Consider the following 113,275-nt stretch of genomic DNA (forward strand, 5'->3'; position numbering starts at 1 on the left):
CAGACCGGCCGCGCGGCGATCCTAGTCCCGCACGGTGTGCTGTTCCGTCGCGAAGAGGCCGCGCTGCGCGAAGCGCTTGTGAAGTCGGACTTGATCGAGTGCGTGCTCGGACTCGGCGCGGGACTCTTCTACAACTCACCCATGGAGGCCGTCGTCGTCACCCTTCGCGCCAACAAGCATGCGGAGCACCGCGGCAAGGTGCTGTTCATCAACGCGGTCAACGAGGTCGCGCGCGAACAGGCGCAGTCCTTCCTGCGCGACTCGCACCAGACGAAGATCCTCGACGCGTACCACGGCTTCGCCGACGTGCCGCAGTTCGCCACAGTAGCGCCCGTCAGCCAGATCGCCGACAAGGCGTACAGCCTCGCGATTCCGCTGTACGTGGCCGGCGCAAAGGCGGTAGACGCAGGCGAGCAGGTCGACGCGGTCGACGCGGTGGACGACTGGCGACACGCAGCGGATGCCTCGGACAACGCGATTGCGGACGTGATAGCGCTGCTCCGCGCGGAGGTCGACGCGTGAGCCTCAACCTCGACAAGTCCACGTGGCAACGGGTCGCCTTCGGCGATGTGATCGACAGCGTCACCGACCGTGTTGATGACCCATCAAAGGCCGGAGTCGACCGCTACGTCGGACTTGAGCACCTCGACCCGGGCGTTATGACGGTCCGACGCTGGGATGCGCCCGACAAAGTCGAGGCGCAGAAGTTGCGGTTCCGACCGGGCGACGTGATCTTCGGTCGCCGACGTGCCTACCAGAAGAAGGTCGCTCTCGCGGAGTTCGAGGGCATCTGCTCGGCGCACGCACTGGTCTTGCGCGCTCGACCAGGGCGCATCGACCCCACGTTCCTCCCCGTGTTCCTCTCTAGTGCCTACTTTCTCGACCGCGCTGTCGAGATCTCGGTCGGGTCTCTGTCGCCGACGGTCAACTGGCGTGATCTCCGAATCCAGCAGTTCGACCTTCCGCCGATAGACGAGCAGAAGCGCATCGCCGAACTTCTCTGGACGGTCGAGCGGCAACGCCTCGCCGCATCGCAACTCGCGCAGGCCGCTACGGCGGCAAAGTCGACGATGCTTGCTGACCGGCTAGCGCGTGGAGTTGAAAAGAAGGGCTGGGTTCTTGACCCGGTCACCTCCCTGGTGGATAGGGGGCCGACGAACGGCAAGTCGGCTCCCTCGAACGACGAGAATCGCGGAGTTCCAACTCTCAGTATCAGTGCCGTTCGTGGCGGCCTCGTGGCTGGGGGGAACTCCGTCAAGTACATTGATGTCGACCCCGCCACCGTCTCAGCGTTCCTGCTCGAGGACGACGACTTCTTGGTCGTTCGGGGCAACGGCAATCGTCAACTGACGGGCCGTGGCGGGCTTGTCGCTGGCGGACTTCCGAGCGGGTGTATCTATCCCGATCTGCTCATCCGACTTCGGTTCAACCCCTCGCGGGTGCTGCCGCGTTTTGCGGCCGAACAATGGAACAGCGCTCGTGTTCACGCGGCACTACTCGAGAACGCGAAGTCGACCAACGGCATCTGGAAGATCAACGGCAAAGACATCAAGGGGCACAAACTCGTCGTGCCACCTCTGTCCGACCAAGCGATGCTCCTTGCTGAGGTTGATGCTTTCGATTCCGGCATAACCGCAGCCAACGTCGAAGCGCGCTCGCTCAAGGAACTGGCTGGCACCATCTTCTCGACAGTTTTCGGAGGCAAATGATGGCCCAGTTCAACGAGGCAAACTCGGTACGTGACTTCGTTCGCGATCTGATCACATCGCCCGACGTGCAGTTCCTGCCGGGCAGTGAGCTGCCGCGCCGCGCCGACGAGGTGCTGCTCGAGGGGCTCGTCACGGACGCGCTGATCAGGCTGAACCCTGAGATCGCCGCCGATCGGCGCAAGGCTGACGAGGTCATCCATGTGCTGCGCGCAATCCTGATCTCGGCGCGCAACAGCCCGCATCCGGTGGTTGCGAACGAAGAGTTCATGGCGTGGCTGACCGGGCAGAAGTCGATGCCGTTCGGACCGAACGGTGAGCACACCACGGTGCGTCTGATCGACTTCGATCAGCCTGACGACGACTCATCTAACCAGTGGGTCGTGTCCACCGAGGTGACGTTCCAGCTCGGCACGCTGGGCAAGCGGTTCGACCTCGTGCTGTGGTGCAACGGCTTCCCGCTCGTGGTGGGAGAGGCGAAGACGCCGATCCGAGCGGCGTACACCTGGATCGACGCGGCCGCGCAGATCCATGACGACTACGAGGCGAGCGTTCCGCAGTTCTTCGTGCCGAACGTGCTGTCGTTTGCGACCGAGGGCAAGGATTTCCGCTATGGCTCCGTCGGCATGCCGGTCGAGCTGTGGGGGCCGTGGCGCGAGGAAGCGTCCGATCCGACCGTGCCGGCGAAGGTCGACCTCGAGGTGGTTGGCGATGCCGTGCGAGGGGTGCTGGCTCCGGCATCCGTGCTCGACTTTCTGCGGTTCTTCACGGTGTTCGCGACCGACGCGAAGCACCGCAAGATCAAGGTCATCGCGCGCTACCAGCAGTTCCAGGCCACGAACCTCATCGTCGAGCGAGTGCTGCGCGGGCGCGTCAAGCAGGGCCTCATCTGGCACTTCCAGGGCTCAGGCAAGTCGCTGCTCATGGTCTTCTCAGCGCTCAAGTTGCGCGCGATGGCCGAGCTGACCAATCCGACGATTCTCATCGTCGTCGACCGCGTCGATCTCGACATGCAGATCACGGGCACGTTCAATGCATCGGATGTACCGGGTCTAGTCTCAACGGATTCGCGCAAGGAACTGCAGACCCTGCTCAGTCAGGGTGCGCGGAAGATCATCATCACGACGATCCACAAGTTCGGCGAGATCGACGGTGTGCTTGACGATCGGCACAACATCATCGCGATGGTCGACGAGGCCCACCGCTCGCAGGAGGGCGACTATGGCCAGAGAATGCGCGAGGCACTGCCGAACGCGTTCCTGTTCGGGCTCACCGGTACGCCCATCAACAAGCGCGACCACAACACGTTCATGTGGTTTGGGTCGCCTGATGACGAAGGCGGGTACTTGTCCCGGTACTCGTTCCAGGATTCGATCCGCGACGGGGCGACCCTTCCGCTGCACTTCGAGCCGCGGTTGAGCGAGATACACCTCGACCAGGAGAAGATCGACGCTGCGTTCGAGGAGCTCGCCGCGGAGCGCAATCTCACCGAGGGCGAGAAGATCACGCTGTCGAAGAAGGCGGCATCCATCGAGGTGCTCATCAAGGCCCCCGAACGCATCCGCCAGATCGCGGATGACGTTGTCACGCACTTCACCGAGAAGGTCGAGCCGGAGGGATTCAAAGCGCAGCTTGTCGCCTACGATAAAGCATCCTGCATCGCGTATAAGGAAGCGCTCGACACAATGCTGCCACCCGAGGCATCGACCATCGTGATGTCGAAGGCACGCACCGACCCCGCATCATGGGCACAGTGGACACCCGGTGCCGACGAGCTGGAGCAAGTCGTCGCCCGCTTCAACGACCCGGCCGATCCGCTGAAGATCATCATCGTCACGGCGAAGCTGCTCACGGGCTTCGATGCGCCGATCCTCCAGACGCAGTACCTCGACAAGCCGCTCAAGGAGCACACGCTCCTCCAGGCGATCACACGCACCAACCGGGTGCACCCGCCGAGCAAAACACATGGGCTGATCGTCGATTACCTCGGCATCTTCGACGATGTAGCCAAGTCGCTGGCATTCGATGAAGCCGCTGTCCAACAAGTGATCTCCAACATCGAGGAACTAAAGTCGGACCTAGCACCGGCCATGGCGGCAGCGCTCTCGTTCTTCCCCGGGGTGGATCGATCGGTCGGAGGCTACGAAGGACTCATTCAGGCGCAGACTGCGATAGCAGGCGATGGGGCAAAAGACGCATTCGGCCTCGTCTACAGCGTCGTCTCGCAACTGTGGGAGGCTCTCAGCCCCGACCCGATGCTCAAGGGCTTCCGCGACGACTACAAGTGGCTCACGGACGTGTACGAGTCGGTACGACCGGCTGACATCACCGGCCGACTCGTGTGGCACGCGCTCGGGGCGAAGACGATCGAGTTGATCAACGAGAGCGTCCGCGTGGAGCTCCCGCAGGGTGACGAGACGATCGTCCTCGACGCGCAGACGATCGAAGACCTGATGACCGGTAAACGCAAGGACGTATCACCGGAAGAAATCGAGACGCAGATCACCGCACGCATCGCCCGCCATCTGAACAACCCCGTCTTCATCGAACTCGGCCAGCGCCTCAACACACTGCGCGAGAAGTATGCCGACATCCAGCAGTCCAGCCTTGATTTCCTCCGCGACCTGCTCGAGCTCGCGAAGGACACCGTGGCGGCCGAGAAGGTCGAGAACGAGATTCCGCGCGAGGAGAAGGGCAAAGCAGCGCTCACTGAGCTTTTCGAGGCGCTCAAGGGCGACGAGACGCCGATCATCGTGTCGAACGTCGTCGACCGCATCGATGAGGTCGTTAGGGCTGTGCGATTCGACGGCTGGCAGTCCACGATCGCCGGCGACCAGGAAGTGCGGAAGGCATTGCGGCAGACGCTTTACGTGCAGTTCAAGATCCGCGACAACGACGTGTTCGAGAAAGCGCTGGGGTACGTGCGTGAGTACTACTGAGTCTTCCGAGGATCCGGGACCTGAGGTGCGCGTGCGATGGGGGCTGATCGCGGGTGTTACAGTTTTGGGCCTCCTTGTGACGGCTGCACCGTTTGCATTGGTGTGGTGGCAAGGCGATGATTTTGGGGAGTGGGAGGGCCTGCTCTCGTCCACCCTGACTAACGTTGGCACTGCCATCCTGCTGGTAGCCGTCTTCTGGTTCCTCGAGCGCCGATTCACCGCGCACATCAGGAGCGAGGTCCGGGAAACCGCACGAGCGACAGCAGTCAAGGAAACACGTGAACTTGCGGCCTCACAAAGCAGCCTCTCTCGGCGTCTGGACGACATCCAAGAACGTCTGAACACGCGCGTCTCAGAAGAGCGGCAGATGCAGGACCAAGTGGTGCATCGTCTCGATGATGAGATCTCTTTCCAAACCGTCCACGCTGCGTTGTCACTCGCCCAAGAGCTCGGCGCCATCTTGCACGATGAGCTCACGGTCCCGGTTGGAAACGGCACTCCCAATCTCCCGCGTTTCGTATTTCGGCTTAGTGCGTCCGCGGCGATTCCTCTCCATCGGGTGCGCAGCGACGACGAACTGACACCACTCATCGAAGTGGCGTATGTGTCCCCGGGCCCAACCACCCGTCCTGTTGCGGTCCATTGGGGGGCCGAGACAGAAGCCGATGCCGTCTTGGACGAGTTGCGTCGCGATTTGACTGCTGCGGGACTGGCCGATCAAGCGGCTCACGTTGACGTCTCCCTGTTCTCGAATCTCCGAACGGCTTTGGATGAGGCGATCGCCGGCCGGCGCAAGGACCCCGATGCATGGTTGAAGGGCGCGTTGTCGGAATGGGTAAATGCCGAGTGGGCAGTGACGGGCTACGGACTCGAGCACCGTGGACACCTCGGCATGCGCGACCAAGAATTCCCCGTGCAGTGGAACGGCAGAAGCAACGCTGACTCAAGAATGTGGAAGCCGCCCGCTCCACCTGACGGTGTTGATAGTGAGCTCTGGACGTTTCTGATCTCGCGTGCCAGGCGAGTGCATCGCCCCGGAGTTCCGTTTCCCAAGTGAGGACGACATCCGGTTGACGCCTGCGGCACCACGCGGAGCTCGAGCGATCTAATTCGCCATTGTCGAGGCGCCAACTTCTGGCGAGGTCCACGGCCTACGAAATGTCCATTTGGACACCGCGTGGACATTTCATCGGCGAAATGGACAACTTCAAAAAACCTACAACACCCGCGCGATCTCTACTGCTCGTCCCCGAACCCAGCAGGTGCCATGTCGGCGAAGCGGGAGAAGTGCCCCTGGAAGGCGACCTCGAGGTCGGCAGTGGGACCGTTGCGGTGCTTGGCGACGATCAGATCGGCCTCGCCCGGGCGGGCCTCCTTGTCGTACACGGAATCGCGGTGCAGCAGAATCACCATGTCGGCGTCCTGCTCGATCGAACCGGATTCGCGAAGGTCGCTCACCTGGGGGCGCTTGTCCGTGCGCTGCTCCGCACCTCGGTTCAGCTGCGAGAGTGCGATCACGGGAACCTGCAGCTCCTTCGCGAGCAGCTTCAGCGCACGCGAGAACTCGCTGACCTCCTGCTGGCGCGACTCGACGCGCTTGCCGCTCGTCATCAGCTGCAGATAGTCGATCACGACCATCTTCAGACCGGAGCGCTGCTTGAGGCGACGGCACTTCGCCCGGATCTCGACGAGCGTCATGTTCGGGCTGTCGTCGATGTACAGCGGCGCCTCGTTGATCCGCCCGCGGGTCTGGGCGAGAGTCGTCCAGTCGCGGGAGTCGAGCGTGCCCTTGCGCAGGTTCTGCAGCGGCACAGCGCCCTCAGCGCTGAGCAGGCGCATCGCGATCTCGCTGCGCCCCATCTCGAGGGAGAAGAAGATCGTGGGCTGTTCGTGCTTGATGGCCGAGGCTCGCGCGAAGTCGAGCGCCAGTGTCGACTTACCCATGGCGGGGCGCGCCGCCACGACGATCATCTGACCGCCGTGCAGACCGTTCGTGAGCCGGTCGAGGTCGGCGAAGCCCGTCGGGATGCCCGTCATCTGCCCGTCGCGGCCGCGGGCGGCTTCGATCTCCTCGACGGCCGCGTCGACGGCGACGGTGAGCGGCACATAGTCTTCTGCCTGCTCCGCGCCCGTGACCGAGTAGATCTCGGCCTGAGACGCGTTCACGAGCTCGGTCGCATCGCCCTGGCCCTGGTATCCCATCTGCACGATGCGCGTACCGGCGTCCACGAGGCGGCGCAGCATCGCCTTCTCCTGCACGATGCCGGCGTAGTACCCGGCGTTCGCCGCCGTGGGAACGATCGATGTGAGCGTGTGCAGGTAGTCGGCGCCGCCAGCCCGCTGCAGGTCGCCCGTCTTGATCAGCTCGTCGGTGACCGCCACGACGTCGGTCGGCTCGCCCTGCGAGTAGAGCGAGAGCACGGCGTTGAAGATCAGTTCGTGCTTTGGGGCGTAGAAGTCGACGCCGCGCAGCGTCTCGATCACGTCGGCGACGGCGTCCTTCGAGAGGAGCATGCCGCCGAGCGCACTCTGCTCGGCGAGAAGGTCGTGCGGCGGCGTGCGCTCTGATTCGCGCGACCTGCCGAGCCGTTCCTCCGAGATGTCAGCGATGGACACGCGCCCTCCCCCAGATCATTCGTGTAGTCGGCCATGCGGCACTGACATCGGATCACGGACCTCCGACATTCGCGTGCTCACGAGTGCGCCGACGCGGCTGGGAGGCCCTGCGTGATCACGGTAGGGGCGCCGACTCGCGCGTGCAATACTGCCTGTGGATAACTGTGTGGAGAGTCTGGGTAAAACGCCGACGAGCGTGTGGACGCGGCCTGTGGAGAATCGCCGAGGTGATGGCATGATCAAGATTTTTTATTCACTATGACCAGGTATTTCACCGACTCACACCCTGTGGAGGGGGTGTTATTAAAGCTCCGGTTGAAGGTTGACAGCACCGAGAAAACTCTCCACAAGCCTCGTGCACTGATATTCCCAGCGACCCCGGCTCAACGGCGCGAAAAACGGCGCGGACCCGCTTGCGGATCCGCGCCGTTTCAGCGCTGGGCGTTGCCTACTTCTTGAGTGCGACGACCTGCAGCGGGATGGTTGCGACGACGTCGTCGAGCAGGCGCACGACGGCCTCGTGGTCGCCGGTCGACTTGATCGCCGACGGCAGGGTGATCCTGCGCTTGTCCAGCTCACCGAGGCCGGCCGCGGCAACCGCCGTGGCGACATCCGCGGCGCGGACCGAACCGAACAGGCGCCCCTCGGCACCCGCCTTGACGGCGAGCTTGACCTTGCCGGCCTCGAGCTTCGCCTTCAGCGCCGCGGCCTCGTCATGCGTCGCAATGGCACGAGCCTCGCGGGCCGCGCGAATCGACGCGACCTGCTTCTCGCCGCCACGGGTCCACGCAACCGCGTAGCCCTGGGGGATGAGGTAGTTGCGGGCGTACCCGTCGCGAACCTCGACCACATCGCCGGCACTGCCCAGGCCGTCGACCTCGTTCGTGAGAATCAGCTTCGACATGGGTGCTCCTTACCGGCCTGCGCCGGAGTAAGGCAGGAGCGCCATCTCGCGTGCGTTCTTGATCGCCTTGGCGATCAGACGCTGCTCCTGCACCGACACACCGGTGATACGACGGGCGCGGATCTTGCCGCGCTCCGAGATGAACTTGCGAAGGGTTGCGACGTCCTTGTAGTCAATGACGCCGACCCGGATGGACTTCGCGGGGGCAGCGTTCTTCGCGCCCTTCCGCGGCTTGCGGCGGTCGCCGCTCGACTTTCCAGCCATGGTTTCCTCTATCTGAGTGAGTGAGTTCTAGAACGGGGTATCGTCGCTGAACGACCCCGGTGTGCTCCACGCGTCCGCGCCGGACTGCGAACCGGGCGTCGACCACGGCTCTTCCGACTTCGGGGCACCGCCGCCGACGGCCTGGCGCGGCGCTCCGCCGCCACCGCCGCCCTGGATGCGGGTGACCTGTGCGGTGGCGTAGCGCAGACTCGGCCCGATCTCATCGATCTCGAGCTCGATCGTCGTGCGCTTCTCGCCCTCGCGCGTCTCGTAGGAGCGCTGGCGCAGGCGGCCCTGTGCGACGACGCGCATACCCTTCGTCAGCGATCCGGCCACGTGCTCGGCGTAGTCACGCCACACGCTGGAGCGCAGGAAGAGAGCCTCGCCGTCCTTCCACTCCCCCGACGCACGGTCGAATGTCCGCGGAGTCGAGGCGATCGTGAAGTTTGCGACCGGCACACCGTTCTGCGTGTAGCGCAGCTCGGGGTCGGCGGTCAGGTTGCCCACGACGGTGATAACGGTTTCGCCTGCCATGCGATTACCTTAGGCCTTTGCCGCCGTCTTGCGCGCGGCCTTCGCCTCTGCCCGCTTCGCCTCGGCTGCGACCATCGCGATGGCGTCCTCGGCACGCAGAACCTTGGTGCGCATGATCTGCTCACTCAGCTTCAGCTGGCGGTCGAGCTCGTCGGTCGCCTCGCTCGTCGCGGTGAAGTTCACGACGGCGTAGATGCCCTCGTTCTTCTTCTGGATCTCGTATGCCAGACGGCGCTTGCCCCAGATGTCGATGTTCTCGATGGTGCCCTCGGCATCTGTGATGACCTTGAGGTACTTGTCGAGAATCGTGGGGATCTGGCGCTCGTCGATCTCAGGCTGCACGATGACCATGAGTTCGTACTGGTGCGTCACTTACCCACCTCCTTCGGACTCGTCGGCTGCCGGGCATTTCCCGACAGCAGGAGGGTGTGCTGCGCGTTGCGAGCGTCGGGCGGGAGCCCTGCGGCACACAACCAGCCGAGTCTACCGGATGAGAACCTGTGCGGCCACCGGATGATTCGGCCGGCTGTGCGAGAAGATGGACCCCATGGGTGAGATGGTGGAGCGCCGCACGGTGACCGGTGAGCTGATCGAACGCGTCGAGCGCCCGGATGCCGCAACGCGGCTGGGCCTCGAGCCGCACCCGGAGGGCGGGTGGTATCGACGCACCTGGACCGGAAGCGCCGCCGTGACCACCCCATCCGGGGCTCGCCCCGCGGCCACCATGATCCTGTTCCTGCTGCCGGCCGGCGAGGCATCGGCATGGCATCTGGTGGCGAACGACGAAGTGTGGATCTGGAGCGGCATGGGAGAGATCGCACTGCAGGACGGCGGCGACGGAGCAGTCCCTGTGCCAGGTGAGATCACCGTGCTGGGCGACGCGGCATCCGGCAGCGCCTCGCAGGCGGTCGTTGCGGGCGGACGCTGGCAGCGCACACTCGTCTCCGATCACGACGCGCTCGCCAGCTGCATGGTCTCCCCCGGGTTCGACTTCGCGGACTTCACCATGGCGGAGGACGAACAGTGACGGGATTCGACGCCCGGTGGCTGACCGGCCGCGTCGACCGCAGGGCGGTGAAGCGGCTCGCCGACGAGATGCGCCGGGGCGGCTTCTCCGCGTCGAGCACCACCGAGACGATCCTCGCGTGGGTCTTCGTCGGCGTGGTGGCGGGGGCCGTGCTGATACCCCTCGTCCTCAGCGTGATCGAGGTCAGCGGCACCGATGTCTTCGTCACCGTCATCGTGCTCCTGGTCGCCATCGCGGCAGCGACCGCACTGGTCGCCCGCGCAGTGCTGCACCACGACAGGAGGAATCACTACCGCCTGCACAGCTTCGCCGCGGCCAACGGCATGGCCTACCTCCCGCACATCGTCGATCCTCGACTGCCAGGACTCATCTTCAACCAGGGCCGCTCGCGGCGGGCCATCCGCCGTGTGCGCGGCACGCAACCGCGATTCGTCGAGTTCGCGAATTATCGGTACACGACGGGCTCCGGGAAGAACAGCACAACCCACCGATGGGGGTACGTCGCCATCCGCCTCGACACCCCATTGCCGCACATCGTGCTCGACGCGAAGGGCAACAACGGCCTGTTCGGGTCGAACCTGCCTGCCAGCTTCGACCGCGAGCAGCGGCTCGGCCTCGAGGGGAACTTCGACGAGTACTTCACGCTGTACTGCCCGCGAGGCTACGAGACCGATGCACTGTACCTGTTCACCCCTGACATCATGGCGCGGTTCATAGACAACGCGGCGAAGCTCGACATCGAGATCGTCGACGACTGGCTGTTCCTCTATGCCAGGCGCGACCTCGTCACGCTCGACCCGCGCACGTGGGGCTGGCTGTTCTCCGTCCTCTCGGCACTGATGGACAAGCTGCAGCGATGGGAGCGGTGGCGCGACGACCGGCTCTTGGCGCAGACAGCACGGCCTCACGCTCTGCCGAGCGCAGGAGAGCCGCTGCCGTTCCGCAACGACCAGCAGGTGCCGCCACCGCACGCGCGACGCAGGAAGGGCGTGGCGCAGCCGGGGCGCAGGCTCAGCCGGAATGCGTCGTGGTGGGCATGGATCGTCGGAGTTCTGGTGGTCGCCGCGCTGTGGCTCGTGGCGTGGAACGCGATCAGCGCCATCGGGTGAGTCGACCGGCGAACCGGCGGCGGGCCGCGAACCCATACGCTGGAGGCATGCCGCAGATCGCTCGTGTCACCGTGTTCACCGGTTCGTCGCCAGGTGCCGATCCGTCATACATCGCACTCGCCCGCGCGGTCGGCACGACCCTCGCCGAGGCGGGCAAGGGCATCGTCTACGGCGGAGGCGACGTCGGGCTGATGGGTGCAGTCGCGACGGCCGGACGCGAGGCAGGCGGCGAGGTCATCGGCGTGATTCCGAGCGCGCTCGTGAACAAGGAGGTCGCGCACACCGACCTCACCCGTCTCGAGGTCGTCGAGGACATGCACGAGCGCAAGCAGCGCATGGCGGCGCTCTGCGACGCGTTCGTGATGCTGCCGGGCGGCGTCGGCACACTCGAGGAGTTCTTCGAGGCGTGGACCTGGCAGCAGCTCGGTTTCCACCGCAAGCCGATCGCGCTGCTCGACGTGAACGGGTTCTGGCAGCCTCTGCTCGAGATGATCGACAGGCTCGTGCACGAGGGCTTCATCAGCAGAGACTTCCGCAGCAGCCTGATCGTCGCCGAGGAGCCGCAGCACCTGCTGCGCGCCCTGCACGATTGGCAGCCGCCCGCCCCGAAGTGGGGCGAGCCCTCCGGCTCCGACGTCGAGCTGTGACGCTTCTGCTCTGAGCAGAATCCGTTCCGCGCGCTCGCTGCCGCTCCTACGCTGAGTCGCATGAGCGCCGTCGCACCCGATCAGGATTCGACCGACCGCCCGCCCCAGCGCGAGGATCCGGGTCGGAACCCCTGGGAGCCGCTGTGGCGGAACCTCGTCGGTGACCGGCTCCGCACCATCAGGCACGAGCGCGGCGAGACGCTGACCGACGTCGCCGACCGCGCCGGGGTGTCGCCGCAGTACCTCTCCGAGGTCGAGCGCGGCCGCAAGGAGCCGTCGAGCGAGATGATCGCGGCGATCGGGGGTGCGCTCGGACTGACCCTGCTCGAGCTGACCGCGTCCGTCGCCGAGACCTTGGAAGACCGACGGACGCAGCAGGTCGAGCACGCCTCGGCCTTCGCTCTCGCGGCGTGACCCGATCTGCCCGGCGTCAGCGCTCGGCGATGACGTGGTCGATCAGCCCGTACTCGCGTGCCGATGCGGTTGTGAACACGCGGTCGTGATCGGTGTCGGCACGCAGCTTCTCGACGCTCTGACCGGTGTGGCGAGAGAGAGCGCCTTCCATGTCCGACCGGATGCGCACGACCTCGTCGGCCTGCAGCACGAGATCCGGAATCGCACCCCTGCCTTGAGCGGCCGGCTGGTGCAGCACGATCCTGGCATGCGGCAGCGCTGAGCGCTTGCCCGGCGCGCCCGCGGCGAGCAGCACGGCGCCGACCGAGATCGCCTGGCCGACGCAGGTCGTCGCGACCTGGGGCCGGATGAACTGCATCGTGTCGTAGATCGCCAGCATCGCGCTCGGGTCACCGCCGTCGCAGTTGATGTAGAGCTGCACCTCTTCATCCGGATTGCTCGACTCCAGGTGCAGCAGCTGCGCGATCATCGCGTTGGCGACGCCCGCGTCGATCGACGTGCCGAGGTAGACGATCCGCTGGGTCAGCAGGTGGGAGTAGACGTCCATGATCCGCTCGCCGCGGGGGTGAGTGGCGATGACGTTCGGAATCGTGTACGAGCTCATCGCCGCACCTCCCCGTCGGCCGCGCGGAAGCCGGCGGAGGCTCCTCCTCCCGTGCGGAGGTCGTCGAACGAATCCACGATGGCATCGACGAATCCGTACTGCAGCGCCTCCTCTGCGGTGTACCAGTGGTCGTGCAGCGAATCCTCGAAGATGCGCCCCACCGGCTGCCCGGTGTCGTCCGCGATGAGTCCGAGCACCGTGTCCCTGGTGTGCCGCAGGTCGTCGGCCTGGAGCGCGATGTCGACGGCCGTTCCGCCGATCCCCGCCGAGCCCTGATGCATCAGCACGCGCGAGTGCGGAAGCGCCCTGCGCTTGCCCGGCGTGCCGGCGGAGAGCAGGAACTGCCCCGCGCTGCAGGCGATCCCGAACACCTGCGTGGAGACGTCGTTCGGGATCAGCCTCATCACATCCCGGATGGCGAGCATCGCCGGCACGGAGCCGCCGGGCGAGTGGATCCACAGTGCGATGTCCCGGTCGGCGTCCTCCGCCGCCAGAGTGATCAGCTGCGTGGCCAGCAGCGTGCCGTTGTCGTCGTCGAGGACGCCGTCCAGGACGAGCACCCGCCGTTCGTAGAACTCGCGCCTGGTCCGTTCGTCGAACAGCGGCGCCTTCGGTGATTCGGTCATGGAACCACGATGTCCCGGATCGCGGCACCCGTGACCGCGTTCTGCCGGGAGCAGATCGGCCCAGAGCAGAGGCGCCGCGCTACCTGCCCGGCTCGGGCTCGAGCCCCGCGCCCTCCGGCACCCCGCTCGCCTCGACGCCGTCGGCCGCGGTGAGCGCGGCGATCAGTTCGGCGGTGCCGCCGACGATCGTCGAGTCTGCGTCGACCTCCGTGACGAGCACCCAGGCACGGTCGTCCGGCCAGATCAGGCTCGGCGAATGCACCCACGGCGCGCCTGGCTCGTTCCATGGCACCTCTTCCGGCCACGCGTCATCCGCCCACATCATCGGCGCGGCACGGAACAGCACGTGCGAACGCGTCGGCAGCTCGAAACGTGGGCCGCGTGAGATCTCGTCGCTGAGCACGCCCGGCCGCCACGCGGCCTTGCGGAAGGGCGCGTTGAACGCGTCCTTGAAGCTGGCGCGCAGCACGGCGCTGTGCTCAGGCACGCCCGAGTCCGAGTACACGGCCGGCACGCCGCTCGGGGCCGCGCGACCGCCGACCAGGCCGCCCCACCCGTCCCAGACCGCTGCGAAGCCGTCATCCGGCGTCTCGGTGTGCGCGGCGAGCACGCGGGCGACGGCCGTGAGGACGTCGGGATCGAGAGCGCCCTCGCCTGGATCCTGGTAGCGCCAGCCCGAGCCGTCGCGCACATCGTCGTGATCCCGTGCCCCGCTGAGAGAGCCCCAGGAGTCGCGCGCATCGAATCGCATGCCGAGCGCATCGGCCGCCTGCCGCCATGTGACCGACTCGGTGTCGATCTCGTGGCCGGCGACCGCGAACTGCGCCCACGCCGCCTCGTCGCCCGGCTCCGGCCACGCCGCCCCGACGGGCCGCTCGCGGAACACCGGATGGAACACACGTGCGTAGGCCTCGAAGCCTCCCGGCACATACGTTCCCGTCGCCGTCGACGTGTCGAGCCGATCCCGGATCCAGTCGCCGGCCGCCGTCTCGCGCATCCACTCCATGCCGACGACGATACGCGGTCCCCGCGCTGCGTCTGCGACCCGGCACCAGAGCCGGCCCTCCGGCTCACCCCCTCCGCACGCGCCGGGCCGAGGGATCGGCGCGCGGGATCGCGGTGAGCAGTTCGCGCGTGTACTCGTGCTGCGGGTCGGTGAAGATCTGCTCGCTCGGTCCGTACTCGACCATCTCGCCGTGGTGCATCACGCCGATCGTGTCCGAGACGTACCTGACGACGTTGAGGTCGTGTCCGATGAACAGGTACGCCAGCCCGAGTTCGCGCTGCAGCCGCACCAGCAGGTCGAGCACCTGCGCCTGGATCAGCACATCGAGCGCACTGGTGGCCTCGTCGCAGATGATCAGCGACGGCTCCAACGACACCGCGCGCGCGATCGCGACGCGCTGGGCCTGGCCGCCCGAGAGCTCCTGCGGCCGCCGCGAGCGGTACTCGTCCGCAGGCAGACCGACGAGGTCGAGCAGCTCGTCCACTCGCGAACGCCTGGCCTTCTCGTTCATCGCAGTGTGCCCGCGCAGCGGCTCCGCGATCACCTCGGAAACCCGCCAACGCGGGTTCAGCGAGCCGAACGGGTCCTGGTAGATCATCTGCAGATCGCCGTACACCTTCTGCATCGCGCGGCGCTTCAGCCCCGTCAGCGTCTGGCCGCGGAACGTCACCGTGCCCGCTTTCGCCCGCTCGACCTGCAGCACGGCGCGTGCGATCGTCGACTTGCCCGACCCGGTCTCACCGACGATCCCCATCGTGGTGCCGGGCGCCAGGTCGAACGACACATCGTCCACCGCGCGCACGACGCCCGTCTTCACGCCGCCGGCACCACGCGTGACGAACTCCTGCACGAGACCCTCCACGTGCAGAAGCGGTTCGACTCCCGCCTCGATCACGGGCGCGCCGCGCTCTGTCGGCAGAGTCGAGAACGCGCCGAGCAGCTCCTTCGTGTACGGCTCGCGATCCTCGTCGAACAGTTCGTCGGGATGCACGTGCTCGACGACCGCTCCATGGCGCATCACCATCACATCGTCGGCGTAGCTCGCCGCGAGCGCCAGGTCGTGGCTGATCAGGATGATGGCCATGCCGAGCCGGTCCTGCAGGTCGCACAGCAGGTCCATGATCTTCGCCTGCGTGGTCACGTCCAGCGCGGTCGTGGCCTCGTCGGCGATCAGCACTGCCGGATCGGAGGCGAGCGCCATCGCGATCACGACGCGCTGGCGCATGCCGCCCGAGAGCTGGTGCGGGTACTGCTCGAAACGCATCTCCGGGTCGTTCAGCCGCACCAGCGTCAGCAGCTCGATCGCCCGGTCCCTCGCGGTCTTCTTCTCCATCCGGCTGTGCATGCGGATGGCCTCGACGACCTGCTTGCCGATGCTCATCGTCGGATTCAGCGACGTGGCGGGGTTCTGGAACACCATCGCGATCTCCTTGCCCCTGATGCGGCGCATGTCGGGCTCTGCGAGCCCGAGCAGCTGCGTCGACCCGAGCCGCGCCGAGCCGGACATCTGCGCGCTCGGCGGGAGCAGCCCCATCAGCGCGCGCACCGAGACCGACTTGCCTGACCCGGATTCGCCGATGATCGCAAGCGTCCGCCCCCGACGCACCTCGAAGTCGACGCCCTTGACGGCGTGCACGACCCTCCCGCCTCGCCGGAAGGTGACCTGCAGGCCCTCCGCCGTGAGCACCACATCCGGTTCCTCCACGGCCGTGCCGACGGGCCCGTCCACCAGTCGCTCTGTGTCAGACATCATCGTCCGCTCATCTCGTCTCGCAGGTTCTCACCCAGCAGGTTGAACGACAGCACCGTCACCAGCAGCGCAAGGCTGGGCCACAGCACGAGCAGCGGCGCGCCGGTGAGCGCCTGCTGGCCGTCGTAGATCATGTTGCCCCAGCTGGGTTCCGGAGCAGGAATGCCGAGGCCGAGGAAGCTCAGCGCACCCTCCGTGACGATCACGATGCCCATGCCGAGCAGCGCGAAGTTCAGCAGCTGCGGGGCGACGTTCGGCGCGACATGGCGCGTAAGGATGCGCCAGCGCGACGAGCCGGCCAGCTCCGCGGCCTGGAAGAACGGCATGCTCACCACACGCAGCGCGGCCGAACGCGCCACGCGCGCGATGCTCGGGATGCTGAACGCGCACATCGCGATGATGGTGTTCACCAGGCTCGGACCGAGCACCTGCGCGATCGCGATCGTCAGCACGAGCGACGGGAACGCGATCAGCACGTCGAGAATGCGCATGATCACCGTGTCGGCACGGCCGCCGAGCGCGCCGGACAGGGCGCCGAGCGAGCCGCCGACGATGATGCCGATCGCGTTGACCGAGATCGCGACGATCAGCGATGCCTGACCGCCGTAGAGGACGCGCGAGAGCACGTCGTTGCCGTTCACGTCGGTGCCGAGCGGGTGCCCATCGCTTCCGGGCGGCAGCATGCTGTCGAGCACGCTGCCGCCGACCGGCTTCGGCACCGGGAACAGCACGGGGGCGACGAAGCAGACCAGGATGAGCGCGACGACGACGCCGGCGGGGACCCAGACCAGGAGCTTCCGGCGCAGACGGGCCCAGCGCAGGCTGCTCTCGCTCTGGGTGGCCGGGGTGAGCAGCGTCGCCGTCGGCGTCGAGGCGGTGTCAGTGATTGCCATAGCGGATCCTCGGGTCCAGGACGGCGTAGAGCACGTCGACGACAAGGTTGGCGGCGATCGCCACGGCAGCGAAGATGAAGACGCACATCTGCACGGCGGCGGTGTCGCGCGAGGTGACCCCCTCGAGCATCATCACGCCGAGGCCGGGCATCGCGAAGATCTGCTCGATGATCACCGTGCCTCCGACGAGCCCGCCGATGTTCAGCCCGACAATCGTGAGCAGCCCGAAAGAAGAGTTGCGGAACGCGTGGCCCCACAGCACCTTCCACGGCCCCGCACCCTTGGCGCGCGCGGTGTCGATGTAGTCGGCGGAGTTCAGCTGCTCGACGAGGTCGCTGCGCAGGAACCTTGCATAGAAGCACGACAACGGCACGGCCAGCGCCAGAACCGGCATGATCACGCTCCGGATGTTCGCGACGGGATCGTCGCCGAAGGGCACGAAACCGATCGACGGCAGCATCCGCAGCGCCACGGCGAACACCAGGATGAGCAGCAGCGCCATCACGAAGTTCGGCACGGCCAGGATCGTCATCGCCATCACCATGACGAGACGGTCGAAGAAGCCGCCGGGCTTGCGGGCCGCGAGCACGGCGACCGGGATCGCGATGCCGAGCGAGACGACGAACGCCAGCACGACGAGCTCCACCGTGACCGGTGTGCGCTCGGCCAGCAGGTCGACGACTGCCCGACCGCTCACGGACGAGGTGCCGAAGTCGCCCGTCAGCGCCGCTCCGAGCCAGCCGAAGTAGCGCACGTACCACGGCTGGTCGAGCCCGAGCGATCTGCGGACCGCCTCGACCTCCGCCTCTGTGGCATCCATACCCGCTTGATTGCGGGCGGGGTCGCCGGGCATCAGCTCCAGGAGGAGGAAGACCAGGACGCTCACCGCGACGAGCATCGGAACGGCCACCAGGATGCGTTTGACGATCAGCCTCACGAAGGGGGAGCCTGCGACCCGGCTGAGGAGGCCTGAGCGCTCCTCAGCCGGTGCCACTGCTGGCGCTTGTGCTGCGGTCACTGCTCAACCCACACCCTGTCGTAGAGCACGGCGGTGTTCACGACGAACGCGGGGATGGGCTCGTCGAGTCCAGGGCCGTGCACGCCTGAGCGCATCAGCTGCGCCGGGGCGAACGCCGTTCCGAACGGACCGTAGGCCTCATCCGAGATCATCTTCGCGACCTCCGCGTAGGCGGCGGTGCGCTCGTCCTCATCGACCGTTGCGACCGACTTGGCGAGGAGCTCGTCGATCGGGCTCTGCAGACCCTTGTCGAGAGCGTCCTTCGCGCTCGAGGCTCCCTCAGGCAGCGGTGTGCCGCTGTAGGGCGACGTCGACCCGAAGCGCACCTGCACGCCGATCCCGGTCGACGGGTCCCAGGCGCCCGCCGTCTGCAGCATCGACTCCCACTCCCCGGATGTGAACTTGGTGATCACGTCGCCGAGGGGCTTCGCGTCCAGGTCGACGTCCATCCCGGCCTCCTGCCACTGCGTCTGCAGCGCCGTTGCGACCTCCTTGGCGACACCCGTGTCGGTCGTACCGAGTTCGAGCTCGAGGCCGCCGAGCTCGTCGACGATCTCCTTCGCCTTGTCGAGGTCGTACTCGCGATACCCCTCGACCTCCGGCTGATGGAACAGACCCCCGGATGCCGTGAACGACTGGGAAGGCTCGCCGTTCCCCTTGAAAAGCCCCTCGTTGATGGCGTCGAAGTCGGTGGCGTAGTAGATCGCCTCACGCGCCTTCTTCTCGTCGAACGGCTCGGCGCGGCTGTTGAGCTGGACCACGTACGGCGACGTCGGCACCCCGAAGTGCACCTCGAGGTTCGAGTTGCTCTCGGCCTCGCTGATGATCGTGGTGCTGCTCATCCCCTCGACGACGTCGGCCTGGCCGGAGGTCAGTGTCTGGTAGAGCACCTGCTCGCCGGTGATCGACTGGAAGGTGAGGGAGTCGAGGTACGGCAGGCCGTCCTTGAAGTAGTTCTCGTTCTTCTCCAGCACGAGCCGCTCGTTCTGGCGGTTCTCCTTCACCGTGAAGGGTCCTGCGGCCACCGGCGCGACGCTGAACTCCTGCGGGCCCATCTCGGCATAGGCGGTCGGCGAGGCGACCAGGTTCAGCGCGGAACCGGGGAAGGCGTTCATGAACGATCCGTTCACCGCCTTCAGCGAGACCGTGAGCGTCTTGTCGTCGACGGTCTGGAACGCTCCGAGGTCGCCCATCACGTCGTCCTTGTCCACGTCGTCCGGGAGCGCCGCCCAGAGGCTGTCCATGAAGTCCTCGCTGTGCTCCTGCGGTTCGATCGACGTGTCGAAGTCGACCGTGGGTGCTCCGGTAGAGCCGGAGTTCATCACCCTGATCCAGTTCCACAGCACCGCTTCGGCATCCATCGGGGTGCCGTCGCTGAACTCGATTCCGTCGCGCAGTGTGATCGTGACGCTGAGGCCGTCGTCCGACCACTCATAGCTCTCGGCCTGGTTCGGCACGAGCTGCGCGTTCGAGCCGTCCGACTCGGCCTCGACCGTGAACAGGCCGCCGAAGATGCTGCCGTTCTGCGGCAGGTTCGCGCCGGTGGAGTTGCTGGTCGCGGGGTCGAGCCCGGTCGCCCAGGCGCCGGAGAAGCCCGCATCGAGCAGCACGGTGAGATCACCGCCCGCCTGCGGTTCGCCGCTTCCCCCGCCGCTTCCGTCGGCGGTCCCTCCCCCGTCGCCGACGCACGCGGCAAGCGCGAGCGTCGCCCCGACGGCGAGGGCGAGGACGCCGACGGCGCGCCCTCTCCTGACAGGTGCTGTGCGTGTTCTGACCATCTCGATGCTCTCCTTTGAGCTCGGGTGCCGCGGGCAGAGCCCGAGGCGACTTGTGTGGGAAGTCTCCCGATTGCCGAAGCTGCAGGCCACGCCTCTTCCATGAGGCGGGAGGGACCGGGCGCGGTCAGACGGGCTGTTCGAGCCCGAGCCACCGGTAGGCGTTCTCGGCCGCGATCAGACGCCACTGCTCGTCGTCGAGGCCGGTGGAGCGCAGAGTGCGGGTGATGGGGTCCTCGCGCAGCATCGCGGGGAAATCGCTGCCGACCAACAGCCGGTCGGCGCCGAGCAGATCGACCAGATACCGGATGGCGCGCCGGTCGAAGACCATCGAGTCGTAGTAGAAGCGTCTGGCGTACTCGATCGGGCTCGGGCCGTCATCGGGCATCACGGCGCGCTCGAGGTCGCGCGGCTCCTCGTTCCACGAACCGCCCCAGAAGTAGTTCGCGCGCGGCAGCGCCATCGCGAAGCCGCCTGCAGCGTGGCTGAACGAGACGCGCAGGTTCGGGCAGGCTGCGGCCGTACCGCCCAGGATCAGCGAACCCGCCGCGTACATTCCCTCGACCCCGACGACGAAGGTGCCCATCGCACTGGCGGGCAGCCGATCGGTCGGCGACGGCATCGCGTGCACGAAGACGGCCAGGTCGAGCCGTTCCGCCTCCTGGAAGAACGGCAGGAAGCACTCGTCGCCGATCGAACGCCCCTGGATGTTCGACGCGATCTCGACTCCCGCCAGCCCCCGCTCCTTGATCGCCGTGAGCTCGCCTGCTGCGGCATCCGGGTTCTGCATCGGCACCATGCCGAGCGCGATCAGGCGGTTCGGGTCGTACTGCTGCATCGTCGCGGCGAAGTCGTTCACGTGCTGCGCCAGCGCGAGGCCGTCGACATCCGGCAGGTCGTACCGCAGCAGCGGCGGCATCGGGCTGATCACCTCGACGCTCGTGCCTGACGCCTCCTGGGCCTCGATGCGCTTCTCTGCCTCGAAGAAGACGCTCTTGGCGGGGAAGCGCATCTTGTCGAAGACGAGCAGGCGGCTGTCCGACCCGTCGATCGGCTCCATGTGAGGGAAGCACTCAGGGGCGCCTGATGGGTAGTCTCCCGGCAGGAAATGGGCGTGGGCGTCGACGATCACGGTGGCTCCTTCGGCACGGTCGCGGGTGTTCCGGATGTCGCCTCCGGATGGACGTCAGGTGCGGTCGGTGTCGGACCGCTCAGCCGTTCGGGTGCACCGAAACGTGCACAGCGGAACCGTCTCCGGCGGTGCCCGCGAGCGTGTCGATCGCGAGACCGACCTCATCGAGCCCGAAGGTGTGCGTGTGCAGCTCGGCGAACGGGAACCTTCCGGATTCGAGCAGTGCGATGGCCGCCTTGTTCGCGTCGGCGTCGACGCCGAACGCACCTTTGACACGCAGACCGCGTTGGATGATGTGGTCGGTGATGAGCGGGATCTCCCTGCCGCCCTTGAGTCCGGCGAGCACCACGAGACCGCCGAACCGGACGACATGGAGCGCGTCGCTGACCGGACCTGCCGCCATCGGTGTGACGTCGAGCGCGACGTCGGCCATCTCACCGTTCGTGATCTGCTTCACCGCGTCGACGATGTCGCGGCCGTCTGCGCCGTCGACGACGACGGTGTGGTCGGCGCCGAATTCGCGCGCGAGCTCGAGCTTGTGTCCGTCGGTCTCGAGGCCAGTGATGATGACGGTGCCGGCGCCCGCGGCCTTCGCCGCCGCGGCGGCGCAGATGCCCCGCTGGCCCGATCCGAGGATGACGACCGTGTCGCCCAGGCCGATCTCGCCGAGCTGGGCGGCCCAGCGCACACCGGCGCCGAGCGGGTTGTACATGGCGGCGACCTCCGGGGTGAGGTCGTTGGAGACGCGGTGCATCACCGATGTCGGCGAGAGGTACATCCGCTCGGCGAACCCGCCCCACAGGTGTGGGGCGACGTCGACGTCGGTCACGCCGTGACCGTACTTGCGGAACCTGCATGCCTGATACCGCCCCGTGAGGCAGTCGTTGCACGCGCGGCACGGCACGATCACCTCGAGTGCGACGCGGTCGCCGACCTGCACGCCCCACCGCTCTGCGGCGAGTTCGCCGATCTCCTCGACGATGCCCATCGGCTCGTGCCCGGGAATGAACGGCGACCGGTTCGGGTCGCCGATGTGACCGGCGAAGATCTCGACGTCGCTGCCGCAGATGCCGTTCGCCTCGACGCGCAGCAGCCCGTCGTCGGCACTGATTCTGGGTTTCTCGAACTCGCGCATCTCGATCTTCCGCGGGCCGGTCTGCACCGCGGCGCGAACCATCTCTGCCATCTCTGCGTCTCCTTGTGTCTGAATCAGCGGACCGGCACGGACGTGCCGGACCAGTCGGCGAAGTAGCGCACCACCATCGAGATGCCTGCGGTCCGAGCGCCCGCCACGGCGATCAGCATCGAATCGGGATCGGAGATCGTGGGCTGGAACTCGTCGGGGTCGCCGACGAGCGACGCCGAGCGCACCCCGCCTTCGCCGCGCGCCTTGCCGACCGCGGCGAGCTGGCCGGCCGTGCGACCGGAGCGCTCGGCGAGCCAGGTCCGGATCGCCTGCCGGTCGAAACCGCCGTCAGCCAGTCGCTCGGCGTGCTCGGGACACAGCACGAGCCCGACCTGCGCGTTGGCGAAGATCCATGGCCCCGTGCGACCGATCGAATCGGCGAAGTCGCCGAGCAGCTGCTCGGCGTCCTTCGTGTGCCGGTTGTCGACGAACTCGCTCGTGCGCAGCAGCACGGTCGTGACGGCGTCGCCCTCCACGCCGCGCTCGCCTGCGAGCGGGCCCCACGGGCTGTCCTCCTCGTTCTCACCGAAGCAGATCTGCCAGCGGCCCGGGATTCCCTGGGTCGACTGTTCGAGCTCATGGGGCTTCACACCGAAGGCGTTCCGGACGATCAGGCCGATCGCGCGCGGAATGGTCGCGTTCGCGCGGAAGCCCGGCCCGAACACACCGCCCGTCGAGTTGAGTCCGATCCGCTCCCGCACAGCGCCGTTCACGACGATCAGCGGCGCGGGTCCTGAGGTGGACTGCCAGCCCCCGCCCTTCGTGGTGCGCTCCAGCATGAGCGCCTCCCACGCGGCGAGCACGACGGGGAAGTACTCGGGGAGACACCCCGCCATGGCGGCGTTGACGGCCGCTGTGCGCACCGTGACCTCCCGATCGACCTGCGGCATGTGGCCGATGACCTCATCCGGCTGCCGTGCGGTCTGCGCCAGGAAGCGCTCGAGCAGCGGCTCGCTCACCGGCACCAGGGGCAGTCCGTCCGACCAGCCCTGTTCGTAGGCGTACTCGATCGCCTCCTGCGCGACATCCGGGTCCGGCGCGGTCACCGACTCTCCTCCGTGAGCGTGCGCACGATCTCCGGCAGCAGAGCCCTCGCCCTCTCGAGCACCTCGTCCTCGGCGAGCACTGCGACTGGGTGCTCGGTGGTGATCCACTCGTAGTCGGGGTTGCCTTGCACGCCCGCCATGGTTCGACCCGTGGTCGTGAACGCGTCGGTGAGCACGACGGCGGCAGGCAGCCCCGCCTTCTCGAAGTTGATGCCGTCGGCCACCGCCGCCGCGCTGCACGAGCCGCAGTCGCCGATCCCCGTCACCACGACGTCGGCGACGCCCCGGTAGCGCCCGACGATCTCGTCGTCGACGGGCACGGAGAAGCTCTTCTTCGTCTCGACGATGGTGACCTGCTCGGCACCGGCCTCCTCGACGAGGAGGCGCCCCACCTCCTGCAGGAACAGCATGGCGTTGTGCTTGGTGTTGTCGAGCAGCCCGATGCGGGCGCCGACGAGCGGGCGCCGATGCGCGAGGCCGCCCTCGGTCTTCTGCTTGACCTGCCCTGTGGGGTCGAGAATCGGGTTCACCATCGTGCGTTCACTCCTCGATCACGCGTCATGCAGGATGACGCTGCGGATGTTCTTGCCCGCATGCAGGTCGTCGTAGGCCCTGTTGACCTCGTCGAGCGAGTAGCGGTTCGTGATGAGCTCCTTGATCTTGATGTCGCCTGAGCGGTACAGACCGAGCAGCTTCGGGATGTCGTACAGCGGGTTGCAGTCGCCGAACAGGGCGCCGCGGATCTGCCGCTGATAGCTGATCAGGAAGCCGCCGGGCAGCGTCACGGCCTTCTCCTCCGCGTGGCCGACCGCGGTGATCGTGGTCTTGCCGCCCTTGCCCGTCATCAGGACGGCAGCCGTGACGATCTCCTCCGTGACGGCATCCGGTGTCAGGATGCAGTGGTCGGCCAGCTGGCCCCAGGTCACGGCGTTGACGTACTCGTGCGCCTCCTCGGCGGTCGCGAAGGTCTCGGTCGCGCCGAGGCCGAGCGCGCTGTCGCGCTTGAACTGCACGGGATCGACGACCACGACATTCTTCGCACCGGCGTACCGCGCGCCCTGCACGGCGTTGCTGCCGACGCCGCCCGCACCGAAGACGACGACCGTATCGCCCGGCTTCACGCCCGCCGCGTACACGGCGGAGCCCCATCCGGTCGGCACGCCGCAGCCGACGAGGCACGCGATCTCGAACGGGATGTCGTCGTCGAGCGGCACGACGGCCCATTCGGAGACGACCGCATACTCCGAGAATGTGCCGAGCGAGCAGAACCCGCCGTAGTCCTCGCCGTCCTTGTGGAAGCGGAACGTGCCGTCGAGGAACATGCCCGTTCCGGCGTTGAGGCCCTTGACGCACATGTTCTGGTGCCCGAGCGAGCACGGTCGGCAGGCGCCGCACGCCGGGATGTACGAGCAGACGACGCGGTCGCCCGGCTTCACGCGGGTGACGTTCTCACCGACCGACTCGACGATGCCCGCGCCCTCGTGCCCGCCGACCACGGGCATCCGGACCTTGGCGTCGCCGCGGGTGATGTGGTCGTCGGAATGGCACAGACCGGATGCGGCGAACTTGATTCGGACCTCGTGCTCCTTCGGGTCGTCGAGCTGGAGCTGCGTGAGCTCCCAGCCGGTGTGGGCCTGATGCGCGACCGCAGCGGTGGTGGTGATGGTTGCCATATCGGTTCTCCTCAGAAGCGGGGCAGCGGGGCTTCCCGCATCGAGACGGTCTTGACCTGGGTCCACTCGAGGACCGAGTCGGCGCCCATGGTGCGGCCGAAGCCGCTGTTCTTGTAGCCGCCGAACGGCCCGCCGATGACGCCGGCGCCGAGGGCGTTGTTCACGCCGACCTGGCCCGCCTGCAGCGCTCTGGTCATCCGGACCGCCGTTCCGACGTCGCGCGTCCAGACAGAGGCGACCAGGCCGTAGTCGACCCCGTTGGCGACTTCGATCGCCTCGGCTTCGCCGTCGACCGGGATGACCGAGAGCACTGGACCGAAGATCTCCTCCTGTGCGATGCGCATATCGGGGGTCACATCGTCGAACAGCGTCGGCTCGACGAACCAGCCTCCGTCGAAGTCGGCGCCGGACGGGCGCCCGCCGCCGGTGACGAGCGTCGCGCCCTGCTCCTTGCCGATGTCGATGTAGCCGCAGACGCGCTCGTGCTGCTTGCCGTTGATGAGCGGCCCCATCTGCACCTTCTGATGCCACGGCCCGACCGAGACCTTCGCCATCGCGGTCGCGAGCTTGTCCACGACCTCGGAATGGATGCTGCGATCGACGACGACGCGGGTGCCAGCGGCGCAGATCTGTCCGGTGTTGAGCGTGACGCCCGTGGCGATCGCGGCGGTGGCGACGTCGAGGTCGGCATCGGGGAAGACCACCTGGGGTGACTTGCCGCCGAGCTCGAGGTGGAGTGGGGTGAGGTTGCGCGAGCAGGCCTCCATGATGGAGCGGCCGGTCTGCGGCGAACCCGTGAAGCCCATCCGGCGGATGCGGGGATGTGCCGGGATCGCGGCGCCCGCCTCAGCACCGTAGCCCGTGACGACGTTGATCACGCCGGCCGGAATGCCCGCCTCGATCGACAGCTTCGCCAGCGCGAGCGGTGTGAGAGGGGCGTCCTCCGCCGGCTTCATCACGATGGTGTTGCCAGCGGCGATCGCGGCGCCCACCTCACTGGCGAACATCGGGCCCGGCGCGTTCCACGGGATGACGCCGCCGACGACGCCGAACGGCTCGCGCAGCGTATAGCCGACGACATCGGGCGAGTAGGTCGGAAGCGAGACGCCCTGGACCTTGTCGGCCTGGCCCGCGATGAAGCGCAGCTGGCCGGCCATCGGCGGCGGCCCCCAGCTGGGGCGGCCGACCTCCTGGGATTCGAGGCTGTCGAGAGCCGCGCTGTGCTGCTCGATCAGGTCGGCCCAGCGGAACAGCAGCCGACCTCGGGCGGTGGCGTTCATGTCGCGCCAGGCGGGGAACGCGCGCTCGCCCGCCTGCACCGCCTGCTCGACGTCCTCCGCGTCGCTGCGCGGGATGCGTGCGATCACCTCGCCGTTCGCGGGGTTGGTGACGTCGATGGCGCGGCCGGTGTGCGACGGCAGCCACTCGCCGCCGATGAGCTGCGCGCCGTCGACGACGAGCGTGGAGGGGGCGACGGTCTCCGTGTCGATGATGGTCATGGGGTTCCTCTCTCACGCCTCGGCGATCTTGACGACGCCGCGGATGTTCTTGCCGTCGAGCATGTCCTGGTACCCCTCGTTCACGGTCTCGAGGGTGTAGGTGTTCGTGACCAGCTCGTCGAGCTTGAGCTTTCCCGACTGGTAGAGGCTGATCAGACGGGGCACGTCGAACAGGGGGTTGCAGCCGCCGAATATCGCGCCCTGGATGCGGCGCTGGAAGCCGATCAGTGCGCCGGGGTTCTCGCTGATCTTCCCCGGGCCGACCGCGGTGATCGTGACCTGGCCGGTCTTTCCGACCGCTTGGATCGCGCTGGCGATCACCTCGTCGTGCAGCTGGCTGACCGTGATGATGGCGTGGTCGGCGAGGTTGCCCCAGGTGATGCCGACGATGAACTCCTGAGCCTCCTCGGCGGTGGCGAAGGTGTGAGTGGCGCCGAAGACCATCGCCATCTCGCGCTTGAACTCGACGGGGTCGACGACGATCACGCGTTCGGCTCCGGCGAGCGCGGCGCCCTGCACGGCATTGCTGCCGACGCCGCCGGCGCCGTAGATGACGACCGTCTGGCCGGCGCGAACGCCCGCCGCGTGCACGGCCGTCCCCCACCCGGTCGGCACTGCGCACCCGGTCAGGCACGCGACTTCGAAGGGGATCTCATCCGGAATCGGAATCACGGAGTGCTCGGAGACGACCGTGTACTCGGAGAAGGTGCCGAGCACGCAGAGCCCCCCGTAGTCGACGCCGTCCTTGTGGAAGCGGAAGGTGCCGTCGGGGAACTGGCCCGTGCCGGCGTTCTTGCCCTCGTCGCAGAGGTTCTGCCTGCCGGTGGAGCAGTAGCGGCACTTGCCGCATGCGGGGATGAACGAGAACACCACGTGATCGCCGACCTTGGTACGCGTCACGCCCGCGCCGACCGACTCGACGATTCCCGCGCCCTCATGGCCGCCGACGACGGGCATCCGCATCGGGGCGTCGCCCTTCTGGATGTGGTCGTCCGAGTGGCACATGCCTGCCGCGATCATCTTCACGCGGACCTCGTAGGGCCCGGGCGGGTCGAGCTCGAGCTCCGTGAGCTGCCACGGCTGGCCGCCCTCGTAGCAGACGACCGCGCGGGTCGTCATCGATTTCGGCTCTGCGGCGACCGTCGCCGGCGCCTCTGCAGTGATGCTCATCGAACCTCTCCTCGGCCTGGGGAGCTTCGGACGTCGTCGTCCGGGCCGCTCCATCGCGTGTTGGTTCCACGGTGGAGCCCTCGCGTTCCGTCCGGCGCGTCCCTTCTGCCGGACGGAAGAGAAGTGGGATGACGGTCGCAGACGCGGTCGGATGCCCTCATGAAGGATGTGCAGAACAAAGTGGTCGTCGTCACCGGCGGCTCGAGCGGCATCGGCCGCGGAATCGCCCTCGCGTTCGCGCGCGCAGGGGCACTCGTCACCGTCACAGGGCGGAAGGAGGAGCATCTCGCCGAGACGGAGCGGGAGTTCGCGGCAGAGCGGCTGCCCGTCGAGCTCGCGAGCGTCGACGTGACCGACAGGGACGCGATGCAGCGCCTCGCCGACGAGATCGACGAGCGCCGCGGCGGGGCCGACATCCTGATCAACAACGCGGGCCTCGGTCTGACCGGCCCCGTCGCAACGGCGACGGCCGCCGACTGGGACTGGATCGTCGACGTGAACGTGCGGGGCGTCGGCAACGGCATCCTCGCGTTCCTGCCGCAGATGCGCGCACACGGGCGGGGCGGCCACATCGTGAACACGGCGTCGATGGGCGGGCTGATGCCGATCGTGGCCGGGCTCTACTCGATGTCGAAGGCCGCGATCATCGCGCTCAGCGAATCGATGAGCATCGAGCTGGCAGGCGACGGCATCGGCGTCTCCGCGTACTGCCCTGGACCCGTGCACAGCAACATCGGCGCGGGCGCGGCACGCAGGCCGTCCCGCTACGGCGAGTCCGGCTACCCGACGCCCGATCTCTCGCGGCCCGGCTTCGATCGCGAGCAGCCGTACATGTCTGCACGCGAGGCGGGCGAGCGGGTGCTGCAGGGCGTGCTGCGCGGCGACATGTTCCTGCTCACGCATCCGGAGTTCAAGGCGGGGGTGATCGACCGCCACCGCGCGATCGAGAACGCCTTCCCCGACGAGCCGATCAGCGAGGACCGCGCCAGGGCCATCCCCTTCCTCACCGACAGCACGGCCTACCGCGCCGAGAGCGAACGCCCGTCACCGCAGTACGGGGTGGATGTGCGCGGAGGCGCCTGAACGCCCGGCGCAGGTCGCGGCGAGCGCCGCCCCGAACCGCGGCATAATCACCGAACCGCGGCACGATCAGCCGGATCGTGCCTCATCTCGACGATTCTGCCGCGGCTCAGAGCCCGAGTCACCCGCCCTACCGGTCGCCTACTTCTTCGCGGGCGCAGAACCCGCCGCGCCGGTGCCCGCCTTCATCGCGAAGCCGCCGCCGTCGACGGCGAGCACCTGACCGGAGACCCAGCGGGCGCGGTCGCTGAGCAGGAAGAACGCCGCGGAGGCGATGTCCCACACGTTGCCCTCGGTCTGCAGCGCGACGTTCTGCCTGCGCAGTTCGCGCTGCTCCTCACTCATGCCGCGGGCGGCGAAAGCTCCCCAGATCATGCCGACGCGCACGCCGTTGACCCGGATGCCCTCCGGCGCGAACGTGGAGGCGGCGCTCACGGTGAGCTTCTCGAGCGCGGTCTTCGCGATCGTGTACGGCATCGTCGGGCCGCGGCCCTCCGTGGCTCCGGACGAGACGGTCACGATCGATCCGCCGGTACGCAGATGGGGCCTGGCGAACTTGATCAGACGCCATGCCGAGAGGAAGTTCAGCTGCAGCACTCGGTCGAACTCGTCGTCGTCGATGTCGAACGCGGGGACTGCGCCGCCTCCGCCGATCGAGTCGGCGACGATGTCGAGCCCTCCGAACCGGTCTACGACTCTGCCGACCGTCTCAGAGACGGAGGCGGAGTCGGTGACGTCGGCGGGGAACCACTCGGCCTCGCCGCCCGCTTCGCGGATCGCATCGACGGCTCGCCGCCCTGCCTCGCCGTCGAGGTCGACGACGGCCACGCGAGCCCCGGCTGCGGCGCAGAGCCATGCGATGGAGAAGCCGACGCCGCCGAGCGGCCCGCTCAGTCCGCCGCCGGCTACGAGGGCGACCTTTCCGTCCATCCGGATGCCGTCGGTCGTCGCCAACTCATCCGCCGTCGTCTGCGCCGCCCAGTTGTCGGTCGCCATGCCGTCACCTCTCTCATCTCAGTCGCCGTTCCCGATAGTGCCGCGCCGCGGCATCCTGCCCCGCGGCGCACGTGCAAATATCCGCCGCAGCGGTTCGCACGTGCCACGTTCTTCCGCGTGACGGAAGTCAGCGGCGTGCTCGTGCCGCGCGGTTCTGCGGATCGCGGCGCGGGTTCGGCGAACGAGCATTGCGGCTTCGCCGTGGGATCGCTAGCGTGTGCGTCACGCCGCTTCTGGCACCCAGTGCCGTAATGTTGAATCAGGAGCACGCCGCCGTGCTCCCCATGCTGAGGAGGCTGGTCGATGAAGACCATGACCCTGGACGCCCCGAAGGTCTCCGACCCGACGATGTCGATGGGCATGAGGCCGTCCGAATCCCGTGCACGATCGCGGCACGTGGAGCGACCGACCGCGGCCCAGCGCGTGCTGTCGGTGCTCGATGTGTTCGATCAGGAGCATCTCGTGCTCACCCTCAGCGAGATCTCTCGCCGAGCGGGGCTGAGCCTGTCGACGACGCATCGGCTGGTGGGAGAGCTCAAGGAATGGGGGGCTCTCGACCGGCGCGACGACGGCAAGTACACCATCGGGCTGCGCGTGCTGGAGCTCGGCTCGCTCGAGCCGCAGGGGCTGCGCCTGCGCACGGTGGCGCTGCCGTATCTCAGCGACCTGCACTCGGCGATCGCCGCTGACGTGATGCTGTCCGTCCGCGACGGCACGGACATCGTCTACGTCGAGTCGCTGCGCTCGCGCCGCGGAGCACCCGTGCTGACCAGGTTCGGCGGGCGGTGGCCCATGCACGCCACGGCGACGGGGCAGGTGCTTCTCGCGCACGCGCCCCTCGAAGTGCAGAACAAGGTGCTCGGCAGCGATCTGCGACGGTTCACGGCGAAGACGTGCACCGACGGCGGCGACCTGCGGCGCAGGCTCGGCGACATCCGCGGCGCGGGGTACACGATCGTCGACGAGGCGATCACCACGGGCGCGGTCGCCATCGCGGTTCCCATCTTCGGGCAAGCCGACCGCGTGGTCTCGGCTATCGGCGCGACGATCCGCCGCGGCAGCTGCCCGCCGGAGTCGGTGCTGCCCGCGCTGTCGATGGCGGCCCGCGCCGTCTCTCGTCGGCTCGGAGGCGGGCGCAGCTGACGGCGACCTGACGTGTGACGCTGGGGACTCAGGCCCCGGCGTGCGCGCCGGATGGCAGAAGACCGAAGTGCTCCAGCTCCTCCTCGTCGAGCAGCCGCGAGCGGATGAGGAACCTCTTGCCCGTCGGCGCCTCCACGCTGAACCCGCCGCCGCGCCCCGCGACGACATCGATCGTCAGGTGGGTGTACTTCCAGTACTCGAACTGCGCCCGCGACATGTACACCTCGATGGGGCGTTCGATGCCCGCATCGATCTCACCCAGCAGCACGTCGCCGGTTCCGGTGGCGAACATCCCCACCGGATAGCACATCGGCGAAGAGCCGTCGCAGCATCCGCCCGACTGATGGAACATCAGCGGCCCGTGCTGTTCGGTGAGCGTGCGCAGCAGCACTGCGGCCTCGTCGGTCACGGCGACCCTGCTCAGCTGGTCGGCCATCCCGCACCTCCTTCGCTGGTTCTCTCTCATCGTCCCGCAATACGGACCGGAGCGACAGCGGGGCGACCGCGGCCGCCCCGCTGTCGTCATCCGGATCAGAAGAAGCCCATCGGCCCCTCCGCGTACGAGACCAGGAGGTTCTTGGTCTGCTGATAGTGGTCGAGCATCATCCGGTGGTTCTCGCGGCCGATGCCCGACTGCTTGTACCCGCCGAACGCTGCATGCGCCGGGTACTGGTGATAGGTGTTCGTCCACACCCGGCCGGCCTCGATCGCCCGGCCCGCGCGGTAGCAGGTGTCGGCGCTTCGGCTCCACACACCGGCGCCGAGACCGTAGAGCGTGTCGTTGGCCGTCGCGATCGCATCGTCGTAGTCGTCGAACGCGGCCACCGAGAGCACCGGGCCGAAGATCTCCTCCTGGAAGATGCGCATGCTGTTCGAGCCCTCGAACACCGTCGGCGTGACGTAGTAGCCGCCGGAGAGGTCGCCGCCGAGGTCGGCTCGCTCGCCGCCGGCGAGCACCTTGGCGCCCTCCTCCCTGCCGATGTCGATGTACGACAGGATCTTCTCGAGCTGGTCGTTGGAGGCCTGTGCGCCCACCATCGTTTCCGTGTCGAGCGGGTCGCCCTGCACGATCCTGCCGACGCGGGCGAGCCCGTCGCCGAGGAAGTCGTCGTAGATCGACCGCTGGATGAGCGCGCGCGACGGGCAGGTGCAGACCTCGCCCTGATTGAGCGCGAACATCGCGAAGCCCTCCATGGCCTTCTCGTAATACGCATCTCTGGCTGATGCGACGTCCTCGAAGAAGACGTTCGGGCTCTTGCCGCCGAGCTCGAGCGTGACGGGGATGAGGTTCTGCGATGCGTACTGCATGATCAGACGACCGGTGGTGGTCTCACCGGTGAAGGCGATCTTCCGGATGCGAGGATGCGAGGCGAGCGGAGCGCCGGCCTCGATGCCGAAGCCGTTCACGATGTTCACCACGCCGGCCGGCAGCAGGTCGCCGATGATGTCGAACAGGAACAGGATCGATGCGGGTGTCTGCTCGGCAGGCTTGAGCACCACGCAGTTGCCTGCGGCGAGCGCGGGTGCCAGCTTCCACACGGCCATCAGGATCGGGAAGTTCCACGGGATGATCTGGCCCACGACGCCGAGCGGCTCGTGGAAGTGGTAGGCAACGGTGTCCTCGTCGAGCTGACTGATGCCGCCCTCCTGAGCGCGCAGCGCCCCCGCGAAGTAGCGGAAGTGGTCGATGGCAAGCGGAATGTCGGCGGCGAGCGTCTCACGCACCGGCTTGCCGTTCTCCCAGCATTCGGCGACCGCGATCTTCTCGAGGTTCTCCTCCATCCGGTCGGCGATCCGGTTCAGCAGCACGGCGCGCTCGGCGGCGCTGGTGCGTTTCCACGACGCGAACGCCTTCCACGCCGTGTCGACTGCACGGTCGATGTCCTCAGGCGTGCCTCGACCGATCTCGGTGAACGGCTTCCCTGTGACGGGGGTGATGTTCTCGAAGTACTCGCCCTTCACCGGGTCGACGAACTCGCCCCCGATGAAGTGGCCGTAGCGCGAACGGAAGCTCGCAACGGCTCCGTCCTGTCCAGGCGGGGTGTACACGGTCATGGCTGTCTCCTTCGACTGCGCGACATTCGCGGGGCGTACCCGCGTCGGACACCGCAACGCTACGGCTGCGCAGGTTGCATCGGATTGCGCCGGATTGCGCCGGATGGCCAGCGCCGCGCACTCAGGCGTCGCGGTCGAGGTTCTCGAGCCTGGCGACGAGCCCGGCGCGGCGCGGGGAGCGCGGCGGCAGCATCCGGAGAACCTGCCGCATCGCGTCGGCGTCGTCGGCACCGACGTCGGTGTCGAGGTAGGTCAGCAGCACGTCGGCTCCGGCTTCGCCGAGCAGCGTCTCGCGCAGCGAGGCGCGCACGCGCTCGCGCAGCTCCTCGACGCCGGGGGCGACCGAGTCGGGCAGCGCGTCGCCGCGGAAGGCGGCGAGCGCGACGCGGTGGGCGCCTCGGTCGAGCAGGGCGAGGATCTGCTGCGCGTCGGTCTCGACGGCGGAGATCCGGTACGGGCGCGACTCCGGCACGAGATCGGGAGCCGATGCTGCCAGCAGCCGGCGCAGCCGCACCATCTCGGGGCGCAGCGTCGCGACCGCTGCCGGGTCGCCGTAGACGAGCTCCGCCAGGCGCTCCGCGGTGAGCCCCTGACGATGCGTGGCGAGCATCAGCACGATCTCGGCATGGCGCAGCCCGAGCTCGATGCTGTGCTCTGCGCCGCCGCTCGGAACGGTCAGGAGTGCACGGTCGCGCCCGAGCACGCTCAGCGTGGCGCACAGCGTCGAGGGCACCCGCGCACCGGTTCTCCTCCCCGCGGGACCCTCGCGCAGGCGTGCGACGAGCAGCTCTCCCTCAACCGCTCGTGCGGTCGCGTCCACCAGCATCTGGGCGGGCGCACTGGCGGCCTCGTTCCCGCCGGTGACGTCGATCACGCCGAGCAGGCGCCCCGTCTCCGGGTCGCGCACCGGCGCGGCGGTGCAGGACCACGGCAGCACGTGCCGGTTGAAATGCTCGGCTCCGCGCACCTGCACCGACCGGCCCAGTGCAAGGGCCGTGCCGGGAGCTGCGGTGCCGACGCGCTCCTCCGACCAGTTCGCCCCTTCGACGAACCCCATGTCGCTCACCCGCGTACGCAGCGTCCGGTCGCCTTCGATCCACAGCAGACGGCCCGCAGCGTCGCCGACCGCCACGACCACGCCGGCGTCGTCGCTCGCGCCCGGCAGCAGCAGGGTCCGGATGAGCGACAATGTGGCCGAGAGCGGATGCCCCGCGCGGTAGGCCTCGAGCGCGTCGCCGCTCAGTTCGAGCTCCGGCAGCCCCTCGGCACGCACCCTGCGATCGACGGAGCGAGCCCACGACTCGCGCACCACGGGGCGCACGCGCTCCAGCCCCGACGCCGCATCGTCACCTGCCAGGAGCGCGCCGTACGCGCGCTCGAGCTCTTCACGTTCAATCGATCCGCTGGCGGGCACGAGCCACGACGACATGGTGTCCCTTCCTCATCGAGGGAACAGGTGGGGCACCAGTCTATGGCGGTGCCGCCCGCTCCGGGAGGAGGGGCGGGCAGGCCGTTTCCCGCCTCAGAACGTGACGACGGGTTTGAGCACCTCACCGGATTCGGAGTCGGCGAACGCGGTCGTCAGCTCGTCGAACGTGTAGGAGCGCACCAGCCGTTCGAAGGGGAACTGGCCGGCGCGGTTCAGCGCGATCAGCTCCGGAATGAATGTCTGCGGCATCGCGTCGCCCTCGACGATCCACGTGAGCCGGATGCCGCGGGCGAGGGCGGATGGCAGGTCGATCACGCCCTTTGCCTCGGCCTTGGCAGCGCCGAGTGCACCGGCATGGCCCGCGACGGCGAGCGAGTCGATCATCTGCGCGAACACGCGGTCGTTGCCCGTGGTGTCGAGCGCGGTCTGCACGCCGCCGCCGGTGATCTCGTGGATGCGGGCGACTGAGTCCTCGCGACTCGGGTTGATCACGTGCGTCGCGCCGAGCTCGGTTGCCAGCTCGAGCCGCGAGTCGACCATGTCGACGGCGATGACGGTTCCTGCGCGGTTCGCCACGGCGGCCATCAGCGCTGACAGACCCACGGCGCCCGCCCCGAAGACCACGAAGGTGCCGCCCGGTCGGGGCTGGAGAACGTTGAGCACAGCGCCCGCGCCAGTCTGCACGCCGCAGCCGAGGGGACCTGCGATCTCGAGCGGGAAGTCATCCGGGATCTTCACCACACTGCGCGAAGCCGCATTGGTCAGCGTGGCGAACGACGACTGCCCGAAGAAGTGCGAACGCACGGGGCTGCCCTCGGCGTCGGCGAAGGCCGTCGACCCGTCCGGACGGCCGCCGGCGAAGTTGTGGATGAAGAGGTCGGTGCAGTGGGCCGGATGCCCGCTCCAGCAGTTCTGGCACGCACCGCAGCTGTTCACAGTGAGCACCACGTGGTCGCCCGGGGCGACGTGCGTGACGCCCGGCCCGATCTTCTCCACGACGCCGGCACCTTCATGCCCGAGCACGAGGTTCGGCTCCGTCGGCATCCACCCGTCGCGCACGACCGCATCAGTGTGGCAGACGCCGGTGGCGACCATCCGCACCTGCACCTCATTGGCACGGGGCTCCTCGAGCACCAGATCTCGAATGACGAGGGGCTCACCGACCTTCTCGAACACCGCCGCCCGCACCGGAGTTCCGTTCACCGCATCGCTCATGCCGCTCCTCCTCAGAATGCCTCGGACCCGTCATCGGGTCTGCCCGGAGGTTAGCCCAGATGTCGGGCGACGCGGGAGTGCCCCTACCGGTGGGCGGGAGGGGCACCCTCTCAATCGATGACGGGAGGGTGCGTCGACCACGACGCGCGCTCCTCGGCCGACGGCGCCAGCGGGATTCTGCCGAGGCCATCCGGTTCGGGAATCGCGCCCAACAGCGACCGGGTGTAGGGGTGCTGCGGGTCGGCCCACACGCGCGCGGTGCCACCCGCTTCGAGGACCCGACCGCCGTACATCACCAGTGTCCGGTCGGCGATTCTGCGCACCACCGCGAGATCGTGCGAGATGAACAGCATCCCGGCTCCGGCCTCCGAGACGAGATCGCGCATGAGCGCGGCGACGGATGTCTGCGTCGAGGCGTCGAGTGCCGAGATCGGCTCGTCGGCGACCAGCAGCCTCGGCCTCGCGGCGAGCGCTCTGGCGATCGCGATGCGCTGCTTCTGCCCGCCGGAGAACTCATGCGGGAAGCGGGTGACCGCAGCGGGGTCGAGGCCGACGCGCTCGAGCCACTCCCGCGGATCCGAGCCCTCCAGACCTCGCGCACGCGCTGCGGAGGCCCCGTCCGCGATCTGACCGCCGATCCTGCGGCGGGGGTTGAGCGATGTCGACGGATCCTGGAACACCATCTGAATGCCCGTCAGCTCGGCGCGACGCCGGCGCAGCCGGAGCGGAGTCACGGGGGACCCGACGAACTCCGCGGTGCCCTGTGCGAGCTTCTCGATGCCGGCGACCGCGCGGGCGACGCTCGACTTGCCGCTGCCGCTCTCCCCGACCAGCGCGACCGTCTCGCCCTCGTGGATGTCGAATGACACCTCGTCGACGGCCGTGAGCGGCATGCGCCGACCATAGCGGACGACCAGGTCGCGCGCTTCGAGCACCGTCGAACGCGGTGATGCGGCTTCGGCGCTCACACGGCACCCCCATGGTCGGCGATGTGCGAGCCAGGCAGCGCGGCCAGCAGGCTCCGCGTGTACTCGTGCCGCGGGTTCGCGAACAGCTCTTCGCGCGATGAGCTCTCCACGATGCGGCCGCCGCGCATCACCGCGACGTCGTCGGCGATCGCACTCATCACACCGAGGTCATGCGTGACCAGCAGCACCGCGAGCTCGCGCTCGATGGCGAGATCGCGCAGCAGGCGCAGAATGCCCGCCTGCACTGTGACGTCGAGCGCCGTGGTCGGCTCGTCGGCGAGCAGCACCTCCGGGTCGCACGCCAGCGCGATGGCGATCGCGATGCGCTGGCGCTGGCCGCCGGAGAACTGGTGGGGATAGCGAGTGAGCGCGTCCTCCGCATCCGGCACACTCACACGCTCGAGCAGCTCGGCCGCATGCTCCCTGGCCTTCTTCCGGTCGAACCCGAGATGCGTGCGCACATGATCCGTGAGCTGATGGCCGACGGTGAGCTGCGGGTGCAGCGCGGACGACGGATCCTGGAACACCATAGCGACGCGATTGCCGCGCACCCGGTTGAGAGCGCGCCGCTTCATGCCGAGCAGTTCGGTGTCGCCCAGTCGGACCGATCCGCTGGCCTGCGCCTGCCGCGGCAGCAGGCCCAGCACGGCGAGCGAGGTGAGCGTCTTGCCCGACCCGGACTCTCCGGCCAGTCCCTGCACGCGCCCCGCCGACAGCTCCAGCGAGATGCCGTGCACGAGGGGTCGCCCGATCGAGATGTGCAGGTCGGCGATGCTGAGCGCACTCATGACGCGGCTCCGTTCGCCGGCTCGTCTTCTGCGGCCGCCCCCTGCGCAGGCTCCGCGCGCACGGCATCCGATGCCGGGTCGAGCACGTCGCGCAGCGCATCGCCGAGGAAGTTGAACGCCATCACGACGGTCAGGATGGCCATTCCGGGGAACACCCCGAGCCACCAGGCGTCGAAGTTCTGCATCGCGGCGGAGATCATCGAGCCCCATTCCGGCGTCGGCGGCTGCGCGCCGAGCCCGAGGAAGGACAGGCCCGACAGCAGCAGGATGGCCGCTCCGACGTCGAGCGTTGCGAGCACGATCACGGGGCCGGCGATGTTGGGCAGGATGTCGACGGTGAGCGTACGCAGGGGCGAGTATCCCAGCAGCCGGCCCGAGACGACGTAGTTCTGCGTGCGCAGACTGATCACGAGGCTCCGGACGACGCGCGCGTACTGGGGCCATGAGACGACGACAGCCGCGATCACGGCGTTGAACAGCGACGGCCCGAGCGATGCCGCCACGACCATCGCCAGGATGACCGTCGGGAACGCCATGAACAGATCCGTCAGCCGCATCAGCGCCTCGTCGACCCAGCGGCCGACGTATCCGGCGACGGCGCCGATGATCGTCCCGATCACGGTCGCTGCGACCACGAGAGCGAGGGCGAGCGGAAGCGTCACGGTCGCGCCGGACATGAGCCGCGAGAAGATGTCGCGGCCGTTGCCGTCGGTGCCGAGCACTGCCTCGCCGCCCGGCTCCTGCAGTCGGGGCAGGGATTGGGCGAGCGGGTCGTGCGGCACCCACCACTGCGCCGTGAAGCCGACGGCCACCCAGGCGAGGGCGAGCACGGTGCCGACGATGCCGAGCGGGGTGCGCCACGCGCGCGGCAGGCGCATGCGCGGTCGCCACCAGGGGCGCGCCGATTCGAGAGCGCTCGCGGCTGTCGTGCCGTTCCTGCGTGCATCCGGGCTCATGCGAGTCTCACTCTCGGGTCGAGCACGCCATAGAGCACGTCGACGACGAAGTTGATCACGAGGTAGATGACGCCGACGACGAGGCCGACCCCCATCACGCCGGGCAGGTCGAGGTTCGACGCCGAGCCGTAGGCGTAGGTGCCCAGTCCCGGCCACGCGAACACCGCCTCGACCAGCACGGTGCCGGACAGCAGCGCCCCGAAGGCGATGCCGACGACGGTCAGGATGGGCAGCGCGGCCCCGCGCAGCACGTAGTCGAGCACGACCCTGGCGCCGCTGAGACCCTTCGCGCGCGCTGTTCGCACGTAGTCGCTCGCGAGCACCTCCAGCACCGAGGTCCGGATGAACCGGGTCAGCAGCCCGATCGTGACCAGCGACAGCACCAGCACGGGCAGCGCCATGTGCGCCGCCGCATCGAAGAAGCCCACAGCGTCGCCGTTCAGGAGGTAATCGACCGTGAAGAATCCTGTGACGTTCGGCGGCGGCACGATGTCGGGCGAGACACGACCGGAACCGGGAGCGATGCCCAATCGGAGGAAGAAGACGTAGAAGCTGACCAGCGCGAGCCAGAACGTCGGAACGCTCAGTCCGATCAGCGTGATGACCCGCACGATCTGGTCGGTGACGAGACCCCGTCGATACGCGGCGAGCGTGCCGAGCACGATGCTCACCGCCAGGCTGACGATGATGGCGGCCACGGCGATCTCGATGGTCGCCGGCACGGCGGTCGCGAGGTCCTCCACGACCGGCTGCCCCGTCACGAGCGACGTACCGAGGTCGCCCTGGAACACCTTGGCCATGTAGAGGAAGTACTGCACGACGAGCGGCTGATCGAGCCCGTGCTCGCGGATGAACGCCTCGCGAGTGGCGTCGTTCTGCGATGCTCCCTCGCCGAGGGCGGCGGCGACGGGATCGCCGGGAACGAGGTTGGTCAGCAGGAACGTGACGACCGTGACGCCGATGAGAAGCAGGACGGACGTTCCGGCACGACGGAGCAGGTACCCGGCGAGGGGCGACCTCGCCGGGCGATTGCGCGTGGGGGTGTCAGATGCCATCGATGCGGAGCGCGGCCGGATGAGCCGGGCCCTCAGCTCGCCGGCTGGATCTCGGCGATGTTCAGCTCCCACACGGGGTTGTACACGGCGCCGGTGATCTCATCGGTCGTTGCGAAGTTCTTCCCCGGCACGATGAGCGGCACGAACGGCCCCTCCTCCTGCATCCGCTCGGTGAACTCGGTGAAGGCCGCGGTCCGCTCATCCGGATCAGTCGCCGTGCTCGCTTCCGTGGCGAGATCGGCGATCTCAGGCGCGGCGTCTTCGCTCCAGCCGGCACGTTCACCGACGGTGAGACCCGGACCGAAGGGCAGGAAGTTCGCCGAGTCCGCGTAGTCGGGGCCCCAGAACCACAGCCCGAAGCCTTCCTGGCCGCCGGTGTACAGATCGAGCTCCGTTGCGAACGGCTGACCCGCCAGCTCGACGTCGATGCCCGCTTCGCCCAGCTGTGCCTGGATGCGCTCGGCGAGCGGCGTGAACTCGACGCCGCCGACCGGGTAGTCGTTCGGATACTGCAGCGTCAGCGTCTGCCCCTCGTAGCCCGCGGCGTCGAGGGCGTCCTGCGCGCGGTCGAGGTCCTGCTCGACGCCCGCGTCGAGCGCGCCCTCGAAACCCGGAGGGATGACGCCTGTCGCCTGGAGCGCGCCTTCGCCGGCGAGCTCGAGCAGACCGTCGTAGTCGAGCGCATACCGCACGGCCTCGGCGATGTCGGTGTTCGCCATGTCGCCGGCGACCTCGTCGTTCTGGTTGAAGAGCAGGAAGATCGTCTGCGCGGACGCCACGGGGTTCACCGACAGACCGTCGCCGTCGCCCAGGCCGCTGACCTGGTCGCCGTTGAGATCCAGCGCCGCCATGGTGTCACCGCCCTGCAGATTGATCAGCTGGGTGGCGCTCTCGGTCACGTTGCGCACGACGACGCGGTCGTATGCGACGTTCTCGTCACCCGTGTAGTCGGGGTTCTTCGTCAGCACGACCTGCGAGGTCAGATCGAGCGTGTCGAGAACGTACGGGCCCGACCCCGCCGATTCGCCGTCGAGGAACTCCTGAGCCGAGTCGGAGCCGTCCGTCGCGCCGCCGTTCTCCTCGACGACCTCCTGGTTCAGGATGCCGAGAGCCGGGTTGGCGAGGATCGCCGGCAGCTGCAGGCTGGGCGTCTCGGTCGTGAAGCGGATCGTGCTGTCGTCGACCTTCTCGATCGTCATGCCCTCGAGCAGGAAGTGCGGCTTGGCCGCCTCCAGGCTCTGAATGCGCTGCAGCGTGAAGACGACGTCGTCTGCGGTGACCTCGGTGCCGTCGGAGAAGGTGCGCTCCTCATCCAGCGTGAAGACGAACTCGGTCGCGTCGTCGTTCTGCTCCCAGCTCGCGAGCCCGGGCTGCGGGTCCGCGACGTCGGCGCCCTCGAAGGTCACCAGCGTCTCGTAGAGGGCCTTCGCGATCATGTTGCCCGTGGGGTCGTAGCTGTGACCGGGGTCAGCCGTCTCGATCGAGAACGCGGCGTCGATGACGAGCGATCCCCCGCCCTCGCCTCCGGCATCGCCCGAGTCGTCGGCGGAGTTCCCGCCCGAGCATCCGGCAAGGGCGATGACCGCGGCGGTGCCGAGGGCGACGGCGGGAAGCCGGAGCGTGCGAGGGATCATGAGGGACTCCTGGGGACGAAGAGGCAGCAACTCCATGAGCGCTGTGGACAACAGCGATCAGAATGACACGATGTGCGACTATTTGTCCATCAAGATCGTGCGAATGAAACACAGTCGTCACATGCTCGGGAGATGATCTGCAGAATGTCCAACTCAAGCCGCAATGATTCACGTCTCGCCGGACGAAATGCCGCGCTCGACGAGATCTCCTATCAGATCCTCGATTCGCTGCGCACCAACGGCAGAATCTCCATCGCCGCTCTCGCTGAGCAGGTCGGGATCTCGCGTTCGAGCGCCTATACGCGGGTCGAGAACCTCATGCAGACCGGTGTGATCACCGGATTCTCGGCACAGATCGACGCGTCGCGCGCAGGCCTGTCGGTGTGCGCGCTCGTCTTCGTCACGGTGCTGCCGCAGTCGTGGGCGTCCTTCCGCGACAGGATCACCGAGCTGCCCGACATCGAGTACTGCGCGATCACGACCGGGGAGCACGATGCGATGCTGCTCGTGCGCGCAACCGATGTCGGCGGCATCCACACGCTGACGACGGCCGTCATCGCCACACTGCCGGAGGTGCGCACCATCGTCAGCGTGGTCGTGCTCGACGAGGTCGTCCGCAGGCCCTACGTGCTGCCGACGGATCTGCCCGAGCGCGAGGGCGCATCACAGTTGGGAATGACCCGCTGGACGCCCGCCGCGGAGGGGCGCGCGTCGATGAGGTCGGAGGGCGGATAGGAGGGGCGCAGTCGAGAAAGCGTCGGATACAGCGCGACGCTGGGAACTCTCAGACGCTCCCAGGTCACGCCGCCGGCTTCACGCCTCGCGCAGCTCCTCGCAGACACTGCGCTGCGCTGCGCCGTGCATCTCGTAATGCTCGACGAGCCGCAGCAGTCCGTCGTGCTCCTCGATGTCGCTGTTGCCCTCTCCTGCCACGACGGAGCCGCCCTCACGGAGCACGTGAACAAAGGACACGCGAACTGCGCGCGGCTCACGAACACCGACGAAGCGGCCGAACGTCACCGTGTCGCCCTCGTACTCACCCCAGATCGCACCGTCCCGTTCTGAGTACCGGAAGACCGTGGGAGAGACGGGATCGACGCGCGACGTCGTCGACGACACCATCCGGAACACACGGCCGTCGAGGGAGGGAAGCGGAGAAGAAGCCATCGGGCGATTATGCCCTGCGCCCGCTGGGCGCGCAGTGCCGGGACCTCGGGGGCAGCTGCGGGCGAGCGGCGGTTCCGTCGCCCCGCCCCCCGATCTACCCGTGCTTGCCGAACCGCTGGTAGGCGGCTTGCCTGGTGGTGTCGAGCGCCGCTCCGATGACCGTCCAGGAGTCACCTGCGGCGCGCGCGTCCGCGACCGCGGTGCGCAGCTCTTCCTCCGCTTCACGGGCGGCCTTCTGAGCGGCGATGATGCGCCGGAAGTGCGTCGCGTCACGCGCGGGAGTCACCGCAGGATCGAGCTGATCAAGACCTGTCTCGTCAGTCTGGCTTGTCTTCATGGTGTCCACCTCCTCTCACAGACCGGGCCGCTACCCTGGTCACGCCCTGCATCGCAGGGATGATCCAGCTGGCGGATACGCATCTCAGTTTTCCCTGCCTGAGCAGGGATTTACTCCGACACTACCCTGGCATGCATGCTCATGCAAGAGCATCAGTAACGCTGGCGGTTACGCATCTGGTTCTCAGGCTTGACTCTTCTTGCCTGGTTCGTATACCGTCATCCTGATCAGCCGCCATATCTACGTCTGCAACGGAGCCTCTCAGTGACCACCGACATCCACGACGCTGACGTCGCACACCTCAGTGCGGCCGCACGGTCGGTGTGGGCGAAGAGCTGGCCGAACCCGTGCATCGATGGAGAGATCGAGCGGTGGCTCCCGCTGCATCGGCATCTTCTCGACACTGCTGGCATCGCAACCCGACTCTGGGATCACTGGCTCGCTCCGCATGTGAAGGAACTCCTCGCGAAAGCCGTGGGGTCGCCCGAGTCGGCGCGCACGCTCGCGGTCTGGCTCGCCGGGGCGCACGACGTCGGAAAGGCATCCCCGGCATTCGCCGTGCAGGTGCGCCCCCTCGCGAAGCACATGACCGCGCAGGGACTGCGCATGGACGCGTCACTGGCCGACACAGAAGAACGCAGGAAGGCACGTCACGAACTCGTCGGCTACCTCGCAGTTCGAGCATGGCTCGTCGAGCGCTGGGGATTCGACAGTCGGCAGGCGAAGAAGATCGCGAGCGTGATCGCAGCGCACCACGGCCGACCGCCGAGCGAGGCCGCCGTTGCCGACGCCGACGGCCAGACGCGCCTTGTCGGCGACGGGCTCTGGGCCGACGTACGCGAGGATCTGCTCGACACGATCACGGCGTCGGTGACCGCGCCGGAAGACATCGCATCCTGGGAACGCTCCCCGCTCCCCCGGCACGCTCTCGTACTGCTCAGCGCCTTCGTCATCGTCACCGACTGGGTCGCCAGCAACGACCACCTGTTCCCGCTCGCAGAACTCAGGCAGAGCGATGTCGAAACGCATGGTCGCGTCGAGCGCGCGTGGACCGAGATCGATCTTCCGGCTCCGTGGAAGGCGCGGTCGCCGGATGACGACGACGAACTCTTCGACCATCGCTTCGAGCTTCCCTCCCCGCGCCCCATGCAGTCGGCGGTGATGGAACTCGCCCGCACATGTGAGACGCCTTCTCTGTTCATCGTCGAGGAGAACATGGGGGCGGGCAAGACCGAGGCCGCGCTCGCCGCCGCGGAGATCCTGGCGTCGCGCTTCGGCCTGAGCGGCGTATTCATCGGGCTGCCGACTCGGGCCACTGCCGACGGCATGTTCTCCCGGGCGATGACGTGGGCCGATCATCTCGGACTCGAGACCCCACTCAACGTCTTCCTCGCACACGCCAAAGCGTCTCTCAACTCCGACTTCGACAAGCGACAGCAAGATGCCCGCTTTCGAAGCATCGGCGACCGCCACACCACTCGCAGATCTCGCGATACCTGGGGGGAGCTCGTCGTCGCTCATAACTGGTTCAGCAGCCCGAAGCGAGGCCCGCTCGCCGATCTCGTCATCGGCACGATCGATCAGGCGCTCGTCGGTGCGCTGCGCAGCAAGCACGTCATGCTCCGGCATCTCGCACTTGCGGGAAAGGTGGTGATCTTCGATGAGATACATTCCTTCGACGCTTTCACAGACACGTATATCGAGCGCATCCTGAACTGGCTCGGCTCGTACGGAGTCCCCGTCATCATGCTGTCCGCGACGCTTCCATCCGAAAAGCGCAAGGCCTTCATCGCCGCCTACGAGCAGGGCAGGGTCGCCGACGCTCCACCCCGCAGAGGCACTAGGGGAGCGGCCGGCCGGAGAGCCGTCGCAACCGCAGACCCGCTCGCCATGCTCGACGGGAATATCGGCTATCCGGTCATCACGGCGTCGTCCCCGACGGGCCCACCCAGAATCGTCACACCGTCGCCTTCCAGCAAGCCGAAGGAAGTCGCCGTCGAACGGGTCCCCGACGACCTCTCCGTCCTGGCCGACACACTCTTCACGGCGCTCGAAGGGGGCGGAACCGCGGTCGTCATCCGCAACACCGTGACTCGCGTGCAGGAGACCGCCGCCTTCCTGCGCGCGCAGCGCGACGACATCCCCGTCGTCGTCACACACTCCCGCTTCCTCGCCCGAGACCGCGCGAGAAAAGACCGGGAACTGCTCGACCTTTTCGGCAAGGAAGGCGAGCGACCAGACCGGATGATCGTGGTCGCGTCTCAGGTCGTCGAGCAGTCGCTCGACATCGACTTCGACCTCATGGTCACCGACGTCGCCCCTGTCGATCTCATTCTCCAGCGCGCGGGCCGCCTGCACCGCCACGGCTTCCGCACCCGACCTGAGCGGCTGCGCGAGCCGCGGCTCGTCCTCGCCGGAGTCGACTGGGAGGAGACCCCGCCCGCTCCCGTACGAGGGAGCATCGCGGTCTACGGCCAGCACATCCTGCTGCGCACGCTCGCCGCGCTGGAGGGTCGCGAACGCATCGCCCTGCCCGATGACATCCCCGTGCTGGTGCAGAAGGTGTATGGGCCTGATGAAATCCATCCGCTGTCCTGGAATGAGAAGGCGCAGTCCGCGCGAGCCGAGTTCGGCGCACTCCAGGAGGACAAGCGCCGCCGCGCCGAGACCTTCCAGCTCGCCGCCGACGGCGCCGAGGGGAGCCTGATCGGCTGGATCGATGCCTCGGCAGGAGACGCCGCTTCGGATTCCGAGGCCCAGGCCGCCGTTCGCGACGGCGAGGAGACCCTCGAAGTGCTCGTCATTCAGCAGAAGGACGGCGTGTGGGTGACTCCCGACTGGCTCGACGGCGAAGACGGGAACATCCAGCTTCCTGACAATGAGCCGCCGGATGGCCGGCTGACGCGCATCGTGCTCGGCTGCGCTCTTCGCCTTCCCGCCGCAATGTGCCATCCGGGTCGGATCGACGCGCAGATCGCCGACCTCGAATCGCAGTACCCGATCCAGGCGTGGCACGGCAGTCATGCGCTGCGCGGTGAGCTGGTCCTCCCCCTCGACGCCGACCGCTCCGGACGCCTCGGCGACGACATCGTCCGCTATGACCCAGAAAACGGCTTCTCATACTCGAGAACGCCCGCATCCATCCCTGCCGAGAGCGAGGCCCGCTGGTGAGTGACCCCTCACGCCGCTTCAACCTGATCAACGAACCGTGGATCGCCGTCCGCTACCTCGACGGACATTCCTGCGACGTATCGCTGCGTACAGCGTTCCACGACGCCGCCCAGATCCGCGATATCGGAGGAGAGCTGCCCACGCAGTCGTTCGCGATTCTCCGACTGCTGCTCGCGATCTTCTACCGTGCCACGGTCAGTGACGTGGAGCCCGGCTGGAGCCGCGACGCGTGGCAGGAGGACTGGGAAGACGGCCTGCCGCTCGATCTCATCGACGAGTATCTGGATGAGGTCTCCGGCCGATTCTGGCTGCTCGATCCTGAACGTCCGTTCTTCCAAGTGGCGGGCCTCGCCACGGCGAAAGGCGAAGTCAAAGACACCATCTCCCTCATCATGGACCTGCCGAGCAACAATCGCCTGTTCACGACCAGAGCGGGCGTCGAGTCGCTTCGACTTCCGTTCGCGGAGGCGGCTCGCTGGCTCGTGAACGCGCAGGCCTTCGACCCATCCGGGATCAAATCGGGGGCGCTCGGCGACGACCGCGTCAAGGGCGGCAAGGGGTATCCGATCGGCGTCGCATGGTCGGGTCTGCTCGGCGGCATCCAACTCGAGGGAGGCTCGCTCGCGCAGACTCTGCTACTCAACCTCGTGATGCCGGATGAGGGCGATGAACTCTCCTTCTCCCGTCTGGGCGACCTGCCCGTGTGGGAACAAGACGACCCCGACACGGCAGCAGAGCGCGGCGGGCATCCCGCGGGCCCGGTGCGGCTGTTCACCTGGCAGTCACGCCGCATCCGGCTCGTCGCAGACGGTGACAGGATCATCGGATGCGTACTCGCCAATGGCGACGCCCTCACGCCACAGAACCAGTTCTCCCACGAGACCATGACCGCGTGGCGGTACAGCGAGCCGCAGTCGAAGAAGGCGGGAGCGACCACATACATGCCGCGGGAGCATCGCCCGGAACGGGCGTTCTGGCGCGGCATCGGTGCCCTGCTCCCCCAGCACGACGCTGGTGGAAGGTCGAAGCCCCCGGCGACGGTCAATGCACTGGCACGCAGGCAGAACGACGGTCTGCTCGCGAAGGACCTCCTCATACGGGTGCGCGCCGTCGGCGTCGTCTACGGCAGCAACAACTCGGTCGTCGACGACATCGTCGACGACCAGCTCAGCTTCTCGACCGCCCTGCTGCGCGAGAAGAACGCCGCGCTCGCGGCCGAGGCGGAGAACGCCGTCTCGCTCGCCGAGGGCGGCGTTCTCGCCCTCAAACGCCTCGCGCAGAATCTCGATCGCGCAGCGGGAGGCGACGGGGAGGCGCCGTGGTCACGCGCCGACGAGACCGCCTACGCGGCTCTCGACGGCCACTACCGCAAATGGCTCGCCGGGCTCGACGACACGACCGATCCCATCGACGCGATCGGCGCATGGAAGGCGACGGCGTACCGGGTCATCCGGGGCCTCGGCACGGAGCTCATCCGAGACGCCGGCCCTGCCGCGTGGGCGGGCCGCGAGGTCTCGACTCCGAGAGGCACAGAGTTCATCACTACACCGCGCGCCGAGGCCTGGTTCCTCAGAGCGCTGCGCACCGCATTCGGCGCTCCCGCGCCGCATCAGATCAAGGAGGTCCTCACATGACCAGCCACCGCGAACGAGCCGACAGGGTGGAGGAGTTCACGGAGCAGCGCGTACGTTCGCTCCTGAACGGCTACCGCGGCAATCACAGCAAGGAGGTCGCGGAGCTCGCAAAGCTCCGCAGAGGAGTCGGCAGACGCGTCGACGCAGACATCGAACTCCTCGGCATCGCCTTGGCAGGCCCGGATGTCGACATCGTCGATCCGTCGCAGTGGGCCGAAGACGACCCGCTGCCCGAAGAGAGGGCTGCTTTCACGGCGATCACTCTCTTCGCCCTGCACCAGCAGTCGCGACGAGACGCATCGATGCACCACCGCGGCTACTCCATCGGCCGATCGACACGCCTACTCGCCCGCAAGGTGGATCGGGACTCGGTACGTCAGCGCTTCACTGCCCTCGGCACCGCCACCACGTGGGACGAGACCGTGCAGCATGCACGCGGCCTCATTCAGCAGCTCCGCCAGCACACCATCCCGCTCGACTACGGGCGCTTCGCACGCGACCTCTTCGATCTCCACGTCGGATCCGGAGACCGCGTGCGGATGACCTGGGGGCGCGACTTCTACCGCCTGCATCATCCAGAAGACGATTCGGATGCCTCGACCGAGACATCAACCGACTGACCGCCGACTTCGGCAGAAAGACAGCATCATGACACGCACCATCGTCGACATCAGCGTCCTCCAGACCGTTCCCCCGTCGAACATCAATCGCGATGACACCGGCAGCCCGAAGACCGCGGTCTATGGCGGCGTCCGGCGCGCCAGGGTCTCGAGCCAGGCCTGGAAGCGGGCCGCACGACTCGACTTCAGCGAGCGCCTCGACACCTCGGATCTCGGAACCCGCACCAAGCGCGTGGCCGAACTGCTCGCCGACGCGATCACGAAACGGAACCCGGCCGTCGACGCCGATCGCGCCCAGGAACTTGCGGAGTTGGTCTTCAAGGCAGCGGGGATCAAGCTCACGGCACCACGCAAGTCGAAGGATGAGGAATCACTCCCCCCGGAGGCCGGCTATCTGCTCTTCCTGAGCGCGCGGCAGATCGAGAGGCTCGCGGAGGTCGCGGTCGACGCAGAAGCATCAGAGGATGCCGCCGCCTCGATCAAGGCCGCCAAGGTCAAGACTCTGCTCGATCTGGAGCATTCCGTCGACATCTCACTCTTCGGTCGGATGGTCGCCGAGGCCACGGATCTCAATGTCGATGCCGCGGCACAGGTCGCGCATGCATTGAGCATCCACCCGGTCGAGAACGAGTTCGACTACTACACCGCGGTCGACGACCACAAGAGCGCAGATGACGAGGAGGATGCGGGTGCGGGCATGATCGGCACAGTCGAGTTCAATTCGTCAACGCTCTACCGCTACGCGACGGTGGACGTCGATGCGCTGCGCCGCAACCTCGGCGATGCGTCGGATGGCGCGTCGGCGACGCAGCGCGCGGTGGAGGCCTTCGTCGAGAGCTTCGTGCGGAGCCTGCCGAGCGGCAAGCAGAACACCTTCGCGAACCGCACTCTCCCCGACGCCGTCGTGATCTCGGTGCGCGACAGTCAGCCCGTCAATCTCGTCGGCGCGTTCGAAGAGCCCGTCGCGGGCACTCACCGCATCGCCGAGGGTGCTCGACGGCTGGCGGAGTATGCCCAGAGCGTCGACGGCGCCTACGGGACTGCTCCCGTCTCCGGGTGGGTCGTGCGCGTATCCGACGCGGCGGCGCCCCTCGATTCCCTCGGCGAGCGCGTCGGACTCGACGACGCCGTCGCACAGCTCGGCCGTGCCGTCGCCGAACGCCTCACGGACACACCGTGACCACGCTGCTGCTCGAACTCGCCGCGCCACAGCAGTCATGGGGGTCTCGCAGCCGTTTCGCGTCACGGGCGACCGAGCTCGCACCAACCAAAAGCGGAGTGATCGGACTCATCGCCGCGGCGCTCGGCATGGAACGATCCGATCCCCTGGACCGTTTCGTCGGGCTTCGATTCGGCGTGCGCATCGATCAGCCGGGACGAGTCGAACGTGACTTCCAGACCGCCAGGTCTTTCGACGGATCGACCTCGTTCCCGCTGTCGCACCGCTACTATCTCGCTGACGCTGTGTTCGTCGCAGCCCTGGATGGGCCGTCCGAAGAGCTGAATGCGTACGCAACCGCCATCCGCCGTCCGCAGTACCCGCTCTACCTGGGGCGCAGGGCGTTTCCGCCGTCGGGGCCGATCCACACGGTCCTGGTGGAGGAGCCGCTTGAAGCGGCTCTGCAGACGCACCCTTGGCGAGCACGTGCCCGTACCCGCAACCGCACACACGGAACTCGGGTGGAGGTCGAAGTGGTCCGCGATGCCAAGCAGAACGAAGCACCGGATCACTCGCGCGACGATGTCCCGGTGAGCTTCGATCCTCGCCGCCGGGAGTACTCCGCGAGGGACGTCGTCGTCGAGACGATCGAGATCGATCATCCGGACCCGCCTGCTCAGTCAGCGCCGGAGTCGCACAGTGAACCGCCAGTTCGACGCCACGGCGACCAGCTGCTCGGAGAGCCCACCGACCACGACCCAGAGATCCTCCTGGCCGACGAAGAGGTCTGAATGTTCTTCTCGCATTTCCAGTTCAACCCCGCCCGGCGCGGAGCGCAACGTCTGCTTTCGTCTCCGCATGCACTGCATGCTGCTGTGCTCGCCGGGTTCCCGGATCCGTCGGCCACGATGAACGGTCGCGTGCTGTGGCGGCTGGACAACAGCGCGCACGTCGCGAAACTGTTCATCGTCAGTCCGACGCAGCCGGATCTCACGCATCTCGCCGAGCAGGGCGGATGGCCCACGCTGCCCGACTCGTGGGGCTCGAAACCGTACGAGAAGCTGCTCGACCGCGTTGCGAACGATCAGCGGTACCGCTTCCGTCTCACCGCGAACCCCGTGCACAATGAGCGGCGACCGGATGGACAACGCGGCAAGCCCCGCGGACATGTCACGGTCGCTCAGCAGGAGAAGTGGCTTCTCGATCGTCAAGAGCGTCATGGCTTCGCCATCTCGGAACTCCCCGGCTCAGGATCCGATCGCAGCGAATACGACGTCGTCGTGCGGGACAGGAAGCTCCTGGTCTTCCATCGTCGCGAGACGAAGGTGACGTTGCGAACCGCATCCTATGAAGGCACTCTCACCGTCACAGATCGCGAGGCCTTCGTCGCTTCGCTGTGCCTCGGCATCGGACGGGCGAAGGGATACGGCTGCGGCCTGCTCACGGTTGCACCGGTGATGTGAATCATGGCCACTGGCGCACGGCCACCTGACCTTCCCGACCTGGTCCGGGTGCAGGATCGGCTCACCTTCGTTTACCTGGAACGCTGTCATATTCATCGCGACGCGAACGCCATCACTTCCACCGATGACCGCGGCACGGTGCACATTCCGGCTGCGGCACTCGGTGCTCTCCTGCTCGGTCCAGGAACCACCGTCTCGCAGCAGGCAATGCTGCTCATGGCTGAGAGCGGGTCGACCGTGGTGTGGGTCGGCGAGGAAGGCGTGCGCTATTACGCGCATGGGCGCTCCCTCGCGCATTCCTCCCGCCTACTCGAGGCACAGGCCAAGCTCGTCACCAACCAAAGCCGTCGCCTCGCTGTTGCCAGGGAGATGTACACGATGCGCTTCCCTGGGGAGGACACTTCCGGCCTCACCATGCAGCAGCTGCGCGGCAGGGAGGGCGCGCGCGTGCGCCGCGCCTACCGGGAGCACTCGCAGCGGACAGGAATCCGGTGGACCCGGCGCGACTACGACGTCGACGACTTCGAATCGAGCGATCCGGTGAACAAGGCACTGTCCGCGGCGAACACGAGTCTCTACGGCGTCGTGCACTCGGTGATCGTCGCGCTCGGCTGCTCGCCTGGGCTAGGGTTCGTCCACACAGGACACGTCCGTTCTTTCGTATACGACGTGGCCGACCTCTACAAGGCTGACCTCACGATCCCGCTCGCATTCGATCTGGCTGCGGAGGAACCGTTCGACATCGCCGCCGCCGCACGACATGCCCTCCGCGATCACTTTCACGGTGGGGCGTTCCTCGATCGATGCGTACGCGACATCCGGCATCTGCTGCTGCCCGATGAGACCGCCGACGCACTGGAGGCAGGGATGAGCGAGAACGTGGTGAGCCTCTGGGACGGATCCCGACGGACCGTGGCAGGCGGCACCTCGTACGACGAGGACACGTGATGGTCGTGCTCGTACTGTCTGCGTGCCCGCCTGGACTGCGGGGCTATCTGACGCGCTGGCTGCTGGAGATCTCGGCCGGCGTCTTCGTCGGGAAAGTCTCCAAGCGGGTCCGGACGCTGATGTGGGAACGCACGATTGAGATGGTCAGTACCGGGCGCGCCATCATGGTGTTCTCTGCACGGAATGAGCAGGGGCTCTCTTTCCTTGTGCACGGTCATCACTGGGAACCTGTTGACATCGACGGCATCACGCTGATGCTGAGGCCGGCGGAAACGCGCTCGAAACGGTCGGCACGGCGCGACGACGCAATCGCCGGCGGCGAGGGAAGACCGCCACGCACCGGATGGAGCAAGGCGGCTCGCCGGCGGGCGCGGTAGGACCGTCTTCAGAGCGCCTCAATCCGCCGCAATCGGCGAATTGCCCTGCTATACCGCGAAGTAAAATCACTTCAGAGTTGAGACGCCTCAACTGAGGCCCTCGCGAATGCGAGGTGACGGGGATGCGGGGAGCACATCGTCGACGTCGGCCCTGTCATGGCAGGCGGGGATCATCCCCGCGGATGCAGGGAGCACCGAACTCGATCCGGATGACCGCCCGATTCACCCAGGATCATCCCCGCGGATGCGAGGAGCACACCACGAAACGCTTCACCTCGCGCGTGGCATGGGGATCATCCCCGCGGATGCGGGGAGCACGTCGCTGCTGCTGACGGGCGAGGCGACGCCGGGGGATCATCCCCGCGGATGCGGGGAGCACGACCTCGACACCATCACCCGCCGCAAGTGGATGGGATCATCCCCGCGGATGCGGGGAGCACGATGAGCCGCGCTACGGCTTTGGCGATCGTCTGGGATCATCCCCGCGGATGCGGGGAGCACGCCGCCGAGGAAGTCGCCGCTGTGCTGGGGCAGGGATCATCCCCGCGGATGCGGGGAGCACACCTGCGGGGCGAGTGACGTGAGTGCAGTCGACGGATCATCCCCGCGGATGCGGGGAGCACGACGCTGAGCGGGATCCCACGAACTGGGAGCAGGGATCATCCCCGCGGATGCGGGGAGCACTGGTTCGGGGCGGAGCAGGTCGATTCGGTGTCGGGATCATCCCCGCGGATGCGGGGAGCACACCGGCAGCGCCTCCACCCGCAGATCCTCGACAGGATCATCCCCGCGGATGCGGGGAGCACCGCAAGTTCGACGGGCGCCGCGACTCGGCTGACGGATCATCCCCGCGGATGCGGGGAGCACGAAGCCACGTGGCTGGAATGGCGCGCCCGCGCGGGATCATCCCCGCGGATGCGGGGAGCACTCGAGCGCCTGCGCGGCGTAGTCGCGGCTCTTGGGATCATCCCCGCGGATGCGGGGAGCACCCGCATCGGCACATCCCGCATCAGGAACACCACGGATCATCCCCGCGGATGCGGGGAGCACTCGAACTGCAGAGCGAGCCTGGTGGTGTCCATGGGATCATCCCCGCGGATGCGGGGAGCACTCGAACTGCAGAGCGAGCCTGGTGGTGTCCATGGGATCATCCCCGCGGATGCGGGGAGCACGACGGCGGCTTTGCGAAGCTGACCGAGGACCAGGGATCATCCCCGCGGATGCGGGGAGCACTCCCTGATCCGGGCGGCGATCTTTCGACCATCGGGATCATCCCCGCGGATGCGGGGAGCACGCAGAGACGCGCGCCAGGGGTGCTTGCTCTGAGGGATCATCCCCGCGGATGCGGGGAGCACAAGTCGTTGTGCGCGATGACGACCAGCTTCGCGGGATCATCCCCGCGGATGCGGGGAGCACAGAAGAAGCCGCGACCGCTCAGCGCCACCAGCGGGATCATCCCCGCGGATGCGGGGAGCACTGGCCCTCGCGCAGCACGATCAGGCTGCCCGTGGGATCATCCCCGCGGATGCGGGGAGCACGTCTCCCCGAATGAGAGAGGTGTAATCGCCCCGGGATCATCCCCGCGGATGCGGGGAGCACGTCGTTATCAATCCCGGTGCGGAGCAGCCCCAGGGATCATCCCCGCGGATGCGGGGAGCACCGGCCCAGCACGGCGCAGCGGGAGCAGCGCGCCGGATCATCCCCGCGGATGCGGGGAGCACCGCGTGTGCGCGTTGCCCGAGAACGTCGATCCGGGATCATCCCCGCGGATGCGGGGAGCACGAACGCGCGCATACCGCTCCTCATCGCGGATAGGGATCATCCCCGCGGATGCGGGGAGCACCGAATCCCTGCGTGGCGGCCTGCTGGCCCTCGGGGATCATCCCCGCGGATGCGGGGAGCACCGCGTGTGCGCGTTGCCCGAGAACGTCGATCCGGGATCATCCCCGCGGATGCGGGGAGCACCAGTGGTGCTGCTCTTCTCGCTCTGGCTCCTGGGGATCATCCCCGCGGATGCGGGGAGCACATGTGGGTTCCCTAGCCCTTCAGAAACTTGGCGGGATCATCCCCGCGGATGCGGGGAGCACACCGTCTGTGTCTGCCCTGGGGACGACGCGAGCGGATCATCCCCGCGGATGCGGGGAGCACAACCAGTGGACGGCGCATTCGATCCGAGCGACGGGATCATCCCCGCGGATGCGGGGAGCACGCCCTGGCGGATGCGGTCCGCGAGGGCGACGAGGGATCATCCCCGCGGATGCGGGGAGCACGCCCGTATGTGTTCCCCCGGGTGATCCCGGGCGGGATCATCCCCGCGGATGCGGGGAGCACTCATCGACTCGTGTCATCAGACTTCACTCTCGGGGATCATCCCCGCGGATGCGGGGAGCACGAACCGCTACTTCGTCCGCACACACTCTTGCCGGGATCATCCCCGCGGATGCGGGGAGCACGATCAGCGCGGGCCAGTCCTCGGACGGCTCCGGGGATCATCCCCGCGGATGCGGGGAGCACGCCACGAAGGCTGCCATCGAGCGGTACCAGTCGGGATCATCCCCGCGGATGCGGGGAGCACCTGCTCGAGTCCCTCGCGTGCAGCGGGTCCGCCGGATCATCCCCGCGGATGCGGGGAGCACGGCTCGGGCTTCCTCGGCGCGACGGAGGTGTCGGGATCATCCCCGCGGATGCGGGGAGCACTGCCATCAGGGAGGTGGCGGACCGTGCGCAAGCGGATCATCCCCGCGGATGCGGGGAGCACAGTACCAACACCACTCCGTCCGGCGAGATCTGGGGATCATCCCCGCGGATGCGGGGAGCACTGGACTGATGACGACCCCTCCCTCGCCGAACGGGGATCATCCCCGCGGATGCGGGGAGCACACTTGCTGATCAGGTACTTTACCCGCCGTCGGAGCCTTCCGCCTTCACTTTGTCCTCACCCGTACTTCCCCTGCCCCCGCCGCCCCGGCTCCCATCAACCCCATCCGGATAGACTTGACCCACCCCGGCCCGCCCCCGCCTCAGGAGCCCCACGCGTGACCACAGAACACGTCGCTGACACCGTCGAGAACGCCGCCGCAACGCCCGAGAAGGAGCAGCCGTACGGCGCTCTCGGGCTGAAGAGCGACGAGTACGACCAGATCCGCGAGATCCTGGGCCGCCGCCCCACCAGCGGCGAGCTGGCGATGTACTCGGTGATGTGGAGCGAGCACTGCTCCTACAAGTCGAGCAAGAAGTACTTGCGCCGCTTCGGCGAGAAAGTGACCGATGAGATGCGCGAGCGCCTCATGGTCGGCATGGGCCAGAACGCAGGCGTCGTCGACGTCGGCGAGGGCTGGGCGGTCACGTTCAAGGTCGAGAGCCACAACCATCCCTCCTACATCGAGCCGTTCCAGGGCGCAGCCACCGGCGTCGGCGGCATCGTGCGCGACATCATCTCGATGGGCGCGCGTCCCGTCGCGATCATGGACCAGCTGCGCTTCGGCGCCATCGATCATCCGGACACCGCCCGCGTCGTGCACGGCGTGGTCTCCGGCATCTCCTCGTACGGCAACAGCCTCGGCCTTCCCAACATCGGCGGCGAGACCGTGTTCGACTCGGTCTACCAGGCCAACCCGCTCGTCAACGCGCTGGCGGTCGGCGTGATGCGTCACGAGGACATCCGGCTCGCCAACGCCACCGGCGCAGGCAACAAGGTCGTGCTGTTCGGCGCCCGCACGGGCGGCGACGGCATCGGCGGCGCGTCGATCCTCGCCTCCGACTCGTTCGACGACGGCGGCCCGACCAAGCGCCCCGCCGTGCAGGTCGGCGACCCGTTCGCCGAGAAGGTGCTCATCGAGTGCTGCCTCGAGCTGTACCGCGACGACCTGGTCGAGGCGATCCAGGATCTCGGCGCCGCGGGCATCTCCTGCGCCACCAGCGAGCTGGCGGCCAACGGCGGCAGCGGCATGAACGTCGAACTCACCGAGGTGCTGCTGCGCGACCCCTCGCTCACCGCAGAAGAGATCCTGATGAGCGAGTCGCAGGAGCGGATGATGGCGATCGTCGCGCCGGAGAAGCTCGACGCCTTCCTCGCCGTCGTGGACAAGTGGGACGTCGAGACCAGCGTGCTCGGCGAGGTCACCGGCGACGGCCGCCTCATCATCACCTGGAACGGCGAGACTATCGTCGACGTCGACCCCTCGACGGTCGCGGTCGACGGCCCGGTCTACGACCGTCCGGTCGCCTACCCGACGTGGATCGACGCGCTGCAGGCCGACAGCGCCGCGACGCTCGAGCGCTCGAACGATCCGGATGTCCTCAAGCAGCAGTTCGCGAGTCTCGTCTCGAGCCCGAACCTGGCCGACACCAGCTGGATCACCAACCAGTACGACTACTACGTGCTCGGCAACACGGCGCTGTCGTTCCCCGACGATGCCGGCATGATCCGGGTCGATGAGGAGTCGGGTCTGGGCTTCTCGATTGCGACGGACTGCAACGGCCGCTACTGCCAGCTCGACCCGAACCAGGGTGCGCAGCTGGCTCTCGCCGAGGCGTACCGCAATGTCGCCGTCACCGGCGCGAAGCCGACCGCGGTCACAGACTGCCTGAACTTCGGCAGCCCGGAGAACCCCGAGGTGATGTGGCAGTTCTCGCAGGCCGTCGACGGCCTGTCCGACGCCTGCAAGGAACTCGGCGTTCCGGTCACGGGCGGCAACGTGTCGTTCTACAACCAGACCGGTGACACCCCGATCCACCCGACCCCGGTGGTCGGTGTGCTCGGCATCATCGACGACGTCTCGCGCCGCGTGCCGAGCGGCTGGCAGGACCCCGGGCACAACATCTATCTGCTCGGCACCACATCAACAGAGCTCGACGGCTCGGCGTGGGCCGATGTCGTGCACTCGCACCTCGGCGGGCGCCCGCCGAAGGTCGACCTCGACGCCGAGAAGCGCCTCGCCGGCCTGCTCGCCGCCGCGAACGACGAGTGGCTCATCGCCAGCGCGCACGACCTGTCGACCGGCGGCCTCGCACAGGCGCTCACCGACAGCGTGCTGCGCTTCGGCGTCGGCGCGCGCGTCTGGCTCACCGAGATCATGCAGCGCGACGGCGTCGACGCCGCCACTGCCCTGTTCTCTGAGTCGACCGGCCGCGTGATCGTGTCGGTGCCGCGCGAAGACGATGTGAAGTTCCGCGGCCTGTGCACCGGCCGCGGCTACCCCGTCGCCCGCATCGGCGTGACCGACTCGGTCGCCGATCTCGAAGTGCAGGACGTGTTCACCTTCTCCGCCGATGAGCTGCGCGAGCTGTCGTCGGCCACCCTGCAGAAGCACTTCGGCGAGACCATCGCCGAACCCGTCGCGTAGAGACGTGTCAGGAGACCCGACCCGGATGTCGCAGATCAATCACTCGGAACTCGAGCCGGATGGCGAAGCCAGCGAGCTCTACTCAGAGCGCCGCAATCGACGCATCCGGGCCGTCGCGTGGACGGCCATCATCGCGCTCCTGGTTACGGGCGGCGGCGCGAGCGCGTTCGCCCTGCTGTTCGGCTGACGTCGCGGCGCCGCACCCCCGAGACGAGTGCGACCGGGCCGAGCCTCGAGCGAGCGGGCGCGATTCGTACAGGCGTCGCGCATCCCGACGGCGCGCCGTATGTCGCTCGGACTTCCGTCGAACAGCGAGAATTGATGGAGTGAGCACTGTGACCCGTGAAACAGCAGACAGCAGCCGAAGCAAGCGCAAGAACGCGGGGGCTCGCGCGATGCGCCTGGCCGACCTCGACGAGGCGTTCGACCGATACGCGACGCCGATGGCGAACCGAGACCTGATCCGAGCGATCTACGACAGCACCGACGTCGACGGCATCGTGGGCTTCGGCGACTACTTCCAGATCAAGCGCCGCGGTGGCTATCCCGCCCTCGAGGTGCACCCCGGCTACACCAACGGCTTCCGCACCGAGCAGGACGTCACCCGCCGCGCCGGCGACAGCGTGCCGCGCTGGCCCAGCCGCCGCTTCCACGGCGCGTGGGGCATCGACCATCCGGTCGACGGCGGAAAGTCGACCGCTCGCTCCGCGCGAACGGCCGGCTCATCGGCGAAGCGACCGTCGCGCAAGGCACCCGCGACACCGGAGAAGCCCAAGCCCGTGTGCATGACCTGCTTCCTCGAGCTACCCTCCACCGGCGTCTGCAGCAACTGCGAGGGCTGAGCGCCTCACCCGGGCATATCCCGCGCCTCCCTCGCCGCAGCGGCCGCCCGTTCCAGCCACGCCGGGGTCTTCCCCGGGCGCTGCGGCGGCACCAGACGGCCTGCCTCGCAGTCGGCGACGAGCTGGTGCGCGCGGCGCTCGCGGGTGGCCTCCTGCTGCGCCGACATGATCCAGTGCCGCACCGCCTTGCGGTAGCCGGGCGTCGCCTCGGCGAGGAAGGCGACCGTTGCCGCTGACGCATCGACGCTCTGCTGCAGCGCGGGCGACAACTCGGCCTCGGGGTTCTCGTGCGAGTACGTCCCCGACCTCATCTCCGACCGCCGCTCGAACGCCGCCGTCCCGGCAGGATGCATACGACCCTCGGCGGACAGTCGCTCGACATGCGCGATGTTCACGCGCGACCACGTGCTCCTGGCTCTGCGCGGCGTCCAGCGCTGTCTGCGCGAATCCTCGTCGATCCGCTGCGAGACCGAGTCGATCCATCCGAAGCACAGCGCCTCGATCACCGCGTCGGCCCAGGTCAGGCCGCGATCGGGCACGTGCGCGAGGTGCAGACCCATCCACAGCTCGGTCTCGGTGTCGTGATTCCGCTCCAGCCATGCGCGGAACTCCGCGGCATCGCGGAAGAACACCGCCGGCCGCTCTCCCGTGCCTCCCGGCGTCCCCGGCTGAGTCGTCATCATGCGGACAGCATGCCACGCCCCTCCGACATCCGGTCTTGACGACACCCAAGTTCTATGGTTCATTAGTCGAGTAACTAACCATCTAACCAATCGGGAGCGACGTGCTCGAAGACGACCGGCCGCTGTTCCTCCAGATCGCCGAGAGCGTGGAGGAGCAGATCATCGACGGCAGCCTCGCCGAGGAGACGAAGGCGCCGTCCACCAACGAGCTGGCCGTCTTCCACCGCATCAATCCCGCAACCGCAGCGAAGGGGATCAGCATGCTCGTCGACAAGGGAGTGCTCTACAAGCGCCGCGGCATCGGCATGTTCGTCGCCGACGGCGCCCGCGATGTGCTCCTGCGCGAACGCCGCGAAGCGTTCGTCATCGACTACGTCGCCCCCCTGCTCGCCGAGGCCGGCCGCATCGGCCTCGCCCCAGAAGACGTCCGCGCGCTCCTCACCGAGCACGCGAAGACCCAGCCTGCCAAATGAAAGGTTCCGCAATGGACCCCGTCATCGAGGTGCACGACCTCACCAAGCGCTACAAGGACACCCTCGCCCTCGACGGCGTCAGCTTCCAGGTCGAACGGAATGCCATCTACGGCTTCCTCGGTCGCAACGGCGCCGGCAAGACGACAGCGATGTCGATCCTCACCGCGCAGAACTTCGCCACGTCAGGCACGGTCCGCGTCTTCGGAGAGGATCCGTACGAGAATCCGCGCGTGCTGAACCGGATGTGCTTCGTGCGCGAGAGCCAGAAGTATCCGGATGAGGCGAACGCCACGATCGCATTCCGCTCGGCACGCCTGTTCTTCCCGCACTGGGACCAGCAGCTGTGCGAGCGGCTGATCGGAGACTTCCAGCTGCCGCTGAAGACGCCGATCAAGAAGCTCTCACGGGGTCAGCTCTCAGCGGTCGGTGTGATCATCGGTCTCGCCTCGCGCGCCGAGATCACCTTCTTCGACGAGCCGTACCTCGGCCTCGACGCGGTCGCGCGGCAGACCTTCTACGATCGGCTGCTCGAGGACTACGCGGAGCATCCGCGCACGATTCTGCTGTCGAGCCATCTCATCGACGAGATCGCGAACCTGATCGAACGCGTGCTGGTGATCGACAACGGCCGGATCATCATGGACCAGTCCGCAGAGGATGCGCGCGGACAGGCCACCAACATCGTCGGGGATGCCGATCTGCTCGAGCTGTTCGTCCGGGGCCGCGAGGTGCTGCACCGCGAGGGCCTCGGTCGAGTCGCCAGCGTCACCTTCCTCGGTCGGCTCTCCCCCGACGAGCGCCGCGAAGTCGAAGCGGCGGGCCTCGACCTCGCACCTGTGCCGCTGCAGCAGCTGATCGTCCGGATGACGCAGCGCGAGCCGACCGGCTCGGGCGCTGCAGGCGGCTCGACCACCGCACAGACAGAAGGAGCCAAGCGATGACCTCCATCACCGCAACGCCGGCGGAGCGCCGGCAGAGCAGCCGCACCCTCAACGTCGTGCGCCTGCAGCTGATCAACACGCAGTCGTTCGTCTGGGTTCCGCTGATCATCCTGGCGGGGGCCGCGATCCTCTCGATCCTCATCTTCGCGATGATCCCCGGCGATGACGTCAAGATCGCAGGAGCGGCGAACGCGCCGCTGTGGTACTTCGCGGCGCTGGGCATTCAGGCGATGACCCTCACGTTCCCGTTCTCGCAGGCGATGAGCATCACGCGACGCGAGTTCTTCGTCGGCACGCTCGTCATCGGAGCGATCGGCGCAGCGATGATGGCCACGCTGTTCATCGTGCTGGCGGGCATCGAGCAGCTGACCGACGGCTACGGCGTCAACGGCTGGGTCGCCTACCTCGACTACCTCTTCGCGCCGGGCTGGCTCTCCGCATGGCTCAGCTACTTCACGTTCACGATCTTCCTGTTCGTGATCGGGTTCTGGATGGCGACGATCTGGAAGCGCTTCGGCACCTTCGCGGTCGCCGCGGTCGGCATCACGATCGGCCTCGCCGTCGTCGTTGCGATCCTCATCGTCACCCGCACCGAATCGTGGCCGTCGCTCATCGGCTGGTTCGTCGACACCGGGGCGTTCATGCTCACCCTCGGCGGCCTCGCCGTCACGGCGCTGCTCGCCGTCGGCGCATACGCGACGCTGCGGCGCGCAACGGTGTAGGAGCACGCACGCAGGGCAGTGCAGTGCGGTGCGGGAGAGGCTCTGGTCTCGCCGCACCGCACTCGTGCGTCTCAGCGAGCCGACATGCCGCGCCAGACGACGTCGAAGGCCTCGCGGCACCGCGCCATCGTCTCCGGCTCCTCCCACCTCGCCCCGCGCACGACGAACTGGTAGTAGAACACGCCGTTGATGAGGTCGATGCATGCGTCGACGTCGAGGTCGTCGCGCAGCTCACCGCGCCGCACGGCCTCGTTGAGCGCGTCGCGCATGGCGACGCGGCGACGCCTCACGTGCGACTGCCAGTAGGCGCGCTGCAGCTCGGGGTTCTGCAGTGTGAGCACCAGACGCGTGCGGAAACGCCGATCGCTGTAGCCCGCACCGCGGGCCGTGCGCGATCCGCCGAACAGCACAGCGACGATCGTGTCCCGGACGTCGCCGGACAGATCGAACTCGATCGCTGCTCGACCACGATCCAGAGCATCGGCCACGAGCTCGGCGATGCTCGACCAGCGCCGGTAGACGGCGGCACGAGAGACGCCGCTCGCGCCGACCACCGCACTCACCGAGACGCGCTCTCCCGCGTCGATCAGGCCGACGACCGCGTCGAGGACGCGCTCGTCGTATCCCTCCGCACGAGGGCGCCCCGGGCCGCGGGCGAAGTACTCGCCGGTGTTCTCATCCCCCTGACCCGGCGCTGCGTCGGCCCGTCCGGCTGCCTCGAAGCTCACGCGACGGCTCGCTCCCGCAGTGTGTCGACGATCCCGTCGGTCAGACCTGCGGCACGCAGCGGCTCGAGCGGATGCGCATAGGCACGGCCGAGGTGGGCGAGCAGCCCTCGTATCGGAGCAGGCGAGAACTCGCGGCGGGTGGCGGCCGTGGCCGCCGCCTCGAGGTCCATGCCGTGCTCGGCCATGAGCGGGCGCATCATCGGGGCGATCCGCTCCATGATCGCTCGCGAGTTCTGCCCGGTGCGCGCGTAGTCCTCGACGATCACGTCCTCCGATGCCCCGAGCACGAGCAGGAGCGATGCGGCGAGCACCCCGGTGCGGTCCTGCCCTGCCGCGCAGTGGAAGGCAGCAGCGCCCCGGGAGGTCGCGATCACGGCGAGGGCCTGCACGATCCGCGGAGCGGCGCTCTCGAACATCCGCACGTACAGTCGCTCGAACGATGACTGGTCGAACGCGTTCTCCGCGGCGTCGCCGATCGACGTCAGGAACGGCACGTGGTGGAACGTCACGGGCATCGCGGCGAGCGGCCCGCGGCCTGTCAGGCTCACCTCGGCGTGCGAGCGCAGGTCGATCACCGCGGCGAGGCCGCCATCGACCAGATCGGCGGCCGAATCGGCGTCGGCCGTCGACAGGTCATCGGCGCGGATCGCGAACCCCGTCCGCATCACCCCGTCCGCGACCGGCGTCCCGCCGAGGTCGCGCAGATTCACTGGGGCGGAGAGCGCGATGTCGAGAGCGTCCAGAGTCATGTGATCCTCTTCCTGATGATGGCGCTCACCTGGTCGATGATCGTGACGAGCACGATGATGCAGATGACCATGGCGAACAGGTGTCCGTAGTCGTATCGGTTCATAGCGGTCGTCAGTTCGAGACCGATGCCCCCGGCCCCGACGAGTCCGAGAATGGTCGCTCCGCGCACATTCCCCTCGAACAGCAGCAGGGTGTAGCTGATCAGCATCGGAAGCGCCTGCGGAACGATCGCGTACTGGATGATCTGGCGCTTGGACGCGCCGACCGATTCCATTGCGATGATCGGCCCGCGATCGACGGCCTCCATCGCCTCGGCGAAGATCTTCCCGATCGAGCCGATGGAACCGATCGTCATCGCCAGGATGCCGGCGAACGGCCCGAGGCCCACGGCAGAGACGAACATCAGCGCGATGACCAGGTCGGGCAGCGCGCGGATGACGTTCATCGTCCAACGGCACGCGTAGTACAGCCACCGCGGCGCGACGTTGCTGGCAGCTCCGAAGGCCATGACGAGCGAGAGCGCTGCGCCGATCACGGTGCCGACGACCGCCATCTGCAGCGTCTCGATGAGCAGCTCGATGATGAGACCGATCTGCGAGAAGTCGGGAGGGAACATCCGGAGCACGAACTCGCCCATGTTCGCCGCGCCCTCGCCGAGCTTGAGGAAATCGAACTGCGCGCCGTTCGCCGACCACACGAAGATCGCAACGGCGATGACCGCACCGACGATGAACCGCGCGCGCGGGATCCGGAAGGCCCGCTCCATGCGCTCACGCGCGCGTGAGTCGAGCGACGGCGAGGAGGTGCGCCCGTCGCGCGACGACTTGCGAGGCTTCGCGGGCGTTCTCACTTCTGCACCGGCCATCAGTCCTCGTCCTCCTCTTCTTCGATGTCGTACACGCAGCCGAGCTTCTCCGCGTCGAGCTCAGCGGTGCGACCGGACACGACGATCTCTCCGTGGCGCAGGCCGACGATGCGGTCCGAGTGCGCGAGCGCCAGCGGCAGCACGTGCAGACTCACCAGCACGGGAATGCCCTCTTCACGGGCGATCGACTGCAGAAGCTCGAGCACGGTCCGGCTCATCCTGGGGTCGAGTGAGGCGACCGGCTCGTCTGCGAGGATGACGCGCGGGTTCTGCATCAGCGCCCGCGCAATGGCGACGCGCTGCTGCTGGCCGCCGGAGAGCGAGCGCGCCTCCTCTCCTGCCTTGTGAGCGATGCCCACTCGGTCGAGGAGTTCGAGAGCGCGTCTGCGGTCCGCGCTGCGGAACGTGCCGAGCATGTTCACCGGCCCGGCGCCGTACAGCGCGCCCGTCAGCACGTTGGTGAGCGCGCTCAGCCGGCCGATCAGGTTGAACTGCTGGAAGACCTGACCGACGTGCGAGCGCAGACGACGCAGCTCGCCCCGCTTCAGGTGCGCGACATCGAATCCGCTCGCGAGGACGGTGCCGGACTCGATCGGCGCGAAACCGGTGATGGCCTTCATCAGCGTCGACTTTCCCGATCCGGATGACCCAAGCAGCGCGACGGTCTCCCCCGCGAACAGGTCGAGATCGACCCCGTCGAGCACAACCGGCGCGTCCTGCGCGTACCGCACTCTGAGATCCCGGATGCGGGCAAGCGCCTCGCCGTCGGACGACGGCGTGTCGACGGAGGAACGAGGCGGGTGCGTCGTCACAACGGCACTCATCGCCATCATCGCTCAGCCCAGATCGGAGATGTCGACGCCTGCAGCGGCCGCGACATCGACGACGGGCTGGAAGACGTCGGCACCCGGTTCCAGGATCGGCTCGACGCCTTCCGGCATGCCCTCCATGTACATCCCGATCACGTCGCGGTTCTCGTCGCTGAACACCTGCGGAATCGCCTCGACGAGCGCATCCCGCTTCGCATCGCTCATGTGCTGGCTGCCGAGCACCGACATGGAGACCGACATATCGATGCTCTCCCCGATGGATCGCGTCTCGCCCTCTTCGAAGGGGAACATCGGGTCGCCCTGTCCGGCCATCTTCGGGAAGATCGTCGAGGTGCACGCCACGTCGGCCTGACCCTCCTGCAATGCGATGAAGCTCCGGTCGTGGCCTCCGGACATCAGCTCCCCGAAGTCGCCTTCGTCTGCCCGCAGCCCGAGCTCGCTGAGCATATAGGTCGGCATGTAGTAGCCGCTGGACGAGTTCGGGTCGGCGAACGCGATGGTGGTCTCCGGTGTGATGTCCTCGAGAGTCCGAAGCGGCGAGTCATCGAGCACGAGGCAGGTCGATACCGGCTCGTCGAGGCCCGGCCAGGCGACGAGCGAATCGACTTCACCCGTGTTGACGGCGAGCGCGGACGGAAAAGCGCTCATGATGCCGATGTCCTCATGGCCGGCGCGCACGGCTTCGATCACGGCGGAGTAGTTCGGGACGTCGGTGACCTCAACGGTCATTCCCGTCTCATCCTCGAGGAGACGGACGATCTCGTCGATCGGCGTCTCCGCGTCAGGGTCTTCGGAGAGCGGGAGGGTGGCGAACCGGATGACGTCGTCATCGGAGGCCGCGTCGGCGTCTGAGGACGACGCGCACCCGGTGAGCAGCAGAGCGGAGCCGGCGGTGAGCGCAGCGAGGGCGAGAGGCAGGCGGGATCGCATGGAGGGAACCTTTCGGGTCGGGAGGGAAGACGACTCCCATGGAAGCGACCCGAGGTAACGCCCGATTACGAGACTGCCGGTACCAGAATCAAAGGCTTTATGAACGAAGGGTTGCGGAACCGAGGTTCTCGGTTTCCCCGGCTCCCGCTGCCGCGCGCCCTACGCCACGTGCCGCTCGTCCGGCCCGTCGTACTGAGACAGCGGCCGGATGAGCGCGTTCGACGCCTGCTGCTCCAGGATGTGCGCCGTCCATCCGGTGATCCTGGCCGCGACGAACAACGGCGTGAAGATGGTGGTGTCGAACCCCATCAGGTTGTACGCCGGGCCAGACGGGTAGTCGAGGTTCGGGTAGATGCCCTTGCGCTCGACGAACTCGCTCTCCAGCGCCGTGTAGAGGTCGAGAACATCCGGACGGTCGTAGTGCTCGACCAGCGTCTCGAGAGCAGCCCTCATGGTCGGAACGCGCGAGTCTCCGTGCTTGTAGACGCGGTGTCCGAAGCCCATGATCTTGCGCTTCTCCGCGAGCGCCGTCTCCAGCCACGGCACGACGTCGGCGGCGGAGCCGATCTCGTCGAAGAGGTGCATCACCGCCTCGTTGGCACCGCCGTGCAGCGGGCCCTTGAGCGCGCCGATCGCGCCGACGACGGCGGAGTAGAGGTCGGAGGTGGTGGAGGCGATGACCCGCGCCGTGAACGTCGAGGCGTTGAAGGAGTGCTCGGCGTACAGCACCATCGACCGGTTGAAGGCGTCTGCGACGACGGGATCCGGTTCCTCGCCGAAGGTCATCCAGAGGAAGTTGCGCGAGTAGTCGAGATCGTCGCGCGGCGGGATCGGGTCGAGCCCGCGCTGTCGGCGCTGCGCGGCCGCCACGATCGTCGGCAGCTGCGCGAACAGATAGACGGCTCGTCCGAGGTCGAGTTCGCGATCAGTCCACCCGCCCGGCCGGTGCAGCGTGTCGTCGAAGGTGCCGAGCTGGCTCACGACCGTGCGAACGATGTCCATCGGATGTGCCGAGACAGGGATCGTCTCCAGCAGTGCGAGTGTGCGCTCGTCGAGCGGGCGCAGCGAGCGTTCGAACTCTTCGAACTCCGCCAGCTGCTCTTCCGTCGGCAGCTCACCGTGCCACAGCAGATGCGCGACGGCCTCGAACGGCTGCGTGGCCGCGAGCTCCTGCACGGGGTAGCCGCGGTACAGCAGGCTGTTCGTGTCGGGGTTCACCTTGCTGATCGCCGTCGTGTCGACGACGACGCCGGCAAGGCCCTTGTGAATCTCATCCGTCATCCGGTGCTCCCTTGCACTGTTCGCCCTTGTGGGGCCTATCTGTCGATCTGGAAGTCGAAGACCGCCTCGTCGAACCTGCTGTATCCCTGGTAATCGATGAGGTCGTACAGGTCGGCCCTGTGCTGCATCTCGTCGAGTCGAGCGGTGAGGCGCCCCTCGTCGTTCAGCGTATCGAGAGCACGCTCGGCGGCGCCCATCGCCATCCGCAGCAGGGAGACCGGCCAGATCACCAAGCGGATCCCCGCGTCGCGCAGCTGGTCGGTCGTGAACAGATCGCTCTTGCCGAACTCGGTCATATTGGCCAGCACCGGCACATCGACGGCCTCCGCCACGGCACGGAACTCGTCGAGGTCGCGCATCGCCTCGGGAAAGATCGCGTCTGCACCTGCTTCAACGAGCTTGCGGATTCTGTCGATCGCCGCGTCGAGCCCCGCGACGGCCCGGATGTCGGTGCGCGCCATGATGAGGAAGTTCGGGTCGCGGCGGCCGTCGACCGCCGCCCGGATGCGCTGCAGCGCGGTCGGCTCGTCGACCACCTCCTTGCCGTCGAGATGGCCGCACCGCTTCGGGTTGACCTGGTCCTCGATGTGGCAGCCGACGACACCGGCGTCCTCGAGCGTCTGGACCGTGCGGGCGACGTTCATCGGCTCGCCGAAGCCGGTATCGGCGTCGACGATGGTCGGCAGGTCGGTCACACGCGCGATCTGACCGGCGCGCGCGGCGACCTCGGTGAGCGTGGTGAGGCCGATGTCGGGCAGGCCGAGGTCGGCCGAGAGCACGGCACCCGACACGTAGACGCCGTCGAAGCCCTTGCACTCGATCAGCCTTGCCGACAGCGGGTTGAACGCCCCGGGAAGCCGCAGCAGCTCGCCCGAGTCGAGCCGCTCGCGGAACGCCCGCCGCTTCTCGTGAGCCGGAACCTGCGAATACAGCATCAGAACAGCCCCATCGGCATCGGCACGGACTCGAGCATTCCGGGGCGGGCGACGATCGTCAGCTCGCGCACCTCGTCCGGGGTCAGCTCCGGCAGACGCTGGGCGAGGTCGAGGAAGCGCTCGATCTCGCCCGGCTCGAGCACGGGCTCGGCGAGCAGGCGGAACTTCGCTACGTAGTCCGGGCGGGAGAACGGCCGGGCGCCCAGCGGATGCGCGTCGGCCACGCCGATCTCCTGCTCGATCACCGAGCCATCGGTCATCCGGATCTCCGCCCGGCCGCCGAAGGCCTTCTCGTCCGGATCCTCCGAGTGGTAGCGGCGCGTCCACTCCTCGTCGAGCGCCGTGGTCACCCTGTGCCACAGCGCGACGGTGTCTGCGCGGCGGGCGCGCTCCGGCGCATACGAGTCGACGTGGTGCCAGCCGCCGTCCTGCAGAGCCACGGCGAAGATGTACGGGATGGAGTGGTCGAGCGTCTCTCGGGAGGCATCAGGGGAGTACTTCTGCGGGTCGCCGGAGCCCGAGCCGATCACCACGTGGGTGTGGTGGCTGGTGTGCAGCACGATCGCTTCGACGTTCGCCGGGTCGCGCAGCTCGGGGCGCTCGGTGCCGAGGCGGCGGGCGAGATCGATCCACGCCTGCGCCTGGTACTCGGCCGAATGCTCCTTCGTGTAGGAGTCGAGGATCGCGCGCTTGGGCTCACCCGGCGCGGGCAGCGGCACCTCGTAGCGGGCGTCCGGCCCGTCGAGCAGCCACGCGATCACGCCGTCCTCGCCCTCGTAGATCGGGGCGGGGCTGGTCTGCCCGCGCATCGCCCTGTCGACGGCCTCGATCGCCATCTTGCCGGCGAACGCAGGGGCGTGCGCCTTCCACGTCGAGATCTCGCCCTTGCGCGACTGCCGGGTCGCGGTCGTGGTGTGCAGCGCCTGCGACACCGCCTGCGCGATCACATCGGCGTCGAGGCCGAGCAGCGTGCCGATGCCGGCCGCCGCCGATGGGCCGAGATGCGCGACATGGTCGATCTTGTGCTTGTGCAGGCTGATCGCGCGCACCAGATCCATCTGGATCTCGTAGCCTGTCGCGATGCCGCGCACGAGCACCGCGCCGTCGGCACCGACGTGCTGGGCGACGGCGGTGATCGGCGGGATGTTGTCGCCGGGGTGCGAGTACTCCGCAGCGAGGAAGGTGTCGTGGTAGTCGAGCTCGCGCACCGCGACGCCGTTCGCCCACGCTGCCCACTCCGGGCTGGTCCGAACGGCCTGATCGCAGCCGAACACGGTCGCTCCATCGCCGCCGCGGGAGACCGGATGGTCCAGGGCCTGCGCACGTGCGGATGCCACGGGTGCCCGGGTGAGCGAGGCCGCGGCGACCGCAGCGTTGTCGATCACGCGGTTGATCACCATGTCGACGACCTCGTCATCGACGGCGACCGGGTCTGCCGCAACCTGCGCGATCCGGTGGGCGAGCTGATGCGCGCGCGGCAGCTCTTCCTCGCTGCGGTGCGTCCGTACCTGGTGGGTCACTGTCATCCCCGCCCCTTCCGTCGATCCCGCCCGGACTTGTGGCCCGCGCCGCGCTGCTCAGGTGCGGCGAAGTGCCGCTGCGTCTCAGCGATAACGGCAGTTCGCCGCACCTGAGTGAGTCTACGACCGCTCGTTCTCCTCTGCACCGGCATCGACGTGGTGCCGGATGACCTCGGCGACGACGAAGTTGAACCACTTCTCCGCGAACTCCGGGTCGAGATGGGCGTCTTCGGCGAGCGCGCGCAGGCGCGCCACCTGCTGCTTCTCCCGCTCCGGGTCGGAGGCGGGCAGATCGTGGTTCGCCTTCAGGTGCCCGACCTGCTTCGTCGCGCGGAATCGCTCCGCGAGTATGTGCACGAGCGCCGCGTCGATGTTGTCGATGCTGGCGCGCAGGCGCAGCAGCGCCTGCATCGGGTCCTCGTTCATCTCATCCGCCACGGCTCGACGATACCGTGCCACGGGGAGAGCGGTCAGGCGCGGCGGCGCTGCCGCACGGTGAGTGCGGCGAGCGCAGCCGTGACCGCGAGCAGTGCGATGCTGAGCCACAGGATCGGGAACGTCTCGCCGACCAGGAGCGCGACGACGCCGATCGCCAGCAGCACCGCCATGGCGACGAAGCGCGAGACAGCGAGCACGCCGCGGCGCGAGCGCAGGAACAGCACGTTGCCGATGAGATACACCACGGGGCCCGCGACGGTGACCGCCACGATCGCCGGCGTGAGGTGGTCGTGCGAGAGGCGCAGCTCGATCGACACCGCCACGAGGATCGCGCCGAGCACCATGAAGGCGTGCGCATAGGCGTACGCCGACCGCAGCGCAGCGGTCGAGCCGTCTCCGCCGGTGTCCTCACCGTTGAGGGCGAAGTAGTTCCACCACAGCACGAACAGCGACGCGAAGCCGACCAGCAGGCTCAGCGCGAGCGGCGCCGTGAGCTCACCGTGGTCGACCACCGTGCCGCCCATCAGCAGGATCGACTCGCCGAGGGCGATGATGAACACGAGCCGGTTGCGCTCCGCGAGGTGCTCGGCATCGGTGTCCCACAGATGCATCGGGGCGGCGCCGACACCCGGAACCCGGAAGTGCACCATGGGTGCGAGATAGTCGACGAGCACGGCCGCGATCCACAGCACGAGACGCCATTGCGGCTCCAGGAACGCACCCGCCACCCACAGCACCCCGGCTCCGAGCGTCCAGATCAGCAGCATCCGGTAGTTGTGCGCCAGCTGCTGACCGCGGAAGGTGACCATCATGAACACGGGGCGTGCGATGCCCATGAACAGATAGCACCCGACGAACAGCAGCGCGCCATCGCCGAATGCGTAAGGGATCGCGACGGACATGCCGAGAGCCGCGAACATCAGCACTGCGCTGAGCAGCTGCACCGGCGTGCGCGAGGGGTCGAGCCAGTTCATCGCCCACGCGGTGTAGTTCCACCCCCACCAGACTGCGGCGAAGACGATGACCGTCTGCGCAGCTCCCACCCAGTCGAGGTGCTCGATCAGCAGGTGTGACAGCTGGATGATGGCGAAGACGTAGACGAGATCGAAGAACAGCTCGACGGGGCCGACGTGCGATCGGTTCTCGGCAGTACGGCCGAGCAGTGCGCGGGTGGTGCTCATCTGTGGAACCTCCTCAGCGCATCAGTCTGCCATCGGGCGGTCCCTTTCGCACCGAATGACCTCCTTGCACACGCAGACAACGGGGCCGCTCGAGGACGAAGGAGCGACCTGCGGATTGACACGCGCGCAGCGGCGAACGGTCAGGTCAGGTCGTGGCGCACGATCACCGCATCGCGGGCGGGGCCGACGCCGATCACCGAGATGCGCGTTCCGCTGATGCGCTCGAGCGCGAGCACGTAGTCCTGCGCGTTCTGCGGCAGCTCCTCGAAGGTGCGGCAGCCCGAGATGTCCTCGCTCCATCCCGGGTACTCCTCCAGGATCGGCGTCGCGTGGTGGAAGTCGCTCTGGCTGACCGGCACTTCGTCGCAGCGCTCGCCGTTCACGTCGTAGGCGACGCACACGGGGATGGTCGGACGCCCCGTCAGCACATCGAGCTTGGTCAGCACGAGGTCGGTGATGCCGTTCACACGCGTCGCATAGCGCGTGATCGGAGCGTCGTACCAGCCGACGCGGCGCTCGCGGCCCGTCGTCGTGCCGAACTCGTGACCTGTCGTGCGCAGCCAGTTGCCGTCGCCATCCGTGTCGAACAGCTCGGTCGGGAAGGGACCAGCCCCGACACGCGTGGTGTACGCCTTCACGATGCCGACGATGCGGTCGAGGCGCCCCGGCCCGACGCCCGAACCGCTCGCTGCGCCCGCCGCTGTTGCGGTCGAGCTCGTCACGAACGGGTAGGTGCCGTGGTCGACATCGAGCATGGTCGCCTGACCGCCCTCGAACACCACGACCTCGTCGCGGTCGAGCGCTCTGTCGAGCAGCAGCCCGGTGTCACACACCATGGGACGAACGCGCTCGACGTACGAGAGCAGGTCTTCGACGACCTCGTCGACCGTGATCGCGCGGCGGTTGAAGACCTTCAGCAGCAGGTGGTTCTTCTGGTCGAGCGCCCCCTCCACCTTCTGCCGCAGGATCGACTCGTCGAACAGATCCTGCATCCGGATGCCCATCCGGTTGATCTTGTCGGCGTAGCTGGGGCCGATGCCGCGGCCCGTCGTGCCGATCTGGCGCTTGCCGAGGAAGCGCTCCTGCACCTTGTCGAGCGTGCGGTGGTAGTGCGTGATGATGTGCGCGTTCGCCGAGATCTTGAGCTTCGACGTGTCGATGCCGCGCGCGTTCAGCGCGTCGAGCTCCTCGAACAGCACCTCGAGGTCGACGACGACGCCGTTGCCGATCACAGGCGTCACGCCCGGCGACAGGATGCCGCTGGGCAGCAGGTGCAGCGCGTACTTCTCGTCGCCGATGACGACCGTGTGGCCCGCGTTGTTCCCGCCGTTGAACTTCACCACCCAATCGGTTCGGTCGCCGAGAAGGTCAGTGGCCTTGCCCTTGCCCTCATCGCCCCACTGGACGCCAACGATGACGATGCCTGGCATTCGTCCCCCTTATTCGATGGGTTACGTACCTTGCGATCCTACGGCGTGCCACCGACATCCGGCGAAGCGTGCCGTACGTCTCGAGTTCGGCCTGAGTGCTTCTGATGCGCGCCCGGTCGGATGAGGAACCCCGAACACATCACGCGATGCGACTGCCGGGCGGTGTGCGCCTGGCCGGCGCACGGGTACGGGCAGCGCCCCAGAGCATCAGGCCGACTGCGATCAGCAGCTGCAGGCCGAGCCCGACGAACCAGCTCGGCACGCTCGATTCGATCTGCTCGCGCGCAGTCGGGTGCTCGTCGGGCGGGTACATGCCCCCCTCGATCGCAGGCCGCCCGTCGCACGGGTCGTTCCAGTCCCGCCTCTCGAACTCCGGCTCGTGCTGAGCCGAGCGCATGCCGAGCTTGATCTGACCGAACAGGTCGACAGGGTTGCCGTTTGCGTCGTACGTCGTCGGCGTCGCATCGGCGAGCACGACGAACGGGTTCGATGCGAGCACCCACCACACGCGGTCGTAGCGCACCGTCTCGCCGGTGCCGCGCACCTCGATGCACTCGGCCGAGACGTCGGGGCGCGGCACGGTGCACGGCTCCGCGCTGACGTCGCACGACTGCACCTGCCCGTACATCTCGCTGGGGCTCTCGGTGAGCGTCGACGTCGAAGAGCGCACGGCGAACGTGCCGAGGCCGAACGCGATCAGCGTGCCGAGCACCAGCAGCATCACGACGAGGTAGGTGGCAGCGACCGAGAACAGCGGGCGTGCGATCACGGCGCTCAGCCCCACGCCGATCGCCGCCACGACGCCGATCTCGACGGCGAGCACCAGTACGGAGACGATGAGCGTCGCCGGGTGCGGCGGCACGGTCTCAGAGGCGTAGAACACCGTCTCAGGCGGACTGGCGTATCCCTGGATCAGAGCGATGACGAGCGCGGGCAGCGCGACGACGAGGTACACCAGCCCCGTCGCCCAGCCCGCCAGCAGCTTCGCTGCGAGGATCTCGCTGGTCGTCGCGAGTGTGACCTGCACGGGCGCCAGGGTGGCGCCGTCGCGGTCGCCGTTGATCGCGTTGCCGGTGAAAGTCGGAGTGACGAGGACGGCCATCAGCAGCACGCCGTAGATCGCAACCGAGAACATGCCCGAGCCGATCGACGCAGAGCCGGAGAACACGAGCGAGCCGAGCCAGGTGATCGCGCACACCACGACGAAGAACACGCCGAGCAGCACGTAGAAGCCGGGGCGCCGCGCTCTCTGGCGTAGGTCGAGACCGACGAGCACGCCGATGCGAGTGGGGTTCATCGTGCGCTCCCTCCCCCGGTCGGATCAGATGGCGGGCCCGGAAGGTTCTTCAGATCGAGGAACGCGCTCTCCAGATCTCCGGACGCCGGAGCGAACTCCGCGACCGGGATCTCCGCCGCGACGAGCGCGCGCAGGCCGTCCGCCGCCCGCTGCTCGTCCGCGAAACCGGCCACGAGATCACGTCGTTCGACGCGCACGCTCACGCCGTCGAGCGCACGTTCCACGGCCTCGCGCCACGGTTCCGGCCCCGTCTGCCTGGTTCCGGCCACGCGCAGCCGCCAGTCGCGCAGGCGACCGGGTGCTGCGAGATCCGGCCGATGCTCGACCGTGGCGCCCGCCGACATGAACACGGCATCGTCGACCATCTCCTCGAGCTCAGAGAGCACATGACTCGAGACCAGCACGGCAGCGCCCTCGTCGGCGAGGCGGCGCAGGTGCGCTCGCAGCGCGATCCGTGCGGCCGGATCGAGCCGGCGTCGGGTGCGAGCAGGGATGCGAGCATCAGCAGCAGCGTCGTCTTGCCTGCGCCGTTCGGGCCGACCAGGCCCGTGATCCGTCCTGGTCGCGCATCGAAGCTGACATCGCGCACCGCGTGCACGCTGCCGAACGATCGTGCGACGCTCCGCACCACTACGCCGTCGTGCGCCTCGCTCGCCTCGGTCATGCCGTCACGCTACCGCTGCCCGCCGACATCCGGCGAAGCGCGTCATACGCTGACTGCATGTCCGCGCCGCTGCGACGGGTGCAGTCGCGCACCGGCCCCGCTCCGGTCACGCCGTTGCGGCCTGGCAGTTCGCGCGTCCGGCGGCCGCCGCCGTGATCTTCGTCATCGAGGTGCTGCGCGATCCGGATGCCGCCGAGCAGGAAGTGCCGTAGTGCGGGCACCTCTGCCCAGCGCGCAACGTCGACGGTGACCCGTAGTCTTGACGGAGCCAACGAAGGAGAGCCGCTGACATGGCATCGCAGACCGTACCGACGGAGCAGGAGCTGGCGCGCGCCGGTCAGGTGCTCGACCACATCGCCGCGGCGTACTCGGTGCGCATGGTGGGGCAGGAGCGCCTCAGGACGAGCCTGCTTGTCGCCCTGATCGCTGGTGGTCACATTCTTCTCGAGTCGGTGCCAGGCCTGGCGAAGACCACGGCGGCCTCGACGCTCGCCGACACCGTCGCCGCTGACTTCAAGCGCATCCAGTGCACGCCGGATCTGCTGCCGAGCGACATCACGGGCAACCAGGTCTACGACGCTTCGAAGGGCTCGTTCCGCACAGTGCTCGGGCCAGTGCACGCGAACTTCGTGCTGCTCGACGAGATCAACCGCTCCAGCGCGAAGACCCAGTCGGCCATGCTCGAGGCGATGCAGGAGCACCAGACGACGATCGGCGGGCAGGTGCACCATCTGCCCAAGCCGTTCCTCGTCATCGCGACGCAGAATCCGGTCGAACAGGAGGGCACCTACGAGCTGCCGGAGGCTCAGCTCGACCGCTTCCTGATGAAGGAGATCGTCGAGTACCCGAGCCCGCAGGAGGAGTTCGAGGTGCTGGCGCGCATCGACACGGGCCTGCTCGACCCCGATCGGCACCTCGACAGCACCGCGAGCCTCGGCGACGTCCTCCTGATGCAGGACGTCGCTGGGCGCATCCACGTCTCGCCCGCCATCCGGAACTACATCGTCGGGCTCAGCTACGTCACGCGCAATCCCGCCCCGTACATCGGCGAGGAGCGCGCCCGCTACATCAAGTACGGGGCCAGCCCCCGCGCGTCGATCGCGTTCCTGCAGTGCGCACGCGCCCTCGCTCTGCTGAACCGCCGCTCGCATGTGATCCCCGAAGACATCCGCGAGCTGCGCCACCTCGTGCTCCGCCACCGCCTGCTGCTCACATTCGAGGCCGAGGCCGACGGCGTGCGCAGCGAAGAGCTGATCGACGCGATCTTCCAGTCGGTTCCGACGCCGTAGCCCGCCATGACGTCCACCCTGCTCACGAGGGTGAAGGGCAGACTCTTCATCCATTCGCGGCGCAAGTCGGCGCACGCGCTCGAGGGCGCATACGCGTCGCTGTTCCACGGCCGCAGCCTCGACTTCGAGGACCTGCGCCGGTACGAGCACGGCGACGACATCCGCGACATCGACTGGCGCGCCACGGCACGCCTGTCGGCGCTGCTCGTCAAGCGCTCGCGCGCGAGCCGGATGCACTCCGTCGTGTTCGCAGTCGACACCGGTCGCGACATGGCGGCGCTTGCGCCGAACGAACGGCCGAAGAGCGAGCTGGCGATCATGGCGGTCGGCGCCCTCGGCGTGCTCTCCACCAGGCACGGCGATGAGGTCAGCGTGCTCTACGGCGATGCCGCGGGCATCGGCCGCACACCGCCGCGCCGTTCGGAGGGCGCGCTCGAGCACGCGCTGCGGGCGATTCAGCGAGCGTCAGCACCGGACGCGGCGCCGAGCGATCGTCAGCAGCTGCTGACGACCGTGACGCGCACTGTGTCGAAGCGCGCGCTGCTGGTGATCGTCACCGACGAAGCGCCGCTGACCGATGCCGATGAGCAGGGTCTGCGGCGCCTGCGCGTGCAGCACGACGTGCTCTGGATCACGGTGCGCGACGCCGACCCGGTACTCGATCGGCCATCGCGCGCTGCGCGGCGCGACGCCGAGACCGGATGGGCGGTGCCGGCGTTCCTGCACGGTCACGATGACGTCGTCGCCGAGCTGAGCGAGGCACGGGAAGCCGCTGCCGCTCGGCGGCGCGAGGTGCTCTCGACGCTCGAGATCAGCAGCGCGACCGTGTCGACGCACGACGACGTCGTGCCGGCGCTGCTGAGCATGCTGCATCGCAGGAAGGCCGCCCATGCCCGCCGCTGACGTCGGCGCCGCTCTCCTCGTCGAGACGGCGGAGGGCATCGGCCCGGAAGAGCTGTACCCGCCTGCGCAGTACTCCGGTTGGTGGCTGCTGCTCGCGCTCGGCATCATCGTGGTTCTCATCCTGGTCGTCGTGCTGATCATCGTGCTCACCCGACCGCCGAAGCCGCCGCCCGCCCAGCCCGTTCCGGTGCAGCGGGGCACTCCGGTGGAGCAGCTCGAGCAGCTGCGCGCCGGTTATCTGCACCGCATCGATCTCGTCGAGCAGGCGCACGCGACCGGCACGCTCGACGCGCGCGGCGTGAACGCGGAGCTCAGCGCGATCACGCGCCGCTTCGTGAACGAGTACACGGGCGTCGCCACCCCGGTGATGAGCCTGGAGGAGCTCGAGCACCAGGACGTGCATCCCGCCCTGGTCGAAGCCCTCAACCGGTACTACTACCCGAGCATCTTCGGCGAGGACGCCCCGACCGACCCCGGCCCCGGCATCGCCGCTGCACGCGAGGTGGTGACAGCATGGCACTGACCCAGCTCTGGCCCTTCGCCGCTGTGGCCGCGGCCGTCGGCGTCGCGATCGTGATCGGCATCTGGTGGAGCCGCCGCGGCGACCGCGCCGACCCCGGCGACGGGGCGCTCGTCGCCCGCGCCGAGCGGGTGCGGCAGCTGCCGTCCGTGCGCCGTGCCACCCGCAGACGCGCCATCGCGCTGGCGGCGATCGTGCTCGTCGGCGCCATCGCCGCCGGCGCGAGCAGCGTCGTGTCCGCGCGCCCGATGGCGGAGCAGACGATCGTGCCGGAGAACAGCAGTCGCGACATCATGCTCTGCCTCGACGTGTCCGGTTCGATGGCCGACACCGACAAAGAGGTCCTCGATCTGTTCATCGAGCTGGTCGACGGCTTCGAGGGAGAGCGCATCGGGCTCACGATCTTCAACGCGTCGCCCGTGCAGCTGTTCCCCCTCACCGACGACTACGAGTTCGTGCGCGAACATCTCGCCTCGCTCCGCGACAGCTTCGAGTACACCGACGTCACCCCTGAGCATTGGATCGGCACGCTCGACGGGCCGGGCGCCTCCCTGATCGGCGACGGGCTCGCCGCGTGCGCGCTGCGCTTCGACCACAGCGACCTCGACCGGTCGCGTTCGATCATCCTGGCCACCGACAACGAGCCGGCCGGCGCCGAGGTGCTCAGTGTCGAGGAGGCGGCCGGCTACTCCGCTTCCCGCGATATCCGGGTGTATGCGCTGAACCCGATCCAGGGCGCCAGCGAGGTGGGAGAGAGCCTGGTGCGGGCCGCGCAGTCGACGGGCGGCGAGGCGTACGCGCTGCGGGGCACCACGACGGTCGCCGACATCGTGGACGAGGTCCAGCAGCAGGAAGCGAGCGCTCTGCAGGGCGAGATCCGGGTCGTGCAGACCGACGAGCCGACCGTGTGGATCGTCATCCTGTTCGTGTTCGTGCTGGTCGCCGTCGTCGTGATGTGGCGGGTGAGACTATGAGCTTCCTCCCCGTGCTGCATCCGCTGCTGCTGGTCCCCCTGACGCTTGCAGGCCTGGGCGTGGCCGCCTGGGCGCTCGTCAGGGCGCGCACCGGTTCCACCCGCCTGATCTGGGTCGTGCGGGTGCTGCTGGTCGCAGCCTGCGCCCTGCTCGCCTTCCGTCCCGGCGTTCCCGACGGCGCCTCGAAGTCCGTGGCGACGAACGTCGACGTGATCATCGCGCTCGACAACACCACGAGCATGCTCGCCGAGGACTGGACGGACCCGGATGACGACGGTGCCGCCGACGAGCCGGGGCGCCGGATCGACGGGGTCAGGGCCGACGTGCGCACGCTGATCGAGGCGTATCCGGGGGCACGGTTCGCGCTGATCGCGTTCGACAACAGCGCACAGGTGCGCCTGCCGCTGACGACCGACACGTCGGCGCTGATGTCGTCGCTCGAGGTGATGGCGCCTCCGCCGACCGACAACTCGAGCGGCAGCTCGATCGGGGTCGCGGCAGACGCACTCGCCGGAACGCTCGAGAAGGCCGCATCGGCGGAGGACAGAGCCAGGCTCGTGTTCTACCTCGGCGACGGCGAGCAGACCGCCTCGGGTGAGCCGCAGTCGTTCGATGCGAGCGCATCGTACATCGACGGCGGCGGAGTGCTCGGGTACGGCACGACGGAGGGCGGGCGGATGAAGCGCGTCGAGGCGGGCACCGGCGCGGCAGGAGGATACATCGAAGACCCGTCGACCGGTGAGCCCGCGCTGTCGACCGTCGACGAGGCGGCGCTCGAGCGGATCGCAGGCGAGCTCGGCGTCGGCTACCAGCTCCGCACCGGCGACACCGAGGCGGCGTTGCCCGAGGCGCCGGCCGAGACGACCACGGTCGCCGGAGAGGAGACGCCCGGTGCCCGCGAGGAGCTGAGCTGGATCGTCGCACTCGTGGTCGCGGCGCTGCTCGCGGTCGAGATCGGAGTGGCCACGGCGCGCGTCGGGCGAACGCTGCGCCTGACCCGGTCTCCCGAGGCGCGGAAGGAAGCACGATGAGCGCTCAGCCCGCATCCGACATCCGGAACCGCGACGACATCGTCCGGTCTCGGCGACGACTGCGCAGATGGCTGCTGCTCGGCTTCTCCCCCATCGCGATCGCAGGCCTGGTGATCGTGGTGAAGATCCTGTCGATGTACGCCTTCGCGCACCAGGCTGTGACCAGTCACGTCTCGGGCGATCCGGCGCGCACAGTTGCGGCCGCCGAGGGCCAGGAGCCGCTGAACTGGTTCGAGCCCTATCTGGCGCCGTACAACGTGGGCGTCGGACTGGCCTCCTACGACCGGCTTCCCGAAGCGCGGGCGGAGTTCGAGCAGGCGCTGCCGCTCGTGAGCGGTCTGAAGGCCTGCCCCGTGCACATCAACCTCGGCCTCGTCGTCGAGATGATGGCGGACCAGGCGCGCACGGACGTTCCGGAGTCGGCCGGCGACCTGTATGCGGAGGCGCTGGAGATCAACCTGGCCACGCCGGAGGAGTGCCGCAGCGAGGAGGCCGACGAGCAGTCGCCGGATCCCGAGCGCTCGAACGAGGAGACGCTCGACGATCAGCAGGAGCGACTCCAGCAGAAACAGCAGCAGGAGCCGCAGGACGAGGAGCCGCAGGACGGCGGCGAAGAGGAGGAACCGAGCGAGCAGCAGCAGGAGCAGCAGGACAAGCTCGACGAGATCGAGGAGAAGCTGCAGGACGGCGACCAGGAGCGCCAGGACCAGGGCGCCGACGGCGACGAGGACGGCAGCGGTTTCGGAACGGACAAGCCATGGTGAACGGCGCCGACGACCCCCAGCAGCGCAAGCACTCGAGCCTGCCGTTCCTGTCGCGCCATGACGGAGCGCCGCCGACGCCGCCGCCCGAGGGCTATCAGCACCCCAGGCGCTTCCCGTCGTCGCCGTTCGCCGTACCAGTGGGGGCTCCTGAGCCTCCGGAGCCCCAGGCGACGAGGCCGACGAACCGCCGACTGCGGCATCCGTTCGGCTGGTCGGCGGTCGCCGTCGCCGCGGTCTTCGCGCTCGTGCTGCTCGTGGCGCTCGCGATGGGTGCGACCGATGCGATCTACGGCGCCACGATGCTCGCGGTGCAGCTCATCGTCGCAGCGGTCGTCGTGGCCGCCGTGGTGATCGCGCCATCGCGGGTGCTCGGGTCGTGGGCACTCGCGATCGTGCTGGTGCTCAATGTGGGGACCGTCGGGGCGATGAGCGCACTGCGCACCTCGGCGGCCGGCGACTACGGCGACCAGCCGGGGCACGAGCAGCCGGGGCACGCCTATCCGGGGATCAAGGACGTCGACGAGAACGCGATTCTGCAGGCGCCGTCGCTCGAAGCGACGCAGAGCCGGATGGACGAGCTGTCGACGAGGATCAGGGCCGAGCTGAGCGACGAGTTCGGCTTCACCTGGGTGAAGGTCTCCGACCCGCTGCAGCGCAACGAGCGCAACGGATACGGCGGCGAGTCGATGCTGCAGCAGTACACCGCACCGGTGTGGGCGACCCAGCAGCCGGTGCACGGCTACGGCGACAAGCTCGACGTGATGAGCGCGATCGACGACGTGCTGCGCGAGGAGGGCGTGTACTACTCGCTGTATCCGCTCAACGAGCCGTACGACGGCATCTCGGACGACAGCCTCGAGCAGCTGTACGGCAGCGCCGACCCGGCAGAGCAGGTGCGGTGGTCGTACTACACGGAGCTGGCCGAACCGGGCTTCGGAACAGCGGCGCCGGAGTCGCCGCTGTTCTACGCCGAGATGATCGACCTCACACACGACGACACCGGCCGCTGGACGAAGCAGCAAGAGGCGGAGAACGCGAAGAACGGCACCCCGATGGAGGGCGTGCAGCTGATGTTCTACGGCACCCAGCTGCTCAGTGAGGCCGATCGCGACGCGTTCGAGAAAGCGCTGGAGGAGAACCCGGCGCCATAGCGCCCCACTGGCCGATCGCTGCCGCGGAACCGCCGCCCGCGCACTCAGCTTCGCTCAGCCGGACGGCCGGACGCCTGCCCACCCGCGTACGTGCTCGCCGAGGCCTTCCCGTTCCGACGAGGCGTACCGCGGGAGCGATTGCAGGCGGGGCGGAATCGTCGGTGTCGATCGATCCACCCCGGGGCCGCGACGTGGGGAACGCCGCGGCGCATCTGGATGCGCCATCCGGAATCCTCGAGGTAGTGGTGGTGCCACCAGCACAGCAGCACGCCGTTGTCGGTGTGAGTGGGGCCGCCGTGCGAGTGCTCCTCAACATGATGGATCTCGCACCAAGCGGCGGGGATCGAGCAGCCGGGGATGACGCAGCCGCCGTCGCGCGCAGTGATCGCGCGACGCTGGTGGGCGTTGAACAGTCGCTCGCGGGCACCGAGCCGGATGAGGCGGCCGCGATCGTCGAAGACCATCTTCTGCACGGCGCCGGTGCAGGCGATGCGATTCGCAACGCTGGCGGGAACCGGAATGTCGATGCCGTCGATGCGGGCGATGCCGCCGTCGAGGTCGCTCGCGGTCGTGGTCACGACCAGCGTGGGTGCCGCTCCTCCCAGTGAGGGCGCGTCTGCAGAGGCCGCCGCCGTCTGCACGATCGACGTGAGCACGTCGTGCCGACGCTGCGCGGGCGTGCGCGGATCACGGACGACGTCGGCATCCACCCACTGGTCCTCCTCGGTCTTCTCCTCGGCCAGGCGAACATCTTCCGTCGGCTGGAAGGCGACCCGCGACGCGGCATGCGCGTCGAACAGGCGCTTCAGACCCGCCGCTGTCTCGGGCACAAGGCTGCCGAAGATCGGAATCAGACCGCGCTTCTCGCGGCCGAGCGTGAGGCCGCGGCAGCGCGACGCGACCTCCGCATCCGGGTCGAAGCCGTCGCGCTCAAGGAAGCGCACCCAGGTGTCGGTCATCACCTTGAGCTGCCCGTACGTCTCGGTGGGGCGCTCGGAGTCGAACGGGCGATGCCCTTCGAGCTCGGGGATCTCATCAGCCAGCCGCTCCAGATCTGGGCGCTCGTCGGGGTCGACGACGCCGGCGACCAGCTCGAACTCAGCCGTCGCGATCTCGTTGCGCGCCGCGACGCCGCGTCTGGCCACCCTGGAGAGCTGGGTGGTCACGTACCGCGCAGCCTCCTCGCCGAGCGCGCCGGAGCGGAACACCGCCGACACTGCGGGGAACGGAGCGGGAAGCTCCTCACCCGCCAGCGTCGCGCGAGGGCGGGTGCTCCGGTCGAGCCTGGTCCGCTGCTGAGCCGTCTGATCCGATACGCCGGCGATCCGCTCGAGCGCCTCGACCGCGTTGCGGCAGCCGAGCTTCGTCGAGACCTGCCGCTTCGGCTCACGCTCTGGCATCCGCGAGCGCACGTCGATCTCCCCCGCCGCACGCACCCGGAGCGCGTCGACAAGGCGACCCAGCGCCTCGGTCTCGCCCGTGAACGCGACCACGTCACGATCCGACAGGCCTGACACCGCATCAACGAGCCCGGAGATCTCGCCCACGGCAGCCTCGACTCTTGCGAGAGCGTCCCCGCGAGAGTCGAGAGCTGGCATCGTCGTCATGTCTGTAGTTTAGTATCTTTGTTCGATTCTGTCCAGAGTTCAGCCCATCTTTACAGGACTGCGCATCCGGCCTTCGACACGACAGCTCAGACGAACCCTTCGCCCGAATCGAATCTTTGTTCACTCAATGAGCGCCCCTCCGGTGCGCTCGCAGAATGGGGCGCACGCCAGGCTCAGTCCGCTGACGTGCAGGCAACACGGCGCGGCTTGCCCCCACGGTGGTGTCTGCACGACTCGGACGGACTCACCGGAGTCGACATGCGCGCATCCGGAACCGACCGGAACCGTTGCGCACCCGTTCCAGCAGGCCCCGCATCGGAGCGCCGACTCACCGGCGTAGGATGGACAGCATGTCGAAGGTCCTGCAGTCCCTCCCCGTCGGCGAGCGCGTCGGCATCGCCTTTTCCGGTGGTCTTGACACCTCTTGCGCCGTCGCCTGGATGAAGGATGCCGGTGCGGTGCCCTTCACCTACACCGGCGATCTCGGCCAGTACGACGAGGATGACATCGACACGGTTCCGCAGCGCGCGCTCGAGTACGGCGCAGAGAGATCGCGCCTCATCGACTGCAAGCCGCTGCTGGTGGAAGAGGGCCTGTCCGCACTCGCGTGCGGCGCCTTCCACATCCGGTCGGCAGGTCGCACCTACTTCAACACCACGCCGATCGGGCGCGCCGTCACCGGCACGCTGCTGGTGCGCGCCATGAAGGAGGACGGCGTCAACATCTGGGGCGACGGGTCGACCTACAAGGGCAACGACATCGAGCGCTTCTACCGCTATGGCCTGCTCGCCCACCCCGCGCTGCAGATCTACAAGCCGTGGCTGGACGCCGACTTCGTCTCGCAGCTGGGCGGCCGGCAGGAGATGAGCGAGTGGCTCATCGAACACGGCTACCCGTACCGAGACTCGGCGGAGAAGGCGTACTCCACCGATGCGAACATCTGGGGCGCGACCCACGAGGCGAAGACCCTCGAAGACCTGAACGTCTCGCTCGAGACCGTCGAGCCGATCATGGGCGTGAAGTACTGGGACCCGTCCGTCGAGGTGCCCAGCGAAGACGTCACGGTCACTTTCGAGCAGGGCCGCCCCGTCGCGATCAACGGACGCGAGTTCACCGACGCGGTCGAGCTGGTGCGCGAGGCCAACACGATCGGCGGACGCCACGGTCTCGGCATGAACGACCAGATCGAGAACCGCATCATCGAGGCCAAGAGCCGCGGCATCTACGAGGCGCCCGGCATGGCGCTGCTGTTCGTCGCCTACGAGCGCCTCGTCAACGCGATCGTGAACGAGGACACCCTCGCCACGTACCACGAGCAGGGCCGCCGCCTGGGTCGGCTGATGTACGAGGGCCGCTGGCTCGAGCCGCAGTCGCTGATGCTGCGCGAGTCGATCCAGAAGTGGGTCGGCTCCACGATCACCGGAACGGTCGCCATCCGGCTGCGTCGCGGCGAGGACTACACGATCCTCGACACGACGGGCCCCTCGCTGTCGTACGCGGGCGAGAAGCTGTCGATGGAGCGCGTCGGCGATGCAGCGTTCGGCCCCATCGACCGCATCGGCCAGATGACGATGCGCAACCTCGACATCGCCGACTCCCGCGCACGCCTCGAGGGCTACGTGCAGCGCGGCATGATCGGCGGCACGACGGGCGAGCTGATCGGTTCGCTCGAGGCAGGGGGCGCTGCGGCGATCACCTCGCACGCGCAGCCGTTCGACTCCGAGGCCGCCGAAGCACTCGACAGCGTCGGCGAGGCCGCGGCCTTCGACACCGGCACGGACTGAGCGGGGAGAACCGGGCGACGCCGACGGCGTCCTGAGCCCACGACGCAGCGCGAACGCCGCGTGCCCACGCGCCTGCGCCCGCCTCGCAGCGAACGTCGGGTGAACGGTGCCCTCGCCCGTTTCGGATGTCTGCGGTCCGTGGCATGCTCTCTCGCAAGAGCGGGCAGTTGCTCGCTCGCACGCGATCGAGAGGGCACGACCATGACTTTCCAGGCAACTCCCTACATGCAGTTCAGCGGGCAGGCGTCCGAGGCGTTGGATTTCTACCACGATGTCTTCGGCGGCACGCTCGAGGTCATGCGCTACAAGGACATGCCAATGGAGGGCATGGAGGGCGATCCGGAGTGGGTGATGCACGGCTCCCTCACTCTCGACAACGGCGTCACCTTCTTCGCTTCCGACAGCCAGGTGCCGCACGGGCCGGGCAACGTGGCCATCTGCGTCTGGGGCGACGACGCCTCTCAGCTCGAGCAGTTCCACACGCGACTGCAGCAGGGCGGCGATGTGCAGATGCCGTTCGAGGCGTCGCCGTGGGGTGCCTACTTCGGCCAGGTCGTCGATTCCTACGGCATCGTGTGGATGCTCGAGGGTGGAGAATCCGGCCAGTAGCGCGGACTGAACGGCCAGGTTTCGGGCTGCGGAGACCGACCGGGCGGTCGCCGACACAGCGATCGTCTCCGATGGAGGCGGGCGTGGACGCACAGAACGCCCACCTCGTTCATCGATCAGTCGGCGGGCGCTGAGGTCCGTTGGGTCAGTTCCGGCTCTCCTTCTCCCTGATCAGGTCGAGGGCGAGGACCGAGCCGATGACCGCCTGCCGCTGCGGAGGCGTGAGGTTCTCCGCGAGTCGGACCGCATAGGTCGATTTCCCCATGAACGCGTTGCCCATGCCCGACCATTCACGCGAGACGGTCGCCATCACACCGAGAGGGCCCACCAGCTCGAACTCGAAACCGATGAAGTTTCCCTGGAGATCGAGCTGTTCGCCCTGCAGCTCGATCGTCACGCGCGTTTTGAAGAAGGTGATCCGCTTCACGAGACTCGCCAGTGGGTTCCCTGCGCCGTCGAGGATCTCCATGCGGTCGCGCCCGAAGGTCACCGTGTCTTTGACCTGGATGAGCGGATTGTCCGGACCGTCGAACACCGTCAGCTCGCGAGCACCCATGAATGCTCGCCCGAGCGCACTGCCGCCCGTCTCGACGTGGGCGACCTGCTGCCCCTGAGCGTCCATGATCGCGAAGTCGTTCTTCGAGAAGTTCTTCGTCTGCTGGAAGACGAGGACGTTGTGCGTGAGGATCGACATGCCTGCGATCATTCCACAGCCCGCACTCATTCCTTCGGCACGTCGAGGTGTGCCTTCTTCGCCTGTTTGCGGTTGCGGGCCTTCTGGAAGATCTCCTTCGCGTCTGCCGGATCGAGTCGGCCGTCCGCGAGCATCCGGATCGGGCAGCGCTTGCATCGAGGCGTCGACTTGCAGCACTTCTTCTTGGGCACGAGCTTCTTGCCCTTCTTGCCCTTCTTGCCCTTCGACATGACGACATCGTAGGTCCGCGCGGGCTCGCGACCTATCGGAACCCTGCCGCCACGCCGCGGCGGTGGTACTCGAAGATGATGCTCGTGCGAGTGGACGCGACGAACGGCTCGGTCGAGAGGTTCTCGACGACGAACTGGCGCACGTCACTCGAATCGGCGACCGCGATGTGCACCATGAAGTCGTCCGGTCCGCCGAGGAAGAACAGCTGCAGCACCTGTGGCAGCTGTCTGACCTCGTCGATGAACGTGACGATGCCGTCGTGCCGAGTGCCTCCGCGCAGCGTCACACCGATCATCGCCTGCAGACCGCGCCCGAGTCGCCGGTGATCGACGCTCGCGTGGAATCCGCGGATCACACCACGGTCGATGAGAGATCGAGTGCGCGCATGCGCCGTCGACGCGGCGATGTCGAGCGCGGCGGCGAGATCGGCATTCGTGATGCGGCCGTCGCCGCTGAGGATCCGGACGATCCTCCGGTCGAGCTCGTCGAGCTGAACAGTCGGAAGATCCTTCGGATGGAGGTCGGAATCCGCAGCTTTCATGCGAAGCATGTTAACTGATCGTCTCAATCTGCCGAAGCATCTGTGACGTCAGATCGCGATCACCGAATCTGCTGCAACTCTGGTACAAGTCCCTTCCCCAGAAACGAGGAGATCACCATGAGGATCGCCGTTCCCACTGAGGTCAAGAACAATGAGAATCGCGTCGCCGTGACCCCGGCCGGGGTGGACGAGCTCGTGCAGCGCGGCCACGAGGTGTTCGTGCAGGCTGGTGCCGGAGAGGGATCCCGGATCGCGGATGGCGCGTATGCCGCGGCAGGCGCAGTGGTCACGTCCGACGCGGACGAGACGTGGGCCGCGGGGGATCTGCTGCTCAAGGTGAAGGAACCCGTCGAGTCCGAGTACGGCTTCCTGCGGAACGACCTCACGCTGTTCGCCTATCTTCACCTCGCGGCGAACCGCCCACTCGCAGAGGCCCTCGTGCGGGCGGGCACGACTGCCGTCGCCTACGAGACCGTGCAGCTCGACGACGGCTCGCTCCCGTTGCTCACCCCGATGAGCGAGGTCGCCGGCCGCCTGTCGACCACGGTCGGCGCGTACCATCTGATGCGCTCCCAGGGAGGCCGGGGAGCGCTTCTGGGCGGAGTTCCCGGCGTGCCACGGGCGAAGGTCGTCGTGATCGGCGGCGGCGTCGCCGGTGAGAACGCCGCCGCAAACGCACTCGGCCTGGGCGCCAGGGTGACCGTGCTCGACGTGAACGTGCGACGTCTCAGCGAGCTCGAGGCGCGCTACGGGAACGGGCTGATCACACGGCACTCGACTCGCTACGCGATCGCCGAGGAGATCGATGACGCCGACCTCGTCATCGGCTCCGTCCTGATCCCCGGTGCCGCAGCACCCAAGCTGGTCACGGACGAGATGGTGCAGGCGATGAATCCGGGCACCGTGCTCGTCGACATCGCCATCGATCAGGGAGGCTGCTTCGCCGGCTCGCGCCCGACGACCCACGACGCCCCGACGTTCGCGGTGCACGACACCCTGTTCTACTGCGTCGCCAACATCCCCGGCGCCGTCCCCGCCACGTCGACGCACGCACTCACGAATGCGACGCTGCCGTACGCCTCACGCATCGCGGACCTCGGCTGGGATGCGGCGGCCGCCGACCCCGCCCTCGCCCTCGGCCTCAACACCCGCGCCGGCGAGATCACGAACCCCGCAGTCGCGCGGACTCTCTCGGCCTGAACGGCGCCGACCGCCACGCGATATGCGACAACGCACCGGATGGGCCTCGTGCGCATCATCCGCTCGAATGACCCCGGTCATCCCTGCGACCGACGATTCTCAGCGCGGCTCCGAGGACACTTGAGGCATGACATATTCGACGCCGGCACCCGCTCTCGTCGCTCGTGGCCTCGTCAAGAGGTACGGGCCCCTCACGGCTCTCGCCGGAGTGGACGTCTCGATCGGCACGGGAGAGTCTGTCGCGATCATGGGCGCCTCAGGGTCGGGCAAGACGACCCTCCTGCACTGCCTCGCGGCGGTTCTGCCACCCGATGAAGGTTCGATCGTGATCAGTGGTGCAGACAGCACCCCCGTCGAGATCGTCGGGATGAGCGAGGATCAGCGCTCCGCCGTCCGCCGCTCACATCTCGGCTTCGTCTTCCAAGAGCACCTGCTGCTGCCCGAGCTCACGGCCCTCGAGAACGCCGCCCTCCCGCTGCTCGTCCTCGGACGGCCTCGCCGTGAGGCGGAGGAGCTCGCGCGGGGATGGCTCGCGGCGCTCGGTCTCGCGGGCATGGAGGAACGACGAATCGGCCAGCTCTCCGGCGGACAGGCGCAGCGTGTCGCGATCGCCCGCGCCCAGGTCACGGGTGCCTCGATCGTGTTCGCCGACGAGCCGACAGGCGCCCTCGACTCCACGACGTCGAGCGAAGTGATGAGCGCACTGCTTCACGCGACGACGGGGCAGGGGCGAAGCCTTGTCGTCGTGACGCACGACAGGGACGTCGCCGCCCGCTGCAGCCGCGTCCTCCGGATGCGGGACGGACGCATCGTCGAGAACGAGCCGACGCGCGGGGGAGGCACATCGCAGGATGCCGCGCAGCCGCACGTCGAGCACGGCGGAGAGATCCGCCGATGAGCGCGAGCATCCTGCCCCCGACGACAGGTCGTGTCCGCGGCCCGATCCGACGGGTCGCGACCCTCACGACCCTGCTCGCGCGCCCGTCCCGGCAGGGGCGCGCCGCCATCGTCCTCCCCGTCGTCGCCTTCGCGGTGACGACGGCGCTCCTGCTCGTCGTGACGGGTGGGACGCGGATGTTCCTCACCGCCCCGCAGGCACAGGGCGAGTTCGAGATGTTCTATGCCATCCTCAGCATGCTCGCCCTTCTCCTCATCACCGTTCCGCTCGCGACGCTCGGCGCCGCGGCGGCGCGCCTTTCGAGCCGTCGCAGGAACGACCGCCTGGCAACGCTCAGGCTCCTCGGCGCGACGAGTGGCGAAGTCGGTGCGATCACCGTCATCGAAGCGAGCGCGACGGCATTCGTCGGAGCCGTCATCGGCGTCGGTCTCTACGGCGCCTTCCTCCCGCTCGTCGGTCTCCTGCCCTTCTTCGGGGCCCCCATCGGGACGGCTTCCGCGTGGGCGGGGTGGCCGCTCGTCGGGATCGCGTGTCTGGCGCTCACGCTCCTCGCGACCGTGAGCGCCGCCGCGAGCCTGCGACGCGTGCGACTGACGCCCCTCGGCGTGCGACGCCGAACCGACGCACCTTCGCGTCGGTTCCGATCTCTCGTGATCGGGGCCGTTGCGCTCGCCTTCCTCACGCTGATCGTTCTCAACGCATCGGCGATCGGACAGCTGCTCGGTCCGATCGTCTTCATCGGAGCGCTCCTCGGCGCCTTCGCAGGAGCACTCGCTCTCCTCAACCTGATCGGCACGCCGCTCCTCGCGGCGCGCGGGCGCCGGCTCGCGCGCCGCGCGCCCGACGCAGCGCGCCTCATCGCCGGTCGCGAGCTCGCCGCACATGCCGGTGCGGCGTGGAGGCGTGTGTCGGGAATCGCGATGATCTCTTTCATCGCCGTTGTCGGCGGCGCGGGAATGAGTCTCGCGACCCTCGCCGACGACGGGGACGCCGCCATCTCGATCCTCTTCGCGGACATCAGGACCGGCGTCCTCGTGACCCTCGGCGCAGCGTTCGTCCTCGTAGCGTGTTCGGTGGGCGTGACGCAAGCGGCCTCGGTTCTGGAGGACCGCGACCTCATCGTCGGACTGGACAAGCTCGGGGTGCCTGCGCATGAGCTGCAACGCGCGCGCCGCCTGGCGGTCATGGTGCCGCTGCGATGGGCTGCGCTCGGTGGCGCGCTCATCGGAGGAGGGCTGAGCCTGCCGCTCATCGGAGCGACCGTGCTCTTCGCGCCGGCTGCGCTCGCCGTCATCGCCGCGACGTTCGTCGCCGGGCTCCTCCTCGTGCAGCTCGCGGTCGCTGCGGCGACTCCGCTTGTGACCGCGATCCGCCGCAACTCGACGGGGTGAACATCCCGACATCGTCCGCGGCAGGCTCACGCCCCCGTCAGCCCTCGTCCTCGATGACCTCCCGATCCCGATCCAACTCGTCCCGCACCAGGTGCTTCGCGTCGAGCGTGCCGTTGCGGTACGCCTGGCGCCCCGCCATATGCGCGGAGAGCGGAGCGGTCGCGAGCTGAATGACCACGACCGGCACGAGGAAGCCGACGGCGGCCCACGACTCGAGCGAGACGGCGACGCCGACCGCTATCAGGATGAGCCCGAGCACCTGCGGCTTCGTAGCCGCATGGATCCGACCCGGCACGTCGCGGAACCGCAGCAGACCGATTGCGGCCGTCAGACACAGCAGTGCGCCGAACAGCACGAGCGAGAGCGCGACGACGTAGAGGATCACTGCCCCGCCTCCCCGCCGTCGCCGGGCGCCCGGTCGCTCGGTCCGCGTGTCTCGCGGCCGTCGCGCCCTTCACGGCGGGCGACGAAGCGAGAGACCGCCACCGTGCCGAGCACGCCCGTCGCCGCGATCATCAGCATGATCGGAAGCGTGTCGGTGCGACGGTTGATCGCCGCCTCCGCACCCAGGACGCACAGCACCATCGTCAGCAGCACGTCGCTGGCCAGCGCACGATCCAGGATCGACGGCCCTTTGACCATCCGGATGATGGCGAGGACGGCCGCGACTGCGAAGACGGCCGCGATCGCGGTCACGAGCACCGAGATGATCATCGTGCCTCGCTTCCCGACTCGGCCGAGCGGCGCTCGATGTACGGTGCGTCTCCCGCGCGGCAGGTCCTCAGCTCCGCGCGCGACCCGACGGCCCGTACGATTCGCTTCTCCCAGGTGAGCGCGTGGCGGCGCACGGCGTCGAGATCGGCATCGGTGCGCACACCGATGGCGTGCAGGTACAGCACCCGCCGCGCACGATCGGCCTCGATGACGGTTGTTCCCGGCACGAGCGACGTAGCCACGGCGACATGAGTCATGATCAGATCATCGTCGACGCGCAGCGGCGCCTTCACGATCGCTGCGGACGGTGTGCCGGGCCCGACGGCCTGCCAGGCGACCTGCAGTGCGCCCAGAATCACTTCCCAGATGAACTGCAGGCCGAAGATGAGGAGCCAGAACAGGCTGACGCGGCCTGTCAGATCGGCGGGCGGCAGCCGGAACAGGCGTGTCACCACGACCGCCACCACGACGCCCGAGACGGCGGCGAGCCACGTGAACTGCCCCCAGAGCAGCATCCACAGCAGCACGAGCCAGGCGAAGAACGGCAGCTGGTTCCACAAGCGCTTCAGCGTCATGATCCCTGCTCCACCCCCTCGAGCTCGACCAGCGAGATGGGTTGCAGCAGAGACTCCCCGATGCGTTCGCACACGTCGTAGATCGGGCCGGCGAACACGGTCAGCGAAAGCGTGACCGCGACCATGCCGATCGTCGCGCCCGTCATGATGCTGGGGCTCTCGCGGCGCTCCGATTGGCTGTCCGCTGCCGGTGCCTGCTCCAGGTGCTTGAAACGGGCATCCGCGTCCGTCGCCTCCTCCTCGTGTCCGCGCCAGAACGACATGTTCCACGCGCGCATCAGCGCGTAGAGCGTCAGCAGCGAGGTCACCACGCCTGCCGCGATCGACACCCACATGATGGGCGTGCCGACACTCGCGGCCGCGTCGAACAGCGCGAACTTGCCGATGAAGCCGGAGAACGGCGGCAGCCCGCCCAGGTTCATCGCGGGGATGAAGTACAGCGCGGCGATCAGCGGCGCGGCCGTGACCAGTCCCTTCACTCGCAGGATCGAGGTCGAGCCCGCGTAGCGCTCGATCAGCCCCACTGCGAGGAAGAGCGTCGTCTGCACCACGATGTGGTGCACCATGTAGTACACCGTGGCGCCGACTGCCGCGTCGGTGTGTATCGCGAGGCCGAAGAGCATGTAGCCGACGTGGCTGACGAGCGTGAACGAGAGGATCCGCTTGAGCTCCGCCTGCGCGACGGCACCCAGAATCCCGACGATCATCGTCGCCACGGCCGCGATCGCCAGCACCAGATCGAGATCGCTGTCGGGGAACATCTGCAGCTCGGTCCGGATGATCGCATAGACGCCGACCTTGGTCAGCAGTCCGGCGAACACTGCGGTGACCGGCGCAGGAGCCGTCGGGTACGAGTCGGGAAGCCAGAACGACAGCGGGAAGATCGCCGCTTTCACGGCGAAGCCCAGCAGCAGCATGATGTGCAGCAGCATCTGCACGCCGTCAGGCAGCTCCCCCATCCGCTCCGCGATCTGCGCCATGTTCACCGTGCCGAGCGCGCCGTAGATCACGGCGATCGCGGAGAGGAAGATGATGCTCGACACCAGCGAGACCACGATGTAGACGGTGCCGGTCCTGATGCGCTCCTTGGTCGATCCCAGCGTGATCAGCACGTATGAGGCGACCAGCAGGATCTCGAACCCGACGTAGAGATTGAACAGGTCCCCCGCGATGAACGAGTTGAAGATCCCGGCCGCCAGGATCAGGTAGGTCGGGTGGAAGATCGACACCGGGGTGTCCTGATCGCGGTCTGCCGAGCCCTGCCCGACGGAGAACAGCAGCACGGCGAGCAGCACGATGCTCGACACCGCCACCAGCAGCGCGGCGAGGCGATCGACGTAGAGCACGATGCCGAACGGGAGCGGCCATCCGCCGACTGACACGGCCAGCGGCGTTCCGAGGTCGACCGCGACGAGCATGACCGCCGCGAGCAGGAACGTCGCGCTGAGGGTGACCACGGAGACGCCGATCTGCATGCGACGGTGACGGCCGAGCAGCAGCGTGAAGGCGGCGCCAAGCAGCGGCAGCGCCACGAACAGCGGAACGAGCAGGCTCATTCTGCGCCTCCGTTCCGCCGACGTCGCTCATCCGGAAGGACGATGCTCGCCGTCGTGACAGGCCCCACCTCGTCATCGGAGAAGTCGGTCCGCTCGGAGTCCTCCACCTCGGCGGCGTCCTCCTCGTCGTCGAGCGCGACGACCGTCTCGGACGCCCGCTCGCGCAGCGCGATGTCCTCTTCATCGTCCCGCACCGTGTCCTCCTGGCCCAGCTGCCACGATCGGTAGATCAGCGCGAGCAGGAAGGCGCTGACGGCGAAGGTGATGACGATCGCCGTCAGCATAAGCGCCTGCGGCAGCGGGTCGGACTGCTCACCTGCGTTCCCGTGGAACGGCGAGACACCGGGGAACCCCATCGCGATGAGCAGCAGCAGATTGGTGGCGTTGCCGAGCAGCAGGAATCCGATGAGCACACGGGTCAGGCTGCGCTCCATCATGGCGAACACTCCTGCGGCGTACAGCACGGCCATCACGACCACGAGAGAGAGGGAGACGCTCACGACGATCCTCTCCTCTCCGGCTCGGACACGGCCCCCGTCGGGGTGGCGGCGTCGTCGCCCGCGGCCGGGACGAATCGGCGACCGCCGTCCTCCATGATCTGTCGATCGACCTCGCCGCCGAGCGAGCGGAGCACGTCGAGCACCAGGCCGACGACCACGAGGTACACACCGATGTCGAACACCGTCGACGTGACGAACTCGATGTGACCGACCAGCGGCAGCTCGGCCTCCCAGACCGCGCGCGTGAGCGGATCCAGGCCGAACAGCATCGGCGCAACGGCCGTGCCGACGGCGAGCACCATTCCGGATCCCAGCATGTAGCCGGCGTCGGTCGGTGCCGCGATGCCGAGTTCGTACCTGCCACCGGCGACGTAGCGCATCACGAGGGCCAGGCCTGCGACCAGTCCGCCCGCGAACCCGCCGCCGGGGAGGTTGTGACCGGCGAAGAGCAGGTAGATGGAGATGACGATGATCGTGTGGAACAGGATGCGCACGACGACCTCGAGGATGAGCGAGCGCGAAGCCGCACTCATGCTCGCGCCGCCGAGGAGCCACGCACGGCGCGCACCGCGGTTGCCGTCGTCCTGCAGCCGGATGCCGCCGGTCGTCTCGACCACGGGAGTGCGCCCAGCGCGCAGCCGCTGCCCGAACGTGGTCTTCTTCCGCAGCTCGCGGCGCATCTGAGTCATCCGGTCGCTGCGAGCCGTGACGAACACGAGCGATGTGACGCCCGTCGCAGCCAGCACGAGCACGCTGAGCTCCCCCATCGTGTCCCAGCCGCGCAGGTCGACGAGCGCGACGTTGACGATGTTGCTGCCGTGCCCGATCTCGTATGCCAGGTCCTCCCAGGCGACGGAGACCGGCTCGGCGATCCGCGCGCTCGAGGCGATGACCGCGACGACCGCCATCGTGACGCCGACCGCCGCACCGATGAGCGCACGCACGACGGGTCTGCTCGACCCGTGATGGCTGCCCATGCGCGCCGGGACGCGCCGCAGCACGAGGGTGAACACCACCAGCGTGACGGTCTCGATGAGCACCTGCGTGATCGCGAGATCCGGGGCGCCGGAGAGGGCGAACAGGGTGACCATTCCGAGGCCCGTCACCGACACCAGCACGACACCCGTGAACCGCTTCGTCGCCCCGACGGCCAGGATTCCCACGGCGATCATCAGCACAGCAGCGACGGGCTGCGCCGGATGGTGCCACGGCTCCAGCAGCATCGTCCATTCGCCGTGCGCGACGAGAACCGCCGCCTCGGCCGCGACCAGCACGACGAACGCGAGCGCGACGTACGTCGGCAGCGAGCCGCGCTGGATGGCACGCGTCACCATGACGGCGAGTCGATCGATCTCGCGAGTGACGAGGTAGTAGACGTCGGATGCGGGCAGCGGGAGCAAGCGCCGACGGCGGTACCGTTCGAGCCGCCGCGACGCCCAGAACACGCCGATGCCGACAGCGAACGAAGCGGCGGACAGGGCGAGCGCCGGCTCGAGCCCGTGCCAGAGCGCGAGATGAATGCCGCTTCCGCCCTGAGCGGAGTCGGCGTACGCCCCGAGCACGGGGTCGAGCACGGGGACCGCGACGCCGCAGGCGACGGTGAGCACCGCGAGCAGCAGCGGGCTGGCGATGAAGTCGAGAGGAGGATCCGGCCACGACGTGCGCGAACGCACGCCGCCGTTCTCGTCGCGCTTGGTCCAGAACGCACCCCACACGAAGCGCAGCCCGTACGCGGCGGTGAGCGCAGAGCCGAGAACGATTCCGCCGAGCGCCGCCCAACCCCACACGCTGCCCGCGAGCGCCTCGTCGAGCATCGCCGTCAGAGCCGTCTCCTTCGCCACGAATCCGAGCAGCGGCGGCAGCCCCGCCATCGATGCGACGGACACGATCGAGATCGCGGCGAGAGTGGGCGCCTGTCTGCCCACGCCGCTGAGGTCGCCGATGTCACGCGTGGCGAGCTGGCGGTCGATGATGCCGACCACGAGGAACAGCGCCGCTTTGAACAGTGAGTGCGCCAGCAGCAGCGTGAGTCCCGCGAGCGCGGTGTCACGCGTGCCGAAGCCGATCACGACCGTGATGAAACCGAGCTGGCTCACGGTGCCGTAGGCGAGAAGTCGCTTGAGGTCGACCTCGCGGAGCGCCTGGAAGCCGCCGAGCAGCATCGTGAACACGCCGAGCGACACCACCAGAGGGCGCCACGGCTCCGCCTCTGCGAAGGTCGGCGCGAAGCGCGCGAGCAGATAGATGCCCGCCTTGACCATCGCCGCGGCGTGCAGATACGCACTCACGGGAGTCGGGGCGGCCATCGCACCAGGCAGCCAGTAATGGAACGGGAAGATCGCCGACTTGCTGAACGCGCCGATCAGCAGGCAGACCAGGGCGACGTTCGTCAGCGCCCCGGACGGCGGATCGTTCAGAATCGTGCTGATCGAGTTCGAGCCGACCTGCACAGCCAGGATCACCGCACCGACGAACATCACGAGCCCGCCGAGCGTGGTCGTCAGCAGTGACTGCAGCGCCGCGCGGCGGCTGGCGGCACGATTGAAGTAGTGGCCGATGAGCAGGTACGACAGGATGCTCGTGATCTCCCAGAAGATGACGAGCATGATGATGTCGTCGGTGAGCACCAGGCCGTACATCGTTCCGGCGAAGCCGAGCAGCTCGCCGGCGAACCGTCCTCTGCCCGCCCCGTGACCGCGGAAGTAGGTGGCGCAGTAGATCAGCACGATCGCGCCGACTCCGGTGACGACCAGTGTGAGCGCCCAGCTGAGAGCGTCCATCCGCATCGAGATGACGACGTCGAGCGGACGGATCCACTCGTATGCCTCGTGCGGCATGCGACCGGCGACGACGGCCGGGGCCTGCAGCAGCGCGTGCGCGAAGCCGGCGATGGGCAGCAGCGCCGCCAGGTAGAACACCCTCGAGCCGAGAAGACGCGCGAGTGGAACGACGGCGAACGACAGCGCCGCGAACACGGCGAGGATCGCGAGCATGGCGCCTCCTCGTCGTCTGGCCGGCGCGGGTGCACAGGCGGCGGGTGTGATCCGGTATGTCGTGGGGCCGCATCAAGACTATCGGGCTGGGGCTGAGCCGGCCCGGATGCGCTCGGACTAGGATTGTGCGGTTAGGTTGGTTCGGTGCGCCTCGTCATTGCCGAATGCTCCGTCGACTACACCGGCCGCCTCAACGCCCACCTGCCGCTCGCGAAGCGTGTGCTGATGCGCAAAGGCGACGGCAGCGTCCTCATCCATTCCGACGGCGGCTCGTACAAGCCGTTGAACTGGATGAGCCCGCCGTGCCGCACGGACGTGTCGGAGCCGGATGAGGAACTCGCCTCGGCAGGCGTCGTCGAGGTGTGGAAGGTGACGCACCAGAAGTCGGGCGACGCGCTCACGGTCCGCATCCACGAGATCATCTCGGACTCCTCCCATGACCTCGGTGTCGACCCCGGCCTGATCAAGGACGGCGTCGAGTCCGACCTGCAGCGCCTCCTGGCCGAGCAGGTCGACCGCGTCTCCGAGGGAGCGGCGCTCGTGCGGCGCGAGTTCCCCACGGCGATCGGCCCCGTCGACCTGATGGTGCGCGGCGCCGACGGCCAGCACATCGCCGTCGAGATCAAGCGCCGCGGCGACATCGACGGCGTCGAGCAGCTCACGCGCTATCTCGACCTGCTCGGCCGCGACCCGCTGCTGACGGGCATTCGGGGCGTATTCGCCGCCCAGGAGATCAAGCCGCAGGCCCGCACGCTCGCCGAAGACCGCGGCATCGAGTGCCTCGTGCTCGACTACGACGACATGAAGGGCATCGAGTCGGGCGTCCCCCGCCTGTTCTGACGCTGCCGAGATGCGCACTTCTCGTCGAGATGCGCCGGTTTTGACGTGATTTCGTCGGAAAAGTGCGCACCTCGGCGGCTCGGCACGGGGCATCGCGCGCGGAAAGGTCCCCATCCGGAGGTCGATAGGCTGGGTGCATGGCTGATGTGCGCGAGTTCACGTGTGTTCTGTGGGATGTCGACGGGGTGATCGCCGACGCGACGGCCGGCATCATGCCGCGCGTGCAGCAGGTGCTCACCGAGCTCGGACATCCGGTGCCCACCTTCGAGGATCTGCGCGCCTGGATCGGACCTCCGATGCTCGAATCGTTCCAGGTGCGGGCAGGGCTCGATCCGGATGAGGCCATCACGGCGGTCGGCATGTACCGCGAGCTGGCCTCCCGCGGCGGCTACGCCACGTCGGTCAGGCTGTACGACGACATCCCCGAGCTGGTGCGCGAGGTGAGCGCGGCCGGTGTGCCGATCTCGACGGCGAGCACCAAGCCCGAGAACCAGGTGAGGGCCATCCTCGAGCACTACGGCCTCGACGACGCGTTCACGGCGATCGCCGGCGCGCGCTCCGACGCGGAGATCAACGACACCAAGGCCGTGGTCGTCGGCAAGGCCCTCGAGCGGCTCCGCGCGGCCGGCGCCGACACGTCATCGCCCGTGCTGATCGGAGACCGGCACCACGACGTCGACGGCGCCGCGGAGCACGGTGTCCCCGTCGTCTACGCCAGGTGGGGCTTCGGCAGCCCCGGCGAGGAGGCAGGGTCGATCGCCACAGTCGACACCCCCGCCGCCCTGCGCGAGCTGCTCCGCGCCAGCCTGCCTTCCCTCGCCGCGGCGTAGGCCCGCGCAGGCCGCACTCGCGGTCGCGCGAGCGCACCCTTTCGCGCCGGGCGGGCCCCATCCGGGTGCAAAGCGCCACTCGAACGCAAAGGGCCCGCCCGGAGACGACTCGTGGGCGCGCGACGCGACTCCGCGGCGCCTCTGTCCTCCGCGGAGGATACGCTCTACAGGGTGAGCTTCGATTCCATTACGCCCGCTCAGCTCCGCGATGTCGGCAGCGTGAAGTGGTCGCTCTTCCCAGGCAAGACTCCCGCATTCGTGGCCGAGATGGACTTCGGGATCGCGCCGCCGATCACGCAGGCGCTGCACGACGCGGTCGACAACGGGGCGTTCGGGTACCTGCCGCCCGCAACCGACCTGGCCCTGCGCGAGGCGTTCACCGGATGGGCAGCAGATCGCTACGACTGGCAGGTCGACCCGGATGACGTGAAGCAGATCTCCGACGTCATTCAGGCGTTCCAGGTCGCGATCGAGCATTTCAGCGAGCCGGGTTCGGCGATCGTGCTGCCCACGCCTGCGTACATGCCGTTCCTCACCGTGCCTGCTGTGATGAATCGCAGGATCATCCAGGTGCCGATGCTCCGCACGGAGACCGGATGGGAGTACGACCTCGACGCGCTCGACCGTGCCTTCGCCGACGGCGGCGGGATGCTGATTCTGTGCAACCCGCACAACCCGATCGGGCGGGTGCTGCGCCGCGACGAGATGGCCGCCATCGGCGAGGTCGTCGAACGCCGCGGTGCGCGCGTGTTCTCCGACGAGATCCACGCCCCGCTGGTCTACGCAGACCAGCGGCACGTGCCGTACGCCTCGGTGAACGAGGTCAACGCCGGTCACACGCTCACGGCGACGAGCGCTTCGAAGGCGTTCAACCTTCCGGGGTTGAAGGCCGCACAGGTCGTGCTGTCGAACGACGCCGATCGGAAGTACTGGTCGGACAACGCCCGTGCGCTGCACTTCGAAGCCTCGAACCTCGGCGTCGTCGCGAACACCGCGGCCTACACCGGCGGCGGCGCATGGCTCGCCGAAGTGCTGGAGTATCTCGACGGCAACCGCCGCCTGCTCGGCGAGCTCGTGGCCGAGCACCTGCCGGGAGTGCGCTACACCGCACCCGAGGGCACGTACCTCGGCTGGCTGGACTGCTCGGCGCTGGAGCTTCCCGGCTCGCCCGCGGAGTTCTTCGCCGACTCAGCCGACGTCGTCCCGACCGACGGCGCGCTCTGCGGCGACGGCAACGCGCACGCGGTCCGCTTCAACTTCGCGACCCCGCGCCCGATCATGGAGCAGGCCATCCGGGCCATGGGCGAGGCCGTGCGCGCCCGCTGACCGGCTCCGACCCGCGAGCGCACCGCTTGCCTCTGAGCGGATCCGTTGTTCACAGGCAGAAGGAGTCCGCTCGGGCACAAGGGGGCCACTCGCGTCAGCTCCGGCGCCGACTCTCCAACGCAACGACGAAGGCCTCGTTCGCAGAATGCGAACGAGGCCTTCGTGAGATCTGCCGGACTACAGCGGCCGGATGCTCTCCGCCTGCAGGCCCTTCGGGCCCTGTGCGATCTCGAACTCCACGCGCTGGTTCTCTTCCAGCGAGCGGTAGCCCTGCGAATCGATGGCGGTGTAGTGCGCGAAGACGTCAGAGCCGCCCTCGTCGGGAGAGATGAAGCCGTAGCCCTTCTCCGAGTTGAACCACTTGACGGTACCCTGCGTGCTCATGTATTGCCGTTCTATAGAGATGAAGCCGACTCAGATTGCGTGTCGGCCAGTTCCCACGCTAACCGTTCGATCGCTCTGGCGATAGAGCGCGAGGGAATCTGCTTCGGATTCACAGGAATCTTCCCCGCGAAGGCATAAAACGGCCCCCGCCGTTGGGGGGAAACAGCGGGGGCCGGACGACCGAGAGAGGACGTCTTGTCACAGTATACGGCAGTGTCCCCCATTCGGGGGACACGAGCACTGAACTGCCCGGGCAGACGCAGGTGCTTCCTGACCGTGTCGACGGAATGAAACGACGTCCTTTCGCGCTGTAACTCGGTGACCATCCCCAACAGAAAGCCGACTATGCGCGCGCTCATCCACAACACCTTCGGCGACCCCGCCCAGCAGCTCCACGTGCAGGAGGTTCCCGATCCAGTTCCCGCCCCCGGCCAGGTGCTCGTGCGCACCACGCTCTCGCCGATTCACAACCACGATGTGCTCACGGTGTCGGGGGACTACGGCTTCGTGCCGCCGCTTCCCGCGCCGTCGGGCACGGAGGCGACCGGAGTCGTCGAAGCCCTCGGCGAGGGCGTCGACTCACTGCAGGTCGGCCAGCGGGTCTCGGGCGGCACGTTCGGTGCGTGGGCGGAGAAGTTCGTCGCGAACGCGGCGGGCCTCGTTCCGGTGCCGGATGCTCTGGATGACGAATCGGCCGCGCAGCTCATCTCGATGCCGGCAAGCGCACTGGCGCTGCTGAACGCGCTCGGCGTGAGCGAGGGCGACTGGATCGCGCAGAACGCCGCGGGCGGAGCGGTGGGCAGGCTCATCGCACAGTTCGCCCGCAGCCGCGGCGTGAACGTGCTCGGACTCGTGCGCCGCAGCGAGGGCGTTGCCGAGCTCGCCGCCGCAGGAATCGATCGCGTCGTGGCGACCGACCGCGACGACTGGCGCGCCGCGGCGGCCGAGATCACCGGCGGCGCGCCTGTCGCCGTCGGCGTCGACTCAGTCGGCGGGCCCGCCGTAGGCGACATGCTCGAGCTCGTCGCCGACGGCGGCCGGGTCGTGCTGTTCGGCGCCATGGGCTCGGCGCGGATCGAGGCGGCGAGCCGCCACATCATCTTCCGTCAGGTCACGATCGAAGGCTTCTGGGGATCCAAGGTCATGTCCGCCATGGATCCGGTCGAACGCGCCTCGCTCATCCGGGAAGTCGTCGAACGCGCCGTCGCCGGCGACATCACGCTTCCGGTCAAGGAGATCTTCTCGTTCGACCGGATCGCCGACGCCGTCGCCGCCCACAACCGCCCAGGACGCGCGGGCAAGGTGCTGCTGCGGCCGTGACCGAGCTGCCGAGATGCGCACCTTTTCGACATCCGGGCGTCAAAAACGGCGCATCTCGACGAAAGGTGCGCATCTCGGCATCGGCCCGGATCAGAAGTACGTGTCGATGATCTCGGTGATGCGGTCGTGGTCGTCGGCGACAGGGATCCTGCGCCACTTGTCGAACGCGGTGCAGGGGTGGGAGATGCCGAAGCAGACCAGGTCGCCCGGTCGCGGCGCGAAGCCGTCCTCGCAGCTCAGGTAGGCGTGCTGGTCGTCCATCTTCGTCACCGCTGCTCCGTCGGCGATCTCGGAGACGACGCCGTCGGCGGTGCGCAGTCGGAGCGGAACGGGCATGCCCTCGTCATACGGCGCGTCTCGCTTGCCCATTCCGATGATCGCGTGCCCCGGCTCGGGCACAGACACCACGTGCGCCCAGATCTCCAGCGCGGCGTCGAGACGCCCCTCCTCCGGAATCCGGTTGAACGCGGTCTTTCCCACGTACACGCCGTCGTCGTGCGACACGTACGCCCCGCTGCGCAGGATCACCTGCGCCTCGTCGGCGAGCGCCTCGCCGAGCTCGACCGCCACCCTGTCGAAGTACGCACTGCCGCCGGCCGTCACGATCGGCCGCTCCGGAAGCACGCCCTCCAGGCGGAGCCGTCGGGTGATCGCTCTGACGCCGTCGAAGTAGGCGGTCACCTCGGCAACGCTGTGCAGCCCTCCCTCGTACGAGGAGACTCCGGCGAGCCGTACGCCCTCGCTGCGGTGCACGATGTGCGCCAGCCGCGACGCCTCATCCGGCTCACGCACGCCCGTGCGGCCTCCGGCGTGGCCGATGTCGACTAGCACCGGGAGCTCGACGCCGGCGCGCACGCCCTCGCGCGCAGCCGCGGCGACGCCCTCGTCCGAGTCGACGAGGAACAGGATCTCGCCCTTTCCCCCTGCGGCCTCGTCCGCGATCCATCTCAGCGTCGCCGGGTCGAGCACCTCGTTCGCGATCAGGATGCGCGACGCACCGAAGCCGCGCGCCGCACGCGCCTGATGCCCCATCGCGACGGTGATCCCCCACGCGCCGGCAGCGAGCTGTCTGGCGAACAGCTGCGGCGACATCGTGGTCTTGCCGTGCGGCGCGAAGCTCAGATCGTGCCGTGCGCAGAAGTCGGCCAGAGACCGGATGTTTCGCTCGAGCGCGCGCTCGCGCAGGACCATCACGGGGAACGAGACGCTGTCGTCGAAGAGCGTCCTGCCGTCCCCGCCGCCCGGCCACAGCCCCTTCGTCGCCCACGGCGCCGAGATCGTCTCCGTCATGCTCTCTCCGTTCCTGCACGGTCCTGCGATGCTTCCGCCGTCAACGATGACACGTCCCGACGCAGACCGCGGCCGGGAGTCCTGCCCGTCAGCGCACCGCCCGCGAGGACCGGGACGCCGGCCACGAGCACGTCGTCGATGCCCTCCGCGAGACGGAGCGGGTTCGCGTAGTCCGCCCTGTCGGCGACCGCGGCCGGATCGACGAGCACGAGGTCGGCGTGGAACCCGGCCCGCACGGCGCCGCGCCGCCCCAGCCCCATCCGCGCGGCGGGGCGCTCCGACAGGCGGGTCACCGCCTGCTGCCATGTCCACCTGCCGTCGGCGGCCATCGCGAGCAGCCGTGCGAAGGCGCCGTACGCCCGGGGATGCGGCGCCTGTCCGACGAAGATGCCGTCCGACCCGCCCATGAAGCCCGGATGGGAGAACAGCCTGGTCAGGTTGTCCATCGGCCGCTCGTCGAGCACGGCCATCACGGCGCCGACGCGCATGTCACCGGCGACGAGCATCCGGATGGTCGCCTCCGCCGCGTCGACGCCGAGCCGCCGCGCGACCTCCGCGAGCGTCAGCCCGACGCACCAGGCCCACTCACTGTTCGGCATCGAGGAGATCGTGATCATGCCCGGCCAGTCGGGCCCGAGACTCGGGTGCTCGGCCACGCGAGGGAACCAGTCGGTGCGCAGTCTGGTGACCTCATCCGGATTCTGCAGCCGCGCCGTCGCATCGCCCGCGGCGAGCGCGCTGTACTCGGGCGGCAGCGTCGGCATCGACAGCAGCGAGGCACCGCGCGTGTACGGGTACATGTCGAAGCTCGCATCCGCCCCGCCGTCGGCGAGTTCGCTCATGAGACGCCAGCCGCGCTCGGCATCGAGGTGGAAGTGCGAGATGTGAGCTGCGACGCCGCTGTGCGCGCAGATCGCGGCGATCTCGCGCACCCCGACGTCCGAGCCTCGCTCGTATCCGCCCCTCATGTGCGTCACGTACAGCGCGTCGGCCGCGGCAACGGGCTCGGTCAGCTTCGCGATCTCGGCGGTATCGGCGAACAGGCCCGGCACGTAGTCGAGACCGGTCGACAACCCGAGCGCGCCGTCGCGCAGGCCGTCTGCGACCAGCGTCTGCATCCGCCGCAGCTGCTCGTCGTCCGCCAGGTCGGCGGACATTCCCATCACTTCGTGGCGCACGGTGCCTGCCGGCACGAGGAAGCCGACGTTCACGGGCGTCGCGTCGTCGTACGTCGCCAGCAGGTCGGCTGTGCCTCCCCCGCGGAACTGCGGATGCCTGCCGTTGATCGCGGCGAAGTAGTCGCTCGCCCAGCGCCCGTCGCCGGGCGCGTAGGAGACGCCGTCCTGGCCTGCGATCACCGTTGTGACGCCCTGGCGCAGGAGCGCGAGCTGCACCTCCGGGTCGAACACCCGACCGTCGGCGTGGGAGTGCGCGTCGATGAAGCCTGGCAGCACGAGGCGCCCTCCGGCGTCGATCGCCTCATCGCCGGTTCGTGGATCGATGCGCCCGACCTCCGAGATCCGGCCGTCGGCGATCGCGACGTCAGCGCGCGTTCCCGCCTCGGCGCGCTCGTCGACGACGACGCCTCCCCGGATGACGGTGCGTGTCATGAGGACACGCGCTGGGCGAGCAGGTCGATCTGGCGCGGATCGCTCAGCGCAGAGCCGACGGCCACGACCGAGACCCCCGCGGCGAGGAACTCGTCGGCGTTGTGCGCGTCCATGCCGCCGGTGGCGACGAACCGGATGCCCGGAAACGGGCCGCGCATCGTGCGGAACCACGAGGCGCCGAGCGTGGCAGCCGGAAAGGCCTTCACCCAGCCGACGCCGAGCGCCTGCGCGCGCTGCACTTCGGTCGCCGTGGCGACACCCGGCAGGTGCGGCATCTCGCGACGTCGGCTCGCGTCGAGCACGCTGCCGTCGGTACCCGGCGCAACGGTGAAGGCGGCGCCGGCGCTCGCGCTGGCCTCGACCTGCTCGAGGGTGACGACCGTGCCGGATCCGACCCCTCTTCCCCGTTCCCTGCCTGCTGCGACGACCGCCTCGAGCGACGGAACGGCATCCGGCGTCTGGATCGGCACCTCGACGAGCCCGATGCCGAGATCCCATGCCCGGGTCGCCAGCGTGACGGCCTCGGCCGGGGCCATTCCGCGCAGGATCGCCATGAACCGCTGCCCGTCGAACAGCTCGTCGAACGTCACCATCGCACCGTCTCCTCCCGCGCCGCGAAGCGCAGCGCGTTCCATTCCTCTTCGCCGATCGCGGCGAGTTCTCTGAGCCGCTGTGCGGGCCCCGGATCCGGGGTGTCTCCGCGGTGCCGCAGCGCATGCGCCGCCATCACGTGACCGCGACGCAGGCAGGTGCGCTCGTCCGCGCCGCCCAATCGGCCGTCCAGGTAGCCGGCGGCGAACGCGTCTCCCGCTCCGATCGGCTCCACCACGTCGACCGTGGGGGCGGGAACGTGCACGCGTTCGGTGCCGACGAAGCTCGTCGCGCCGACGTCGGCGTCCTTGACGACGAGCGAGCCGACATCCGGCAGCAGCTCGCGCACCTCGTCCGCCGTTCCCGCTCCCCACAGCTCTGCCGCCTCGTCGCGGCCGACGAAGACGATGTCGGCACGGCGGGCGTGCTCGAGCAACACGGGTGCTGCTCGCTCCACCGCCCAGAGTCGGGGGCGGAAGTTCACGTCGAAGGTCGTCATGACGTCGCCCGACCGGCCGGACAGCACGGCGTCGACGACGTCGTTGCACGATTCCGACAGTGCGGCCGTGATGCCGGACAGATGGCACACGTGGCGCTCGGCCAGACGCAGGCCCACGAGATCGGCAGGGCTCATCGCCGACGCGGCGGAGTGCGCGCGGTAGTAGAGCACATCGCTGCGGCCGTCGACGACGTCCTTGAAGTAGACCCCTGTCTGCCTGGCGTCGTCTTCGACGACGCCAGAGACCTCGACGCCGCGGAGGCGCAGCGAATCGAGGATCCGGCTGCCGAACGGATCGGCGCCGACTCTGCTGAACCACTCCGCGCGACGGCCGAGATGAGTCAGCCCGACCGCGACGTTCGACTCGGCTCCCGCAACATGCAGCTCGGCCGTCTCGGCACTGCGCAGCCCCTCGCCCACCGAGGCGATGAGAACCATGCTCTCGCCGAGGCAGAGCACATCGGCAGGTTCCGCGGCGCTCACCGCCTTGATCCGGAGTGTTGCATTATTTGCACAATCTGTTGCGATATTCGATGTACATTGAGCATAGGTTCGCGTCGGGAACGACGTCAAGGCCGACCCGCCCGACACAACGCAGTCGATACGCCGGATGCCTCCGGCACCATCCGCGGCAGTCCGCGCTTCTCGCTCGCACAGTCCAGCGGACCGACTGCGCTGTGCACGCAACGCCCGCGAGAGTCGCTCGGCGAGGTGCTCGGTCCCGGTTCGCGCACTGTGACAGCATGAGCGCATCGCTCAGGCCTATTTCGGGAGACACAGTGTCGCAGACCGTGCAACGCGCGACGGAGCTCATCGAGTTCATCGCGGAGGACCCGCGCACCCTCGCCGAGGCGGCGGAGAAGTTCGATGTGCATCGCTCGACGGTGTTCCGCCAGCTGCAGACGCTCGAGCGCGCCGGCTTCCTCGTGCACCGGTCGGACGGCCGCTACGCGATCGGTTCGCGCATCATCTCGATCGCTCAGCACGCGCTGGAACGCATCGATCTGCGCCGCATCGCGCACGACCACCTCATCCGGCTGCAGACCCGTGCCGGCTGCACGGTGCACCTCGCGCAGCTGATGGAGAACAGCATCGTCTACGTCGACAAGATCGAGGACACCAGCGGTGTGCGGATGTACTCTCGCGTCGGCAGAACCGTGCTGCCGCAGGCGACGGGGGTCGGCAAGGCGATCCTCGCGCAGCTGCCCACCGCGCGCCGCGACGCCGTGCTCGCCGGCGTCGAATGGCAGGCCTACACAGACACCACGCTGACCGACCGGAAGAGCCTCGACGCCGAGCTCGACCGGATCGCCCGGCGCGGCTGGGCCGTCGACGACAGCGAGTTCGAGGGCTTCACGAACTGCATCGCCGCACCTGTGTCCAACTCGGACGGCACCGTCGTCGGCGCGATCTCGCTCACATCGCTGAAGGCGCTGCACGACCTCGACGACCTGCGCACGCACCTCGACGATCTGCTCGAAACCGCAGGACAGGTCTCGCGGGACCTGGGGTAGGGCGCCACACGAGTGCCCACGCGTTCTCAAGGGGCTTTCGGTGGGCCGAAGTGTGGTCGCCGCTCTCGCCGGTCGGCTCCGGCGTGACGGAGTGCGCCGAACTCACGATGGTGGCGCAGTTCGGGACACCGGAACGGGCGGTGCGACCGGGGTCGGGCGAGGGACGACAAGGGGCGTGTTGCGTGTGATGCAACAGGATTTGTGATTCCTGCACTTTGCCTTAGCATCGTCACGCCCGCTCCTGAGAGGAACACTGATGCCACGCACCGCCATCCGGACCGACACCGCCCCCGCTGCCGCGCACACCTTCTCCCAGGGGGTCAGGCACGGCAACGTGCTGCAGGTCTCCGGTCAGGGTCCGATGGACCCGGAGACGAAGCGCTACATCGCGGCGGGTGACGTGCACGCGCAGACCCTTCGCACCCTCGAGAACGTGCGCGCGATTCTCGAAGCCGGCGGCGCGAGCGTCGGCGACGTGGTGATGTTCCGGGTCTACCTCACCGACCGCGGCGACTTCGCCGCCATGAACGAGGCGTACGGCGACTTCGTCGAGCGCCACGTGGGCGACGGTGTTCTCCCCGGCCGCACCACCGTATTCGTCGGGCTGCCCCATGAGGAGATGCTGGTCGAGATCGACGCCCTCGCTGTCGTGGACTGATCCAGACCGACCGGTGAGCGCTCCTCAGCCCGCCGAACGGGCCCCTCGTCACCGTTCATCGAGACGGAACCGCACCTCGGCGACGAGTCCGCCGCCATGCCGTGAGGTGAGGAGCAGCGTCGCGTCATGGGCGCGTGCGATGCTCTGCACGATCGCAAGCCCCAGTCCGACTCCGGCATGATCTCCGCTGTGCGTGCGTGTCGACGCGCGCTGGAACGGCTCGACGATCGTCTCGAGCACCTCAGGGGCGATCGCCTCGCCGGTGTTCGAGACGATCAGCACGAGGGCGTCGGCCTGCCGCGACAAGTGCACCGACACCGTGCCGCCGTGCCGGAGGTTGTGCACGATGCCGTTGTGCACAAGGTTCGCGATCATCTGCTGCAGCAGTGTGGGAGACCCGATCGTCGGCACCGCCTCACCTGTTACGCGCAATGCGACGCTGTGGCTCTCGGCCAGGGGGAGCAGGTTCTCAGCAGCCTCCTCCGCGAGCAGCAGGAGGTCGACCGGATTCCGTTCGAAGGTCCTGCCGTCGGCGCGAGTCAGCAGCAACAGGGCCTCGGTGAGTTCGATCGCGCGGCTGTTGACGTGCTGCAGCCTTTCGATGAGGTCGTCGACATCGCGCTCCGGGTCTGCCCGTGCCACCTCGAGAAGAGTCTGTGAGATCGCCAGCGGGGTGCGCAGTTCGTGCGAGGCGTTCGCGGCGAACCTCTGCTGCTCGGCGACATGTGCTTCCAACTGCGCGAGCATGACATCGAACACGTCGGCGAGGTCCCTGAACTCATCGCTGCGCCCTTCGAGCGCCACGCGGTATGAGAGCGAGCCCTGTGCAGCGAGCCGCGCGGCCTCGCCTATGCGGTTCAGCGGTGCGAGCATCCGCCCGGCGAGGAGCCAGCCGCCCGCAAGGCCGCATACGATCAGCGCGATCATGGCGGCCGCCGCCCGCGGTACGAACGCGCGCAGCAGATCGTTTCGGTTCGGGACGAAGAACGTCGACGGGATGCTGACATCGGGTACATACCGAAGAAGGAACAACGACACCACGGCAAGCAGCAAGCCGCCGGTGAGCACGACCACCCCTGCATAGCTCAGTGTCAGTCTCATGCGCGCACTGAGTCCGCGCGGCCTACGGGGCAGCATCCGCTTCCGTCTCGATCCGATAGCCCACGCCGGGGACAGTGGCGATCACCCACGGCTCGCCCAGTCGCTTGCGCAGGGTCGACACTGTGATGCGCACGGCGTTCGTGAACGGGTCGGCGTTCTCATCCCAGGCACGCTCAAGCAGCTCCTCGGCGCTGACCACTCCGCCGCCGGCTCCGACGAGCACCTCGAGCACCGCGAACTGCTTGCGGGTGAGCGCGACATACCGGCCGTCGCGGAACACCTCGCGCCGGAACGGATCGACGCGCAGCCCCGCGAGCTCCCGCACCGGTGGGCGAGTGGGAGTGCGGCGCCGGTCGAGCGCGCGCAGCCGCATCACCAGCTCGCGCAGTTCGAAGGGTTTGGTGAGGTAATCGTCGGCTCCCAGTTCGAAACCGCTCGCCTTGTCGTCGAGGCGGTCGGCCGCAGTCAGCATCAGGATCGGGATGCCGCTGCCTGAGGTCACGATCCATGCGGCAACTTCATCACCTGACGGGCCGGGGATGTCGCGATCGAGCACCGCGAGGTCGTAGGAGTTCACAGACAACAGCTCGAGAGCGGTGTCGCCGTCGCCGGCGATATCGGCCGCGATGGCCTCCAGACGCAGCCCGTCGCGAATCGCCTCCGCCAGATAGGCCTCGTCGTCCACGATCAGCACTCTCATAGACGTCAGAGTATGCGCCTGGGCATATCGCCTGCGTATCGAAGAACTCATACGTCATGACAACGTGCATCCGCCTTGGCTGGAGTGCATGAACAGACCAGATCGCCCGAGAACATCGAGAAGCACCTTCCAGAGCACTGACGCCGCTCGCTCCAAGAACCGGATGGGAGTCATCGTCGCGCGCAGTGCATTCGCCCTCGGCGTGGTCAGCCTGGTGGTGCTGATCGTCACGCTCGGTGTCACGGCAGCCGGCACGCTCTGTGCGGCAGCATCATGCGCACCCTCGGAGCCAGGCGCCGCATCGAGCGGCGAGAGCATCGATCTCGGCGAAGATGAGTCGGATGGTCCGAGCGAACGCGAACAGACCGGAGCAGGGGCGGATGGTCCGGCGGCAGGTCCGGAATCCGGGGAGCTGCTCGAGAGCGTCACGCCGTCGGAGACAGGCGTGACCGCGCTGGCGAAACTCGATCCGGGTCTGTTGTCCGCAGTGCAGCAGGCGGCGCGCGACGCCGAGACGGACGGCATCTCACTGTTGATCAACAGCGGGTGGCGTTCGGCGGGTTATCAAGCGCGGTTGCACGACGAGGCGATCGCCGAGTACGGCTCGGAGGACGAGGCCTCGAAATGGGTCGATTCGGTCGAGTCGTCGGCGCATGTGACGGGGGATGCGGTCGATGTCGGCCCCTACAACGCGGCCGAATGGCTGTCTCGCAAGGGCGCGCGATACGGACTCTGCCAGATCTACGCCAATGAGATCTGGCATTTCGAACTGCGACCTGACGCCGCTGATTCCGGATGCCCCGAGCGGCTTGCAGACGCATCCTCGGCACCGTAGAGGAGTTGGAGTTCAGACTGCCCGCGAGGGGAACGATCCCATGCGTCCCGGCAGCACCCCGACGGGACCGCTCAACGTGACGAGAGTCGGGGCGGAGCCGGAGCTTCAGCAAGGCGCGTCACACCGCCACCGCCACCGCCTCGCCGGCTCCGGGCGAACCACCCAGCACCCGCCGCAGGATGATCCTCTCCCCCAGGGTCCAGGTCGTCGTCGTGAGCAGGTAGAGGGCGGCGGCAAGCGGTACGAACGCGGCGACCGCTGCCGTGATGAAGGGCATGAAGCTCAGCACGCGCATCATCCGGGACAGGTCGGGCGCTCCCTCCGGGCGCTCGGCCGGGGTCGTCGGCATGAGCAGACGGCGCGAGGCCTGCGCGACGATCGCGATCAGCACCATGATCGCGACGAACACGGCAGCGGACCCCCAATCGGCGGTACCTGCGGCGATCTGCCCGATGAGCCCTGCGTCCAGCGGGATGCCCAGGAAGGTATGCGTCAGCAGCTCGTTGGCATGCCCATCGATGGTCTGCCGGATGAACAGCCCGTATACGGCCATCAGCAGCGGCGTCTGCGCGAGCACGGGCAGACAGCCGGCGAACGGCGACGACTTCTCCGCCGCATAGAGCTCCATCGTCTTGCGCTGGAGCAGCTCGGGGTTCTTCTTGTGCCGTCTCTGGAGCTCTGCGAGCTGCGGGGCGAGTCGCTGCCGGATGATGCCTGCCCTGACCTGCGACCGGCCGACGGGTATCAGCACGATGCGCACCGCGATCGTGAGCAGGATGACCGCGGCCGCCGCGCTCCCGGTGCCGGCCAGCGGTTCGAGCAGCTCGCTGAGCCGGGTGACCAGCCAGTACGCGGCGCTGATCAGGATTCGGATGGGTGGGAATTCGTAGATGTCCATGTCGTTCTCGTCTCGTTCTGAGGGATGTCGATCGATTGATCGCCTCGTGAGAACGACGAACCCACCCGCGGCGTGCGGGAGAGCATTCCCTGCTGAGATCAGCAGGGGAGGTCGTCGCTCAGGCCGAGGCGTGAACGACGAACGACGGCGCGCGCACCATGGCGGTGCCGCGCGTGCCAGGCTCGCCGGGGTACCGACGGACGGGAGCTGTGCGAACGCGCAGGCCGCTCGGCGGCGCATTCGGGGCGATCAGCAGCGCGCGGGTCAGCGTGCGGAGTACAGTCCGCGGAACGACGACCGCGACGATGAGGGCACCGACGGCGAGGAGGAGCAGCGCCTGGAACGGCGACGACGGGAGGTGCGAACCGAACGCGACCGTGAGCGTCAGCGCGATGAAGTGAAGAGCAAGCCACAGCGAAACCAGCACCGCTCTCACCTCCAACCGCATCGGGTGCGGCCACTCTACTCGGAACGCTCGTTCCCCGAACAGATGAGGCACGTCGCAGCGCCTGCATCCGAACGCTGCAGGCGCTGCGAACCGCGCCGGTCAGTCGATGCTGATGCGGTCGACCGATCCGGACATCCTGGCGACCCTATTGCGGTCGGCCGTACGTCTCGAGAAGGCGGAGCCATATCTCGCTGATCGTCGGGTAGGCGGGAACGGCGTGCCAGAGCCGATCGATGGTGACCTCGCCCACGATCGCGACGGTCGCGGCGTGCACGAGTTCGGCGACGTCCTGACCGACGAATGTCGCGCCGACCACGACATGGCGCCCTTCATCGACGACGAGCTTCGCCCGTCCCGTGTAGCCGTCGGCGTGGAGGCTGGCGCCTGCCACCTGGCCGAGTTCGTACTCGACTGCGCGGACGCGGAAACCCTCCTCGCGCGCCTGAGCCTCGGTGCGCCCGACGGCTGCGATCTCGGGATCGGTGAACACGACGCGCGGCACGGCGCTGCGGTCGGCCGTGGCGACGTGCTTCCCCCACGGGGCATCGGAGACGGGGTCGCCGTTCAGCCGGGCCGCGATCGCCTCGCCTGCGGCGCGTGCCTGATACTTGCCCTGGTGGGTCAGCAGCGCCCGCTGGTTCACGTCGCCGACGGCGTATAGCCAGTCGGTGCCGTCGACGCGCATCGTGTCATCGACCGACAGCTCCGTGCCGACCCCGATCGTGTCGAGGCCGATGGAGTCGACGGCGGGGCGGCGTCCGGTGGCGACCAGGATCTCCTCGGCGACGAGCTCGGTGCCGTCATCGAGCACGACGGTGACGATCCCTTCCTGGTCGCGGTCGACGCGAGTCGGCACGGTTCCCGTGCGCACGTCCACTCCTTCGTCGGCCAACGCCGTCGCGACGAGCTCGCCGGCGAAGGCCTCCTCGTGATTCAGGATGGCACCGCGAGAGAGCAGCGAGACGCGCGAACCGAGCGAGGAGAATGCGAAAGCCATCTCGGTGCCTGCAACGCCACCCCCGATGATGACGATCCGAGACGGGACGTGGTCGGCCGATGTCGCCTCGCGGGTGCCCCACGGAGCGGCATCGGCGAGTCCCGCGATGTTCGGGAGAACGGGGACGGAACCGGTCGCCAGCGCGACGGCTCTCGCCGAGTGAACGCGGTCGTCGACCTGCACAAGGCCGCGGCCGACCAGTCTGCCCCGGCCGCGGATCAGATCGATGCCGGCGGATTCGACCCAGGCGGCCTGCGCCTCATCGTTCCAATCGCTGGTGAACGCCGTCCGCCGAGCGAGGACCGCGGAAGGATCGAAAGTTCCGGAGACTGCCTCGCGTGCGCCGGGGAGCCGACGAGCCGCGCGGACGGCCTGCCCTGAGCGGAGAAGCGCTTTGGAGGGCATGCACGCCCAGTAGGAGCATTCTCCTCCGACGAGGTCGGACTCGACGATGGCGACCCGTAAACCGCGTCGGGTCGCGTAGTCGGCGACGTTCTCTCCGACGGCGCCGCCGCCGATGACGATCAGGTCGTAGTCGTGCATGGGGTTCTCGGCGGCGGTCATGCCGTCTCCCTTCGTAGCATGATGCTGAGTCGGATCGCGGAGATCCGGAAGAGGCTCCCTCCCAGTGTGGCGTATCAGGCGACGGTGGGGGTGGTGATTCAGCCCACAGCGCGGGCACGGGAGATGCCGCGGGCGTCGAGGTCCCTGAGGAAGTCCTCCCATGGAATGACCCCGTGCTCACGGGCCCATGCCTCCCACAGCTCGGCGAGCTCCTCCACCATCTCCGGCCGCCCGTCCGCCAGATCCTCGCTCTCGCTCCGGTCCGTTGAGATGTCGTACAGCTCCCAGGCGCTGCCCCACTCCCTGACCAGCTTGTACGAGCCGCGCCGCACCGCGGCGTTGCCGATGTGCTCCCAGAACAGCGTGCGGTCGTGATCGACCACGGACGGGTGACGCCACGCGCTGAGGAGCGACTCGCCGTCTGTGTCGTGCGTGCCGCCCACAGCGTCCATGACCGTAGCGACGACGTCGATGACGTGCCCGGCCGAGTGGCTGATCGCACCGCCCGCGGGGATGCCCCCGCCGGGCCAGCTGGCGATGAACGGCGTCGAGATGCCGCCCTCGTGCACCCACCTCTTCCACATGCGGAACGGAGTGTTCGAGACCGTCGCCCAGTCGCGGCCGTAGCTCTGGTAGGTCGTGTCCGAGCCTGGCATGACCGCCGGGTCGTTGCCGATGACGATCTCGCGCCCGTCCGGTGTGGTGCGCGGGCAGACGAGCTCCGAGAACCTGTCAAGGCCAGGAGGCAGCTCTTCGGCGCACCCGCCGTTGTCGGAGAGGAACAGGACGATCGTGTCGTCGGCGGCACCCGTCTCGTCCAGTGCGTCGAGAAGGCGTCCTACCCCCTGGTCGAGCGAGGCGACCTGCGCGGCGTACACGGCCATCCGCTCGACCTGCCAATCAGCCTCGTCGTCCGACCAGTCCGGCGTCGGGTGACCCGGGGGGAGCCGGTCGACGCCGGAGACGAGTCCGAGCTCGTCGAGCCTCCGGAGACGCTCCGTCCGAAGCGCAGTCCACCCCTTGCGGAATCGGTCGCGGTACTGCGCGATCTCCTCCTCTCGTGCCTGCAGCGGCCAGTGCGGAGCCGTATAGGCCATGTAGAGGAAGAACGGCGACTGCGACGCGTGCTCGCGGATGAACTGCTCACCGCTCGCGGTGATGTCGTCGGTGAAGTAGTACCCCTCCCCGAGTTCGTCCCCGGAGAGGCGGGTCTCCTGTTCCACCAGCGGTGGCTGGTAGAAGCTCGATGCTCCGGGCAGGATTCCGCGGAATCGGTCGAAGCCCCGGCGCGTGGGCCAGGTGTCTGAGGGCGTACGGTGCTCGCTCGACAGGTGCCACTTGCCGAACAGGCCGTTGA

General features: G+C 68.1%; 111 protein-coding genes, 1 pseudogene and 1 CRISPR repeat array (1 of these 113 only partly in view). Of the genes and pseudogenes, 44 read left to right on the forward strand and 68 right to left on the reverse strand.

The features are described 5' to 3' along the window. From DZG09_RS01940 to DZG09_RS01955, 4 genes are all read left to right on the forward strand, one after another. Positions 1-522 (forward strand): N-6 DNA methylase (locus DZG09_RS01940; protein ID WP_162893247.1); only part of this gene is annotated, 522 nt, incomplete at its 5' end. Further along, positions 519-1,709 carry a restriction endonuclease subunit S gene (locus tag DZG09_RS01945; protein ID WP_205529024.1) on the forward strand — a complete coding sequence of 397 codons (1,191 nt, stop codon included), beginning with the start codon at positions 519-521 and terminating at the stop codon, positions 1,707-1,709. The genes DZG09_RS01940 and DZG09_RS01945, both read left to right, overlap by 4 nt. Next, complete coding sequence (locus DZG09_RS01950; protein ID WP_240423619.1) at positions 1,709-4,645, forward strand: type I restriction endonuclease subunit R; 2,937 nt, start codon at positions 1,709-1,711, stop codon at positions 4,643-4,645. Before DZG09_RS01945 ends, DZG09_RS01950 begins: the two co-directional genes overlap by 1 nt. Then, positions 4,632-5,702: a hypothetical protein gene (locus tag DZG09_RS01955; RefSeq protein ID WP_162893111.1), complete on the forward strand. Its 1,071-nt coding sequence runs from the start codon at positions 4,632-4,634 to the stop codon at positions 5,700-5,702. The genes DZG09_RS01950 and DZG09_RS01955 overlap by 14 nt, the downstream gene beginning before the upstream one ends. A 179-nt stretch (positions 5,703-5,881) precedes the next feature. Here the strand turns inward: DZG09_RS01955 and dnaB are convergent, their stop codons facing one another. From dnaB to rpsF, 5 genes are all read right to left on the reverse strand, one after another. Then, positions 5,882-7,261, reverse strand: a complete 1,380-nt coding sequence (dnaB, locus tag DZG09_RS01960) for a replicative DNA helicase (RefSeq protein ID WP_119696045.1) — start codon at positions 7,259-7,261, stop codon at positions 5,882-5,884. Between the two features lie 448 nt (positions 7,262-7,709). Beyond that, positions 7,710-8,165, reverse strand: a complete 456-nt coding sequence (rplI, locus tag DZG09_RS01965; protein WP_119696046.1) for a 50S ribosomal protein L9 — start codon at positions 8,163-8,165, stop codon at positions 7,710-7,712. Positions 8,166-8,174: 9 nt separating this feature from the next. Continuing rightward, positions 8,175-8,429, reverse strand: coding sequence for a 30S ribosomal protein S18 (rpsR, locus tag DZG09_RS01970; protein ID WP_087053732.1), 255 nt, complete (start codon positions 8,427-8,429; stop codon positions 8,175-8,177). Positions 8,430-8,456: 27 nt separating this feature from the next. After that, complete coding sequence (locus DZG09_RS01975; RefSeq protein WP_119696047.1) at positions 8,457-8,963, reverse strand: single-stranded DNA-binding protein; 507 nt, start codon at positions 8,961-8,963, stop codon at positions 8,457-8,459. A gap of 9 nt (positions 8,964-8,972) precedes the next feature. Next, positions 8,973-9,335, reverse strand: coding sequence for a 30S ribosomal protein S6 (gene rpsF / locus DZG09_RS01980; RefSeq protein WP_119696048.1), 363 nt, complete (start codon positions 9,333-9,335; stop codon positions 8,973-8,975). Between the two features lie 175 nt (positions 9,336-9,510). Between rpsF and DZG09_RS01985 the strand changes: the two genes are divergently transcribed. From DZG09_RS01985 to DZG09_RS02000, 4 genes are read left to right on the forward strand one after another with little or no spacing between them, the layout of a single operon-like run. Beyond that, on the forward strand, positions 9,511-9,990 hold the full coding sequence (locus DZG09_RS01985; RefSeq protein ID WP_240423621.1) for a cupin domain-containing protein: 480 nt from the start codon (positions 9,511-9,513) through the stop codon (positions 9,988-9,990). After that, positions 9,987-11,099: a hypothetical protein gene (locus DZG09_RS01990; protein ID WP_119696049.1), complete on the forward strand. Its 1,113-nt coding sequence runs from the start codon at positions 9,987-9,989 to the stop codon at positions 11,097-11,099. Before DZG09_RS01985 ends, DZG09_RS01990 begins: the two co-directional genes overlap by 4 nt. 47 nt (positions 11,100-11,146) lie before the next feature. Continuing rightward, positions 11,147-11,746, forward strand: coding sequence for an LOG family protein (locus DZG09_RS01995; RefSeq protein WP_119696050.1), 600 nt, complete (start codon positions 11,147-11,149; stop codon positions 11,744-11,746). A gap of 60 nt (positions 11,747-11,806) precedes the next feature. Next, positions 11,807-12,160, forward strand: coding sequence for a helix-turn-helix domain-containing protein (locus DZG09_RS02000; protein WP_119696051.1), 354 nt, complete (start codon positions 11,807-11,809; stop codon positions 12,158-12,160). 16 nt (positions 12,161-12,176) lie between these two features. Here the strand turns inward: DZG09_RS02000 and DZG09_RS02005 are convergent, their stop codons facing one another. The 14 genes from DZG09_RS02005 to DZG09_RS02070 all read right to left on the reverse strand — a co-directional run bounded on the left by DZG09_RS02005 (position 12,177) and on the right by DZG09_RS02070 (position 27,538). Continuing rightward, a complete protein-coding gene (locus DZG09_RS02005; protein ID WP_119696052.1) occupies positions 12,177-12,764 on the reverse strand; it encodes a ClpP family protease in 588 nt (195 codons plus the stop codon). Continuing rightward, entirely contained in the window at positions 12,761-13,390 is a 630-nt protein-coding gene (locus tag DZG09_RS02010; RefSeq protein WP_119696053.1) for a ClpP family protease, read from the reverse strand. The genes DZG09_RS02005 and DZG09_RS02010 overlap by 4 nt, the downstream gene beginning before the upstream one ends. 79 nt (positions 13,391-13,469) lie before the next feature. Beyond that, positions 13,470-14,396, reverse strand: a complete 927-nt coding sequence (locus DZG09_RS02015; RefSeq protein ID WP_162893112.1) for a hypothetical protein — start codon at positions 14,394-14,396, stop codon at positions 13,470-13,472. 64 nt (positions 14,397-14,460) lie between these two features. Then, complete coding sequence (locus DZG09_RS02020) at positions 14,461-16,149, reverse strand: dipeptide ABC transporter ATP-binding protein (RefSeq protein WP_240423623.1); 1,689 nt, start codon at positions 16,147-16,149, stop codon at positions 14,461-14,463. Beyond that, entirely contained in the window at positions 16,146-17,039 is an 894-nt protein-coding gene (locus tag DZG09_RS02025) for an ABC transporter permease (protein WP_119696055.1), read from the reverse strand. The genes DZG09_RS02020 and DZG09_RS02025 overlap by 4 nt, the downstream gene beginning before the upstream one ends. After that, complete coding sequence (locus DZG09_RS02030) at positions 17,026-18,057, reverse strand: ABC transporter permease (protein ID WP_205529025.1); 1,032 nt, start codon at positions 18,055-18,057, stop codon at positions 17,026-17,028. Before DZG09_RS02030 ends, DZG09_RS02025 begins: the two co-directional genes overlap by 14 nt. Further along, complete coding sequence (locus DZG09_RS02035) at positions 18,054-19,835, reverse strand: ABC transporter substrate-binding protein (RefSeq protein ID WP_119696056.1); 1,782 nt, start codon at positions 19,833-19,835, stop codon at positions 18,054-18,056. The genes DZG09_RS02030 and DZG09_RS02035 overlap by 4 nt, the downstream gene beginning before the upstream one ends. A gap of 124 nt (positions 19,836-19,959) precedes the next feature. Beyond that, positions 19,960-20,964, reverse strand: a complete 1,005-nt coding sequence (locus tag DZG09_RS02040) for an amidohydrolase family protein (protein WP_119696057.1) — start codon at positions 20,962-20,964, stop codon at positions 19,960-19,962. A gap of 79 nt (positions 20,965-21,043) precedes the next feature. Then, on the reverse strand, positions 21,044-22,150 hold the full coding sequence (locus DZG09_RS02045) for a zinc-dependent alcohol dehydrogenase (protein ID WP_119696058.1): 1,107 nt from the start codon (positions 22,148-22,150) through the stop codon (positions 21,044-21,046). Positions 22,151-22,173: 23 nt separating this feature from the next. Further along, positions 22,174-23,196, reverse strand: coding sequence for a hypothetical protein (locus DZG09_RS02050; RefSeq protein ID WP_119696059.1), 1,023 nt, complete (start codon positions 23,194-23,196; stop codon positions 22,174-22,176). Next, positions 23,193-23,729: a UGSC family (seleno)protein gene (locus DZG09_RS02055; protein WP_119696060.1), complete on the reverse strand. Its 537-nt coding sequence runs from the start codon at positions 23,727-23,729 to the stop codon at positions 23,193-23,195. The genes DZG09_RS02050 and DZG09_RS02055 overlap by 4 nt, the downstream gene beginning before the upstream one ends. An 18-nt stretch (positions 23,730-23,747) precedes the next feature. Continuing rightward, positions 23,748-24,869, reverse strand: coding sequence for an NDMA-dependent alcohol dehydrogenase (locus DZG09_RS02060; protein WP_119696061.1), 1,122 nt, complete (start codon positions 24,867-24,869; stop codon positions 23,748-23,750). An 11-nt stretch (positions 24,870-24,880) separates the two neighbouring features. Continuing rightward, positions 24,881-26,368: an aldehyde dehydrogenase family protein gene (locus tag DZG09_RS02065; RefSeq protein WP_119696062.1), complete on the reverse strand. Its 1,488-nt coding sequence runs from the start codon at positions 26,366-26,368 to the stop codon at positions 24,881-24,883. A 12-nt stretch (positions 26,369-26,380) separates the two neighbouring features. Next, positions 26,381-27,538, reverse strand: a complete 1,158-nt coding sequence (locus DZG09_RS02070) for an NDMA-dependent alcohol dehydrogenase (RefSeq protein WP_240423625.1) — start codon at positions 27,536-27,538, stop codon at positions 26,381-26,383. 159 nt (positions 27,539-27,697) lie between these two features. Here DZG09_RS02070 and DZG09_RS02075 point away from each other — a divergent pair, with 159 nt between their 5' ends. Beyond that, entirely contained in the window at positions 27,698-28,621 is a 924-nt protein-coding gene (locus DZG09_RS02075; protein WP_119696063.1) for an SDR family NAD(P)-dependent oxidoreductase, read from the forward strand. Between the two features lie 138 nt (positions 28,622-28,759). Here the strand turns inward: DZG09_RS02075 and DZG09_RS02080 are convergent, their stop codons facing one another. Beyond that, positions 28,760-29,614 (reverse strand): SDR family NAD(P)-dependent oxidoreductase, encoded by an 855-nt coding sequence (locus tag DZG09_RS02080; protein WP_119696064.1) that lies wholly within the window; start codon positions 29,612-29,614, stop codon positions 28,760-28,762. Positions 29,615-29,917: 303 nt separating this feature from the next. On the opposite strand from DZG09_RS02080, the gene DZG09_RS02085 reads away from it, so the two are divergent. Beyond that, complete coding sequence (locus DZG09_RS02085) at positions 29,918-30,757, forward strand: IclR family transcriptional regulator (RefSeq protein ID WP_205529026.1); 840 nt, start codon at positions 29,918-29,920, stop codon at positions 30,755-30,757. A 28-nt stretch (positions 30,758-30,785) separates the two neighbouring features. On the opposite strand, the gene DZG09_RS02090 is transcribed toward DZG09_RS02085, so the two are convergent. The 9 genes from DZG09_RS02090 to DZG09_RS02130 form a co-directional block, all read right to left on the reverse strand. Further along, positions 30,786-31,193: a DUF779 domain-containing protein gene (locus DZG09_RS02090; protein ID WP_119696065.1), complete on the reverse strand. Its 408-nt coding sequence runs from the start codon at positions 31,191-31,193 to the stop codon at positions 30,786-30,788. Positions 31,194-31,288: 95 nt separating this feature from the next. Beyond that, positions 31,289-32,812, reverse strand: coding sequence for an acetaldehyde dehydrogenase ExaC (gene exaC, locus DZG09_RS02095; RefSeq protein WP_119696066.1), 1,524 nt, complete (start codon positions 32,810-32,812; stop codon positions 31,289-31,291). 121 nt (positions 32,813-32,933) lie between these two features. Further along, positions 32,934-34,241 (reverse strand): GAF domain-containing protein, encoded by a 1,308-nt coding sequence (locus DZG09_RS02100; RefSeq protein ID WP_119696067.1) that lies wholly within the window; start codon positions 34,239-34,241, stop codon positions 32,934-32,936. A gap of 93 nt (positions 34,242-34,334) precedes the next feature. Further along, a complete protein-coding gene (locus DZG09_RS02105) occupies positions 34,335-35,456 on the reverse strand; it encodes an NAD(P)-dependent alcohol dehydrogenase (protein ID WP_119696068.1) in 1,122 nt (373 codons plus the stop codon). Between the two features lie 110 nt (positions 35,457-35,566). Continuing rightward, on the reverse strand, positions 35,567-36,424 hold the full coding sequence (locus tag DZG09_RS02110; RefSeq protein WP_240423627.1) for an ABC transporter ATP-binding protein: 858 nt from the start codon (positions 36,422-36,424) through the stop codon (positions 35,567-35,569). After that, complete coding sequence (locus DZG09_RS02115; RefSeq protein WP_119696069.1) at positions 36,421-37,212, reverse strand: ABC transporter ATP-binding protein; 792 nt, start codon at positions 37,210-37,212, stop codon at positions 36,421-36,423. The genes DZG09_RS02110 and DZG09_RS02115 overlap by 4 nt, the downstream gene beginning before the upstream one ends. After that, positions 37,209-38,168 carry an ABC transporter permease gene (locus tag DZG09_RS02120; protein ID WP_205529027.1) on the reverse strand — a complete coding sequence of 320 codons (960 nt, stop codon included), beginning with the start codon at positions 38,166-38,168 and terminating at the stop codon, positions 37,209-37,211. The genes DZG09_RS02115 and DZG09_RS02120 overlap by 4 nt, the downstream gene beginning before the upstream one ends. Next, on the reverse strand, positions 38,165-39,223 hold the full coding sequence (locus DZG09_RS02125) for an ABC transporter permease (RefSeq protein ID WP_119696070.1): 1,059 nt from the start codon (positions 39,221-39,223) through the stop codon (positions 38,165-38,167). Before DZG09_RS02125 ends, DZG09_RS02120 begins: the two co-directional genes overlap by 4 nt. A 32-nt stretch (positions 39,224-39,255) precedes the next feature. Further along, on the reverse strand, positions 39,256-40,857 hold the full coding sequence (locus DZG09_RS02130; protein ID WP_119696071.1) for an ABC transporter substrate-binding protein: 1,602 nt from the start codon (positions 40,855-40,857) through the stop codon (positions 39,256-39,258). A gap of 144 nt (positions 40,858-41,001) precedes the next feature. On the opposite strand from DZG09_RS02130, the gene DZG09_RS02135 reads away from it, so the two are divergent. Further along, positions 41,002-41,592 carry an Lrp/AsnC family transcriptional regulator gene (locus DZG09_RS02135; RefSeq protein WP_119696072.1) on the forward strand — a complete coding sequence of 197 codons (591 nt, stop codon included), beginning with the start codon at positions 41,002-41,004 and terminating at the stop codon, positions 41,590-41,592. Positions 41,593-41,670: 78 nt separating this feature from the next. Here DZG09_RS02135 and DZG09_RS02140 read toward each other — a convergent pair whose 3' ends face one another. Both DZG09_RS02140 and DZG09_RS02145 read right to left on the reverse strand, forming a co-directional pair. Next, positions 41,671-42,024, reverse strand: coding sequence for an avidin-fold protein (locus tag DZG09_RS02140; RefSeq protein ID WP_240423629.1), 354 nt, complete (start codon positions 42,022-42,024; stop codon positions 41,671-41,673). Between the two features lie 94 nt (positions 42,025-42,118). After that, the gene (locus tag DZG09_RS02145; RefSeq protein WP_119696073.1) at positions 42,119-42,361 is read right to left on the reverse strand and encodes a hypothetical protein; all 243 of its coding nucleotides are present in this window, start codon (positions 42,359-42,361) and stop codon (positions 42,119-42,121) included. A 264-nt stretch (positions 42,362-42,625) separates the two neighbouring features. Between DZG09_RS02145 and cas3 the strand changes: the two genes are divergently transcribed. The 11 genes from cas3 (at position 42,626) to DZG09_RS02195 (ending at position 57,920) form a co-directional block, all read left to right on the forward strand. Beyond that, positions 42,626-45,532: a CRISPR-associated helicase Cas3' gene (gene cas3 / locus DZG09_RS02150; RefSeq protein WP_162893113.1), complete on the forward strand. Its 2,907-nt coding sequence runs from the start codon at positions 42,626-42,628 to the stop codon at positions 45,530-45,532. Then, complete coding sequence (gene casA, locus DZG09_RS02155) at positions 45,529-47,166, forward strand: type I-E CRISPR-associated protein Cse1/CasA (protein WP_162893114.1); 1,638 nt, start codon at positions 45,529-45,531, stop codon at positions 47,164-47,166. Before cas3 ends, casA begins: the two co-directional genes overlap by 4 nt. Then, the gene (gene casB, locus DZG09_RS02160) at positions 47,163-47,786 is read left to right on the forward strand and encodes a type I-E CRISPR-associated protein Cse2/CasB (protein ID WP_162893115.1); all 624 of its coding nucleotides are present in this window, start codon (positions 47,163-47,165) and stop codon (positions 47,784-47,786) included. The genes casA and casB overlap by 4 nt, the downstream gene beginning before the upstream one ends. 28 nt (positions 47,787-47,814) lie before the next feature. Beyond that, complete coding sequence (gene cas7e, locus DZG09_RS02165; protein WP_119696077.1) at positions 47,815-48,966, forward strand: type I-E CRISPR-associated protein Cas7/Cse4/CasC; 1,152 nt, start codon at positions 47,815-47,817, stop codon at positions 48,964-48,966. Continuing rightward, positions 48,963-49,736, forward strand: coding sequence for a type I-E CRISPR-associated protein Cas5/CasD (cas5e, locus tag DZG09_RS02170; RefSeq protein ID WP_119696078.1), 774 nt, complete (start codon positions 48,963-48,965; stop codon positions 49,734-49,736). Before cas7e ends, cas5e begins: the two co-directional genes overlap by 4 nt. Continuing rightward, positions 49,737-50,408: a type I-E CRISPR-associated protein Cas6/Cse3/CasE gene (cas6e, locus tag DZG09_RS02175; protein WP_119696079.1), complete on the forward strand. Its 672-nt coding sequence runs from the start codon at positions 49,737-49,739 to the stop codon at positions 50,406-50,408. It begins immediately after the preceding gene. 3 nt (positions 50,409-50,411) lie between these two features. Beyond that, the gene (gene cas1e / locus DZG09_RS02180; protein ID WP_119696080.1) at positions 50,412-51,356 is read left to right on the forward strand and encodes a type I-E CRISPR-associated endonuclease Cas1e; all 945 of its coding nucleotides are present in this window, start codon (positions 50,412-50,414) and stop codon (positions 51,354-51,356) included. Then, the gene (gene cas2e, locus DZG09_RS02185) at positions 51,356-51,733 is read left to right on the forward strand and encodes a type I-E CRISPR-associated endoribonuclease Cas2e (RefSeq protein ID WP_119696081.1); all 378 of its coding nucleotides are present in this window, start codon (positions 51,356-51,358) and stop codon (positions 51,731-51,733) included. The genes cas1e and cas2e overlap by 1 nt, the downstream gene beginning before the upstream one ends. A 166-nt stretch (positions 51,734-51,899) precedes the next feature. Beyond that, positions 51,900-54,613: a CRISPR direct-repeat array (repeat unit 29 nt; unit sequence GGGATCATCCCCGCGGATGCGGGGAGCAC). Between the two features lie 155 nt (positions 54,614-54,768). Beyond that, entirely contained in the window at positions 54,769-57,078 is a 2,310-nt protein-coding gene (purL, locus tag DZG09_RS02190; protein ID WP_162893116.1) for a phosphoribosylformylglycinamidine synthase subunit PurL, read from the forward strand. A 25-nt stretch (positions 57,079-57,103) separates the two neighbouring features. Continuing rightward, positions 57,104-57,265 (forward strand): hypothetical protein, encoded by a 162-nt coding sequence (locus tag DZG09_RS16490; RefSeq protein ID WP_162893117.1) that lies wholly within the window; start codon positions 57,104-57,106, stop codon positions 57,263-57,265. Positions 57,266-57,413: 148 nt separating this feature from the next. Then, positions 57,414-57,920, forward strand: coding sequence for a hypothetical protein (locus tag DZG09_RS02195; protein ID WP_205529028.1), 507 nt, complete (start codon positions 57,414-57,416; stop codon positions 57,918-57,920). Between the two features lie 5 nt (positions 57,921-57,925). On the opposite strand, the gene DZG09_RS02200 is transcribed toward DZG09_RS02195, so the two are convergent. Continuing rightward, positions 57,926-58,603 (reverse strand): YdeI/OmpD-associated family protein, encoded by a 678-nt coding sequence (locus DZG09_RS02200; RefSeq protein WP_240423631.1) that lies wholly within the window; start codon positions 58,601-58,603, stop codon positions 57,926-57,928. Positions 58,604-58,704: 101 nt separating this feature from the next. On the opposite strand from DZG09_RS02200, the gene DZG09_RS02205 reads away from it, so the two are divergent. From DZG09_RS02205 to DZG09_RS02215, 3 genes are read left to right on the forward strand one after another with little or no spacing between them, the layout of a single operon-like run. Further along, entirely contained in the window at positions 58,705-59,076 is a 372-nt protein-coding gene (locus DZG09_RS02205; RefSeq protein WP_119696084.1) for a GntR family transcriptional regulator, read from the forward strand. 11 nt (positions 59,077-59,087) lie between these two features. Then, positions 59,088-60,017, forward strand: coding sequence for an ABC transporter ATP-binding protein (locus DZG09_RS02210; protein WP_119696085.1), 930 nt, complete (start codon positions 59,088-59,090; stop codon positions 60,015-60,017). Next, entirely contained in the window at positions 60,014-60,739 is a 726-nt protein-coding gene (locus tag DZG09_RS02215) for a hypothetical protein (RefSeq protein ID WP_119696086.1), read from the forward strand. Before DZG09_RS02210 ends, DZG09_RS02215 begins: the two co-directional genes overlap by 4 nt. 71 nt (positions 60,740-60,810) lie before the next feature. Here DZG09_RS02215 and DZG09_RS02220 read toward each other — a convergent pair whose 3' ends face one another. From DZG09_RS02220 to DZG09_RS02290, 15 genes and pseudogenes are all read right to left on the reverse strand, one after another. Beyond that, on the reverse strand, positions 60,811-61,467 hold the full coding sequence (locus tag DZG09_RS02220; RefSeq protein WP_119696087.1) for a TetR/AcrR family transcriptional regulator: 657 nt from the start codon (positions 61,465-61,467) through the stop codon (positions 60,811-60,813). Further along, the gene (locus tag DZG09_RS02225; protein ID WP_119696088.1) at positions 61,464-62,216 is read right to left on the reverse strand and encodes a tyrosine-protein phosphatase; all 753 of its coding nucleotides are present in this window, start codon (positions 62,214-62,216) and stop codon (positions 61,464-61,466) included. The genes DZG09_RS02220 and DZG09_RS02225 overlap by 4 nt, the downstream gene beginning before the upstream one ends. Then, positions 62,213-63,082, reverse strand: a complete 870-nt coding sequence (gene phnE / locus DZG09_RS02230) for a phosphonate ABC transporter, permease protein PhnE (protein ID WP_119696089.1) — start codon at positions 63,080-63,082, stop codon at positions 62,213-62,215. The genes DZG09_RS02225 and phnE overlap by 4 nt, the downstream gene beginning before the upstream one ends. After that, entirely contained in the window at positions 63,082-63,906 is an 825-nt protein-coding gene (locus DZG09_RS02235) for a phosphonate ABC transporter ATP-binding protein (RefSeq protein ID WP_119697336.1), read from the reverse strand. Before DZG09_RS02235 ends, phnE begins: the two co-directional genes overlap by 1 nt. A gap of 12 nt (positions 63,907-63,918) precedes the next feature. Then, positions 63,919-64,842, reverse strand: coding sequence for a phosphate/phosphite/phosphonate ABC transporter substrate-binding protein (phnD, locus tag DZG09_RS02240; RefSeq protein ID WP_119696090.1), 924 nt, complete (start codon positions 64,840-64,842; stop codon positions 63,919-63,921). 159 nt (positions 64,843-65,001) lie between these two features. Beyond that, on the reverse strand, positions 65,002-66,123 hold the full coding sequence (locus DZG09_RS02245) for a bifunctional 2-methylcitrate synthase/citrate synthase (protein WP_119696091.1): 1,122 nt from the start codon (positions 66,121-66,123) through the stop codon (positions 65,002-65,004). 35 nt (positions 66,124-66,158) lie between these two features. Further along, positions 66,159-67,058, reverse strand: coding sequence for a methylisocitrate lyase (gene prpB / locus DZG09_RS02250; RefSeq protein WP_119696092.1), 900 nt, complete (start codon positions 67,056-67,058; stop codon positions 66,159-66,161). After that, positions 67,058-68,584, reverse strand: a complete 1,527-nt coding sequence (locus DZG09_RS02255) for an MmgE/PrpD family protein (RefSeq protein ID WP_119696093.1) — start codon at positions 68,582-68,584, stop codon at positions 67,058-67,060. Before DZG09_RS02255 ends, prpB begins: the two co-directional genes overlap by 1 nt. Before the next feature lie 114 nt (positions 68,585-68,698). Further along, positions 68,699-69,004 carry a chorismate mutase gene (locus DZG09_RS02260; protein WP_119697337.1) on the reverse strand — a complete coding sequence of 102 codons (306 nt, stop codon included), beginning with the start codon at positions 69,002-69,004 and terminating at the stop codon, positions 68,699-68,701. Positions 69,005-69,048: 44 nt separating this feature from the next. After that, positions 69,049-70,197 carry a low temperature requirement protein A gene (locus tag DZG09_RS02265; RefSeq protein WP_119696094.1) on the reverse strand — a complete coding sequence of 383 codons (1,149 nt, stop codon included), beginning with the start codon at positions 70,195-70,197 and terminating at the stop codon, positions 69,049-69,051. Positions 70,198-70,337: 140 nt separating this feature from the next. Further along, on the reverse strand, positions 70,338-71,627 hold the full coding sequence (locus tag DZG09_RS02270) for an adenylosuccinate synthase (protein WP_119696095.1): 1,290 nt from the start codon (positions 71,625-71,627) through the stop codon (positions 70,338-70,340). A gap of 139 nt (positions 71,628-71,766) precedes the next feature. Further along, positions 71,767-72,924, reverse strand: coding sequence for an ABC transporter permease (locus DZG09_RS02275; RefSeq protein ID WP_119696096.1), 1,158 nt, complete (start codon positions 72,922-72,924; stop codon positions 71,767-71,769). Beyond that, entirely contained in the window at positions 72,921-73,328 is a 408-nt protein-coding gene (locus DZG09_RS17025) for an ATP-binding cassette domain-containing protein (RefSeq protein WP_338039993.1), read from the reverse strand. The genes DZG09_RS02275 and DZG09_RS17025 overlap by 4 nt, the downstream gene beginning before the upstream one ends. Before the next feature lie 83 nt (positions 73,329-73,411). Next, positions 73,412-73,588: pseudogene (locus DZG09_RS17030) on the reverse strand (ATP-binding cassette domain-containing protein); the annotation flags it as partial. Next, the gene (locus DZG09_RS02290) at positions 73,585-73,809 is read right to left on the reverse strand and encodes a hypothetical protein (RefSeq protein WP_119696099.1); all 225 of its coding nucleotides are present in this window, start codon (positions 73,807-73,809) and stop codon (positions 73,585-73,587) included. The pseudogene DZG09_RS17030 and the gene DZG09_RS02290, both read right to left, overlap by 4 nt. Before the next feature lie 69 nt (positions 73,810-73,878). On the opposite strand from DZG09_RS02290, the gene DZG09_RS02295 reads away from it, so the two are divergent. From DZG09_RS02295 to DZG09_RS02325, 7 genes are read left to right on the forward strand one after another with little or no spacing between them, the layout of a single operon-like run. Next, a complete protein-coding gene (locus tag DZG09_RS02295; RefSeq protein ID WP_119696100.1) occupies positions 73,879-74,877 on the forward strand; it encodes an AAA family ATPase in 999 nt (332 codons plus the stop codon). A 6-nt stretch (positions 74,878-74,883) separates the two neighbouring features. Next, on the forward strand, positions 74,884-75,780 hold the full coding sequence (locus DZG09_RS02300; RefSeq protein ID WP_119696101.1) for a DUF58 domain-containing protein: 897 nt from the start codon (positions 74,884-74,886) through the stop codon (positions 75,778-75,780). Beyond that, positions 75,767-76,303: a hypothetical protein gene (locus DZG09_RS02305; RefSeq protein ID WP_119696102.1), complete on the forward strand. Its 537-nt coding sequence runs from the start codon at positions 75,767-75,769 to the stop codon at positions 76,301-76,303. The genes DZG09_RS02300 and DZG09_RS02305 overlap by 14 nt, the downstream gene beginning before the upstream one ends. Next, positions 76,294-77,274 carry a VWA domain-containing protein gene (locus DZG09_RS02310; protein ID WP_119696103.1) on the forward strand — a complete coding sequence of 327 codons (981 nt, stop codon included), beginning with the start codon at positions 76,294-76,296 and terminating at the stop codon, positions 77,272-77,274. The genes DZG09_RS02305 and DZG09_RS02310 overlap by 10 nt, the downstream gene beginning before the upstream one ends. Then, entirely contained in the window at positions 77,271-78,305 is a 1,035-nt protein-coding gene (locus DZG09_RS02315; protein ID WP_119696104.1) for a VWA domain-containing protein, read from the forward strand. Before DZG09_RS02310 ends, DZG09_RS02315 begins: the two co-directional genes overlap by 4 nt. Further along, complete coding sequence (locus tag DZG09_RS02320) at positions 78,302-79,069, forward strand: hypothetical protein (protein ID WP_119696105.1); 768 nt, start codon at positions 78,302-78,304, stop codon at positions 79,067-79,069. The genes DZG09_RS02315 and DZG09_RS02320 overlap by 4 nt, the downstream gene beginning before the upstream one ends. Continuing rightward, the gene (locus DZG09_RS02325) at positions 79,063-80,220 is read left to right on the forward strand and encodes a hypothetical protein (RefSeq protein WP_119696106.1); all 1,158 of its coding nucleotides are present in this window, start codon (positions 79,063-79,065) and stop codon (positions 80,218-80,220) included. The genes DZG09_RS02320 and DZG09_RS02325 overlap by 7 nt, the downstream gene beginning before the upstream one ends. Before the next feature lie 44 nt (positions 80,221-80,264). On the opposite strand, the gene DZG09_RS02330 is transcribed toward DZG09_RS02325, so the two are convergent. Further along, positions 80,265-81,827: an HNH endonuclease signature motif containing protein gene (locus tag DZG09_RS02330; protein WP_119696107.1), complete on the reverse strand. Its 1,563-nt coding sequence runs from the start codon at positions 81,825-81,827 to the stop codon at positions 80,265-80,267. A 350-nt stretch (positions 81,828-82,177) separates the two neighbouring features. On the opposite strand from DZG09_RS02330, the gene argG reads away from it, so the two are divergent. Next, complete coding sequence (argG, locus tag DZG09_RS02335) at positions 82,178-83,611, forward strand: argininosuccinate synthase (protein WP_119696108.1); 1,434 nt, start codon at positions 82,178-82,180, stop codon at positions 83,609-83,611. Positions 83,612-83,812: 201 nt separating this feature from the next. Further along, the gene (locus DZG09_RS02340; protein WP_119696109.1) at positions 83,813-84,220 is read left to right on the forward strand and encodes a VOC family protein; all 408 of its coding nucleotides are present in this window, start codon (positions 83,813-83,815) and stop codon (positions 84,218-84,220) included. Between the two features lie 145 nt (positions 84,221-84,365). On the opposite strand, the gene DZG09_RS02345 is transcribed toward DZG09_RS02340, so the two are convergent. From DZG09_RS02345 to DZG09_RS02350, 3 genes are read right to left on the reverse strand one after another with little or no spacing between them, the layout of a single operon-like run. Further along, entirely contained in the window at positions 84,366-84,914 is a 549-nt protein-coding gene (locus tag DZG09_RS02345) for an LURP-one-related/scramblase family protein (RefSeq protein WP_162893120.1), read from the reverse strand. Positions 84,915-84,940: 26 nt separating this feature from the next. Beyond that, complete coding sequence (locus tag DZG09_RS16495) at positions 84,941-85,144, reverse strand: hypothetical protein (RefSeq protein ID WP_162893051.1); 204 nt, start codon at positions 85,142-85,144, stop codon at positions 84,941-84,943. 32 nt (positions 85,145-85,176) lie between these two features. Next, positions 85,177-85,695 carry an Lrp/AsnC family transcriptional regulator gene (locus tag DZG09_RS02350; RefSeq protein WP_420845871.1) on the reverse strand — a complete coding sequence of 173 codons (519 nt, stop codon included), beginning with the start codon at positions 85,693-85,695 and terminating at the stop codon, positions 85,177-85,179. A gap of 108 nt (positions 85,696-85,803) precedes the next feature. Between DZG09_RS02350 and ald the strand changes: the two genes are divergently transcribed. The 3 genes from ald (at position 85,804) to DZG09_RS02365 (ending at position 89,175) form a co-directional block, all read left to right on the forward strand. Then, positions 85,804-86,886, forward strand: a complete 1,083-nt coding sequence (ald, locus tag DZG09_RS02355) for an alanine dehydrogenase (RefSeq protein ID WP_119696111.1) — start codon at positions 85,804-85,806, stop codon at positions 86,884-86,886. 127 nt (positions 86,887-87,013) lie between these two features. Next, a complete protein-coding gene (locus DZG09_RS02360; RefSeq protein WP_119696112.1) occupies positions 87,014-87,784 on the forward strand; it encodes an ABC transporter ATP-binding protein in 771 nt (256 codons plus the stop codon). Then, positions 87,781-89,175: an FtsX-like permease family protein gene (locus tag DZG09_RS02365; RefSeq protein WP_119696113.1), complete on the forward strand. Its 1,395-nt coding sequence runs from the start codon at positions 87,781-87,783 to the stop codon at positions 89,173-89,175. Before DZG09_RS02360 ends, DZG09_RS02365 begins: the two co-directional genes overlap by 4 nt. 37 nt (positions 89,176-89,212) lie before the next feature. On the opposite strand, the gene mnhG is transcribed toward DZG09_RS02365, so the two are convergent. From mnhG to DZG09_RS02395, 6 genes are read right to left on the reverse strand one after another with little or no spacing between them, the layout of a single operon-like run. Further along, positions 89,213-89,560 carry a monovalent cation/H(+) antiporter subunit G gene (gene mnhG, locus DZG09_RS02370; protein ID WP_119696114.1) on the reverse strand — a complete coding sequence of 116 codons (348 nt, stop codon included), beginning with the start codon at positions 89,558-89,560 and terminating at the stop codon, positions 89,213-89,215. Next, positions 89,557-89,889, reverse strand: a complete 333-nt coding sequence (locus DZG09_RS02375) for an MrpF/PhaF family protein (RefSeq protein WP_338039975.1) — start codon at positions 89,887-89,889, stop codon at positions 89,557-89,559. The genes mnhG and DZG09_RS02375 overlap by 4 nt, the downstream gene beginning before the upstream one ends. Next, positions 89,886-90,464 carry a Na+/H+ antiporter subunit E gene (locus DZG09_RS02380; RefSeq protein WP_119696115.1) on the reverse strand — a complete coding sequence of 193 codons (579 nt, stop codon included), beginning with the start codon at positions 90,462-90,464 and terminating at the stop codon, positions 89,886-89,888. Before DZG09_RS02380 ends, DZG09_RS02375 begins: the two co-directional genes overlap by 4 nt. Continuing rightward, positions 90,461-92,020, reverse strand: a complete 1,560-nt coding sequence (locus DZG09_RS02385; protein ID WP_119696116.1) for a Na+/H+ antiporter subunit D — start codon at positions 92,018-92,020, stop codon at positions 90,461-90,463. Before DZG09_RS02385 ends, DZG09_RS02380 begins: the two co-directional genes overlap by 4 nt. Next, positions 92,017-92,520, reverse strand: coding sequence for a Na(+)/H(+) antiporter subunit C (locus DZG09_RS02390; protein ID WP_119696117.1), 504 nt, complete (start codon positions 92,518-92,520; stop codon positions 92,017-92,019). The genes DZG09_RS02385 and DZG09_RS02390 overlap by 4 nt, the downstream gene beginning before the upstream one ends. Next, complete coding sequence (locus DZG09_RS02395; protein WP_119696118.1) at positions 92,517-95,513, reverse strand: Na+/H+ antiporter subunit A; 2,997 nt, start codon at positions 95,511-95,513, stop codon at positions 92,517-92,519. Before DZG09_RS02395 ends, DZG09_RS02390 begins: the two co-directional genes overlap by 4 nt. 144 nt (positions 95,514-95,657) lie before the next feature. On the opposite strand from DZG09_RS02395, the gene nucS reads away from it, so the two are divergent. From nucS to DZG09_RS02410, 3 genes are all read left to right on the forward strand, one after another. Continuing rightward, positions 95,658-96,353: an endonuclease NucS gene (nucS, locus tag DZG09_RS02400; protein ID WP_119696119.1), complete on the forward strand. Its 696-nt coding sequence runs from the start codon at positions 95,658-95,660 to the stop codon at positions 96,351-96,353. Positions 96,354-96,490: 137 nt separating this feature from the next. Then, complete coding sequence (locus DZG09_RS02405) at positions 96,491-97,183, forward strand: HAD hydrolase-like protein (protein WP_119696120.1); 693 nt, start codon at positions 96,491-96,493, stop codon at positions 97,181-97,183. 171 nt (positions 97,184-97,354) lie between these two features. Then, a complete protein-coding gene (locus DZG09_RS02410; protein WP_240423633.1) occupies positions 97,355-98,509 on the forward strand; it encodes a MalY/PatB family protein in 1,155 nt (384 codons plus the stop codon). A 177-nt stretch (positions 98,510-98,686) separates the two neighbouring features. Here DZG09_RS02410 and DZG09_RS02415 read toward each other — a convergent pair whose 3' ends face one another. Continuing rightward, a complete protein-coding gene (locus DZG09_RS02415; RefSeq protein WP_087053483.1) occupies positions 98,687-98,893 on the reverse strand; it encodes a cold-shock protein in 207 nt (68 codons plus the stop codon). A 345-nt stretch (positions 98,894-99,238) separates the two neighbouring features. On the opposite strand from DZG09_RS02415, the gene DZG09_RS02420 reads away from it, so the two are divergent. Next, on the forward strand, positions 99,239-100,213 hold the full coding sequence (locus DZG09_RS02420) for a zinc-binding dehydrogenase (RefSeq protein WP_119696121.1): 975 nt from the start codon (positions 99,239-99,241) through the stop codon (positions 100,211-100,213). A gap of 90 nt (positions 100,214-100,303) precedes the next feature. On the opposite strand, the gene DZG09_RS02425 is transcribed toward DZG09_RS02420, so the two are convergent. The 4 genes from DZG09_RS02425 to DZG09_RS02440 are packed head-to-tail and all read right to left on the reverse strand — an operon-like array spanning position 100,304 to position 104,686. Next, a complete protein-coding gene (locus DZG09_RS02425) occupies positions 100,304-101,503 on the reverse strand; it encodes an alanine racemase (RefSeq protein ID WP_119696122.1) in 1,200 nt (399 codons plus the stop codon). Next, complete coding sequence (locus DZG09_RS02430) at positions 101,500-103,113, reverse strand: N-acyl-D-amino-acid deacylase family protein (RefSeq protein ID WP_119696123.1); 1,614 nt, start codon at positions 103,111-103,113, stop codon at positions 101,500-101,502. Before DZG09_RS02430 ends, DZG09_RS02425 begins: the two co-directional genes overlap by 4 nt. Then, positions 103,110-103,706 (reverse strand): bifunctional 4-hydroxy-2-oxoglutarate aldolase/2-dehydro-3-deoxy-phosphogluconate aldolase, encoded by a 597-nt coding sequence (locus tag DZG09_RS02435; RefSeq protein WP_205529030.1) that lies wholly within the window; start codon positions 103,704-103,706, stop codon positions 103,110-103,112. The genes DZG09_RS02430 and DZG09_RS02435 overlap by 4 nt, the downstream gene beginning before the upstream one ends. Continuing rightward, positions 103,700-104,686: a sugar kinase gene (locus DZG09_RS02440; RefSeq protein WP_240423635.1), complete on the reverse strand. Its 987-nt coding sequence runs from the start codon at positions 104,684-104,686 to the stop codon at positions 103,700-103,702. The genes DZG09_RS02435 and DZG09_RS02440 overlap by 7 nt, the downstream gene beginning before the upstream one ends. A 260-nt stretch (positions 104,687-104,946) precedes the next feature. Between DZG09_RS02440 and DZG09_RS02445 the strand changes: the two genes are divergently transcribed. Next, on the forward strand, positions 104,947-105,717 hold the full coding sequence (locus DZG09_RS02445) for an IclR family transcriptional regulator (RefSeq protein ID WP_162893121.1): 771 nt from the start codon (positions 104,947-104,949) through the stop codon (positions 105,715-105,717). A gap of 256 nt (positions 105,718-105,973) precedes the next feature. Further along, positions 105,974-106,375 (forward strand): RidA family protein, encoded by a 402-nt coding sequence (locus DZG09_RS02450; RefSeq protein ID WP_119696125.1) that lies wholly within the window; start codon positions 105,974-105,976, stop codon positions 106,373-106,375. Between the two features lie 48 nt (positions 106,376-106,423). Here DZG09_RS02450 and DZG09_RS02455 read toward each other — a convergent pair whose 3' ends face one another. Continuing rightward, positions 106,424-107,476 (reverse strand): sensor histidine kinase, encoded by a 1,053-nt coding sequence (locus DZG09_RS02455; RefSeq protein WP_276116028.1) that lies wholly within the window; start codon positions 107,474-107,476, stop codon positions 106,424-106,426. Between the two features lie 22 nt (positions 107,477-107,498). Next, positions 107,499-108,176, reverse strand: coding sequence for a response regulator transcription factor (locus DZG09_RS02460; RefSeq protein ID WP_119696127.1), 678 nt, complete (start codon positions 108,174-108,176; stop codon positions 107,499-107,501). Positions 108,177-108,264: 88 nt separating this feature from the next. Here DZG09_RS02460 and DZG09_RS02465 point away from each other — a divergent pair, with 88 nt between their 5' ends. Next, the gene (locus DZG09_RS02465) at positions 108,265-109,011 is read left to right on the forward strand and encodes a M15 family metallopeptidase (RefSeq protein WP_240423637.1); all 747 of its coding nucleotides are present in this window, start codon (positions 108,265-108,267) and stop codon (positions 109,009-109,011) included. A gap of 118 nt (positions 109,012-109,129) precedes the next feature. On the opposite strand, the gene DZG09_RS02470 is transcribed toward DZG09_RS02465, so the two are convergent. From DZG09_RS02470 to DZG09_RS02485, 4 genes are all read right to left on the reverse strand, one after another. Further along, the gene (locus DZG09_RS02470) at positions 109,130-109,909 is read right to left on the reverse strand and encodes a YidC/Oxa1 family membrane protein insertase (RefSeq protein ID WP_119696129.1); all 780 of its coding nucleotides are present in this window, start codon (positions 109,907-109,909) and stop codon (positions 109,130-109,132) included. Positions 109,910-110,027: 118 nt separating this feature from the next. Beyond that, a complete protein-coding gene (locus tag DZG09_RS02475; protein ID WP_162893122.1) occupies positions 110,028-110,336 on the reverse strand; it encodes a hypothetical protein in 309 nt (102 codons plus the stop codon). A 166-nt stretch (positions 110,337-110,502) separates the two neighbouring features. Beyond that, the gene (locus DZG09_RS02480; RefSeq protein WP_119697343.1) at positions 110,503-111,897 is read right to left on the reverse strand and encodes a dihydrolipoyl dehydrogenase family protein; all 1,395 of its coding nucleotides are present in this window, start codon (positions 111,895-111,897) and stop codon (positions 110,503-110,505) included. A gap of 119 nt (positions 111,898-112,016) precedes the next feature. Beyond that, a protein-coding gene (locus DZG09_RS02485) for an arylsulfatase (protein WP_119696131.1) crosses the window boundary here: on the reverse strand, positions 112,017-113,275 show its 3' portion. The gene runs 301 nt beyond the window's last position; only the last 1,259 of its 1,560 coding nucleotides appear in the window; the start codon falls outside the window, past its right edge — the gene reads right to left on this strand; the stop codon is at positions 112,017-112,019.

It is taken from the genome of Microbacterium halotolerans, from assembly GCF_003569805.1.
GTDB lineage: Bacteria > Actinomycetota > Actinomycetes > Actinomycetales > Microbacteriaceae > Microbacterium > Microbacterium halotolerans.

Coding starts and splice junctions, on each gene's coding strand:
- DZG09_RS02350 (WP_420845871.1), bottom strand. CDS start 85,695: ATGCTTCGCATGAAAGCTGCGGATTCCGACCTCCATCCGAAGGATCTT.
- DZG09_RS02375 (WP_338039975.1), bottom strand. CDS start 89,889: ATGATCATCTCGGTGCTCGTGACCGCGATCGCGGCCGTCTTCGCAGTC.
- DZG09_RS02070 (WP_240423625.1), bottom strand. CDS start 27,538: ATGAGCATCACTGCAGAGGCGCCGGCGACGGTCGCCGCAGAGCCGAAA.
- prpB (WP_119696092.1), bottom strand. CDS start 67,058: ATGCTGTATTCGCAGGTTCCGGCTCACGAGAAGCGGCGGGCGTTCCGC.
- DZG09_RS02405 (WP_119696120.1), top strand. CDS start 96,491: ATGGCTGATGTGCGCGAGTTCACGTGTGTTCTGTGGGATGTCGACGGG.
- DZG09_RS02045 (WP_119696058.1), bottom strand. CDS start 22,150: ATGGCAGAGATGGTTCGCGCCGCGGTGCAGACCGGCCCGCGGAAGATC.
- DZG09_RS02425 (WP_119696122.1), bottom strand. CDS start 101,503: ATGACGGAGACGATCTCGGCGCCGTGGGCGACGAAGGGGCTGTGGCCG.
- DZG09_RS02080 (WP_119696064.1), bottom strand. CDS start 29,614: ATGGCGACCGACAACTGGGCGGCGCAGACGACGGCGGATGAGTTGGCG.
- DZG09_RS02430 (WP_119696123.1), bottom strand. CDS start 103,113: ATGACACGCACCGTCATCCGGGGAGGCGTCGTCGTCGACGAGCGCGCC.
- phnD (WP_119696090.1), bottom strand. CDS start 64,842: ATGCGATCCCGCCTGCCTCTCGCCCTCGCTGCGCTCACCGCCGGCTCC.
- DZG09_RS01985 (WP_240423621.1), top strand. CDS start 9,511: ATGGGTGAGATGGTGGAGCGCCGCACGGTGACCGGTGAGCTGATCGAA.
- DZG09_RS02435 (WP_205529030.1), bottom strand. CDS start 103,706: ATGGTGACGTTCGACGAGCTGTTCGACGGGCAGCGGTTCATGGCGATC.
- DZG09_RS02265 (WP_119696094.1), bottom strand. CDS start 70,197: ATGAGCACCACCCGCGCACTGCTCGGCCGTACTGCCGAGAACCGATCG.
- DZG09_RS02365 (WP_119696113.1), top strand. CDS start 87,781: ATGAGCGCGAGCATCCTGCCCCCGACGACAGGTCGTGTCCGCGGCCCG.
- DZG09_RS02455 (WP_276116028.1), bottom strand. CDS start 107,476: ATGAGACTGACACTGAGCTATGCAGGGGTGGTCGTGCTCACCGGCGGC.
- DZG09_RS02255 (WP_119696093.1), bottom strand. CDS start 68,584: ATGACAGTGACCCACCAGGTACGGACGCACCGCAGCGAGGAAGAGCTG.
- DZG09_RS02055 (WP_119696060.1), bottom strand. CDS start 23,729: ATGGTGAACCCGATTCTCGACCCCACAGGGCAGGTCAAGCAGAAGACC.
- DZG09_RS02085 (WP_205529026.1), top strand. CDS start 29,918: ATGAAGACCATGACCCTGGACGCCCCGAAGGTCTCCGACCCGACGATG.
- DZG09_RS02005 (WP_119696052.1), bottom strand. CDS start 12,764: ATGAGCTCGTACACGATTCCGAACGTCATCGCCACTCACCCCCGCGGC.
- DZG09_RS02105 (WP_119696068.1), bottom strand. CDS start 35,456: ATGAGCGATGCGGTGAACGGAACTCCGGTGCGGGCGGCGGTGTTCGAG.
- DZG09_RS02090 (WP_119696065.1), bottom strand. CDS start 31,193: ATGGCCGACCAGCTGAGCAGGGTCGCCGTGACCGACGAGGCCGCAGTG.
- DZG09_RS01950 (WP_240423619.1), top strand. CDS start 1,709: ATGGCCCAGTTCAACGAGGCAAACTCGGTACGTGACTTCGTTCGCGAT.
- DZG09_RS02130 (WP_119696071.1), bottom strand. CDS start 40,857: ATGATCCCTCGCACGCTCCGGCTTCCCGCCGTCGCCCTCGGCACCGCC.
- cas6e (WP_119696079.1), top strand. CDS start 49,737: ATGTTCTTCTCGCATTTCCAGTTCAACCCCGCCCGGCGCGGAGCGCAA.
- DZG09_RS02420 (WP_119696121.1), top strand. CDS start 99,239: ATGCGCGCGCTCATCCACAACACCTTCGGCGACCCCGCCCAGCAGCTC.
- DZG09_RS02325 (WP_119696106.1), top strand. CDS start 79,063: ATGGTGAACGGCGCCGACGACCCCCAGCAGCGCAAGCACTCGAGCCTG.
- DZG09_RS02025 (WP_119696055.1), bottom strand. CDS start 17,039: ATGGCAATCACTGACACCGCCTCGACGCCGACGGCGACGCTGCTCACC.
- DZG09_RS02320 (WP_119696105.1), top strand. CDS start 78,302: ATGAGCGCTCAGCCCGCATCCGACATCCGGAACCGCGACGACATCGTC.
- DZG09_RS02010 (WP_119696053.1), bottom strand. CDS start 13,390: ATGACCGAATCACCGAAGGCGCCGCTGTTCGACGAACGGACCAGGCGC.
- DZG09_RS02360 (WP_119696112.1), top strand. CDS start 87,014: ATGACATATTCGACGCCGGCACCCGCTCTCGTCGCTCGTGGCCTCGTC.
- DZG09_RS02415 (WP_087053483.1), bottom strand. CDS start 98,893: ATGAGCACGCAGGGTACCGTCAAGTGGTTCAACTCGGAGAAGGGCTAC.
- DZG09_RS02140 (WP_240423629.1), bottom strand. CDS start 42,024: ATGGCTTCTTCTCCGCTTCCCTCCCTCGACGGCCGTGTGTTCCGGATG.
- DZG09_RS02465 (WP_240423637.1), top strand. CDS start 108,265: ATGAACAGACCAGATCGCCCGAGAACATCGAGAAGCACCTTCCAGAGC.
- DZG09_RS02305 (WP_119696102.1), top strand. CDS start 75,767: ATGCCCGCCGCTGACGTCGGCGCCGCTCTCCTCGTCGAGACGGCGGAG.
- DZG09_RS02330 (WP_119696107.1), bottom strand. CDS start 81,827: ATGACGACGATGCCAGCTCTCGACTCTCGCGGGGACGCTCTCGCAAGA.
- argG (WP_119696108.1), top strand. CDS start 82,178: ATGTCGAAGGTCCTGCAGTCCCTCCCCGTCGGCGAGCGCGTCGGCATC.
- DZG09_RS02380 (WP_119696115.1), bottom strand. CDS start 90,464: ATGACGCTGAAGCGCTTGTGGAACCAGCTGCCGTTCTTCGCCTGGCTC.
- DZG09_RS02315 (WP_119696104.1), top strand. CDS start 77,271: ATGAGCTTCCTCCCCGTGCTGCATCCGCTGCTGCTGGTCCCCCTGACG.
- DZG09_RS02345 (WP_162893120.1), bottom strand. CDS start 84,914: ATGTCGATCCTCACGCACAACGTCCTCGTCTTCCAGCAGACGAAGAAC.
- DZG09_RS02300 (WP_119696101.1), top strand. CDS start 74,884: ATGACGTCCACCCTGCTCACGAGGGTGAAGGGCAGACTCTTCATCCAT.
- DZG09_RS02310 (WP_119696103.1), top strand. CDS start 76,294: ATGGCACTGACCCAGCTCTGGCCCTTCGCCGCTGTGGCCGCGGCCGTC.
- DZG09_RS02120 (WP_205529027.1), bottom strand. CDS start 38,168: ATGAGCCCGGATGCACGCAGGAACGGCACGACAGCCGCGAGCGCTCTC.
- casB (WP_162893115.1), top strand. CDS start 47,163: ATGACCAGCCACCGCGAACGAGCCGACAGGGTGGAGGAGTTCACGGAG.
- DZG09_RS02235 (WP_119697336.1), bottom strand. CDS start 63,906: ATGAGTGCCGTTGTGACGACGCACCCGCCTCGTTCCTCCGTCGACACG.
- DZG09_RS02145 (WP_119696073.1), bottom strand. CDS start 42,361: ATGAAGACAAGCCAGACTGACGAGACAGGTCTTGATCAGCTCGATCCT.
- DZG09_RS02135 (WP_119696072.1), top strand. CDS start 41,002: ATGTCCAACTCAAGCCGCAATGATTCACGTCTCGCCGGACGAAATGCC.
- DZG09_RS02395 (WP_119696118.1), bottom strand. CDS start 95,513: ATGCTCGCGATCCTCGCCGTGTTCGCGGCGCTGTCGTTCGCCGTCGTT.
- DZG09_RS02100 (WP_119696067.1), bottom strand. CDS start 34,241: ATGTCGTCGTGGCTCGTGCCCGCCAGCGGATCGATTGAACGTGAAGAG.
- DZG09_RS02460 (WP_119696127.1), bottom strand. CDS start 108,176: ATGAGAGTGCTGATCGTGGACGACGAGGCCTATCTGGCGGAGGCGATT.
- DZG09_RS02270 (WP_119696095.1), bottom strand. CDS start 71,627: ATGCCAGGCATCGTCATCGTTGGCGTCCAGTGGGGCGATGAGGGCAAG.
- ald (WP_119696111.1), top strand. CDS start 85,804: ATGAGGATCGCCGTTCCCACTGAGGTCAAGAACAATGAGAATCGCGTC.
- DZG09_RS02125 (WP_119696070.1), bottom strand. CDS start 39,223: ATGGCATCTGACACCCCCACGCGCAATCGCCCGGCGAGGTCGCCCCTC.
- DZG09_RS02470 (WP_119696129.1), bottom strand. CDS start 109,909: ATGGACATCTACGAATTCCCACCCATCCGAATCCTGATCAGCGCCGCG.
- DZG09_RS02245 (WP_119696091.1), bottom strand. CDS start 66,123: ATGACGGATGAGATTCACAAGGGCCTTGCCGGCGTCGTCGTCGACACG.
- phnE (WP_119696089.1), bottom strand. CDS start 63,082: ATGGCCGGTGCAGAAGTGAGAACGCCCGCGAAGCCTCGCAAGTCGTCG.
- DZG09_RS01995 (WP_119696050.1), top strand. CDS start 11,147: ATGCCGCAGATCGCTCGTGTCACCGTGTTCACCGGTTCGTCGCCAGGT.
- DZG09_RS16490 (WP_162893117.1), top strand. CDS start 57,104: ATGTCGCAGATCAATCACTCGGAACTCGAGCCGGATGGCGAAGCCAGC.
- DZG09_RS16495 (WP_162893051.1), bottom strand. CDS start 85,144: ATGTCGAAGGGCAAGAAGGGCAAGAAGGGCAAGAAGCTCGTGCCCAAG.
- cas2e (WP_119696081.1), top strand. CDS start 51,356: ATGGTCGTGCTCGTACTGTCTGCGTGCCCGCCTGGACTGCGGGGCTAT.
- exaC (WP_119696066.1), bottom strand. CDS start 32,812: ATGACCGTGTACACCCCGCCTGGACAGGACGGAGCCGTTGCGAGCTTC.
- DZG09_RS02225 (WP_119696088.1), bottom strand. CDS start 62,216: ATGACTCTGGACGCTCTCGACATCGCGCTCTCCGCCCCAGTGAATCTG.
- DZG09_RS01975 (WP_119696047.1), bottom strand. CDS start 8,963: ATGGCAGGCGAAACCGTTATCACCGTCGTGGGCAACCTGACCGCCGAC.
- DZG09_RS02385 (WP_119696116.1), bottom strand. CDS start 92,020: ATGAGCCTGCTCGTTCCGCTGTTCGTGGCGCTGCCGCTGCTTGGCGCC.
- DZG09_RS02115 (WP_119696069.1), bottom strand. CDS start 37,212: ATGAGTGCGCTCAGCATCGCCGACCTGCACATCTCGATCGGGCGACCC.
- cas1e (WP_119696080.1), top strand. CDS start 50,412: ATGGCCACTGGCGCACGGCCACCTGACCTTCCCGACCTGGTCCGGGTG.
- DZG09_RS02450 (WP_119696125.1), top strand. CDS start 105,974: ATGCCACGCACCGCCATCCGGACCGACACCGCCCCCGCTGCCGCGCAC.
- DZG09_RS02200 (WP_240423631.1), bottom strand. CDS start 58,603: ATGATGACGACTCAGCCGGGGACGCCGGGAGGCACGGGAGAGCGGCCG.
- DZG09_RS02035 (WP_119696056.1), bottom strand. CDS start 19,835: ATGGTCAGAACACGCACAGCACCTGTCAGGAGAGGGCGCGCCGTCGGC.
- DZG09_RS02295 (WP_119696100.1), top strand. CDS start 73,879: ATGGCATCGCAGACCGTACCGACGGAGCAGGAGCTGGCGCGCGCCGGT.
- rplI (WP_119696046.1), bottom strand. CDS start 8,165: ATGTCGAAGCTGATTCTCACGAACGAGGTCGACGGCCTGGGCAGTGCC.
- DZG09_RS02445 (WP_162893121.1), top strand. CDS start 104,947: ATGAGCGCATCGCTCAGGCCTATTTCGGGAGACACAGTGTCGCAGACC.
- DZG09_RS02075 (WP_119696063.1), top strand. CDS start 27,698: ATGAAGGATGTGCAGAACAAAGTGGTCGTCGTCACCGGCGGCTCGAGC.
- cas7e (WP_119696077.1), top strand. CDS start 47,815: ATGACACGCACCATCGTCGACATCAGCGTCCTCCAGACCGTTCCCCCG.
- DZG09_RS02065 (WP_119696062.1), bottom strand. CDS start 26,368: ATGACCATCATCGACACGGAGACCGTCGCCCCCTCCACGCTCGTCGTC.
- DZG09_RS02480 (WP_119697343.1), bottom strand. CDS start 111,897: ATGCACGACTACGACCTGATCGTCATCGGCGGCGGCGCCGTCGGAGAG.
- DZG09_RS02060 (WP_119696061.1), bottom strand. CDS start 24,869: ATGGCAACCATCACCACCACCGCTGCGGTCGCGCATCAGGCCCACACC.
- DZG09_RS02340 (WP_119696109.1), top strand. CDS start 83,813: ATGACTTTCCAGGCAACTCCCTACATGCAGTTCAGCGGGCAGGCGTCC.
- DZG09_RS02015 (WP_162893112.1), bottom strand. CDS start 14,396: ATGGAGTGGATGCGCGAGACGGCGGCCGGCGACTGGATCCGGGATCGG.
- DZG09_RS02215 (WP_119696086.1), top strand. CDS start 60,014: ATGACCTCCATCACCGCAACGCCGGCGGAGCGCCGGCAGAGCAGCCGC.
- DZG09_RS02000 (WP_119696051.1), top strand. CDS start 11,807: ATGAGCGCCGTCGCACCCGATCAGGATTCGACCGACCGCCCGCCCCAG.
- DZG09_RS02020 (WP_240423623.1), bottom strand. CDS start 16,149: ATGATGTCTGACACAGAGCGACTGGTGGACGGGCCCGTCGGCACGGCC.
- DZG09_RS02210 (WP_119696085.1), top strand. CDS start 59,088: ATGGACCCCGTCATCGAGGTGCACGACCTCACCAAGCGCTACAAGGAC.
- DZG09_RS02260 (WP_119697337.1), bottom strand. CDS start 69,004: ATGAACGAGGACCCGATGCAGGCGCTGCTGCGCCTGCGCGCCAGCATC.
- rpsR (WP_087053732.1), bottom strand. CDS start 8,429: ATGGCTGGAAAGTCGAGCGGCGACCGCCGCAAGCCGCGGAAGGGCGCG.
- DZG09_RS02275 (WP_119696096.1), bottom strand. CDS start 72,924: ATGAACCCCACTCGCATCGGCGTGCTCGTCGGTCTCGACCTACGCCAG.